The organism is Halorubrum trapanicum, assembly GCF_017873555.1.
Lineage (GTDB): Archaea > Halobacteriota > Halobacteria > Halobacteriales > Haloferacaceae > Halorubrum > Halorubrum trapanicum.
Window position 1 is genome coordinate 1 of the sequence record NZ_JAGGKE010000010.1, and the last position, 109,552, is coordinate 109,552.

Sequence of the window (109,552 nt, forward strand, 5' to 3'; positions counted from 1 at the left end):
CGTCGGCGCCGCCGTAATTTAAAAAGCGCGCCTGCTGCGGTGGCGCGTGCCTCCGAGCGCCCACCGGGCGCGAGGAGCACGCGCGAGGGAGTCGCGGGCGCCCGCGGCGCCAGCGACGAGGCTGGGGAGGCGTGAGGCGCGGTTGCTGTGCGGTGCGGGGTGGGACTCAAAGGGGCAGTCGCGAGGGCGAAGGCGCGCGACGGAAGTAGCGTGGCGCTACGCGCCACGGAAAGCCGGCGGCGAAGCCGCCGGCGACACCGCAGTGAGTGAGCGAAGCGAACGAACGAGGAGCGTGGTTCGAGACGCCGGAGGCGTCTCGTCATCACGAAAGGCGCGTAGCGCCTTTCGAACGACAGCGAGCGCACCGAGCCCTCGCGACTGGGGCTTTGGCGGTGTTCTCCGTCGATCCGGATTCGACTATTTATAAGTAAGCGACTGGGGCTTTGGCGGTGTTCGTCGCAGCGTCGTCGTTCGTTTATAAATAGCCGCCAGCGTTGTCACTCGGTCGATCCGATTCACCTGCGTCAACGACCGACTGTTTTTATCCTGCTCGCGTGACGTATCGCCGCGCATGGCCCTCCCTTCCACCTTCCTGTCCGTCGTCCCGGCCGCCCTGCTCCTCCTGCTCGCGTGGGCGATCCGCGTCCGCGGGAAGGTCGGCCTGATCGCCGGCTACGACGGTGGTCTCCCGTCCGAGCGCGAGGCCGAACTCGCCCGCGACGCGGCCCGGGTCCTCGTCGTCGCGGCGGCCGCGACCGGACTGCTCGTCGTCGACGCGTGGACCGGTGCGGTCCCGCGGCCCGACGTGTTGGTGACGCTCGCGATCGTCGCCGCCGTCGCGTGGTTCCTCTGGAAGTGGAACGTCAGCGAGCCGGACCACGACTGAGTCGAGCGCGCCGAAACCGTGCGATTGACGCCCACCCGCCCGCTACGGCGCCCATGGACGTGACCGTCGAGGTCGTCGGCGAGGGGACCGAGGAGTACAGCCTCGCCGCCGACGCGACGTACGACGACGTGATCCGCGCCGCGGGCTACCACCCGCAGGAGGCGTCGGCGCTGGTCGACGGCTCGCCGGTCCCGGGCGACCGCGTCGTCGACGCCGAGCGGGTCCGGGTCCTCCGACTGATAAAGGGCGGCGCGACGGACGGCGACGCGTGACCGAAGAACACGACCGCCCGGTCCCGCCCGAGGACGTGACCGTCGAGCAGGCTCTCCCCGACGACCGCCTCGATATCTTGCGAATCCTCGACGCCGCGATGCTGGAGACGGACGCGGCGACCGTCGACGACCGGATGGCCGCCGGCGACGCGCTCGTCGCGCGCTCGACCCGGACCGGCGGGGTCGTCGGCGCGCTCGTCGCCGTGCGGCCTGACTCCGGGCGGCTCCACGTCGACGCCGTCGCGGTCCGGCGCGCGCGACGCGGTCGGGGGATCGGCTCCGCGCTCGTCGCGGCCGCGGTTGACCGGGCCGAGTCGGACCCCGCGGTCGGGGTCGTTTCCGCGGCGTTCGACGCCGACCTGATCGGATTCTACGCGGCGCTGGGGTTCGCGCTCGACGCCGCGAGCGCGGGCGAGGCGCGACGCGTCGGCCGCCGTCCGGCGTAATTCAGTCTCCCAGTTCCCCGAGCTTACGCTGTACCTGCGCGTAGACTTTCGGATGGAGATTCATCCCCTCGTCCACGAGGTCGTACAGGAGGTCGGTCGCCTCGTCCGCGGTCAGATCGCCTTCCTTCGCACACCTGAGCAGCAGCGTGGTCACCCACCAGCACTCGACGCCGTGAGTTCGGGCGACCTCGATCAGTCCCTTATCGTTGGCGAGAAGGATCTCTTCGTCGTCCGCCGCCAGCAGAATAACCGACGCGTCGGCCGCCGCTATCCCCTCCATCGACGCCACGTCGTCGGCCGCCGCCGGGGGTTCGTGAACGGCGACGCTCCCGAGGAACTCGTCGAGCGCCGCGGTGCCCCGCTTCCCCTCGGCGAGCACTTCTCCCCGGACCAGTTCCGTCGTTCGAACCTCGTCGAAGGCGGTCGATACGAGGTCGAGTCGGCCGACCCACGCGAGCGGAATCAGGGCCGAGGAGTCGACGACGACCATCAGATACGGTCGAGGTCGCGTTCGAGGTCCTCGGTCGTGTACCCCGCGTCGATCCCCTCCTCCGACGCCAGCGTCAGCATCTCCACGTACGAGACGTCCGCGAGCTCCGCCGCCTTCCGGAGCGTGATTTTGTGCTCGCGGAGCCGGTCGAGCGCCCGCTCTTTCCGCCAGTCGCCGAGCCCCTGTCGAATGAGGCGACGCAGCACCTCCGACCGGTCTGCGCTCAGCTCCGCTTCGAGCTCTGCGAGCACCTCCTCGTCGTCTTCGGGGATGCGCGTGGTGACCGTCTTCATCGTTACGACGACGTACGTTACGATACGTTGTGAATGTAACGCCAGAGTTCTCTCGGGAAGCGGAAGAAACGGGCTTCCGAATCGGGCTTCACGCTCATCCGATGTCCCTTTCCGCTTCGGCGGCGTCTCTCCGGGTATGAACGCAGATTCGCCCGCAATCCCCACGCGGAATATCTCAACGCATCCGGTGAGGTAGTCATGTCGGGAAAAGACGACTACTACAACCGGTCCAAACAGCAGGGGTACCGCGCTCGGTCCGCCTACAAGCTGAAACAGCTCGACGAGGAGACCGACCTCCTCGACCCCGGCGACACCGTGGTCGACCTCGGCGCCGCGCCCGGCGGGTGGCTTCAGGTCGCCGCCGAGGCGGTCGGCGAGGGCGGCACCGTCGTCGGCGTCGACCTCCAGCGCATCGAGGAGTTCGGCGACCACGATATCGAGACGCTCCGCGGCGACATGACCGAGGAGCGCACCCGCCACTACCTTCGGGAGGCGGTCGGCGAGGGCGGCGCGGACGTCGTCGCGAGCGACATGGCGCCGAACATGACCGGCGAGTACAACCTCGATCACGCCCGGTCGGTCCACCTCGCGCGGCAGGCGTTCGACACCGCCGAGGAGCTGCTCGCGTCCGGCGGCGACTTCGTCGTGAAGGTGTTCCAGGGCGAGGACCTCGATCCCTTCCGCGACGACGTGGCGGCGTCGTTCCAGTACGTCCGGACCGTCTCGCCGCCCGCCTCGCGCGACGCCTCCTCGGAGGTGTACCTCGTCGCGAAGGGGTACACCGAGTCGCCGGTCGCCGAGGGCGACCGCGTCGAGGTGACGATCGAAGAGGAGGGCGACGAGGGCGACGGCATCGCCTACGTCGACGGCTACACCCTCTTCGTCGACGGCGACGTGGGCGAGACGCTCACCGTCGAAGTCACCGACGTCAAGCCGCGGTTCGGCTTCGCGGAGCGGGTCGACGGCGGTGGGTCGGATTCGCCGGCCTGAGTCGGGCGTCCGATCGATCCCTCTCTCCGTCCGTTCCTCGGCCGCATCCGAACGCCTTCGCGGCCGCTATCAGCCGGGATAATTCGACTCTGGATCTTATGTACCCCCGTGGGTGAGTTGCGACAAATGGACGGCGATGATGCGAGCAACCGGTCCGATCGGGATCCCGTCGACGGGGACCGTTCGGCGGCATCGACCGACGCGGATGCGACCACCGACGGGGACGCGACCACCGACGGCGGCGTCGCGTCCGACGAGACGACGGCGGCCTCCCGCGCCAGCGCGGGCGACGACGTTCCCGTCTCGGCGTTCCGCGAGGTCGCGGAACGGCTGGCCGACGGCGACCTCGGGGCGCGGTTCCCGGCCGAGGAGACCGACGGCGAGGCGGCGGCGCTCGCGGCGACGCTCAACGAGTTCGTCGACGGGGTCGCGGAGACGGTGTCCGCGGTCGACGGCTTCGGCGACGAGGTCGCGGGCGCGACCGAACACGTCCGGTCGAACGTCGACCGCGCGAAGGCGCAGAGCGACGAGGTGTACGCCGCGGTCGACGACATCGAGGCGGCCGCGACCCGCCAGCGCGACGACATCGCGGCCGCGACGAGCGAGCTTCAGACCGTCTCGGCGGCCACCGAGGAGGTCGCCGCCTCCGCGGATCAGGTGGCCGATACCGCGGCCGGCGTCGCCGAGCGGACCGACGAGGGGACCGACGCCGCGACGGCCGCTATCGAAGAGCTCCGCATCGTCGACGAGCGGACGGCGGAGGCGCTCGACCGCGTCGAGGCGCTCGAATCGGAGGTCGCGGCGATCGAGGACGTCACCGACCTGATCCAGGACATCGCCGACGAGACGAACATCCTCGCGCTCAACGCCTCGATCGAGGCTGCCCGCGCGGGCGAGGCCGGCGCCGGCTTCGAGGTGGTCGCCGAGGAGGTCAAGAGCCTCGCGGAGGAGGCCCGGGACGCGACCAGCGAGATCGAGTCGTCGATCCGGTCGGTCCGCGCGGAGACGGACGCGACCGTCGACGAGATGGCCGAGATGCGCGAGCGCGCCGACGAGGGGATAACCACCGCCGAGGAGGCGCTGGAGGCGTTCACCGACCTCGCCGCCGACGTCGAGGAGACGACCAGCGGCGTCGCGGAGATCCGCGACGCCACCGACGACCAGGCGACCTCGATCGAGGCGGTGGTCGACGCGGTCGAGTCGATCGGCGACCTCGCCGAGGAGACGGCCGCGGACGCGGGCGACGCCACCGCGGTCGCGCACGCGCAGAAGACGTCGCTGACCGAGGTGGCCGCCGGCGCGTCGACGCTCGCCGACCGGACCGGGACCCTCGACGACGCGCTCGACGCGTACGACGCCGACGGCACCGACGACGACGACGCCGTCGTCCTCGACTTCTGGCACGCGCTCGGCGGGCGCAAGGCGCGGCTCCTCGACGAGTTCGCGGCCGAGTTCGCCGCCGAGACGGACGGGATCGCCGTCCGCCCCGCGTCGAAGGGGAGCTACCGCGGCGTGTTCGAGGCGACGCTCGCGGCGGCGGACCGGGGCGACCCGCCGGCGATCTCCCACCTCTACGAGATCGGGACCCAGCGCGCGCTCGACAGCGGGGCGTTCACGCCCGTCGAGCGCCTCCTCGACGCGGACGCGGGCGGCGTCGCCGACACCGTCGCCGCGAGCGGCCCGGGTTCGGACTTCTCCCCGGACGACCTGCTCGCGCCCGTCGCCAACTACTACCGGACCGACGGGGTCCTCCACTCGATGCCGTTCAACGCGTCGACCCCCGTGCTGTACTACGACCGCGCGGCGTTCGAGCGCGCCGGGCTGGACCCCGACGACCCGCCCGAGACGTTCGACGAGGTCCGTCGGTGCGCCGAGCGGCTCGTCGAGAGCGGCGCGACCGAGACCGGGATCACGTTCGCGACGTACTCGTGGTTCGTCGAGCAGTGGTTCGCCGAGGCCGGCGAGCCGCTCGTCGACGCCGACAACGGGCGGGGCGGCACCCCGACCGAGAGCCGGTTCGACGGGCCGGTCGGCGAGCGGGTCTACCGCTGGATCGCCGACATGGCGGCCGACGACCTCTACCACGACCCCGGGATCGAGGCCCGCGGGCAGGCCCGCGAGGCGTTCCACGAGGGCCGCGCCGGGATGCTCATCGGCTCTACCTCCGCGATGGTCGACGTCCGGGAGGGCGCCTCGTTCCCGGTCGGGGTCGGCTACTTCCCGGTCGCCGACGAGCGGCACGGCGTCGTCGTCGGCGGCGGGTCGCTGTGGGTCGCGGACGGGGCGTCGACCGCCGAGCAGCGCGCCGCCGCGGCGTTCCTCGGTTGGCTCGCGGCGCCGGAGCAGCAGGCGCGCTGGCACCGCGAGACCGGCTACTTCCCGGTCCACGAGGGCGCGGTCGACCGCCTCGACCGGAACGGCTGGTTCGACGAGAACCCCGGCTACCGCACCGCCGTGAACCAGCTGCTCGACGCCGAGGACACCGTCGCCACGACCGGCGCCCGGATCGGCCCGTTCGACACGGTCCGGACGCTCGTCGCCGAGGCGTCCGTCGACGCCCGCGAACACGGGGTCGACGCCGCGGTCGAACGGCTCGCCGACAGCACCGCCCTCCAGCTCGAACGGTACGCGGAAGAGCGCGCCGACCACTCGTAGGCGTCGCCTCCGATACCAGCGTCGGCCGGGACTCCGGGCGTCGCAGCGAAATTCCGGCGATTCAGCGCTCCCGACGGACCCACTCGCGCAGCGTGAACCGGTCGTACTCCGTCTCCGCCGCGATCTCCCACTCGCTTTCGTCCCACTCGGGGTAGCGCGTGTCGCCCTCGTAGGCGCCGTCGACGTGGCTGAGGACCATCCCGTCGAGGTGCGGCTGGAACAGCTCGTAGATCCCGCCGCCGCCGAGGACGTAGACCGTGTCGACGCCGACCTCGTCGGCGGTCTCGCGGGCCAGTTCGATCGCTTCCTCGTCGCCGTTCGCGACCGTCGCGGTCGGCACGTCGACGCCGTCGACGCTCCGGCTCACGACGATCTGGCGGCTCCCCGGGAGCTCGTCGCGCATCGAGTCGAACGTGCGGCGGCCCAAGATTACCGGCGACCCCGCGACGCGCTCCCGGTACTGCCTGACGTCCGCCTCGATGTGCGGCCACGGCACCGCTCCGTCTCTCCCGATCACCCGATCTTCCGCCACGGCGGCGACGCTGACGAGTTTCACGGTCGGAGTAGGGCGGCGCCGGTGAAAAGTCCGCGCGTCGGGCGCCGAACGGAGTCGTCGAGACCGAGCAGACTCGGCGCCCGGCGTCAGCCGTCCAGCCCGAGCAGGTCGAACGGGTAGCCGTTGTCAAGTTCGTCGGCGCGCTCGTAGACGACCCGCGCGGCCGCCACGTCCTGGATCGCGAGGCCGGTCGAGTCGAAGACGCTGACGCCGCTCACGCCGTCGGCGTCGGCCGGGGTCCCGGGGGTTCCGGGACGGCCCGCGCGGCGGCCGACGACGATCTCGCCGATCTCGCCGTAGATGTCGTCGTCGGTGAGCGTCCCCGCGGCGTAGGGGACGTTGATCTCGCCGGAGTGGGTGCACTGCTCGCGGTCGTCGATCACGACCGTGGCGTCGAGCAGGAGGTCGTCCGCCAGCTCGTGTTTGCCCGCCGCGTCCGCGCCCATCGCGTTAATATGGGTGCGCTCGCCCACGTCGTCGGGACCGACGATCGGGGTCTCGACGGGGGTCACCGTCGAGAGCACGTCGCAGTGGCCGGCCTCCGAAATCGAGCCGGCGCGCACGTCGAACCGGTCCCCGAAGGCGTCGACGAAGTCGGCGACGCGCTCCTCGTCGAGGTCGCTCACGACGACCTCCTCGATGTCGCGCACCGCGGCGATCGCCTCCAGCTGCGTGTACGACTGGACGCCCGCGCCGACGATCCCGAGCGAACTCGCGTCGGGGACCGCGAGGTGGTCGGTCGCGACCGCGGCGGCGGCGCCCGTTCGCTTCATCGTCAGCGTCGTCCCGTCGAGGACCGCCAGCGGGAACGCCGTCTCCGGGTCCGAGTAGATCATCGTCCCCATCACGGTCGGCAGGTCGTGGTCGTCGGGGTTGTCGGTGTGGACGTTCACCCACTTGATCCCGGCGGCGTCCCACCCCTCGCCGGTCGCGGTCTCCTCGGCGACGTCCTCCTCGCGCACGTCGAGGTAGGCGGGCATCGACCGGAAGTCGCCGTTGTACTCGGGGAGGTCGATGTACGACTTCGCCGGCATCTTCGCGTCGCCGCGCTCGTAGGCCGTGAACGCGCCGCGGACCGCGTCGATCACGCGGTCCATCTCGGCGTTCTCGTCGACGTCGTCCGCGTTGAGGAGCAGCGTCTGCATGTCGCAAAATTCGCCGGCCGTCACTTAGTCCCTTCCGAACGCGCGTCGCGCTCGGCGATCAACCACCGCCGAAGGTCGAACCACCGCGCCCGGCGATCGACCACCGCCGAAGGTCGCCGAGCGTCACCCCGCCGGGAGGAGGTCCATCGGATCGGCCTGCGTCCCGACGCCTCACGACCGGCCGTCGCGGCCGCCTCAGAGGATGTAGCCGGCGGTCGAGAGCACGTAGTAAGCCGCGAGCAGCGCCGCGATGAGGTACTGGCCGAGCGCGACCTCGTCGCCCTCGCCGACCGCGAGCTTGATGATCGGGTACGCGACGATGCCGGCCGCCAGCCCGTCCGCGATGGAGTAGGCGAACGGCATCAGCGTGACGGTAAGCCCGGCCGAGACGGCCCACGCGGGGTCCTGCCAGTCGACCTCGACGAGCCCCTGAAGCATCATCACGCCGACGACGATCAGCGCGATGAAGGAGGCGTACTCGGGGATCGCGGCGACGACCGGGATCAGGACGAGCGACGCGAGGAAGAGGGCGGCGACGACGAAGGCCGTGAGTCCGGTTCGGCCGCCCTCCTCGACGCCCGCGGACGACTCGATGAACGTCGTCACCGTGGAGGTTCCGACGACGGCGCCGAAGGTGGTGCCGACCGCGTCGGCCATCAGCGGCCTGTCCATGTCGGGGAGGTCGCCGTCCTCGTCGAGGAAGTCGCCGAACTGCGAGACGCCGATGAGCGTCCCGGCGGTGTCGAAGAAGTCGACGAAGAAGAACGTGAACACGACCAAGACGAACGTGACCGGGTCGATCCCGGAGAGCCCGTCGACGAACGCCCCTGCCAGCGGCGTGATGTCGTACTGCGCCGAGGGGAGCGACTCGGGCGTCACCGTGCCGCGGGCGAACACGCCGGCGAAGGTGAGCGCCCACCCCGCGACCGCGGTGGTGAGGACGCCGAGGATGATCGCGCCCGTCACGTTCCGCGCCCACAGGACGAACGTCAACACGAGTCCGAGGACGCCGAGGATCGCCCAGGGGTTACCGAAGACGCTCCCGAGCGTGACGAGCGTCGTCTCGTCGTTGGCGACGATCTGGAGCTCCTGGAGGCCGATGAAAAGCAGGAACAGCCCGATCCCGGCCCCAACCGACCGCTTGACCGGCTCGGGGAACAGCCGGATGACGTACTCGCGCGCGCCGACCGCGGTGAGCAGGATGAACAGCACGCCCTCGACGAAGACGGCGGCCAGCGCCGTCTGCCACGGCACGCCCAGCCCCAGCACGACCGTGAACGCGAAGAAGGCGTTGAGTCCGAGCCCGGGGGCCAGCCCGAACGGCCGGTTGGCGTAGAAGGCCATCACGAACGTCGCGACCGCCGAGGAGAGCACCGTGGCGATGGCGATCATCTGGATCACCTCGCCCTGACTGTACCCCTCTATCTGGATCGCGTTCGAGAGGATCGTGGGGTTGACCACGATGATGTACGACATCGCCAGAAACGTCGTGAGTCCGGCGATCGCCTCGGTCCGGACGTCCGACCCGTGCGACTCCACGTCGAACCGCGCCGCCAACGCGTCTGTGAGGCCCATGAACGGGTGATCGTTCCCCGGGATCACGTGATAAGCCTTGCTGAAGCGAGCGACGGACGATCCGCGTTTGTGGATCGAAACGTCGGCTGAAACGATTCGATCCGGCAGAATATGCGCGAACGTGGCTACTCGAACGTCGTCAGCGCGCCGACCGGCGCGTCGGTGATCGCTCGCGCGCGGTCCATCCCCTCGTCGCCGATCGCGATGAGCGTGAACACGCCGGTGACGTCGGCGTCGCCCTGGAGGGCGATGTCTAAGAGTAGCTCCTGCGTCTCGCCCGAGCGGATCAGGTCGTCGACGACGAGGACGGTGTCGCCGGCGTCGATCGCGCTCGCGGGGAGGTAGTAGGTGAGTTCGATGCCGGAGGCGAGCCGCTGACGCGACTCGATGAACTCCTCGACGGCGGTCTCCTTCGACTTCTTGGCGTACGCGAGCCGCGCGTCGAAGAAGGAGGCCATCGCCGCCCCGAGCGTGATCCCGTCGGTCGCGGCCGTCAGCACCACGTCCGGCGACTCGAACTCGAACGTCTCCGCCGCGACCGGCGCCACCAGGTCGAGGAACGACTGGTCGAAGACGACGCCGGAGTTGTCGACGTACCCCTCGTCGTCGAACTCGACGCGCGCGACCAGTTCGTCGGCGAGCGCCTCGCGCCCGACCGACTCGACGACCTCGCTCGCGCGGTCGGTGCCGGGCAGCACGTGGCCGTTCACGTATCGGTTCAGGTCGCCCGCGGGCAGTCCGGTCACCTCCGACAGCTCCTCGTACGTTCGCGTCTCCTTCAGCATCCGCAACACGGCGACCGCCTGTAGCTGGAGGGCCGCCTTCTCTGCGCGATTCATATAGATGATCGCGATCGCACAACTATGAATACGTCGAAGTCACGCGCCGGCAGAAGAACCCACGTGTATGCGTCTCACTCCTCCGGCGCGTCGAAGAACACCGCGGGGTCGTCGATCGCGATCTCGACGCTGTCGCGGTCGTCGAGAGGGCGCAGCCGAACGGTGAGCGACCCCGCCGCCTCGGCGGCCGCGCGCAGCGCGGCGAGGTCGTCGCGCTCGAGGTACGTCGGCACGCAGATCGCCACCTGCGCCGCCTCGTCGGTCGCGACCACCAGCCGGTACGCGACTCCGCCCGCGGCGCCCGCGTACACGTCGACGCCGTCGATCGCGGCCTCGTCGACCGCCGAAAGCGCCGCGTCGAACTCCGACTCCGGCAGCAACACGTCGATCCGGGCGGCGTCCGCGACGGGGTTCACCTGCCCGGGGTGCCCCGCGATAGCGGTCCAGCCGCGCTCTCGGTACGCCGCCGCCGTCGACTCCGCGTCCTCCTCGACCGCTCCCCACCGCGGTCCGGGATCGGGTCCGTTCATGTCGCCCGGCTATCGTCCACGCGCCCGTACATAGGCGTCGGTTTCCGCTCGCGTCGAGTTCTCGTGTCTCACTGTCGCATACCGAGGATTCAGCGGATTCTCCTGTCAACGGATCGCCAGCAGGCGGTAGCGACAGACGCTGTGACCGCCGGTAGGTTCATAACGCTCTGTCGTATGGTAACGGCTATGCCTACTGACAACGACGATCACGTCGACAGGCGGACGGTGCTCAAGTACGCCGGAACGGCCGGTGCGGTCGGTCTCGCCGGTTGTTCCGGAAACGGCTCCGACGGCGGGGACGGCGGGAACGGCTCCGACGGCGGCGACGGGTCGGACGGTTCCGACGGCGGCGACGGCGAGGACGGCTCCGACGGGGGCGACGACACCTTCGAACTCGGCGTCACCATGGGCCAGATGGACTCGGGACTCGACCCGCAGGACCACGCCGAGACGAACACGGAGATCATCGTCGGCCAGCTGTACGAGGGCCTGCTCGACCGCGACAAGGAGGGCGGCATCATCGCCGGTCTCGCGAACGAGTGGGAGCGCACCGACGACGGCAGCGTCCGCTTCCTGCTGCGCGACGGTCTCACCTTCCACAACGGCGACGAGGTCACGCCGGAGGACGTCCGGTACAGCATCCGCCGGATCGTCTTCGAGGACGTCGGCATCGCCAGCCCGCAGACGAACGACCTCGGCTCCGTCTCGGAGGTCACGACCGGCGACGGGCAGGTGACGGTCTCCTTCGAGGGGTACAACCCGATCGCCTTCCAGCTGTTCGCGACGAACGGTCCCGTCATGCAGCAGTCGTGGGTCGAGGAGAACGGCAGCGACTACATCAACCGCAACGCCAACGGCACGGGACCGTTCCGCCTCAGCGAGTACGACTCGGGCAACGAAGTCGTCTACGAGCCGAACGAGGACTACTGGGACGGCGCCCCCGAGGTCGACGAGCTCACGATGAGCGCCTCCAGCGAGTCGAGCACGCGGGTCAACCAGCTGCTCGCGGAGGAGACCGACATCGTGACGAACGTCCCGCCGAACGAGGTCTCTCGGGTGAACGGCTCCGATGTCGCGACGATCAACTCCGTGGCGAGCGCGCGGATCATCTTCCTCCAGATGCGCTACGACGTGGAGCCGTTCTCCAGCCAGCAGTTCCGGCAGGCCCTGAACCACGCGGTCGACGTCGAGAGCATCATCGAGAACGTGCTCAACGGCTTCGGAAACATCACCGGGCAGCCGACGCTCGAAGGCCACGTCGGCTACAACCCCGACATCGACCCGTACCCGTACGATCCCGACGAGGCCGAGCGACTCGTCGAGGAGTCCGGCCACGCCGGCGTCGAGATCACGCTCGAGACTCCGATCGGACGGTACCTCCGCGACGTCGACATCGCGCAGGCGGCGGCCAGCCAGATCGACTCGCTGTCGAACGTCTCCTGTGAGGTCGAACAGCGCGAGTTCTCCTCGCTCGTTCAGGAGGTCACCGCGCCGAACCTCGAGGACCGCCCGCACTTCAACCTCCTCGGCTGGGGGAACGCGGAGTTCGACGGCAGCCAGACCCTGACGCCGCTGCTCTCCTCCGAGGGCGCGCTCACGGTCTTAGAGAACGACGAGCTGGACGGACTCCTCGAAGACGCCGAGGCGACCGAGGACTCCGACGAGCGCGTCGACATCCTTCAGGAGGCGAACCAGCTCGCCCACGACCTCGCGCCGTGGGTGTTCATGCACCAGCAGTTCAGCGTCTACGGCGTCTCGAGCGACATCTCCTGGGAGCCGCGGGCCGACGAGTTCATCGACCCTGACACGGCCACCCAGCAGTAACGCGACCGCCATCTCCCCACACCGTTATTAATGTCATTCGGAAGATTCGCACTCAAAAGAAGCCTCCAAGGAATCGGCGTCGTCTGGGGCGTCGTCACCGTCGTGTTCGCGCTCCGGTTCGTCACGCCCGGCAGCGCGATCAACGCGGTCGCGCCGCTCGACGCGTCACAGGAGACGCGGCAGGCGATCGCCGCCGAGCTGGGACTCGATCAGCCGCTGTACGTCCAGTACGGGCAGTACATCTTCGACCTGCTGCGGGGCGACATGGGTCAGTCGTACATCAAGGGACAGGAGGTCACGGCGCTCGTGTTCAGCCGCCTGCCCGCAACGGTCGAACTGGCCGTCGCCGCCAGCGTCGTCGCGATCGTCCTCGCGATCCCGCTCGGCGTGATCAGCGCGACCCGCCGCAACGAGCCGGTCGACTACGGCGCGACGCTTTTGTCGCTCGGCGGCATCTCGACGCCGAACTTCTGGCTCGGGATCATGCTCATCCTGATCTTCGCCGTGGAGTTCAACATCTTCAACACCAGCGGCCGCGGGGTCGACGTCGGCGACGTCGCGCTGTCGGTCGTCAACGCCGAGCCGTTCGTCGGGACGCTGTTGACGTGGCTCGCGTACATCACGCTGCCGGCGATCGCCCTCGGTACGTACTTCATGGCGCTTATCACCCGGCTGACGCGGTCGGGAATGCTGGACGAACTCAGCAAAGGCTACGTTCAGGCCGCGCGGGCCAAGGGGCTTCCCCGGACCCTGATCCGGTACAAACACGCGCTCCGGAACACGCTCATCCCCGTGATCACCGTCCTCGGTCTCCAGCTCGGGACGCTGATCGGCGGCGCCGTCATCACCGAGGCGGTGTTCTCGTGGCCCGGACTCGGCACGCTGGTCATCGAGAGCATCAACCAGCGCGACTGGCCGGCGCTTCAGGGGAGCCTCATCGTCATCGGGACGAGCTTCGTGCTCGTCAACATCCTCGTCGACGTGGTGTACGCCTACCTCGACCCGGAGGTGGTGAACGACTAACATGGTTTCTTCACGTGTCATACGCAATCTCAAAAAGGAGTTCAGAGGGAGCGGGCTCGCGAAGCTCGGGCTGGCGCTGGTGGTCCTCATCACCTTGACCGCCGTGTTCGCCCCCTTCATCGCGCCCCACAATCCGACCGACCAACAGCTCGATCAGAGCGAGCTGCCGCCGATCGGCTTCTCGGAGACGACGGAGCGGACCACCTCGCAGATGGTCGACGGCGAGATCCAGACGGTCACCGAGGAGGTCGAGATCACGGCGGACCCCGACCACGTCTTCGGCACCGACGGACTCGGCCGCGACATGTTCTCGCGGGTGGTGTACGGCGCTCGAACGTCGCTGGTCGTCGGGGTGCTCGGCACCGTCTTGGCGGCGTCGATCGGCGTGCCGGTCGGCCTGCTCGCCGGCTACCACCGCGGGCGCGTCGACGACGCCCTGATGCGGATCGCGGACGTCAGCCTCGCGTTCCCCTCGCTCGTGTTGGCGGTCGCGCTGATCGGGCTGTGGGGTCGCGCGGCGGTCGACGTCCCCGACCCATTCGTCGTCGCCGGGCTGGCGCCGGAGATGCCGGAGAGCTTCGTGTTGCCGATAACGGTGGTGATCGTCGTCGGTCTCGTCAACTGGGTGTGGTTCGCTCGCGTCGCCCGCGGGGAGGCGCTCTCGTTGCGCGGGCAGGAGTACGTGAAGGCGTCGCGCGCGCTCGGCGCCGACGACAACACGATCATCCTCCGGCATATCCTCCCGAACGCGATCACGCCGATCATCGTCCTCGGGACGGTGCAGGTGGCGGCGATCATCCTCCTCGAGAGCTCGCTGTCGTTCCTCGGCTTCTCGGGGACGACGCTGTCGTGGGGCTTCGACATCGCGCAGGGGCGCGACTACGTCTCCTCCGGCCAGTGGTGGATCGCCTCGATCCCCGGGCTCGCGATCATGCTGTCGGTGATCGGGATCAACCTGCTCGGCGACTGGCTGCGCGACGCCTTGGACCCCGGCATCGAAGGTGAAGGGGGTGCCGCATGAGCGACGCCGAGCGGACGGGCGGCGCTCCGACCGGGAGCGACGCGAGCGAGTCCGCCGCGGCGACCGACGGCGGCGCGAGCGACGCCGCCGCGACCGATACCCGCGCGGCCGGCGACGCGGCCCCGAGCGGGACGCCCGCGGTCGACGACGTGCTGTCGGTCCGCGACCTCTCGACGCGGTTCTTCACCGAGGAGGGGCAGATCAACGCGGTGGAGTCGGTGTCGTTCGACCTCCGGGAAGACGAGATCCTCGGCGTCGTCGGCGAGTCCGGCTCCGGCAAGTCGGTGACCGCGCTGTCGCTCGTCGACCTCGTCGAGACGCCCGGCCGGATCACCGCCGGCGAGGTGTGGTACCGCGACGCCGACCTCGCCGACGAGTTCCGCGACACGGACGCGGTGCGGGTCGACGGCGACCACGTCGACCTCCGGACCGTGCCGCCGAGCGTCCGCCGGTCGCTGCGCGGTCCCTCGTTCAGCGTCATCTTCCAGGACCCGATGAGCAGCTTCAACCCCTCGATCACGGTCGGCGAGCAGATCGCCGAGGCGGTCGAGGTGCAGCGCCGGGCGCGGGCGAACCCCCGTTCGACGCGCTCGCGGACGCAGGGGTACGGGCTGGGGCAGTACCTGCTCGACGGGATCGTCCCCGGCCGCGACTACACGAGCGAGGAGAGCATGGACCGGGCGGTCGAACTGCTCGGGCAGGTCGGGATCCCCGACCCCGAGGAGCGCGTCGACGAGTACCCCGGTCAGTTCTCCGGCGGGATGCTCCAGCGCGCGATGATCGCGCAGGCGCTCGCCGGCGAACCCGACGTGTTGATCGCCGACGAGCCGACGACCGCGCTCGACGTGACGATCCAGGCGCAGATCCTGAACCTGCTGAAGGAGATCCAGGCCGAGCGCGGGATGAGTATCGTGCTCATCACCCACGACCTCGGCGTGATCGCGGAGATGTGCGACCGCGTCTGCGTGATGTACGCCGGCGAAATCGTCGAGCGCGGCACGCTCGAATCGGTGTTCGAGGACACCGTCCACCCGTACACGCGGGGGTTACTCGGCTCGATACCCGACGTGGACGACCCGCGGGCGCGGCTCGAACCGATCGCGGGCAACGTCCCGAGCCTGATCGACGCCGAGATGGACGACCGGTGTTACTTCGCGGACCGGTGTCCGAAGGCGATGGAGGCGTGTCTCGACAGGCCCCCGGAAGTGACGGTCGACGCCGCCGCCGACCACGGCGCCAAGTGCGTCCTCGCGGACCGCGAGTACGACCCGGCCCGTGCGCTTCCGGACGACCACTTCGGCGAGACCGGCGACGCCGCCGACCCCGACGACGCGGCCGCGACCGACGGGGGTGACGGCGAGTGAGCGACCCGCTGCTCTCCGTCGACGGGCTGAAGAAGTACTACGCGGACGACCAGTCACTCGTCGACCGCCTGCTCGGGCAGGAGTCGGAGAGCGTGAAGGCGGTCGACGGCGTCTCCTTCGAGGTGCGTGAGGGCGAGACGCTGGGGCTCGTCGGCGAGTCCGGCTGCGGGAAGTCGACGACCGGCGAGACGGTGCTGCGGCTCCGCGAGCCCACCGCGGGCGAGATCACCTTCGACGGGACCGACGTCCGCGGGATGACCGACCGCGATCTGACCCAGTTCCGGAAGCGCGCCCAGATCGTGTTCCAGGACCCGTTCTCCAGCCTCGACCCGCGGATGACCACCGGCGACATCGTCACCGAGGGGCTTCGGATCCACGACGTCGCCGACCGGGAGCAGCGCCGCGAGACGGCCCGCGACCTGCTCGAACGCGTCGGGCTTTCGGCCGATCAGGTCGACCGGTACCCGCACGAGTTCTCCGGCGGGCAGCGCCAGCGGATCGGGATCGCCCGCGCGCTCGCCCTCGACCCCGACTTCGTCGTCCTCGACGAGCCGGTGTCGGCGCTCGACGTGAGCGTTCAGGCGCAGATACTGAACCTGCTCGAAGACCTTCAAGAGGAGTTCGGACTCACGTTCCTCTTCATCGCGCACAACCTCGGCGTGGTCCGGCACGTCTGCGACCGCGTCGCGGTGATGTACCTCGGCGAGATCGTCGAGATCGGACCGGTCGAGGAGATCTTCGACGACCCCGCGCACCCGTACACGAAGGCGCTGCTGTCGAGCGTCCCGCGGGCGACCACGGAGGCGCGCGAGGAGGAGTTCGAGACGCTCCGCGGCGACGTGCCCTCGCCGCGGAACCCGCCCGCGGGCTGCCGGTTCCACACTCGCTGTCCGGAGGCGCGCGCGGCCTGCCGGGAGTCGCCGCCGCCGGCGTACGACGTCGGCGACGGTCGGACGGCGACCTGTTTCCGGTCGGACGCCGACCACGCGTACTGGGACAGCGAGCCGATCGGCGAGAACGCGGCCGCCGAGGAGGCGGCCGCCGAGGAAGCGGCCGACGCCGGCGAACCGGCGGACGACTGAGCGCATCCGCCGACGATCCCGCGGACGGTCGCCGAGACCGTCTCCGCGACCGCTGTGTCTTTTATATATCACGCGCCGAACTGGTTCGTCAGTCGTGTCTTCAACCGAGAAGCCGCGCCCCGGTTATTCCTCCCCGTCTCCTCGCTTGAGACATGACGCACGGTGACTCCGGTTCCGACGGCGGGTTCGCGCGACGATCGATCCTTCAGGCCGCGGGCCTCTCTGGCGTCGCCGGGCTGGCTGGCTGTCTGAGCGAGGCGGCCACCACCGCGACGACCGGCGACGGCGCGGACTCGCCGCAGACCGACGACGAGCCGTCCCTTCCCGAGACGGGGTCGCCGGAGGTCGTCGACCTCGACGAGCGCGGCCGCGAGGTGACGCTGCGGTCGGTCCACGCACGGCACGCGGCCCACCCCGAGAGCTCGCTGGGCGGGCCGGTCGAGATGCCGGTGACGTGGGCGTTTCAGGCGGACGACGGGATGCCGAGCGTGCCCGGGCCGGTCCTCCGGGCGACCGAGGGCGACGACCTGTCGATCACCCTCGACAACACCGACGGGGAGATGCCCCACACGCTCCACTTCCACGGCGTCTCGAAGTCGTGGAAGGACGACGGCGTCCCGTCGACGACGGGGATCACCGTGATGCCCGGCGAGACGCACACCTACGAGATCGGCGCGGACGTGCCCGGCACCCACCTCTACCACTGCCACTTCAACACCCCGATGCACATGGACATGGGGATGTACGGGATCCTCCGTATCGACCCCGAGGGGTACGAGGAGGCCGACGTCGAGCAGTTCATGACGCTGAAGGACTGGGACACGCGGCTCTCCCGGTCGTACGGCGGCGAGGACGCGACCTACGACGTTCAGAACCGCCGCCCGGACGCGTTCACTATCAACGGGCGGGTCGCGCCGTACACGTTCAACCCGGACCACGGCTCGCCGATCGTCGTCAGTCAGGGCGACACGGTGCGGCTCCACCTGGTCAACGCCGGGTTCATGTCGCACCCGATGCACACGCACAACCACCGGTTCCGCACGGTCGAGAAGGACGGCGCCGAGTACCCCGAGGTGATGCAGCTGCCGGAGGACGTGGTGAACGTCGCGCCCGCGGAGCGGTACACCGTGGAGTTCGAGGCGGACGCCGACCCCGGCATCTACCCGCTACACTGCCACAAAGTCGACCACGTCCAGAACGGCGGCGTCTACCCCGGCGGGATGCTCACCGCCATCGTCTACGAGGGGGCGATGGGGACCGACATCTTCGCGGACCTCATGGAGAAGGCCGGATACGAGCTCTGAGGCCCGAATAAAACGGACCGCGGAACTTCTTCTCTCCCCTTACCGCTCGCGGACGACGACGAACTCCGCGAGGTCGCGGAGGTACTCGATCGCCTCGGTCTCCGGGGGGTCGGCGTCGTCGAGGGCGGCCAGCGCGCGCTCCGACTCCGCCCGGGCGCGCTCGTTGATCTCCTCGGGCGACAGCGACGTGACCTGGAGGACGCTCGGCCGGTCCATTTCCGCGTCCTGCCCGGTCGGCTTGCCGAGGTCGTCGGCGTCGGCGGTGGCGTCCAGCACGTCGTCGCGCATCTGGAAGGCGACGCCGACGCGCTCGGCGTACTCCCCGAACGAGTCGATCGCGTGCGGCTCCGCCCCGCCCGCGACCGCGCCCAGCTCGGCGGCGGCGCGGAACAGCGCGCCCGTCTTCCGGCGCGCCAGCTCCATGTACTCCGCCTCGTTCGTCGGCCGCGCCGCGAGCTCCGTCGCCTCGCCCTCGCCGAGCTCGACCATCGCCTCGGCGACGGTGCGCATCGCCCGGGGGTCCGTCGAGAACAGCGCGAACGCCTCGCCGAGCAGGCCGTCGCTGGCGATGATAGCCGGGCCGTAGCCGAACTCCGCCCAGGCGGCGGCGGTGCCGCGGCGGACCTCGGAGCGGTCGATGATGTCGTCGATCACGAGCGAGGCGTTGTGGACGAACTCGATGCCGGCCGCGAAGTCGACCGCCGCCTCGGGGTCGCCGTCGAACGCCTCGCAGGCGAGGACGGTCACCGCGGGGCGGACGCGCTTGCCGCCCGCGAGGACGACGTGACCGACCTCGTCGGACAGCTCGTCGGGCTCGACGTCGTCGATGACCGACTCGATGCGGTCTTCGACCAGCCCGACCCGACGCTGCAAGTACTCCATCTACCGCACGGAGGGACCCGGCGCGCAAAGGCCTAACGGAACGCCTTGCGACCGCCGGATTCGAACGACGGCGACGACACCACTCCGACCTCAAACTGCGGTGGCGCGTGCCTGCGAGCGGTCGCCCCCGGCGACCGCGAGTCGCGAGGGACCGAAGGTCCCTCTGGCAGCCGGCGCGAAGCGCCGGCGACAGCACGCGCGAGGGAGTCGGCCGGTCGGAGCGAAGCGGAGACCGGCCGACGAGGTTGGGGAGGCGTGAGGCTGCGGTTGCGGTGCTGTGGGTGGGACTCAAAGGGGCAGCCGCGAGGAGGCCGTAGGCGACGCCAAGCACCGCAGCGAAGGAACATCGTGACTGAGAGAGGAGCGCAGCGAGCGTACGGCCTCCTCGCGGCTGGGGCTTTGGCGGTAGTCGCCGTCGATCCGATAGCATCTATTTATAAACAGTACTCGACGACCGCACACCCGTCTTTCTACTGGAAGCGCACGCCGAGGTCGTGGAGGCCGTCGTTGTTCGAGGCGACGTTGATGAGAAGCGGCGTCAACCCCTCGATTTCGGGTGCGTTGGCGATCCCGCCGGCGTCGAGCGCGCGCAGCCCCTCGATCCCCTCGGCGACGTCCGCCACCGTCCCCTTGGCGTCCGCGTCGTCGCCGATGACGAGCGTGTCGACCCCGAGGTCGGCGTCGAGGTTCGCCAGCCGCGCGGCCGCGAGGTTGTGGAACGCGCCGACGACGGCGACGCCCTCCGGCGCCGCGTCGGCGACGATCTTCGTCACCGATCCGGCCCCCGGCTTGTGGTAGTGGAACCCCTCGTCGTCGCGTTTCATCCCGGTGGCGGGCGAGACCAGCACGTCGCCGTCGTCGAGCGCCCCCGCCACCGCCTCGACGGTGTCCCCGACGTGGTACGGCGGGACCGCGAGGACGACGATCCGGGCGTCGGCGGCGACAGCGGCGTTCTCGCCGCCGGTCACCGCGGCGTCGAGGCCGCGGCTCTCCAGTTCGGTCGTGTACTCTGCGGCCTTGTTCTCGGCCTTCTCGGCCTCCCGCGAGCCGACCGCGACCCGGTGGGGCGTGTCCGCCGCGAGCCGGAGCGCGAGCCCCTCGCCGATGTCGCCGGTGCCGCCCAAGATGGCGATTCTCATACGATCCGTGCGGTCGCTCTCGTCTTAGGGGTTGCGCGACCGGCCGTCCTCGCCACGGTCGAAGCCGACGGTCTCGCCACGGTCGAAGTTGACGCCTTCGTCGCGGTCGAAGTCGACGGTCTCGCCGCGGTCGAAGCCGGGAGTTTCTTGGCCGAACGCGCGGAGCGACCCCCATGGACGAGCAGGACCGCGTCGCCGCGTTCGTCGACGAGTACGGACTGGAGACCGACCTCGCGTACCACGCTCTCGACTTAGAGAGCGAGGTCGGCGAGATCGCGAAGGAGGTAACGACCTCGACCGACTACGGGCGCAACCCGGACGCCGCCGCGATCGCGACCGACGAGATCGGGGACGCGCTGTTCGCGCTGCTCGCGCTCGCCGAGTCGGCCGACATCGACGCCGACGCGGCGCTCGACGAGGCGCTGGCGAAGTACGAGGCGCGGATCGAGTCGTCCGGGGACCCCGGTTCCGGGGAATAGCGACCCGGCCGGCGACCCCGGTTCCGGGGAATAGCGGCTCCGAGACCGGACCGGAGGCGATCTGGACCGATCGGTCGGGAACGCTTCCGAATTCCCGCGCGCTGAGACCGAGGAACGGCCCTTTTGCCGTCCCGTTCGACCTTTCAAACGATGCCCGACGGAATTCGCGTCGGACTCGCGGTCCACGGCGCCGCGGGGTGTCCGGTGGCCGCGCTCTCGGCGCGCCGGGACGAACCCGTCACCGACGTGGCGTGGACGCGCAGCGACGGCTCGATCACCGAGGAGTTCCGGGTGCGCGACCCCGAAAGCGTCGAAGGGACGGAGCTCCTCCCCGACGCCGCGTCGGTCGTCGACCTCGGCGACGAGCGCGTCTACCGGTACCGGACCGGGGGCGGCACGGCGGAGGCGGGCTGCGCCTGCGCGGCCATCGAGTCGCTCGGCGTGCCCGTCGCCGGCGCGCGCGCCGAGGACGGCGCGCTGCTGCTCACGCTCCACCTCCCCGACCTCGACCGACTGCGCGACGCGGTCGCGGCGCTCGACGACGTCGCCGACCGCGTCGCCGTGCGGTACCTGATCGAGGGCACCGCCGACGAGGCGACGACGGACCGGACCGTGGTCGACCGCGGCCGGCTCACGACCCGCCAGCGCGAGGTGCTCGCGACCGCTCACCGGATGGGGTACTTCGAGCGGCCGCGCGGGGCCAACGCCGAGGCGGTCGCGGCCGAACTCGACATCGCGCCGGCGACGTTCGCCGAACACCTCGCGACCGCCCAGCGGAAGCTGCTCGACGAGGCGCTACCGGAGGGGTGAGTCGGTCCCGCGGCCGCCCGCGGATCGCGTTTTTACGTCCCGTACTCGTCGAGACCGACCGCGGCCAGATCCACGTGGTCCGCGACGAGGTCGGCCGCGCGCTCGTACGGGGACCGGTCGCCGATCGCCGCGTCCGGGCGCGTCCGACCCGCGCTCGCGAACGCCGTCTCGACGAACGCGTCGCGCACGGTCTCCGTCTCGAAGAGCCCGTGGAGGTAGGTTCCGAGGACGCGCTCGGTGGCGACGCTCGCCGCGCCGAGCGGCTCGGTCGCGAGCGACGCCGTCTCCCCCGTCTCCTCGTCGAGAAGCCGCGTCCGGCCGGCGTGGATCTCGTAGCCGGTCGCCCGGCCCCCGGCGCCCGCGATCGGGCCGACGCCGTCGACGGCGCAGGTGACGCGCTCGACGCGCTTCTCCGCCGAGAACTCGGTTTCGATGGGAAGGAGTCCGACCCCGGAGACCGTCTCGCGGTCGCCGACGCCCTCGACGCTCGCGTCGACGAGGCGCTCGCCGAGGATCTGGTAGCCGCCGCAGACGCCGATTACCGGGCCGTCGAACGCCCGCAGCTTCTCGTCGAACCCCGCCTCGCGGAGCGCGAGCAGGTCGTCGACGGTGTTCTTCGACCCCGGAAGGACCACCGCGTCGACCTCGTCGAGCGCGGCGTCGAGCGGCAGGTAGACGACCCGGATCCCCGGCTCGCGCGCCAGCGGCTCTAAGTCGGTGAAGTTCGAGATGCGCGGGAGCTGCGGGACGCCGATCCGGACGGTCTCCTCGTCGGGGACGCCGTCGTCGGCGCCGAGGACCCCCTCGTCGCCCCCGCCGCCGTCGCTCCGTCTCCCGCCTCCCGTCGCCGCCGCGTCCGGCAGCGAGAGGCTGTCCTCCGCCGGAAGCCCCGGATCGTCGTGCGGGACGACGCCGACGACAGGGACCCCGGTCCGCTCCTCGATCTCGGCGATCCCGGGTTCGAGGATCTCCGGGTCGCCGCGGAACTTCGTAATGACTGCGCCGGCGACGCGCTCGCGGAGGTCGTCGGGGAGCAGTTCGAGGGTTCCGTAGAGGCTCGCGAACGCCCCGCCGCGCTCGATGTCGACCGCGATCAGGATCCGCGCGTCCGCGAACCGGGCGCACTCGACGTTCGCGAGGTCGCGGTCGCGGAAGTTGATCTCGGCGATGCTCCCCGCGCCCTCGGCGACGATCACGTCGTGGTCCGCCGCCAGTCGCTCGTGGGCCGCGACGGCGGCGGCACGGGCGTCGTCCCAGTACTCGTCGTAGTACGCCGACGCGGGCGCGTTCGCGACCGCCTCCCCGTCGAGGATCACCTGGCTCTCGCCGCCGCCGCGGGGCTTGAGCAGGACGGGGTTCGCGTCGGTCGTCGGCACCGTCCCCGCCGCCCGCGCCTGGACGTGCTGGGAGACGCCGATTTCGCCCCACTCGCCGTCCGGGGCGAGCGCGACGCGGGCGTTGTTGCTCATGTTCTGGGCCTTGTACGGCGCGACCGAGACGCCCCGCCGGGCGAGCAGCCGACAGAGTCCGGCCGCCAGCGTGCTCTTGCCGACGTGGCTCGCGGTACCCGCGATAAGGACGGTGTCGGCGTCGGTCATGTGTCCGCCGTCTCGCTCACGGTCTCAGTACTCCGTCCCCCGGCGGGCGCGCTGCCCGTCTTCGAACGGGTGCGCGACCTTCCGGACGTTCGAGATTAGATCCGCGACGCCGTCGAGGTAGTCTGGTTCCGCGTGGCTCCCGGTGAGGACGAGTTCGAGGCCGTCCGGCTTCGATTCCGCCAACTCGACGACGTCGTTGGGGTCGACCAGGCCGCGGTCGACCGCGTACAGCAGCTCGTCGAAGATCAGCATGTGGACGCCGGCCTCCGGGTCGCCGTCGAGCGGGAGCGACTCGGTCAGGTCGGCGTCGGCCGCGCCCGCGACGAGCGCCTCCGCGCGCTCGAAGGCGGCCGTCGCCTTCGCCTCGTGCTCGTCGTCGGCCGAGCCGTCGAGCAGGCCGTGCCAGCCGTAGTGGCCGGCGTTCTCGTAGGAGAACCCCGGCACGGCCGAAATCGCGTTGTACTCGCCTCTCACGCCCTCGACGCTGTCCGCGCCCCCCTTCATGAACTGGAGCATGTGGACGCGATAGCCGTGGCCCGCGGCCCGGAACCCCATCCCCATCGCCGCGGTGGTCTTCCCCTTGCCGCCGCCCCAGAACGCCTGAACAAGCCCGAACTCCTCGGGCGCGGCCGGCTTGATCGGCTCCGGCTCGGGGGCCGCGCCGCCGCCCGGCGTGCGGGCGGCGCGGTCGTCGCTGGTCGGGGTCTCGTCACCGGCCGGTGGCTCGTCGTCGGTCGGCGTTCCGTCGTCGCCGTCGGTCGATGCCTCCGCTCCTTCCGCGTTCGTGTCGTCGTGGTTCGTTGTCATGGATCGAAAACCTCCGCCCGCTCGTCGGTGACGACGCCGTGTTCGGCGTCGCCCGCCGACGCGGGCACGTCGCCGTCCGGGTACCGCGACCGCAGGCTCGCGCGGACCGCGTCCCGGACGCAGGCGCGGGCCGCCGCGCCGACCGCCGTGGCGCTCCCGGAGAACTCGGTCGGCTCGCCGTCCGGGTCGTCGGCGACGACGACCGCGTCGCTCGTCGTCCCCGGGACGCCCGCCGTCGCGAGCAGCGTCGCCGCCTTCGCCTCGGCCGCGACCGCGACGAGGTTCGCCGCGGCGCCGGGCGCGAGCCGCCGCGTCGTCCCGACGATCAGGTTTACCGTTCCGGGCCGGGGCGGGCCGTCGTCGGTCGCTTCCGCCGAACCGCGGGGGTTGACCGTGCCCTCTGCCCCCATCGGGAGCATCGCCGGATTCGACAGCCCGACCGTCGCGTACGCGACGACGGGACCGAGCCGCGCGCCTCGGGCGTGAGTCATCGAGACGCCCGTGAACAGCGTCGGCGGGGCGTCGCGGTCGACTGCCGCCGTCTCGGCCGGGCGGCTGCTTCCGGCCTCCGCGTCGCCGTTCGCGGCGAACCCCGCCCGCGCCAGCCGCTCGTCGCGGTAGGCCGCGAGGTCGGTCCGGTCGAACCCCTCCGGGACGGTGACGTTGTACGCGGCCGGCGCCCGCGACCGCCCGCCGTCCCAGCCGGTCGAGAGCCAGCGCGTTCCCGGCCGCCGCAGCCGCAGGACGCCGTCGCTGACGGTCGCCTCAAACATCGGCGTCCTCACCTCGGTTCCCGCTCTCGTTCTCGTCGTCGCCGTCGCCCACGCCCAGCGCCGCGAGGAGCCGGTCGTTCTCCGCCGGGCGGCGGACGGCGACCCGCACGTGCGAGTCGAGTCCGCGGAAGGACCGCGCGTCTCGGACCGCGACGCCCCGGTCGCGGGCGCGCTCGACGACGCGGTCGACGTCGCGGTCGCCGACGTCGACGAGGAGGAACGGCGCCTCCGAGGGCGACACCTCGTAGCGCTCGGCGAGGGCGGCCCGCATCCGTTCTCGCTCCCGCCGGACGCGCTCGCGGGTCTCCCGGACGAACTCGTCCCGCCGGAGGCAGTACTCGCCTGTCGCGAGCGCCGGGGCGCTCACGTTCCACGTCCGGCGGGCGCCCCGCAGTGCCGCGCCGAGGTCGCCCGTCGCGACCGCGAAGCCGGCCCGGATCCCGGGCAGCCCGAACAGCTTGGTGAGCGCGCGGGCGACGACGACGCCGTCCGTCCCCGCGAGCGACGCGCGCTCGGTGAACCCGAGGAACGCCTCGTCGACGAGCAGGACGGTCCCCGCCGCCCGGCAGCGCTCCGCGAACCCGAGCAGGGCTTCCCGGTCGTAGCCGGTCCCGGTGGGGTTGTTCGGCGTACAGACGACCGCGAGCGCGTGCCCGCTCGGGTCGGCGTCGAGGACCCGCTCGGCGTCGACGAACGCCGGATCGCCCCCCTGAAGCCGGACCTCGCGGGCGTACTCGCCGAAGCTCGGCGCCGGGAGCAGGGCGGTGTCGCCCGGGTCGACCGCGAGCGCGACCGCGGCCCGGATCGCCGCCAGCCCGCCCGGCGTCGGCACGACCTGCTCCGGGTCGCAGTCGACGCAGTCGGCGGCGGCCGCCCGGAACGCGGCCGGCGGCTCCGGCGGGTACGTCCGCGCCGTCTCGAACGCAGCCCGGTACACGCGCTCGACCCCGTCGGGGACCTCGGGGTTCGCGTTCGCGCTGAAATCCAGCAGGTCGGGGTCGTCGCTGCTCCCGTGCGGCTCCCGTCCGAGCGCCGCCGCCCGCTCCCGGTTCACGGCGACGCACCCCCTTCGGAGGCGGCGTCTTCGTCGCTCACGTCGAGCCAGTCGATCCCGCCGACCGGGAGGTCCGGCGCGTCCCCGTCGCCGACGAGGATCCGCTCGGCGAGCCGGCGGTCCTCGGGGCGGTTGACGTTGACGGCGAGGCGCGCGTCGCGCGTCGCGCGGACGACCTCGTCGCCCGCGCCGTCGAGCGCGCCGACGACGTTGATCCCGGCGGGGACGCGGTCAGCGCCCGAATCGTCGCCGTCCACCTCGTCGCGGTACCGGGTCGCGGCGTCGGCGCTCGCGCCCAGTTCCCGCTTTCGCGCCGCGGGGACCCGGACCGACAGCGCGTCGGCGTCGGCCGCGGCGTGAGCGTCGAGGACCGCGTCGACGGCCGCCCCGTCGAGCAGCGGGAGGTCGGCCGCGAGGGTGAGCGTCGGCGCCGCCGGTCCCGCGGCCAGCGCCGCCCGGAGGTCCGCGACGTACCCCTCGCCCGGCGTGTCGACGACGACGAGTTCGAGCGACTCCTCCGCCGGCCCGTCCCCGCCGTCGCCGTCCCGCCGCGCGATCAGTCGCTTGCGCGTCCGCGGTGTGTGTGGTGAGACCGCCGCGTACGCGCTCTCGACCTGGCTCGCGGCGAGGGTGTCGAGCGCGCGGTCGACCATCGACCGCCCGGCGACCGGCGCGAGCGGCTTCTCGCGGTCGCCGCCCAGCCGCGTGCCGCGGCCGCCGCACATCACGAGAGCGTCCACGCGATCACCCCCGCGTGGAGCGCGGCCACCCGCGCGATCTCGGTCGTCGCGCCGAGCACGTCGCCGCTCACCCCGCCGAGTCGCGCGCGCGCCCACCGCCGGACCGCGACGCCGACCGCCGCGGCCGCCAGCAGGGCGACCGCGCCGGGGAGGAGCCGGGGCCACGCTCCGAGCGCGGCCGGCGCGGCGAGCGCGACGACCGGGAGCAGCGCCGACGGACCGACTCGCCCGGTCAGCGAGGAGCCGAGCCCCTCGTGGGCGGCGTCGCCGACGCAGACGAGCGCGGCGGTCGCCGCCCGGGCGCCCACCTCCGCGGCGACGACGAGCCCGACCGCCGCTCGGACCCCGCCGGTCGGAGCGACGCCGGCCGCTCCGCCGGTCGGACTGAGGCCGCCCGTTCCGCCGGAACCACCCGCCGAAACGACGGCGAGCGCGCCGGTCGCGAGTCCGAGGATGACGAGGGCGAGCGCGGCCGTCCCGCCGACGCCGAGCGCCGAGTCCCGGAGGACCGCGCGCCGGTCGTCGGGACCGCCGTGGACGACCGCCGCGTCGCCGAGGTCGGCGACGCCGTCGAGGTGGGTGATCCCGGTCGCGCCGTAGACGACGCAGACGGTCGCGAACGCCGCCGTCGGCGCAGGGATCGTCCCGTTCGCCCCGGCCGCGACCGGGAGAGAGACGACCCCGCCGACGAGGTAGCCGACGACCGGGAACGTCCAGGGGGCGCCCGCGAACGCCTCGAACGCGTCCTCGTCGCGGCCGACCGGGAGCCGCGTGAGGAATCCCAGCGCGCCCCGCAGCGCGGCGACGGTCACGGTACCACCCCGAGCGCGGCGGTCGCGCTCCCGGCGTTCCCGACGGCCGCGGCGAGCGCGAGCAGCCAGCCGGCACCGACCGCGGCCGCGACCCCGCCGGCGGCCCGGACGAGTCGAACCCCGGCGCGGGCGGTCGCGGGCGTCGGCGGCTCCGGCCCGCCGTCGAGGACGTACGCGCCCGGCTTCTCCAGGCGGACGCCGAGCGCGACCGCCGCGGTCGCCATCGGCCAGCCGGAGTTCGGCGACGACGGCTCGCGGGCCAGCGGTCGCGCGCGGCGAAGGATCCGGGGCGACCGCGCCGCGACCGCGAGACAGACGGCGCTGGCGCGCGCAGGCAGGTACATGACCGCGTCGTCGAGGCGGGCGCTCGCGCGGCCCGCGGGCTTCGAGCGGTAGCCGAGCATCGAGTCGAGCGTGTTCACGGCCTTCGACCACCCCGCTGCGGCGACGCCGAGCGACAGCGCGAACGCGGTCCCCGCGGCCGAATCCCCGACGCCGCCGGCGCTCCCGACCGCGAGCGCGTCGCCCCCTGCTCTCCACAGCTCGGGTCGCGCGACGAGCGCGACGCCGACCGTCGCGCCCGCGACGAACCAGCACAGCGGGGCGACCACGCCGTCCGCGAGGTTCTCGGCGGCGCTCTCGACCGCGGCGCTCCGGATCTCGGCCGGCGACAGGGAGTCGGTGTCGCGGCCGACGAGCGCGACGGCGGTCTCGCGGGCGGCCTCGGGATCGGTCTCGGTGAGTTCGACGGTCTCCCCGGCGACCTCGGCGAGCATTCGGGGGCTGACCGTCAGCGACAGCGCCGCGCCGGCGACGAGAGTGGTCGCGGCCGTCGCGGCGGCGGGACCGAGTCCGACCGCGGCCGCGACGACCCCTCCGAGCGCGACGACTCCGCCGAGCGCGCCCGCCGCCGCGAGCGGAAGGAGGGCGGCGATCGCGACGCCGGCCACGTCCGGGCGGTTCCAGTCGCGGTCGAGCGGGGCGACCGCCGCCCCGAACAGCGCGACGGGGTGGACCCGGCGCGGCGGCTCGCCGACGGCCAGATCGAGGGCGAGGGCGACGACGAGCGCGGCCGCCGCGGCGAGGGCCGCGACGGCCGGAGGGACCGGGGCGGCGGCCGCGGTCGGTGCGGCGGCGAGAACCGACGCGATCACGGCCGGATCCCGTCGAGGAACGCGTCGAACGCCCCGCTCTCGGCGTGGACGTGACAGTACGTTCCGAGGGTGCGGTGTTCGGTCAGTCCCTCTCGGTCGCCGTCGATCCCGGTCCCGCGCTCCACGTCGAAGGCGAACCGGGCGTCTGACGCCGCGTCGGCCGCGGAGTAGTGGAACTCGTGGCCGCGGAGCCGCTCGCCGGTCCCCGCCGTGAGCGCGTCCCGTCGCGCCCGGAGTTCGACGTGGTCGAGCGCCTGATACCGGTCGCGGCGCTCGACGCTCGCGGGGAGGACGCCCGCCATCTCGTAGGCGTCGCCGTCGGCGGTCGTCAGCGTCTCCGCGAGCGCCATCAGGCCGCCGCACTCGCCGAGGACCGGGGTGCCCTCGGCCGCGGCGGCCGCGATCGATCCGAGCGCCGGTCCGTCCTCCAGCGCCTCCGCGTGGAGCTCCGGGTAGCCGCCGGGGAGGTAGACGCCGTCGCAGGGCGGGAGGTCGTCGCCGGCCGCGGGCGCGAAGGGGACCACGGTCGCGCGCTCGCGGAGGCGCTCGCGGGTCGCCGGGTAGACGAACCGGAACGCCTCGTCGTCGGCGACGGCGATCCGCGGCCGGTCGTCGTGGTCGTCGCGAGCCTCACGTCCCCCGGTCTCTGCGGACGACTCCGTCGCTCCCGCGGTCGGCTCGCGCGCGATATCGAGCAGCCGGTCGGTCCGGAGCGTCTCGGCGGCGTCGCCGAGCGTCGCCTCGTCGAGCGGGGCCTCCTCGCCCATCTGGAGTCCGAGGTGTCGGTCGGGAATCTCCAGCCCCTCGCGGGGCGGGATCCGCCCGCAGTAGTCGAGCGAGTCGGGGAGCGCCTCGCGGATCCCCGACTCGTGGCGACCGCCGTGCGCCCGCTGGGCGATCACGCCCGCCACGTCGAGTTCGTGGGGGGTCCGACCGGCGTAGGTCGCGAACCCGAGCGCGGTCGCCGCGACGCTCTCCATCCCGGCGCTCGCGTCGACGACGAGGACGACGGGCAGGTCGAGCGCGGCGGCGACCCCCGCCGTGCTGGCGGCGCTGCCGTCGTACAACCCCATCATCCCCTCGACCACGCAGACGTCGCCGTCGCCCCGAGCGTAGTTGCGCCGGAGGCCGTCCTCCCCCTGAAGCCACGGGTCGAGCGTCCGCGACGGGCGACCGGTGACCCGGGCGTGGTGGCTCGGGTCGATGAAGTCCGGTCCCGCCTTCGCCGGCTGAACGGTCCGCCCCGCGGTCTCGAACGCGCGCAGCGTCGCGAGCGCCGCGACCGTCTTGCCGACGCCGGAGGCCGTCCCGGCGAGGACGACGCCCCTCACCGCGCGTCGCCTCCGTTGTGCGGCGCCGAACCGCCCGCGTTCCCCTCGCCTTCCGGACGCTCGGCGAGCAGGCGGTCGGTCACGGCGGCGATCCGCTCGCGGACGGCGGCGTCGGCGACGCCCGCCCGCTCCGCGAGCGCGAGCGCCCCGCCCATCCCGACCCCTTCCTTCGCCTCGCCGCGGGCGTACGCCGCCATCGCCGGGTGGTCGCTCTCGGTGAACCCCGGGTCGGCCGCCGCCAGCCGCAGGTCGAGGTCGGCGGCGAGCGCGGGGAGGTCGGCGGTCGGGTCGTCGGCGACCAGCGACGTGGTCGCGAGCGGGAGCGGGCGGTCGACGCCGGCGTGTCGGGCGAGCGCCGCCGCGGCCGCGAGCTGGGTGCCGCCCGCGAGCGTGACGTCGATGTCGGCGTCCGCGCAGCCGACGATCAGGCCGGCGACCGCGGCGAGGACGGGGTCGCCGGCCAGCCGGACCGCCTCGATCGGGTCGCCGGCCGCGTCGCCCGGTTCGAGGCCGCTCGCGTCCAGCGCCTCGGTGACGACGCGGCGCTTGCGCTCGATCGGGTTCGCCGGCAGCGACGAGGAGACCGCGGCGCGCTCGCCGAGCGCGGTCAACACGCCGAGCGCGGTCGTCGTCCCGCCGGGGATCGTCTCGGCGACGAGCAGCTCGGCGTCGCCTCCCGCTTCACGCTCGCCGTCGCCGTCGGGACCGCTGTCGCCGTCGACCGCGGCGAGTTCGGGCGCCAGCGCGCGGGCGCGCTCGAAGACGGTCGCCGCCCCCGGCACCGGTTCCGGGTCTCGGAGGTCGCCGCCCGGAGCCGCACCGACGCCGCGGACGGCGGCCGCCGTCGGCGCTCCGAGTCCGGCGTCGAGGAACTCGACCGGAAGCGACTCGGGACCGAGTAGCTCGCGGACCGCGCGAGTGACGACCGCGGGCGTCGGGCAGCCGGTCGGACTCACCGGCACGGGCGAGTCCGGCGCGGGGCGCCCCGCCTCGACGATTTCGAGGTCGGCGCTCGGCGTGTGGGTTCTGAGCTCCGGATCGGCGCCCGCGGCGCTGATCCCGTCGATCGCGGCCGTCGCGGTCGTCCCCGCGACGACGACCAGCCTCACGTCTCCCACCGGGCACCCCCTCCGTTGAGTCCGCGTCCGCCCGGCGCGGCGTCGGTGTGTACCACTGGCGGCTCAAAGATACAAATGAACTTTAATCGATCGACGCGCGCCGGCGAGGGCGGCACCCGCGTAGTCCCCCCGCGCCGGCTCGTGGCACGCACCCGCACGCGACCCGCGGAGCGAAGCGGTTAAGGGCGAACCGCGGGTACTCCCGACAACTCGCTGGTGCGGACACAGCGGGCACTCGCCGCCGGGACCGCGGTCGGACCGACCGCCGCGCGCCCCGGGACGAGACGACATGTGGCCCTCGCGGCTGAATCGCAACCGTCCGCGGACACACAATGGCACGAAGCTTCTACTCGCACATCAAGGAGGCGTGGCGGTCCCCCAAGGAGGGGAAACTGGCAGAGCTACAGTGGCAGCGCAAACAGGAGTGGCGCGACGAGGGCGCCATCGAGCGCATCGAGCGCCCCACCCGGCTGGACAAGGCCCGCGAACTGGGCTACAAGGCCAAGCAGGGCGTCATCGTCGCCCGCGTGAGCGTCCGGAAGGGCGGCTCGCGCAAGCAGCGCTTCAAGGCGGGCCGCCGCTCGAAGCGGCAGGGCGTCAACCGCGTCTCGCGGCGCAAGTCGATCCAGCGCATCGCCGAGGAGCGCGCCTCGCGGAAGTACCGCAACCTCCGCGTGCTCAACTCCTACTGGGTCGGTGAGGACGGCTCCCAGAAGTGGCACGAGGTCATCCTCGTGGACCCCGCCCACCCCGCGATCGAGAACGACGACGATCTAAACTGGATCTGCTCGGACGACCACAAGGGCCGCGCGTACCGCGGCCTCACCTCCGCCGGCACCAAGGGCCGCGGCCAGCGCAAGCGCGGCAAGGGCACCGAGAAGACGCGCCCGAGCGTCACCTCGAACGACCGACAGGGCAAGTAGCGCGTTCCGTCTCGCGGTCGACGACGCCCGATTTTTCCCGACCCGCTTCCCTCGCCGAGCCGCGGCGCCGGCGCCGCTCGACGCAAGAGCAAAGAGACCGCGTCACATACTCTCAGTACTCAGTGGCGATTCACCGGTGACCGCGAGCAACCCCATTCCGCCCGACGCGTTCGCAGCCGCGGTCGAGTCGCTCGACGGGGAGGCGTTCGCGACGCTCGTCGGCGAGGCGTACGCGACGACCGCCGACGCCGTCGACGTCGATCCGCCGCGCGTCACGGTGTCGGCGGGCGGTCGCCGGACCGAGATCCTCGCCGTCTCGGCCGCGGACGAGACCGTGCGGGACGAGTCGGTCGACGCCGTCGCGGTCGCGAGCGACTCGCCGCTCGACCGCGGGACCCCCACGAGCGACGTCGAGGTCGTTTCCCCGGCCGACCTGCGAGAACGGCTCCTGTACGCCGTGGCGCCCGCGGAGGCGAACGCGATCGCCGAGCGAATCCTCGGCGTTCCGGTTCGCTCCGCCGCGTACGACGAGGTGGGGGGCGATAGTGCGAGGGATGACGGTGCGACGGAGAGCGAAGCGAACGACGACGCGAGGGACAGCGAGGCGAGCGACGACGCGAGGGATGCCGATGCGACGGACGGCGAATCCGCCGTCGCCACCCCTCGCCCGGACAGAGGCTCGCCGGAGCGGCCACGGCCAGCCGAGTCTCGGTCGACCGAAGCGTCGAACGACCGAACGTACCCGCGGACCCTTCTCGCGGCGGTCGCCGTCGTCGCGCTCCTCGGTGCGGGGGTTAGTGGCGCTCTCGTCGCCGACACCGTCGGAATCGACGGCCCGGACGGCGCCGCGGGCGTCGAGGGCGACGGGGCGACCGACTCGCAACCGACCGAACCGGACCCGGCCGGGTCGGCGGACGCGATCGACGGCGAACAGACTGCCGGGCCGACCGACGAGGCCGCGAGGAACACGGCGCTTTCCCCCACCTGCGAGCGGTCCGCGCTTCAGGTCGTTCAGATACAGATGAACGCGCTCCGCTACAACGACGACGCGACGAACGACGGTATCAGGACCCTGCGCGCGTTCGCGTCGCCGGAGAACAGAGAGGTCGTCGGCTCCATCGGGCAGTACGTCGCGCTGTTCGAGACGCCGCGGTACGCGCCGATGCTCACGTACGACACCGCGGAGTACTCGGTGCCGGAGATAGCGGACGGCACCGCCGAGATCGGGGTCGTCACCCGAGAGAACGGGAGCGTGACCGGCCGGTACGAGTTCCGGCTGGAACTGATAGCCGGCGGGAGTCAGGGGACGAACGACGCGCTCGGCGACGTCGACGGCTGCTGGATGACCGACGCGGTGGGGGCGTCGACGGAGTGAGTCGCCCGCGACGCTGCCGCTCCGGGAACACGATTATATCCGCGCCGGCACAGGTATCGGTATGAGTCTCTCCCTCGACGCGACCCAACTCGACCGCTACTCCAGACACGTCATCCTGGACGACGTCGGTCCCGAGGGGCAGAAGCGACTGCTCGACGGCCGCGTCCTCGTCGTGGGCGCGGGCGGACTCGGGTCGCCCGCGATCCAGTACCTCGCGGCCGCGGGCGTCGGGGCGATCGGGATCGTCGACGACGACGCCGTCGAGCGCTCGAACCTCCAGCGACAGGTGATCCACGGTGACGACGACGTGGGGCGCAAGAAGGTCGACTCGGCCGCGGAGTTCGTCGCCGAACTCAACCCCGACGTCGACGTCGAGCGACACGAGGTCCGGCTCGACGCGGGCAACGCCCGCGAGCTGATCGCCGACTACGACGTGGTCGTCGACTGCTCGGACAACTTCGCCACCCGGTACGTGGTGAACGACGCGGCTCGAATCGAGGCGGTTCCCGTCTCGCACGGCGCCATCTACAAGTTCGAGGGACAGGTGACGACGCTCTCGCCCGACGGTCCCTGCTACCGCTGTCTGTTCCCGGAGCCGCCGGAGCCGGGAACGGTCCCGGACTGCGCCAGCACGGGCGTCCTCGGCGTCCTGCCGGGGACGGTCGGCTGCCTCCAGGCGACGGAGGCGGTGAAGCTGCTCATCGACGCCGGCGAACCGCTGGTCGGTCGCATGCTGTTTTACGACGCGATGGACCTCTCCTTCGAGACGGTGCCGTACGCGCGCAACCCGGACTGTCCGGTGTGCGGCGACGACGGTATCGACACCATCGACGGGATCGACTACGCTGCCGGCTGTCAGATCGACGCGGCCTGAGTTTCTCCGTCCGCGGCCTCGTCTCTCCGCCGCGAACGCTCACAGCGACCGGTCGGCCATCGCGGTGCCCGCGGTGACCCCGGCGTCCTCGTCGACGAACCCCGACCGCACGCACCACCGGCAGTACTGGTAGCCCGCCCGGTTCTCGGCGCCGCAGTGTCGGCAGACGACGGTCTCACCGTCGGCGTCGAGCGGCGGCGGATCGGGCCGGTCGCCGGTCTCGCCCACCGGATCCGCGTCCGCGTCGCGGTCGAACGGGACCGTCGACCCGGCACCGGTCGCCTCCCCGTCGCGGTCCGCGTCCGACGACCGGGTCGCGACCGAGCCGAACAGCTCCGCGGGGTCGCGGCGCTGTCGGACGAGCAGCCACACCACCGCGAGGTTGATCGCCGCCACGCCGACGAAGATCGCCGCGAGCGGTACGAGCTGATCTCCCGTCATACGTGTCATGTTACCATTCCAAAGTCTTGTGTCTAACGGTGGTTCCGCTCCGTTCGCTCCGGCGGGACCGATTCGGCACGCTCGCTCCAGAGTACTCTTGAGGCCGCCGGGCGAAGGCGCATCCGCATGAAAGAGACCATCCACACGGACGACGCCCCGGCGGCGGTGGGCGCGTACAGCCAGGCGACGACCGACGGCGACCTCGTGTTCACGGCCGGGCAGATCCCGCTGACCCGCGACGGCGACCTGCTTGACGACGCGCCGATCGCGGTCCAGACCGAGCAGGCGCTCGACAACCTCCTCGCGGTGTTGGAGGAGGGGGGCGCGTCGGCCGAGGACGTGCTCAAGACGACGGTGTTCATGGCCGACATCGACGACTTCGACGAGATGAACGAGACGTACGCCGACTACTTCGACGAGTCGCCGCCGGCCCGCTCCGCGGTCGAGGCGGGCGCGCTCCCGAAGGGCGCCGGCGTCGAGATCGAGGCGGTCGCCGTCGTCGAGTAGATGGCGGACGGCGGGGCGGACTCGGCGGAGGCGCCCGGTGCCCCGGCTACCCCCCGCGCCAGAGCGCGGTCCGCGGCGCTGTGGGGGATCGTCGGCGGGTTCGCCTTCCTCGCGCTCGCGCAGGGGTACCGGCTCCTCGGTCCCGGATCGCTCCCGGTCGGTCTCGGGGGAGTGGCGCTCGTCGCGCTCGCGGTGGCGGCCGCGTCGGCCGGTATCACCTACCTCGCCGAGGCGCGACTCCGGGCGAAAAGAAGGACTTAACAGTCGCACCGGATTATCTCCGCGTGAGCCAGGATGGCCGAGTGGTAAGGCGCACGCCTGGAAAGCGTGTTCCCATCCGGGATCGGGGGTTCAAATCCCTCTCCTGGCGCTTCGCTGTCGCAAAACGAGCGAGGAGCGACAGCGACGAGCGAGTCCGGCGTCGACGAACCGAGACTGAGGGATTTGAACCAGGGAGTGGAGCGAGCGAGGCGAGCGGAACGACTGAGGTTCAAATCCCTCTCCTGGCGCTTCGCTGTCGCAAAACGAGCGAGGAGCGACAGCGACGAGCGAGTACCGCGACAGCGAAGCGCGGACGGATTTGAACCCTATCAGTCGCGCGCAGCGAGCGAAGCGAGCGAGCACGTCTGATTTCGGTTCAAATCCCTCTCCTGGCGTTTTCGACGAACAACACGGCGAGCGGAACCACTGTAATTCAAATCTCTTTGTCGGCACTTGCGGATTGACGGCGAACACCTCCAAAGCCCCAGCCGCGAGGCGGCCGCACGTTCGCTGCGGTCCTCGGTCGCTCGCTGCGCTCGCTTCCTGCGGTCCTTGCGTCACCTGCGGCCGCCTCGCGGCTGCCCCTTTGAGTCCCGCCCACCGCAACCGCCCAGCACCTCACGCCTCCCCACCCTCGTCGGTCGCCGTCGCTTCGCTCGGCGACCGACTCCAGCGAGGGACCGAAGGTCCCTCTGGCAGCCGGCGCTACGCGCCGGCGACCTCGCGCGTGCCGCTCGGCCGCAGAGCGGCCGAGCAGGCACGCGCCACCTCGTTAAGTCCTGACGACGCGTCCCCACACCGACACAAGATTCATATGTGTGGGTATTGTTGACACGGATGACGATGCCAGACACGAAATCGGGCCGCGAGCGGAAAGGGAGGAACAAGCGCCGCCAACTCGAGAACCACCTCGCACGGCGCGAACTCGATGCGGACGACGAACCGCCGGAACCGTACCGCGAGGCCACAGACGCGGAGTTCCTCGCCGAGTCCGACGACGCGGCCCGGTGACCGGTCGCGCTCGGAGCGCCCCTTTTCGGTACCCGTTCGACCCGTCGCCTGCCGGTAATCTCGCGTCGCGAAAGCTTTAGACCCGGGAGCGGCGTATCTCGGCGCAATGAGTCGGGGTCCCGAGCTGATCATCACGGAGAAGGACAACGCGGCGCGGCGCATCGCCGACATCCTGAGCGGCGAGTCCGCGACCGCGGAGCGGATGAACGACGTCAACGTCTACGAGTGGGGCGGCAAGCGGTGTATCGGCCTCTCCGGCCACGTCGTCGGCGTCGACTTCCCCGCCGAGTACAACGACTGGCGCGACGTCGAGCCGGTCGAGCTGATCGACGCGCCCGTCACCAAGACGCCGACGCAGGAAGGGATCGTCGCCGCGCTCCGGCGGCTCGCCCGCAACGCGTCCCGCGTCGTCATCGCGACCGACTACGACCGCGAGGGCGAACTGATCGGGAAGGAGGCGTACGAGCTGGTGCGCGAGGTCAACGAGGACGTCCCCGTCGACCGCGTGCGCTTCTCCTCGATCACCGAAAACGAGGTGCAGGAGGCGTTCGCGAACCCCGACGACCTCGACTTCGAGCTGGCGGCCGCGGGGGAAGCGCGCCAGACTATCGACCTCACGTGGGGCGCGGCGCTCACGCGGTTCCTCTCCTTATCCGCGCGCCAGCTCGGCGACGACTTCATCTCCGTCGGCCGGGTCCAGGGCCCGACGCTCAAGCTCATCGTCGACCGCGAGCGCGAGATCCAGGCGTTCGACCCCGAGTCCTACTGGGAGCTAACCGGCGAGCTGGCGAAGTCCGGCGGCGACCCCTTCGAGGCGCGCTACTTCTACCTGAACGACGAGGGCAACGAGCGCGAGCGCGTCTGGGACGAGGCGGTCGCGGAGACGCTCACCGAGGCGCTCGACGCGGCCGAGGGGGCCACCGTCGACGACGTGACGCGACGGACCCAGACCGACGACCCGCCGACGCCGTTCAACACCACCGCGTTCATCCGCGCGGCGGGGTCGCTCGGCCACTCCGCGCAGCGCGCCATGTCGCTCGCGGAGGACCTGTACACCGCCGGCTACGTCACCTACCCGCGGACCGACAACACGGTGTACCCGGACGACTTGGAGCCGGAGGAGCTGATCGCCGACCTCGCCGAGTCGCCGACGTTCGGCGAGGACGCCGCGAGCCTGCTCGACGAGGACCGCGAGGTCGAGCCGACCGAGGGCGACGAGGAGACGACGGACCACCCGCCGATCCACCCGACCGGCGAGCTCCCCGCCGGCGACGACCTCTCCGACGACGAGTGGAAGGTGTACGAGCTTATCGTCCGCCGCTTCCTCGCCACCTGCGCCGACCCGGCCACCTGGGAGCGCCTGCGCGTGGTCGCGCTCGCGAACGGCGACGCGACGCCGATCGCCGCGGGCGCCGACGGACTCGCCGCCCTCCGGAATCCGGACGACGCGGCGAAGCCCGCCGACCTCGTCGCGGACGGCGGCCTGCGGCTGAAGGCCAACGGCAAGCGGCTGCTGGAGGCCGGCTACCACGAGGTGTACCCGTACCGCTCCAGCGACGAGCGGATCGTCCCCGACGTCGAGGTCGGCGAGACGCTGTCGCTGTCGGACCGCGCCACCGAGGCCAAGGAGACCCAGCCCCCCCGCCGCTACGGCCAGTCGCGGCTCATCGAGGAGATGGAGAAGCGCCAGCTGGGGACGAAGGCGACCCGCCACCGCACGATCGAGAAGCTGTACGACCGCAACTACGTCGAGAGCGACCCGCCGCGACCGACGCGGCTCGCGGAGGCGGTCGTCGAGGCCGCCGAGGAGTTCGCCGACCGGATCGTGAGCGAGGAGATGACCGCGCAGCTCGAACAGGACATGGCGGCCATCGCGGCCGGCGAGAAGGAGTACGAGGACGTGACCGAGGCCTCCCGCGAACTGCTCTCGCGCGTGTTCGACGACCTCACGGAGTCGCGCGAGGCGGTCGGCGACCACCTCCAGAACTCGCTGAAGGCGGACAAGACGCTCGGTCCGTGCCCGGAGTGCGGCTCGGACCTCCTCGTCCGGAAGTCGCGACAGGGGTCGTACTTCGTCGGCTGCGACGGGTATCCCGACTGCGAGTACACCCTGCCGCTCCCCTCGACCGGGAAGCCGCTCATCCTCGACGAGACCTGCGAGGACCACGGGCTCCGCCACGTGAAGATGCTCGCCGGCCGGAAGACGTTCGTCCACGGCTGCCCGCAGTGTAAGGCGGACGAGGCCGACGAGCAGGAGGACGAGGTGATCGGCGTCTGTCCGGAATGCGGAGAGGGCGCGGCTTCGCCGCGCGACGGAAGCGGTGAAACCGCCGACCACGGCGGGGAGCTGGCGATCAAGCGGCTCCGCTCCGGCTCCCGGCTCGTCGGCTGTACGCGCTACCCCGACTGCGACTACTCGCTGCCGCTCCCCCGCCGCGGCGAGATCGAGATCACCGACGAGACCTGCGAGGAACACGACCTCCCGCACCTCCGGGTCCACTCCGGCGACGACCCGTGGGAGCTGGGCTGTCCGATCTGTAACTACCGCGAGTTCACGGCCCGGCAGGAGGGGTCTGAGCTTCAGGCGGTCGAGGGGATCGGCGAGAAGACCGCCGCGAAGCTGAAGGACGCGGGCGTCGACGGCGTCGACGAGCTCAAGTCGGCCGACCCGGACGACCTCGCCGCCGACGTCGACGGCGTCGGCGCCGACACGGTCCGCGACTGGCAGGCGAAGGCGGACTGACGGCCCCCGGTCGTCTCCTCCCGCGGTCGGTGCGACCCATAAAACCATAAACACATATGGACGGAGTGTCTCGATTGCCGACAGATGGGGGACCGCGACGCGGATCCGCCGACCGACGATCGGCCGTCGTCGAGCGGCACCGCCGACGCGACCGGGATCCTTCGCGCGTTCGTCGAGGCGGTGCCGACCGCGGCGCTCGTCTGTGACCCCGACACGCTGGCGATCCGCGCCGCGAACGATCCCGCCGCCGACCTCCTCGGCTACGACCGCGGCACGCTGACGCTGATGGGTCTCCCGAACGTCGGCGAGACCGACGTCACGGTCGACGGCGAGCCGATCGCCGACGTCGCCGCCGCCGCGGCGCCGGCCACCGATCCCACCGTTTCCGACGGCTCCGCCTCTCGGACCGCGCGGTTCGAGTGGGAGGTCCGGCTCGGCGACCCGGGACTGCGAGTGGACGCCGCACTCCACGCGGCGACGATCGCCGGTGACGAGTGGCTCGTCGCCGGGTTCTCGGACGCCACCGCGCGCGTCGCGGCCGAGACCGAGCGCGACGCTGAGCGCCGGCTCGTCGACGCGCTCGCCGAGACCGTCCCGCTCGCGCTGTTCCGCTGTACCGAGGAGGGGACGCTCTCCCGGTGGAACGACCGGTTGGCGGCCGACTCCGGCTACGAGTCCGAAGCGCTGTCTGGGACGGCGTTCACATCGCTGTTCGACGACGCCGCCGGCAGCGCCGTCGGCGAGGCGCTCTCCCGGGTGTACCGCGACGGCGAGGCCGTTACCTGCGAGACGCGCCTGCTCACGCGCTCCGGCGAGCGCGTCCCGTACCGGCTCTCGATGGGTCCGATACTCGACGCCGACCGCGTCGTGGGGGCGGTCGGCGTCGGCGAGGATCTCACCGAGGCGTCGCTCAGGGAGGAGCGGCTCGCGGTGTTGACGCGCGTGTTGCGTCACAACTTCCGGAACGACCTCAACGTGGTCACGGGGTTCACGGGTCGGGCCATCGAAGCGATCGACGACCCGGACCTGACCGCGGAGCTCGAACGGGTCGTCGACACCGCCGAGCGGCTGTTGCGCCTCGGCGAGACCTCGCGGAAGGTGGAACGCCTGCTCTCCCAGCGCCCGTCGCCGCGGCCGGTGGCGCTCGCGCCCGCGGTCGACGCGGCGCTCGAATCGCTCGACCCGGCGGTCCGCGCCCGGGGAGCGATCGGGGTCGACGTCCCCGAGGGGCTCGTCGTCTCCGCGGTCGCGTTCCTCCCCGAGGCGATCACGGAACTCGTCGACAACGCGGTCCGACACAACGACGCCGACGATCCGCAGGTCCGGATCTCGGCCGCGGAGCTACCCAGCGAGTCGTGGGTCTCGCTCGTCGTCGCCGACGACGGCCCCGGAATTCCCCCGGCCGAGCGCGCCGTCCTCACCGGCGAGGAGACGCCCCTCGAACACGCCAGCGGGCTCGGTCTCTGGTACGTGAACTGGATCGTCACCGCCGGCGGCGGGAGCCTCGACATCGCCGAGAGCAAGGCCGGCGGCAGCCGGATCGAACTGTCGCTGCGCGCCGCGGAGGGACAGCCGCCCGACGACGCGGAGCTTTTCACCCCGGACGACGTCGAGGACGCGACGTAAGTCGGCCGCGGCGCCTCCGATCACTCCACGAGCCGCAGTTCGTCGCCGACAGCGACCGACTCGGCCGCGCCCGCCGGGAGTTCGACGACTGTGTCGGCGCGGCCGCGACCCAGTCCGACGAACGCCGAAAGCCGCTTTTTCGCCGCCACCTCGCCGTCGACGAGCCACACCGCGTCGATCGCGAACGGTACGAAAAGCATGTGGAGCCACTGCGTGTCGGGCTCGTCGAACGGGAACACGAGCGCGTAGTCGTCCGGGATCGACCGCCGGAACATCAGCCCGCGCGCCTGTTCGAGCGTCGAGCGCGCGACGTCGACGTCGCTCGCGAGGACGGTTTCGGACCCGGAATCGGGACGGTGAACGAGTCGCACGCCCGCCACGTCGCCGCCGCCGAATAAATACTCTCTCGTTCGCTCGGCGTCGCCTCCCGCGGCCGCGCTTCCCGCAGCCGCGCCTCCCGCGGTCGCGGCGTCCGGGACCGCCGCCTTAGCTCGCGTTCCCGTACGTCTCTTCGAGGTACTCGACGATGTCGTCGCTCTCGGGCATCCCCTCGATCCCGTGTTCCTCGTCGACGAGGACGGGGACGCCGGTCTGTCCGGAGACCTCCTCGACCTCCGTGCGCTCGCCGTGCGAGCGCGGCACCATCACCGAGTCGTACTCCAGCTCGAGGTCCGCGAGCTTCGTCTTCACCTTCGCGCAGTACGGACAGCCTTCGAGTTCGTAGAGAGTCAGGTTTGCCATCACCGGCCCGTACGGTCCGGATCGGTAAAGAGGTGCGGCCGCGGATGCGTCCGCCGCGCACGGACGGCGAGCGCGGTCGAGCCGTGCCGCTCCGACCTGGTGGACGCTCGTCGACCGTCGCGCAAAAACGGGGAAAACGGAGCGTGTGAACGCGGGAATCGTCCGGAAATCGTCGCTACGGCGGTCTACGGAAATCTGTCTCCGACAAATTTCCGGCTCGCGGGTCGCTCTCGCTCACGGGACGTCTCGTCCCGTTCGCTTTGGGGTCTTCCGCCGGTCGACCCCATTCACCCCGCTCGCCGTTCGAGGTTCCTTCGGAACCTCGCTTACATCGACTTCGTCAGGCGGAGCCTGACGCTCTATGGAAATCTGTCTCCGACAGATTTCACATAGCGCCGCCCATGCCGCCCATCCCGCCCATACCGCCGGCGGGGGCGCCGCCCTCGTCGTCGCCGCCCGCGGTCGAGAGGTCGCCCGCGGAGATGATGTCGTCGATTTTCAGGACGAGGTTCGCCGCCTCGGCCGCGGAGGCGATCGCCTGCTCTTTCGCGTGGGCCGTCTCGACGACGCCGGCGTCGGCCGTGTCGACGACCTCGCCGGCGAACACGTCGAGCCCGGCGTTCTGGTCGCCGGACTCGTGGGCCGCGCGCAGGTCGACCAGCAGGTCGATGGCGTCGAGACCCGCGTTCTCGGCGAGCACGCGGGGGATCAGTTCGAGGGAGTCCGCGAACGCCTCGACCGCGAGCTGCTCGCGCCCCTCGACGGAGTCGGCGTAGTCGCGCAGTCGGCGCGCCAGCTCGACCTCGACGGCGCCGCCGCCAGGCAGGGTCCGCCCGTCGGAGACGGTCGTCGAGACCACGTCGATCGCGTCCTGAATGCCGCGTTCCAGCTCGTCGACGACGTGCTCGGTCGTGCCGTACAGGAGGAGCGTGACGCCGTGGGAGTCCTCGCCCTCGACGTAGAACAGCTCCTCGTCGTCGTCGCGCTCGACCGAGCCGACCGCGAGGTCGTCGGCGGTCAGCGAGTCCAGATCCGTGACGATCGGCGCGCCGAGGACGTTCTTCAGGAAGGTCAGGTCGGACTTCTTCGTGCGGCGGACCGCCAGAATGCCCTCCTTCGCGAGGTAGTGCTGCGCGAGGTCGTCGATGCCCTTCTGACAGAAGACCACGTCGGCGCCCGACTCGACGATCCGGTCGACCTTCTCGCGGAGCTGCTCTTCCTCCTGATCGAGGAACTTCTGGAGCTGGTCCGGCGAGTCGACGTTGACGGAGGTGTCGACGTCGGCCTCCTCGACCTCGATCGGGTCGTTGAGGAGGAGCACGTTCGCCGACTCGAAGTCGGTCGGCATGTCCTCGTGGACGGGGTCCTTGTCGATCGCCGCGCCGGTGAGCAGGCGGGACGCGCCCGCCGCGCGACCGGTGCGCGTCTCGATGTTGAGGTTCGCCAGGTCGACCACGTGGGAGCCGTCGTCGGCCGCGATCGTGACGCCCTGTACCGCGCGGACGACGAGGTCGGCGAGCGTGTCCTTGTCCAGCTCCGCGCCCTTCCCGGTCATCGACGTCTCGGCGACGTTACGCAGCGTCTCGGTGTCGTCGGGGTCGACGGCCGTCGCGACCTCGTCGACCTGCTCGCGGGCGTACTCGCTCGCGAGATTGAACCCCTTGATCACCGCGGTCGGGTGGATGTCCTGTTCGAGGAGGTCCTCGGCGTTCTTGAGGAGTTCGCCCGCGATGGCGACCGCGCTGGTCGTCCCGTCGCCGGCCTCGTCCTCCTGGGTCTCGGCGACCTCGACGACCATCTCGGCGGTCGGGTTGTCGATGTCCATCGTCTGGAGGATGGTGACGCCGTCGTTGGTGATGGTGACGTCGCCCATCGAGTCGACGAGCATCTTGTCCATCCCCTTCGGTCCGAGCGTCGAGCGGACGGATTCGGCGACGCCGCGCGCCGCGGAGATGTTGTACTCCTGTGCGTCCTTGTCCTGGACGCGCTGGGCGTCCTCGCCCATAATGATCATCGGCTGGCCCTGCTGCATTCGCTGACTCATACAGCGTTTGATTGATTGTGATTCTATATAAACTTCTCGGTGAGGGGCGGCCGCACGCGAACGAGCGCCGGTGGTCGCCTTCGACCGAAACCGCACGACTTCGACGCGTTCGTCTCTAATTCATGCGGAGAGTTAGCATTGATCTATATCGCTCCGAGGAAGCCAATTTTGTTCCGTTTATATATGTGTCACCCGGCGTCTCGTCACGCCGGTATCCCGCCGGCCAGAAGCGCGGCGTCGACGAGCAGCAGGACCGCGAGTCCGGCGCTCGCAAGCAGATAGGGGCGGGCGACGGCCGCCAATCGGGCGGACCCGGGCGCAGCCCCGATCCCGTCGAGCGCTTCGACCGGGAATCCCTCGGCCATGTACTCTCCCCACCCGACATCGGGGTCGACCTCGCGGCGCATCCGGAGGACGCCCAGTTCGACGAGTCCGTTCATGACGCCCCACAGCGACAGCATCGCGAGGACGGCCCAGCCCCGCGACGTGCCGGTCAGAAGCTCCAGCGGACGGTAGAGAAGCCAGACGAGGTACGCGCCGGTGACCGGGAGGGCGACGCCCGTCCAGCGCGTGATCATGAGCAGGCGGTGCGCGGCGTCGACGAACCCCGCACGCGACATGGTTCCGTCGGTCGCTCGCGGGAGCACCGCGTAGGCGACGAACAGCGCGGCGCCGGTCCAGACGGCGCCGGACAGGACGTGCGCGACGAAGGCGACGGTGCGCAACACGCGATCGACTGCGGCCGTGGAGCGCTTAAAACCCGTCCCGAACTCGCCGTCCCGCGCCGCGCTCCGCTCCCGCGGCGGCGTCCCGCCCTATCGCTCCGGCACCGCGCCCAGCGCCGCCTCGACGACCCGCACCGCGGTCGCGCCGTCGCGCCGGGAGACGACGCAGACGAGCGCCTCGCCGGCGGTCCCCGCGGCCGCGACGTCCACGTCCGCGGCGGCGAGCCGACCGAGCGCGGCCGCCAACGCCGCGGCGTCGACGCCGCCGGTCGCGAGGATCGCCGTGCGGTCGCCGCCGTCGACGACCGCCGCCTCGCCGACTCGAAGGAGGACCTCTTCCTCACCGCCGTCGTCCGCGTCGTCGATCAGTCCAACTCCGCTCCGCATCGACACGCTCGCGGTCCGGGGTTCCGTCTCGTACGCCGGCAACTCCTCGCGAAACCGCCGGAGCGCGGCCGCGATCGCGTCCGGGTCGCCGTCGAGGTCGGCCCGCTCGGCGAGCCAGGTCGCGGCGGCGCTGTGGTTCACCAGTCCGGCGCGGAGCGCGTCCCGGACGAACGGGCGCGCTCGGACCGCCTCCCGCGTCTCGGCTGCCAGCGACATACGCGGGGCTGCGCGTCGGGCGGGCAAGATCGTTTCGGTCGGCCCGAACTTTCGGTCGGCCCGAACCCGGCGTCGACGGGTCGGCGGTTCCCGTCCTCTCGCAGCCTCCGAAGTCCCTAAGAGCGGCGCGACCCCAGAACGGGTATGCAATCGCTCGTCATCGTCGCGCACGGCTCGCACCTCAACCCCGGGTCGAGCGCGCCGACGTACGACCACGCCGACACGATCCGCGCGACCGGCGCGTTCGACGAGGTCCGAACCGGCTTCTGGAAGGAGGAACCGCACTTCCGGGAGGTGCTCCGCACCGTCGAGGGGTCGGAGATCTACGTCGTCCCGCTGTTCGTCTCGGAGGGGTACTTCACCGAGCAGGTGATCCCCCGCGAGCTTCGACTGGAGGGGTGGGACGTCTCCGAGTGGGACTCCGACGGACTCTCCGCGGACCAGGCGACCCTCGTCGCCGAGGACATCGACCGCGAGGTCCACTACTGCGGCCCGGTGGGGACCCACCGCGCGATGACCGACGTGATCGTCCGGCGCGCGGAGTCGGTCACCGACGACCCCGACGTGGGCGACGACTTCGGTCTCGCCGTCGTCGGTCACGGCACCGAGCGCAACGAGAACTCGGCGAAGGCGATCGAGTACCACGCCGACCGGATCGCCGAGCGCGACCGCTTCGACGAGGTGAAGGCGCTGTACATGGACGAGGAGCCGGAGGTCGACGACCTCCCCGAGCACTTCGAGAGCGACGACGTGGTCTTGGTCCCGCTGTTCATCGCCGACGGCTACCACACGCAGGAGGACATCCCGGAGGACGTGGGCCTCTGTGAGGACCACACCGAGGGGTACGACGTGCCCGAGACGGTCGACGGCACCCGGATCTGGTACGCCGGCGCGGTGGGGACGGAGCCGCTCATGGCCGACGTGGTCTTGGAGCGCGCCGCCGACGCCGGCGCCGACCTCGGGACCGCGCTCGACGACGTGCGCGAGACGACCCGCGTCGCCACGGGGGACTGAGCGTGGCCGACCCCACCACTGCGACCGACGGCGAGGCGGCCGACAGCGAGGCGAGCGACGACGCGCCCGAAGTCCCCGAGATCGACCTCCCGGGCGACGCGTTCGACGCGGTCCTCGACGCGATCGACGACCGCGATCCGGGCGACCCCCTCCGGTTCGAGGGGTTCACCGCGTCCCGCGCCAGCGGGGGCGACGGCGACGCGGCGGGCGAGTACCGCCTCGACCCGGCCGACGGCGACCGCCGGACCGGGCTGTCGGAGCGCGAACTCCACGAGGCGCTCGCCGAGCGCGCGCCGGCGGTGACGGACTGGTACGCCTTCGAGCGGGTCGTCGGCGAGTTCGGGCCGCGCCGCGCCTTCGTCCGGTGGATCGAGGACGCCGACGGCGAAACGGTGGCGACCCGGTACGCGGCGCTCGCGGAGGGGATCGAGCGCGCGTGGGGCGAACTGCGGATTACGGCCACGATCACCGACCGCGGAGAGCGCCGCTACGACGTGCGCCACGCCGACGACGCCGGCGTCTCGGTCGGCGAGCTGGAGACGCACGAGGATCCCCTCGACGCGCGCGAGCTGGTCACCTTCGACGAGAAGGGGCGGTACCGCCCCCTCAAGACGGCGCCGTCGCTCGCGGGCGGCTGGGTCTTCCCCGAGCTGAGTCCACGGGACCTCTACGAGACGGTGGAGACGGTATACCCCGCGACGGTCGCCAACTGGCACCGCGAGCGCGAGGGCGAGCTGGACGTGAGCCACTGGCGCGAGACGATGGAGCGCCAGTCGGGCATCTACGGCGTCGTGGAGACGTGGGACCGCGGCGAGGGCCACGAGCACGTCGACTGGGTCGCGGAGGCGTGCTGTGCCGACTCGCAGTGTCTCAAGCGCCGCGAGTGGGAGTACGACGAGGACACCGACCTCGACGTCGACGGCGGCGACGGGGTCTTCCCCTGCCGCGAGCCCTGCTCCGTGGTGGTGTCGGCCGCGCGGAAGTGGACGCGGCTGGAGAGCGAGCGGGAGCGCACCTACGAGTTCGAGTTGACCCCGAGCGAGAAGGAGCAGGTCGAGGAGATCATCGAGGCGGTCGCGGACGGCCGGACCGACGAGATCCGTGAGGCGGACACGAAGGAGGGCGCGAACCGCTACCGCGCGCGCTTCCTGCGGGCGAAGCGGTTCGACGACGAGGGGAACTTCGGCGGCGTCCCCACCGACCCGGACGAGGAGTGAGGGCGGACGACGGGGAGGGTTCCGCGACGAACCGCCGATCCGCCCGCCCCGGAAACATCGCCGCGCCCCGCAGGCTTTTCTCACCTCCCCCGGTACGGTGGCGTAATGAACGCCGTCACGCTGGGTCCCGCCGGCACGTACTCGCACCGCGCCGCGCGCGCCGTCGCCGCCGAGGTGTCGTTCCGGGAGTCGGTCACCGCCATCGTCGACGCCGTCGCCGACGGCGAGTTCGAGCGCGGGGTCGTCCCCATCGAGAACAGCATCGAGGGCTCGGTCACGGAGAGCCTCGACGCGCTCGCCGACTACGACGTGTCGGTCACCCGCGAGGTCGTCACGCCGATCCGGCACGCCCTCCTCGCGCAGGACGACGCGTTCGAGGTCGTCGCGAGCCACTCGCAGGCGCTCGCGCAGTGCCGCAACTGGCTGGAGGCGAACTACCCCGACGCCGGTCTCGAAGCGGTCGCCTCCACCGCCCGCGGGGTCGAGCGCGCCCGCGAGGACGCCCGCGTCGCCGGGATCGGCCACCCCGACAACGCCGGCGACGACCTCTCTATCCTCGCGGCGGACATCCAGGACCGCACCTCGAACGCGACCCGCTTCCTCGTCGTCGCGCCCGAGTCGGCGCGCTCCGACGCCGGCGGGAAGACCACGCTGATCGTCTACCCGAACGCGAACTACCCGGGCCTCCTGCTCGAACTGTTGGAGGCGTTCGCCGACCGCAACCTCAACCTCTCGCGGATCGAGTCGCGCCCGAGCGGCGAGCGCCTCGGCGACTACCTGTTCCACTTCGACGTGGACGCCGGCCTCTACGAGGACCACATGGCGAAGGCCGTCGAGGATATCGAGGCCATCGCGGACAAGGGGTGGGTCAAGGTGCTCGGCTCGTACGATACCGAGCACGTGTTAGAGTAGGGATCGAAACCTCACATCGGGCGGAGACCGATCTCCGGCTTCCGGATGCGATCCCTGCCTTCACTTCCTCTCGTGGACCGTCACGGTGACATCGTCGTCTGCGACCTCGGCGGTCATCATCGTTGCCCGTCCCTCAGCCGGGCCGACACCTGTCGCACTACCCGGATTCAACACCCGTACATTCTCGTGTACCCCGTCTTCGACCTCGTGGCTGTGGCCGCCGATCCCAACGACCAGTTCGGCGTCATCGCCCATCGTCTCGGTCCGCGCCAGCGCCGTGTCTGCGACGGCGTCCAGCCAGTCGTCACGGTCGAAGACGACGCCCTCGGAACTCGACACGGCCCGCTCAACGAAATTCACCATACCGTGTGATACGACGAGAGTTACTCCGTCAACCGCGAGCGCCGCGACCGGTGGCAGGTCCACGTCGGCCGGATCGGCGTTCCCGTAAACCGCAGTCAGGTCGTCCGCGAGGGCTCGTACGTCTGATAGCGCCGCTTTCGAGCCGAAATCGCCGGCGTGGACGACGTGGTCGGCGTCGGCGACGCGGTCGAGGAACTGGTCGGGGACTCCGTCGGCCTGCGCGGGAACGTGCGTGTCGGAGAGGATCGCGATCTCCATGACACGGGGTCGAGCTGAGCCGGTAAATACGTTGGCCGGAACGGGAGGTGACTGGTCACTCGAACCGGTACGTCGCGCCGTCCGGACCGTCCTCGATCTCGACGCCGACCTCGCGGAGCGCGTCCCGGAGCTCGTCGGCGCGCTTGTAGTTGCCGGCCTCGCGCTCGGTCTCGCGCACGTCGAGGACGAGTTCGACCAGTTCGCCGGCGAGGTCCACGTCGCCGTCGCTCGGCGACTCGAACTGGAGGCCGAGCACGGCGCCGCCGAGGTCGTCGAACGCCTCGACGGCCTCGCGGAGGCCGCGGTAGTCGTAGGCGGCGTCGGCGTCGTTCGCGTCGACCCCGTCGACGTGGCGGTTCACCGCGTCGGTGAGGTCCAACAGCGCCGCGGTCGCCTCCCGGAGGTTGAGGTCGTCGTTCATCGCGGCCGCGAAGTCGTCGCGCGCGGTCGCGACCGCCTCGCGGAGGTCGTCGTCCGCGGCCTTCGCGCGGGACTCGGTCGAGTCGAGCGCCTCGACCGCGCGGTCGTAGGTGCGCGAGAGGCGCTCCCAGCGCTCCTCGGCCTCCGCGATCGTCTCCTCGGTGAGCGCCTGCTCGGAGCGGTAGGCGGCCCCGGCGTAGAACGTGCGGACGACGTTGACGCCGAGTTCGTCGAGGGCGTCCGGCACGGTCCAGAAGTTGCCGATCGAGGAGGACATCTTCTCGCCGTCCATCTCCAGCAGGCCGACGTGGAGCCAGTGGCGCGCGAACGCCTCGCCGGTGGCCGCCTCCGACTGCGCGATCTCGTTTTCGTGGTGCGGGAAGACGAGGTCGCGCCCGCCCATGTGAATGTCGAGCGTGTCGCCGAGATGCGTCGTCGACATCGCCGAGCACTCGACGTGCCAGCCCGGCCGCCCCTCGCTCCACGGCGCGTCCCACGTCTCGCCGTCGGGCGTCTCGGCGCCGTGGTCGTGTTTCGCGTGCTCGCGCGCGGCGGTCTCACTCACGCCGTTGGCCTTCCACAGCGCGAAGTCGGCGGGGTTGCGCTTCTCCGAGCGCTCGTCCGGTTCGCCCTGCGCTTCGAGCGCGTCAAGCTCCTGATTCGAGAGCTTCCCGTACTCGTCGAAGGCGGTCACGTCGAAGTAGACGGAGCCGTTCGACTCGTAGGCGTACCCCTTCTCGATCAGGGTCTCCACGAGGTCGGTTATCTCCGGGACGTGCTCGGTGACGCGGGGGTACACCTCGGCGCGTTTCAGGTTCAGCCCGCGCATCGCGTCGAAGACGCTCGCGGTGAACGTCTCGGCCACGTCGCGCTCCGCGGTCCACTCGTCGCGCTCGCCGACGCGGGCGGTGATCTTCTCGTTGACGTCGGTGACGTTCTCGACGTGGCGCACGTCGTAGCCGACGTGTTCGAGCCACCGGTGGAGCACGTCGGCGTGGAACCACAGGCGGGCGTGCCCGAGGTGGGGGTCGTCCGACACCGTCAGGCCGCAGACGTACAGCGTGACGTCGCCGTCGGCCGTGAACTCGACGCGCTCGTCTTCCAGGGTGTCGGTAACGACGAGACTCATTACGAGACGGTTGCCGAGGTGAGCGTTTCAAATCGTCGGATCGGGCGAGATCACTATCACGGGCGCAGACGCGTACTCGGTGCTGTCGGTGGATCGGTTGTGGACGACCTTTGTGGGCGGGCGACAGACACTTCCAAAGCCCCAACTGCGAGGACGCCGGACGCTCGTTGCGCTCCTCACTCGGTCGCTTCGCTCCCTCGTTTCGGTGCTTACGTCGCCTCCGCCGTCCTCGCAGTTGCCCCTTTGAGTCCCGCCCCGCCCCACCCCGCACGGCACCTCACGCCTCCCCAGCCTCGTCGGTGGTCCTCCGCTTCGCTCCGGACCACCGACTCCCTCGCGCGTGCGGTTCGCGCACCTATCGGGCGCTCACCGGCACGCGCCACCGCAGTTCTATTTATGACGGACCGATTCCGCTTCTCACTCCTCCTGCGTCGTCCACTCGACCTCGTAGCCCGCCTCGCGCACCGCACTCAGGACGCGGTCGACGTGGGCCGGGCCGTTCGTCTCCACCTCGAACACGAGGTCGGCGTCGCCCACCGGCAGATCCGGGCGGCTGCGCTCGTGGCGCACCGTCCGGATGTTCGCGCGCTCGCCGCCGATCAGGGTGGCGATTTCGCCCATCGTCCCGGGCGTGTCGTCGATCCGGACGGACAGCTCGATCAGTTGGTCGCGCTCCACGAGGGCGTGGGTCACCACCTCCTTCAGCGTCGTCACGTCGATGTTGCCGCCACAGAGGAGGGGGACGACGGTCTCGCCGGCCAGGTCGAGTTCGTCGAGCGCGTCGTCGTTCAACAGGGCGGCCGCCGCGGTCGCGCCCGCGCCCTCCACCATCTGCTTCGCGCGCTCTAAGAGCAGCAGGATCGCGTTCGCCACGTCGTCGTCGCTCACGACGACGACCCCGTCGAGGTGCTCTTTCAGGAGACCGAAGGTGAGGTCGCTCAGCCCGCCGGTCGCGATGCCGTCCGCGATCGTGTCGGGTTCGTCGCGAGTCACGAGCTCGCCGGCCGCGAGGCTCTCCGAGAGCGTGGAGGAGCCCTCCGTCTGGACCCCAACGACTCGCGTCTCCGGCGAGCGCGCCTTGACCGCGGTCGCGACCCCGCCCGCGAGTCCGCCGCCGCCCACCGGCACGAGGACGGTGTCGGCGTCCGGCACCTGGTCGATCACCTCCAATCCGAGCGTCCCCTGTCCGGCGACCACGTCCGGGTCGTCGAACGCGTGGACGAACCGCGTCCCGGGATCGTCGGTCAGCGTCCGCGCGTGCGCCATCGCTTCGGGGAAGGCGCTCCCGCGGAGGACGACCTCGGCGCCGTACGCGCGGGTCGCCTCGATCTTCGCGGCCGGGGCCGCCTCCGGCATCACGATCGTCGCGTCGATCCCGGCGTCCGCCGCCGCCAGCGCGACCCCCTGCGCGTGGTTGCCCGCGCTCGCGGCCACGACGCGCTCGATCGCGGGTTCGTCTCTCTCCGCTCCAGACCCGTCGATCGCCAAGGAAATCGCGTTATACGCGCCGCGCGTCTTGAACGAGCCGGTGCGCTGGAGGTGTTCCATCTTCAGGCGCACGTCGGCGCCGCACCGCTCGCTCAGCGACCGGCTCCGCTCGACGGGTGTGCGCTGGACGATGTCGGTGCCGGCGAGCCGCTCGGCGGCGGCCTCGACGTCGTCGATCGTGACGGGAGACATGGCGGAGTCGTTCTCGGGAACCCCGGAAAAGGACTCGGGTACGGAACGGAGTCTCGTCGCGCGCGGCGGGCCCTCTCCTCACCGCTTGCCGAGCGCCTCCTCGAACACGCGCTGCGCGCGCTCGTACCCCTCGTTCCGGTCGACGATCGGATGCGGGTAGTCGGGCGCCAGCCCTTCGCGCTCCGCCCGCGAGAGGGTCGGCCAGTCGACGACCTTCTCCGCGGGAACGTCCGCCAGACCGGCGTTGTCCCGCGTGCGGGCGTCCCCGCGGTGCCAGAACAGCTCCATGCGATCTCCAGGGACGCCAGCGGATAGTGTCTGTCGCCCGCCGTTTCGGGTCGCCGCCGAGTCCCTCGCGACCGAGATCCGCCAGTACGTTCAAGACGCTCCGTCTCGAATCCTGTCCTGTATGACCCGACGCGATCCCTTCGACGAGATCGAGGAACTGCTCGAACGGATGGGCCGCGAGTTCGAGGAGCTCGGCGGAACGCTGGACGGAACCGCTCCCGAGGTCCCGCGGCTCCCCGGCGCCCGCGACGTCGATGTCGACGTGATCGAAGACGACGAGTCGATCACCGTCGTCGCCGACCTCCCCGGGTTCGACGCCGACGACGTCGACGTCGAACTCCGCGACGACGCGCTCGTGATCGCCGGTTCCCGCGAGGAGTCGACCGACTTCGCCCTCGCCGGCGAGGGCGACGCGGAACGCGAGGACGCCGAAGGCGCCGACGCGAACGACGGCGACAGCGAGACCGACGACGACGTCCGCTATCACCGCCGCGAGCGACGCCTTCGCTCCGTCTCTCGGCGGGTCCCGATCCCGCAGCGGGTCGAGGCCGACGCGGCGACGGCCTCCTTCGACGCCGGCGTGCTCACCGTCACGCTCCCCAAGCGCTCGCCCGACGACGACCGCGGGCACACGATCGACGTCAGCTGAGTCCCGGCCGCGCCCTCGGACTCGATTTCGCTCCCCGCCGCGGCCGCGAGATAGCACGCGTCAGTCGCTCTTTAATATCTCACGGCGCCTTTCCGTTGGTATGAACACGACCAATCCCTTCGACGAGATCGAGCAGTTCCTCGGCCGCTCCCCCTTCTCGGGCGAGCGAACGTGGGGCCGCGACCTCCGCACCGCCGACATCGACGTCGCCGAGTACGACGACGAGTTCGTCGTGGTGGCCGACCTCCCGGGCTTCGACCGCGACGGGATCGACGTTCGCACCGACGACGGCCGGCTCACCATCGCCGCCGAGCGCGACGCGGAACGAGAGGACGCGGACCGACGGTACCTCCGCCGCGAGCGGCGCCACGAGTCGGTCACCCGCACCGTGGAACTCCCCGCGACCGTCCGTCCCGAGGACGCGACCGCGACCTACCGTCACGGCGTCCTCACCGTGGCGATCCCCCTCGACGCCCTCGATACGGACGAGGGACACCGGATCGACGTGAACTGACAAAATTGCCCGCCGATTGACCGACCTCGTTTCGCCCTTCGGCCGATGCTTTCTCCACGCTCCCAGTGCTAACTACCCGCATGAACGACGCCGACCACGCGGCCGCCAGACGCGAGCTGGTGAACGCGCTCGGCCGACGCCTCGACGTGAGCGAGCGGACGCTGTCGGCGATCGGCGCCGTCCCGCGCCACGAGTTCGTCCCGGAGCCGCACAGCGCCTCGGCGTACGACGACCGTCCGCTCCCGATCGGTCACGATCAGACGGTCAGCGCGCCGCACATGGTCGCACTGATGTCCGACCTCCTCGACGTCGAGCGCGGCGACCGCGTCTTCGAGGTGGGGACCGGCTGCGGCTACCACGCCGCGGTCGTCGCCGAGGTCGTCGGTCCCGGGAACGTCTTCTCGGCCGAGCGCGTCCCGGAACTGGCCGCGGACGCCCGCGAGCGACTCGACCGCCTCGGCTACGACGTGACGGTCGCGGCCGGCGACGGGCGCGAGGCGTTCAGCGACGAGGCCCCGTTCGACGCCGCCTACCTCACCTGCGCGGCGCCCGACTCGGTCCCGGACGCGATCGTCGACCGCGTCCGGCCGGGCGGTCGCGTCGTCGCTCCCGTCCGCGAGGGGAGCGGCCAGCGGCTCGTCCGACTCACGGTCCGCGAGGACGGCGTCGACCGCGAGGACCACGGGGGCGTGCGGTTCGTGCCGATGCGGTAGCCGGCGCCCGTCGAGGTGGCCGTCACCGGAGCGCGGCAGCGGCCCGACGAACGCACGCTTTTAGAGGACCGAGTCCCGAGTCCGGTCATGGACGAAGCGTCGCTCAGGGCGGACATGATCGAGGGGCTCGAACACCAGATCGGCGAGCCGATCGAGCCGCCCGTGTTGACCGCGCTTCAGCGCGTTCCCCGCGACCCCTTCGTCGACGACTCCCCCCGCGGCGGCGCCGTCGACGGCGAGGACCCCCACTCGCTTTCGATCGAGACGGTGGTCCGACTCGTCACCGCCCTCGACGCTGCCGACGGCGACACCGTCCTCGTCGTCGGCGCCGGAATCGGCTACTCCGTCGCGATGCTCGCGGAAATCGTCGGCGCGCGTCACGTTCACGCGGTCGACATCGACCGCTCCGCCGTCGTCGCCGCGCGGTCGAACCTCGACGCGGCGGGCTACGGGGCGGTCCTCGTCGACCGTGCGGACGGCGCGGACGGACTCCCGGCGTACGCGCCGTACGACCGGATCCTCCTCGAAGCCGCCGTCGTCGAACCGCCGCGCGCCCTCCGCGAGCAGCTGGCGCCGGACGGCCGGATCGTCTACCCGCGCGGCGCGGGCGTTCAGACGGTCGCGGCGATCGAGCCGTCGCCCGCCGCGAACGCGGACGCGGACGACGCGTCCGAAGCGGACGACGACCCCGCGCCGGCCGGGTTCGAGACGGTCGAGACGCACGGACCGGCGCGGCTCCAGCCGATGCTCGTCGAGGGTGAACAGCCCGGAACCGAACGGAATCGGACCCGCCGGGAGGACGCCGAACACGCCGAGCGGGGCCGTCGCCGCCGACACGGCTGGGAACAGGACTGGATCGACTGGGACGACCGCATCTGACGGGACCACACGCCCTTCGAGCGTCTCATTCGTCGACGACGAGCACCTCGGTGTTCCCCCGCTCGTCGACGTAGTCGCCCTCCGCCGGCGGCTTGATGTCGATCGTAAGGGTCCCGTCCGCCTGATTCGGACCGAGCTCCGGGGCGACGTCCACGCTCGCGACTCCCTCACCGTTCGTCCGCGCGGTGGCGACCCCGTCGATCTGCGCGGAGCCGCCCCGAACGATGACCGTCGCGTCCGCGACGCGAGAGCCGTCGGGGTCGACGACGGCGACGTCGAGCGACTGGTCGCCGGGCGTGGTCACCTCCGGCTGCGGCTGCGCGTCGAGTTCGGTCGCCGCCAGCCCGTCGATGTCGCCGATCATCCCCATCATCACGCTGAGGCTGGCGACCCCGACGACGAGCGCGATGACGAGGCGGACCGGAAGCCCCTCGATCGCGCGGGTGTCGGTGCTGAACGTCCGTCGGTTCGCGGTGCGCGAGTCGTGTGTTCGATCGGACATACGCCTCGCTGGCCGCGGTATCCGTTATAAAGGATCGGACCTCGAAACGCGCTCCGCTTCGGCGACCCGACCGCTTTTACCGGATACCGAGACCACCCGGTCGCGTGTACGTACTCGGCCGCGACGAGACGGAGTTCGATCGCGAGGACGCGACCGACCGCGACGCCGGAACCAGCTCCGATGACGCGACCGACCGCGACGGCGACTGTCCGCCCCACACCGCCCGGATCGGGTCCTTCCTCGCCCGCGACGGGAGCGTCGGCGCGGCGGTCGGCGTCGACCTCGACGGCCCGCACGCGGGAGTCGTCTTCGGGAAGCGCGGAACCGGGAAGTCGTACACGCTGGGGGTCCTCGCCGAGGAACTCGCCGAGGCGGACGGCGTCGCGCCGGTCGTCGTCGACCCGATGGGCGTCTTCGGCGGTCTCGAAGCGGCCGGCGGCCGCGTCGTCGACCCCGCGGTCCGGCCCGCCTCGATACCCCCGTCGACGTGGCCGGACCTGCTCGGTCTCGACTCGGCGAGCGGACCCGGGAGCCTCGTCTGGCGCGTCGTCGCGGACGCGGTCGACGACGGCGACCGGGAGGCGGTTGGTGCCGGCGACTCCGCGTCGACGGCGGCCGACGAGCCCTCGTCACCGTCGCTCGCGACGCTCCGGGAGGCGGTCGCCGCGGCTGACGCGCCGGCGGAGACCCGACGCGCCGCCGCGAACCACCTCCGACTGGCGGCCTCGTGGGGCGTCTTCGACGCCGACGCGCCGTCGGTCGCGTCCCTCATAGCCGACGGCGACCCCGTGGTACTCGACCTCGCAGGCGTCCCCGACGCGGCCGCGGCCGCCGTCGTCCGCGCGGTCGCCCGCGGACTCTACGACGCGCGGATCGACGGTGGCCTCCCGCGGCTCCCGTGGCTGCTCGTCGACGAGGCGCACGCCTTCTTCGACGGCGTCGCGGAGCCGGCGCTCCGAACGCTTCTGACCCGCGGCCGCGCCCCCGGCGTCTCGCTCGTCTGTGCGACGCAGCGGCCGGCCGCGCTGCCGAGCGTCGCCGTCTCGCAGTCGGACCTCCTCGTCTCCCACCGTCTCACGGCCGCGCGCGACGTCGACCGACTGGCGGAGGCGGAGGCGACGTACCTCGCGGGCGACCTCGCCGCGCGGCTCCCCGAGGGCGTCGGCGAGGCGCTCGTCGTCGACGACGCCACCGAAACGGCCCACACGGTCGCGATCCGAGAGCGCAGAACGCCCCACGAGGGGGAGAGTCCGGGAGCGAGCCGGCTGTCGCAGTCGGAACCGCGCTGACGCGCTTCAGAACGCACAAGCCGCTCCGGCGACACTCTCGCGCATGGAACGGACGCCGTACGGATTCCTGCTCGTCTCGCTCGGGGGATTCCTCGGCGCGGTCGCCAGACACGCGGTCGACGTCGGGGTCGGCGGTGTCCTCGCCGCGGTCTGGTCCGGAGGCGGTCCGACCGTCCTCGGCGGCACCGCGACCGGAGCGGGGACGCTGGTCGCGAACGTCGCCGGGTCGTTCGCGCTCGGACTCCTGTTGACCCGCGCGTCCGGCGACCGCACCCGCCTGTTCGTCGGGACCGGCGCGCTCTCCTCGTTCACGACGTACAGCACGTTCGTCTCGGACGCGGTCGCGCTCGGAACGCCCGCCGGTGCGTGGTACGTCGCCGTCAGCTACGCGACCGGATTCGCCGCGGCCGCGCTCGGACTCGCCGTCGGAGGGCGGGACCGGTGATGACCGTCTCGCCGCTCGTCGCGACCGCGCTTGTCGGCGTCGGCGGCGCCCTCGGCGCAGCCTCTCGGCACTGGGTCGGACTCCGGACCGAAGGCCGCCGGTCGATCCTCCTCGTCAACGCGCTGGGGAGCCTCGCGCTCGGCGCCGTCTCCGCAGCACCGATCGGATCGACGGCGGCGCTGGGCCTCGGCGTCGGGTTCTGCGGCGCGTTTACGACGTTCTCGTCGTTCGCGGTCGAAACCGTTCGGGCGGCGAGCGAGACCGGAAACCGCGCCGCAGCGGTCGTCGCGGCGTCGAATATCGCGGTCGCGCTGGTCGCGTTCCTCCTCGGATCCCTCCTCGTCACCGGCGTTTTCGGCTAACCGATGACTCTTGGTTCTGACCGCTACCGACTCGGCAAGCGATAGGTACAGAATCCCTCGGTCCCTACGCGACCCCGTGACCGACACCGACCGTTCCGTCGACGACGAGTCGACCGATCCGGGCGACTCGGGTTCCCGCTACGACGACGTCGACCCCGAGGACGTCCCCGAGTTCGGGGACCTCTCGATCCTCCAGCGCGCGTTCGTCGCCGCCGCGCAGAACCCCTCGCGCGGACTGCTGGTCGTCGGCCTGTTCGCGTTCGCGCTCGCCTTCTACGCCGCGTTCTGGCTGTCGTTCCCCCGCGTCGCCGGTCTCCTCTCCGCTGTCGCGGTGATCGTCGTCGCCGTCGCAGCCCTCGTTTACTGGATTCTCGATCGCGTCTCCCGCTGACGCCCGGTCGCTCGTCGGCGTTCCGGCTCGGCTCCGCGGGGCGCCGTTTCGGGGCGGCGCCCTCACGGCCGCGGCTCGTAGAACTCCCGGAGCGGTCGACCGAACGCGGGCGCCAGCGTCGCGACCGCGTCGCCGACCAGCACGTCGCGGTCGCCGAACGCCGGCTCCACCTGCGCCCCGAGCGCCACGTCGCTCGCGGCGTCGCTCTCCAGGTACTCCCGAACGGTGGCGAACTCCCGCTCGCGCTCGACCACGTACCGATCTCCGTCGATGAACGGCCCGTAGGTGTCCGGGTCGACGTCGTCGACGTACGACTCGTAGAAGCTCGCGGCGTGTTTCCTGACCGCGACCGGCGGCCCGTCGTGGCGCTGGACGGCGGGCCGCTCGGTCACCTCCAGCTCCGCGTACAGCGCGGCCCGCGTCGGCTCGTCGGTAGCGTCGCGCTCGGCCGCTCCCTCGGTGTCGCGGGTCTCCGCCGAATCACCCGCCGAATCACCCGCCGCTCCCGCCGCGTCCGTCATGGCGCGTGCCCGGAGCACGTCGAAGCCGCGATCGTTGAGGCCGCCGACGATCCCGTCTAGCGAGCGCCGGAGCTGCGGCCACAGCTGGTCGTCGACCACGTCGGGGGCGTCGAAAACGACCGCGACCGGCGTCGTCCCCCGCCGGTCGAGGTGCGCGCGCACCTCCTTGGGGTCGAGCGGCTCCGGCTCCTCCGGGTCGAAGAACGCCTCGCTCGGGGCCGCGAGCAGCTCCCGCGCGTAGTGCTGGAACCGCGCGAGGTTCGTCGCCGACAGCACCGCGGCGACGTTCCGCGTCGGGTCCGTGGGGTCGACGACGACGAGCGGGTCCTCGAACGTGCGCTCCGCGTGTCCCTCCGGGTCGAACTCCACGGGCGGGTGCCAGCTCCGCGCCGACTCGACGAGGGGGACGAACCCGCCGAGTTCCAACACGAGCAGCTCCGTCAGGTACCCCGAAAACCCCTCGGTGCGGAGGTCGCTCCCGTACGCCCCGATCCCCTTCAGGAACGCCTTCGCCAGCACCACGTCCGCCGCGAGGTCGTCGTCGAGCCGCGCGGAGAGGTACGCGTCGTGGAACGGGGTACGGTCGACCGCGGAGACCAGCTCGGCCGCCCGCTCCACGTCGTGACAGGGGACCAGGTCGACGTCGAACCCCTCGTGGCTCCCCTTCACGTACGGGTGTTCGGCGTACTCCTCGTGGCCGTCGGGGAGGACCGCGTGCCCGACCGCGAGACCGTACTCCTCCAGCTCGGCGCGGTCGAGGTCCGCGTCGAACCGGACGAAGAGGTCGATGTCGCGGTCGCCCGCGACCCACGTACCCCGCGCGGTCGACCCGACCTGGACCACGTCGGCCTCGACGGGGAGATCAGCGATGGCCCCGCGGGTCCGCTCGGTCAGCGTCGCGGCCGTCTCGCGCAGCCGCTCGCGCTCCGCCGCCTCCGGGAGGACGCGCTCGCGGACCCGCGACAGCACCGCCTCCAACTCGTCCATACCGAACGGTCTCGCGGTCCGGCCGAAAACGTGTCGGTCGGATCGGCGGCGCGAGCCGCGGGCGTCGCGGTTGCGTTTCGCACCGCTCGCATCGTCCGGATCCCGCCCCGTCGGGCGGAAACGAAAGCCCTATCAAAACGACGCGAGTACCCGAAAGTGAGCCGAAGTAGCTCAGTTGGTAGAGCGCCTCGCTGTTAACGAGGCGGTCCCAGGTTCGAGTCCTGGCTTCGGCGCCTTCTGCTTTCACTGCTTCGTCGCGAGTCGGTACGCTAAAAAGCGTCTCGGGCGTACCGACGAGTACGGGCCCTTAGCTTAGTCCGGTTAAAGCGACTCGCTCATAACGAGTTGATCGCCGGTTCGAATCCGGCAGGGCCCATTTTCGACGCAAATCGCTCTGCGAGCCACGGATGCGATCCGGCGCCGGCTACTCCAACAACGCCACCAGTTCGTTCACGTCGTCGATCACCGCGTCGGCGCCGCTTTCGGCGAACTTCTCGCGACCCGCCTCGCCCGTTAACCCGCCCGTGAGAACGCCGATTCCGTAGTAGACGCGCGTCTCGTCGGTCTCGTCGGCGTTGCGCGCGGTCCGCACGTCGTCGAGGGTGTCGCCCGCGAACGCGACGCGCTCGGCGTCGAACCGCTCGGCGAGCTCGACGAGCGCCCGCGGGTGCGGCTTCCCCTCCTCCCAGTCGTCCATCGTGAACCGGCGGTCGTCGGGCACGTCGAGACCGACGCGCTCCAAGGCGATGTCGGCCTCCGCGGCCGGTCGGCCGGTGAGGACGCCCACGTCGAACCGCGCGGTGAGGTCGGCTATCGTCTCGGGGTCGACGAGCGTCGGCTCGTCGTGGATGTACCCGTCCGCCTCGACCGGCGGCTCGCCGCCCTCCAGCTCGCGGTACAGCTCTGAGCCGAGATACAGCGCCTGAAACGTCTCGCGGAGCGCGTCCCGGTCCCACTGGTCGCGGACGCGGGCCTGCGCGACCCGCGGGAGATCGCCGACGATCTCCTTGGCGGCGTCGAGACCGCCGCCGAGTTCGTGAACGCGGTCGGTGAACTCGTCGACGTCCATCCGGAGGCCCTCGCGGCGGGCCAACACGAACAGCGCGGCCGCGTCCGTCAGCTCCCAGTCGTTGTTGAACCCGCCGGCGTCCTTGAACGCCTGGACCGCGTCCCGGTCGATCGGCTTGCCGCACACCCGGTCGACCGATTCGAGGATCGCCCGGCGGTAGGAGTCCGCCACGTCGACCAACACCCCGTCGATGTCGAGGACCGCTGCGTCGACCTGCATACCGCTACCCCGGCTGGCGACGGAATGAACGTTCGGGTTCGCGGTCGGCGTCGCCGGTTCGAGAGGCGACCGTACGCCCGTCGGTTCGGCCCCTCGCCGCGCGCTACGCCGCGGTCACCGCGCGACGTACACGACGGGTCCCGATTCGGTCGCTCGCCGCCGGACGTCGACGACCGGTTCCTCGAACCCGAGCGTGGTGAACAGGCAGGCGGCGTCGAACCGGTCTGCGAGCGCGACGGCCGGCCGCTGGAGTTCGGCCGGGAGGTTCCGCGCGTACACAGCGTCGAAACCGTCCTGCTCCGCGTCGAGACCGAGCGCGTTCAGGACGGCTCGGTCGTCGGCCGTCGCCAGCGCAGTCACGTCCGCGGTGACGACGCGAAGCGATCCCCCGTCGGTCGCTCGCGTCTCGGCCGCCGCGTCCCGCGCCGTCTCGCTCACGTCGACGTCGACCGCGACGACCTCGTGACCCCGCTCGGCGAGCGCGAGAGCGACGTTCGGACGCCGGCCGACGCCGACCTCGATCAGCCGCGCGTACGGGTCGAGCGCGGCGACGAGCGCGCGCTTCGACGGCGGTGGTTGTGCCACGGCGCGGCCTTTATGATTGCGGCGGTCAAAAGCGGTTCCATGCTCGTGGACATCGTCCCGGTCGGAGAGGTTACCCCCCGAGTGAAACGGGAGGCCTCCGGCGCGCTGCGTTCCGTGTACGACTGCGACGTGACGGTCCACGACGATCAGGCGATCCCCGACTCCGCGTTCGACGCCGACCGCGGCCAGTACCGCGCCGAGGATCTCATCGAGACGGTCACCCGCGTCGGCGGCGGCGAGAAGAACATCGGAATTACGCCCGAGGACCTCTACTACCGCCGCCGGAACTACGTGTTCGGTCTCGCGTATCTCAACGGGAGCGGCTCCGTCATCTCCACGCACCGCCTCCGCACCTCCTCCGACGGCGGCGTCTCCACCAAGCCCGCGGCCGACGTCTTCGGCGACCGGGTCCGCAAGGAGATCGTCCACGAGATCGGGCACACGCTCGGATTGGAACACTGCGACAACAGCAAGTGCGTGATGTCGTTTTCCCCCACCGTCCGCGAGGTCGACGTGAAAGAGGAGAATCTCTGTGGCACCTGTTCTCGCCTCGTTCGCTGACGCTCCGTGCTCTCGGGTTAAGTTCTCTCCTCCCGCCGGTAGACGTAAAGTCCGTCCCGCACAAGGGACCGGTATGGCCGCAAAGCCGGAATACCGCGACCGGCCGGACGTCGAGGTCGCGCTGCTCGACGCGCTCGTCGACCGCGGCGACGAGGGGATGACCGTCCTCGAACTTCGCGCGGCCGTCGACGCCGACATCGACGCCGTCGAGGAGGCGCTCTCGGCGCTGAAAGAGGACTCGCTTATCATCGTGGAGTCGGAGGAACGCGTTCGAGTGTACGCCCACGAGCGGGTCGTCCCCGACCCCGACGAACCGACCGACGACCCGTCGGAGAGCCTCGTCGACGCCATCCGCGACCGGATCGGACTGTAGCCGGCCGAGACGGCGGCCTTTTGGCCCTCGATCGCGTCTCTGCGATCATGACGCTCGTCTCCGGTACCCACGACGCGCACGGCGCGGCGTACCGCGACCGCGGCGGCCGCGAGGTGGTCGACCACTACGGGAAGCCCGTTCGCGTCGGCAAGGCGGTTCGAAAGGTCGCCGGCGTGATCGAGATGGGGTACGGCGTCCTCGCCGTCAGGGGAGCCGACCGCGTCGAGTTCGTCGACAACGCCGTCTCGAACCGCGTCCCGACCGCGGACGGGGAGGGGACGTACGCGCTCCTGCTCGACCCGCAGGGCGGGATAGAGACGGACATGTACGTGTACAACGCCGACGAGCGGCTGCTCGTGTTCCTCCCGCCGGAGCGGACCGAGGCGGTCGCCGCCGACTGGGCGGAGAACGTGTTCATCCAGGACGTCGAGATCGACGACGTCTCCGACGAGTTCGGCGTGTTCGGCGTTCACGGTCCGAAGTCGACGGAGAAGGTTGCGTCCGTCCTCGGCGGTCCCGGCGCGCCCGAGGAACCGCTCTCGTTCGTCCGCGGGTCGATGGTCGACGCCGGCGTCACCGTGATCGCCACGGACGGTCCGCTTGGCGAGGAGGGGTACGAGATCGTCTGTGCCGCCGCCGACGCGGGCGACGTGTTCGACACCCTGATCAACCGCGGACTCAACGCCACGCCCTTCGGCTACCGGACGTGGGACGCGCTCGCGACGGAGGCCGGCACCCCCCTCTTCGAGTACGAGCTGGCGGGGACGGTCCCGAACGTCCTCGGTCTCCGGAACGCGCTCGACTTCGACAAGGGGTGTTACGTCGGCCAGGAGGTCGTCTCGCGCGTGGAGAATCAGGGGCGACCGAGCCGCCGCCTCGTCGGTCTCGAACTCGACGGTCTCGCCGAGGCGGTCGCCGACGTCGACGCGGACGCGAACCCGAAGGGGATCGACGACGCGCTCCCCGCGTCCGGCGCGGCCGTCTTCGACGGCGACGAGGCGGTCGGCGAGGTCACGCGCGCCGCGGTCGGTCCCGCGACGGACGTCCCGATCGGGCTGGCGCTCGTCGCGTTCGACGCCGACCTCGGTTCGGTCACCGTCCGCGTCGACGGCGACGAGGTCCCGGCTGCCGCCGTCGATCTCCCCTTCGTCGACGGCAGCGCGCGGTCCGCGCGGCTGCCGACGTATCCGGGGCTGCGCGCCTGAGTGCCCCGCGGCGGCGACCGACGGGGCCGCTTCACACCACGAGGTCGACGAGCGAGTAGACGCCGAACCCGAGCGCGAACGCGCCGACGAGAGACCCGACCCACGCGAGCACGGTGTAGCCCATCTTCTTGCGGCTCACGCCCGCGTCGCCCGCGGCGTAGCCCGCGCCGACGATCGCGGAGACGATGATCTCGTTGAACGAGACGGGGATCCCGAACGCGACCGCGATCTGCGCGATCGCGAACGACGGGATGAGCGCCGCGATCGACCGCCGCGGTCCCATCGACGCGTAGTCCTGCGAGATCGCCTTGATCATCCGCGGCGCGCCGGTCCACGACCCGACCAGCAGTCCGACCCCGCCGCCGACGAGCAGCGCCCACACCGGGACGCCGACCTCGGTGAAGATCGGGACGAGGGGACCGATCGCGAGTCCGACCTGCGACCCGCCCGCCGAGAACGCGACGAGGCCGCCCATCGCGAGCAGGAACCGCCGCTGGGCGCCCTCGCGGTCGCGGCCGAGGTCGGCGTACACCGCGACCGCGACGAGCGCGGCGATCGCGAGGCTCACCGCGGCGGAGCCTGCGCCCCCGATCCCGAGCCCCGAGCCGAGGACGGTCGCGACCGAGGCCTGTTCGCCGGCGGGACCGAGCAGCGCGAACCCGACGTTCGCGAGGATCGCCCCGACGAGTCCGGCGAGGACGGCCGTGAGCGGGCGCTCCGGCAGCGACTCGCCGATGAGCATCCGCGCGACCCCGTAGGCGACGCCACCGCCGACGAACGGCGTGAGCACCCACAGCGTCATGATCTCGCCGTACTTCGGCCACGCCGGGTCGCCGCCCAGCGCGAGACCGACGCCGACGACCGCCCCAGTGACGGTGAACGCCGTCGCGATCGGGTAGCCGGCGAAGACGCCGATTGCGACCAGCGCGGCGGCGGTGACGAGCGCGACGATGGCCGCCGCCGCCGTGAGCGTCACGCCGCCGATCAGCTCGGTGCCCACCGCCTCCGTCACGTTCGCGCCCTGGAGTATCGCGCCGAGCAGCCCGAGGACACCGACGACGAGTCCGGCCCGCATCACGGAGATGGCGTTCGCGCCGACCGCGGGCGCGAACGGGGTCGAACCCGAAGACCCCGCGCCGATCGACCACGCCATGAAGAGGCTGGCGGCGGCGGCGACGAGCAGCGTCGCGGCGGTGACGACGACCATCAGTTCCGCCCGTCGTTGTACCCCTCGTTCAGTCCCGTCACCGTGCGACGGACGAGGAGGAACCCGAAGAAGAACAGCCCGAGAAGACCCACCAACAGCAGGACGAACAGCGGTTGGACCGGGAGCATACGCTCGAATCCGTCGGGACGCGGTTATAAGTTTCGAGCCGCACGGTCGCGTGACGCCTCGAACTCCCGCGGCGCGCGGACGACCGCTCGATGACTAAAACGCTCGTTTGTCTCTCAGCCACGTATATGTTGTCAGCCGCGTTAGGTACAGGTGCGACCCCCCGCTTCGGCCCTCACACGCCTGAAATCGCCGGTCGACACGTCGGCCAGTCGGCTCCGCACTCGCTCTCTCCCCTGCCCGGTGCCCCTCCCCGGCCGACCAGTGCGACCGACCGCCGGCGCCCGCGCCCGCTGCGATCCGGGTCCTCCCCGTGCACACGACCGTCGGCCGGCCCGGCCGTCCGCGGGGTGTCGCGTTCGGTCCCCGCGGTCCGCGACGGCGACTCCCCCGCTACGCTTCTCACGCCCCTCTCGTTCTCACTCAGTACTTCCGCCCTCGATCCGGAACGTCTCGAAGGTCTCGCCGTCCGGCGTCACCAGCTTTCCCTCCAGTCCCCCCTCGTCTTCGGTCGGGTCGTCATCGGACGGGGTCAGCTCCGCGTGCGCCGGGCGATTGCCGCGCGGCTGCGCGTGGCTCCCCGGGTTCAGTATCGGCAGGCCGCCGGCGTCGTCGAAGCGGGGTCGGTGGCTGTGGCCGCAGATCACGGCGTCCGCGTCGCGGCCGCGCCCGAGCATGACGAGGCCCGTGTCGCCGCTGCGGTGGCGGTGCGTGACCGCGAACCGGACCCCGGCGTACTCGACGGTCCGCGCCTCTGGAATCCGGTCGCGGATCGCGGCGTCGTCGTTGTTGCCGTAGACGGCTCGGAGGCCGGCGGCGGCCGACTGAAAGGCGTCCAACACCGGCTCGCGGTAGAAGTCGCCCGCGTGGACCACCAGCTCCGCCTCGCGGACCGCCTCCGCGGTCCGTCCCTGGAGCTTCGACTCCTCGCGTGCGTGCGTGTCGGAGACGACGACGAGCATACCGACCGTCGGCGCCGCCGTAATTTAAAAAGCGCGCCTGCTGCGGTGGCGCGTGCCTCCGAGCGCCCACCGGGCGCGAGGAGCACGCGCGAGGGAGTCGCTGGCGCCGGCGGCGCCAGCGACGAGGCTGGGGAGGCGTGAGGCTGCGGTGCTGGGCGGTCCCGCGAGCGAAGCGAGCGGGAGCACGGAAGTCGCAGGCCGCGCAGCGAAGCGAGCAGGAACGTCTTCCGGAGTGGCGGGACTCAAAGAGGCAGTCGCGAGGCGGGCGCAGGCGTTCACGAGAACGAAGCTCTCGTGGGCCAATCAGAACGCTCCGCGTTCTGATGACGACGCAAGTAGCGTGGCGCTACGCGCCACGGAAAGCCGGCGGCGATTTAGAAACATCGCTCCGGTCTCCGAAAACCGTCTCCGACCGCGTCTTATTCTGTGTCGTTCTGGGCGGGTTCGCCGTCGCCGTCCGCCTCCACCGTCCCGTCGCCCTCGGTCGAGTCGGTCGTCTCCACCGGCGTGCTTGAGTCCTCTGCCGCGGCCGCGGCGCCATTGAGGACGGTGACGCGCGCGGACATGATTCGGGTGTTGTCGACGCGCTCGATCCGGATCCGGATCTGGTCGAACTCGATCTCCTCGCCCTCCTCGACGAGGCGGCCGGCGCGGTTGAAGACGAAGCCGGCGAGCGTCTCGAACTCCTCGCCCTCGGGGAGATCGATCCCGAGGATCTCGTTGACCTCGTCGATGTTCACCTCGCCTTGGACGACCGCGACGTTGTCGTCGACGAACTCCACCGGCGCCTCCTCGTCGCCCTCCAGGATCTCGCCGACGATCTCCTCGACCATGTCCTCCAAGGTGATGATCCCCTCGGTGGTGCCGAACTCGTCGATGACGGTGACCATCTGGAGGCGGTTGTCCTGCATCTCCGCGAGCAGCTCGTCGGCGTTCTTCGACTCGGGGACGTGGAGCGTGGGCTTGACCACCCGCTCTAAGGAGGGCTGTCCCTCGGAGTAGCGCAGCTCGCGGACCAGGTCGCGCACCGTGACCACGCCGATGATGTTGTCGAGGTTCCCCTCGTAGACGGGGACGCGCTCGTGGTCGGCCTGGATACACGTCTCGATCGCCTCCTCGACGGAGTCCTCCTTCGCGACCGCGGTGACGTCGAGCCGCGGCGTCATCACCTCCTTGGCGATGGTGTTATTAAAGCGGAAGATGCGGTCGAGCATCTCGCGTTCCTCCTCCTCGATGACGCCCTCGCGCTCGCCCGTCTCGATGATATCTTGAATCTCGTCGCGGGTGACGTACGTCGACTCGATGGCCGCCGAGCCGCCGATGACGGCGTTGACGCCCTTGACGATGTAGTCGAAGAGGACGACGAGCGGGTACAGCGCGTACTCGGAGAGCTTCAGCGGGCGGGCGATCCGGAGCGCCCACGACTCGGTGTTCTCGACCGCGTACGACTTCGGCGCGCTCTCGCCGAAGATCAGCACGAGCGTCGTGATTCCGAACGTCGTCGCCAGCACCGACTGGCCCCGCGAGAGGTAGATCCCGAACAGCGCGGTGGCGATGGAGGTCATCGCCACGTTGACGATGTTGTTGCCGACGAGGATCGTCACCAGCAGCCGGTGGGGGTTCTGTTTCATGTCCGCGATCGTCTTCGCGCCCGTCACCCCCTCGTCGACGAGGCTGTCGATGCGGTGTTGCGGCAGCGAGAACATCGCGATCTCGGACGAGGAGAAGAACGCCGAGAGCGCGACCAAAAAGAGGATCGCGGCGACGCCGAGAGCGGTCACGACGCTATCGCCCGGCATCGGTACCTGAAGGACGTCGACCAGCGGCGCGATAGACGACAAGCCCATATCCGTTTGTCATCCGTCGCCCCGCGATTAAAGCGTTCCCTTCGGCTCCCCTCGAGGCGGCCCGACCGACCGCGAGGTGCGCGTCTCGACGGTCGCGCAAACTCGCCGCGGCCGAGGGGTGCCGCTGCCGACACGATTACCCGTCTCGCGGGCGAATCACGCGGTATGAGCGAGCCACAGATCACCCTGTACCGGCTCCAGGCGTGTCCGTTCTGCGAGCGCGTGGTCCGGACGCTGAACGAGCTGGACCTGGAGTACCGGTCCCGATACGTCGAGCCGATGCACTCCGAGCGCAACGTCGTCAAGCGCGTCTCCGGCGCCCGGAGCGTCCCGGCGATCGTCGACCGCGAGACCGGCGTCACCATGTCCGAGAGCGCGAACATCGTCGAGTACCTCAAGGGGACCTACGGCGACGCGGCGACCGATGGTGGCCGCGCAGCCGACGCCGAGGGAGGTGCCTGAGATGCCCGACTTCGACGTCGTCTCCCTGCCCGAGACCGACCACGTCGCCGAGGGCGAGGTCGCGCCCGACTTCACCCGCCCGCTCGCGAACGACGAGTACTGGGAGGACCGCGCGCTCGACGACGTCGTCGACGGCCCGACGCTCCTGCTGTTCCACCCGATGGACGGCGCCTTCCAGGGGACGTACCTCTACAACACCGTCGACGACCACGGCTGGACCGACGACGTCGACGTGCTCGGTCTCTCCATCTCGACGCCGTACGCCCACAAGCGCCTGCTCGCCGACCGCGGCGACGGCGTCCGGATCTTCTCCGACCCCGGCGCGGACGTCATCGAGGAGTACGGTCTCGCCCACGACATCGACGGGATGACCGGGATCACCGAGAGCCGCCCGGCCGTCTTCCTCCTCGATTCCGACCGCACCGTCGAGTACGCGTGGGTGGCGAGCGAACACCCGGAGTTCCCCGACGCCGAGGCGATCGGCGACGCGGTCGCGGACCTCGTCGACTGACGCGACGGCGGCGAACCAACTGACGCGAACGTCGCGCATACACTCGTCACCCTTTTTCAACTCGGCGCCGAACGGTCGCGCGTGACCGCCGACACGAGCGCCGACCGACCGGACCGATCCGACGAGCTGCGCGCGGCGGCCGCCGCCGTCGACCGGGGGGACCTCGTCGTCTACCCGACGGAGACGGTGTACGGGTTGGGCGCCGACGCGCTCGACCCCGACGCCGTCGAGCGCGTCTTCGACCTGAAGGGCCGGGACCGGTCGAACCCGCTCTCGCTCGGCGTCGCGAGCGTCGACGACGCGCTCCGCTACACCCGCCCGACGGAGCTTGCCGTCGCCTTCGCGCGGGCGTTCCTCCCGGGACCGGTGACCGTCGTCGTCGAGCGCGGCGACCGGGTGCCCGACGCGCTCACCGCCGGGCGCGACCGGGTCGGGATCCGCGTGCCGGACCACGACCTCGCGCGGGCGCTGCTGGCCGAGACCGGTCCGCTCACGGCGACGAGCGCCAACGTTTCGGGAACCGGCAGCGTCACGCACCCGAACGACCTCGACGACCGGATCCGCGAGGGGGTCGCCGCCGTGATCGACGACGGAGAGGCGCCCGGCACTGAGAGCACGGTCGTCGACCCCGAGGCGGGGACGATCCACCGCCGCGGCGCGATGGCCGGCGCGATCGAGGCGTGGCTGGCGGACCCGCCGGTAGAGGAGTGAGGTGTGCCGGCGAAAAGCGGTCGTTCGCGCGGGTTAGACCGACAGCTCGCCTTTCGCCTTGACCACGTCGAGGTCCTCTGCGTCGACCGTCTCGACGTCGAGCCAGTGGGGGACGTACTCGCGTTTGTCGTACGCCTCGCGCTCCTCTTCGGTGCCGACGGTACACCAGAGCTGCGGCTCGTCCGGGCCGTGCCAGCCGCCCTGAACGTTGATTCCGAAACAGACCAGCTCCTCGCCGTCGTGCTCGATCACCGCGTCCCGCCGAATGTCGGGGTCGCCGCGGATGATGAGGTGGTACATGTGCCGGCGTTCGCGTGTTCCGGGCTTAATCGCTTCGATACCGCGGATCGGATCGCGGCGCCCCCGCGCCCGCTCACCGGCGGTAGCGCGGGCGGGCGCTCGGAGCCCCGTCCGCTCACCACCCTCGATCGAGGTCCTCGACGAGCGCGCCGAGGATCTCCCGGGTCGTCGCGGCGACGATCGGTTCGAGCGCGTCCGGGTCGCTGTTCGTCGGGTCGCCCAGCCCGCCCAACTCGGTCACCTCGTCGAAGTACTCGTAGCTCCGCGTTCGGGGCATCTCCTCCGCCTCCTGCGGTTCCTTCTTCTCGGTCCGGACGAGGTCCGGGCGGTACAGCTCGACGAAGCTCGTCTCGTGGTCGCCGGCGTGGCCCCACCCCTCGCCGAACGCCGCCTCCAACTCCTCGCGCGCGAAGTCCGTCCAGTGGACGAAGTGGACCGTGAGGTCGGTGTCGCGGCCGAGCCGGTCGGCGGCGACCGACAGCGGCTCGCGGTTCCCGCCGTGGCAGTTCACGACCAGCAGGCGGTCGACGCCGTGTTCGGCCACCGATTCGCCGATCTCGCGGACCACGTCGACGTACGTCTCCGTCGAGAGGGTGACGGTCCCCGGGAAGCGCATGTGGTGCTCCGACTGGCCGTACGGCAGCGTCGGGAGCCGCAGCAGGTCGAGGTCGACCTCGTCGGCGGCGTCGACGAGTTCGGCGGTGAGGTGGTCCGCGCGGAGCGTGTCGGTCGCGAGCGGGAGATGCGGACCGTGCTGCTCGATGCTCCCGGTCGGGAGGACCGCGAAGTCGGCCTCGTCGACCGCGCTTTCGGCGTCCTCCCACGTTATGCCGAACAGGTCGGCGTCGGTCTCGGGCATGGCAGTGGGTCCGCAGTCGGGCGAGGAAAAGTTCGGGGTAGCGGCGAAGGGAGACGGCGGGAGGCGGGGTGGCGGCGCGGGCGAACGAGTCGTCGACGCGTCGGCCTCAGCCCGAGTAGTAGTACTCGCCGTCGCGCTTCTGCTGGCTGTCGAGCTGCGACCCCGGCTTGTTGATTCGGGGGCGCCCCGTGCGCTCGTCGCGGCGGAAGGTGATCTCGAGGTCGGCGAGGAACTCGTTCATGCCGTCGCGCATGTCCTGGGGCGGCGCGGCGCGGCCGCGCTCGGCCGGCTCGCCGTCGAACACCATCAGGCGGTCGGCGAGCAGGTCGATCATGTAGATGTCGTGGTCGATCACCATCACCGTCGCGTCGTGGTTCTCGGCGTACCGCCGGATCGCGGTCGTCGCCCGCACGCGCTGTTCCACGTCGAGGTGGGCCGACGGCTCGTCGAGCAGGTAGAGGTCGGCGTCGTCGGAGAGGCACGCCGCGATGGCGACGCGCTGGCGCTCCCCGCCCGAGAGGTCCGAGAGGTTCTGCTCCATCACGCGCTCTAACTGGAGCGGCTGGGCGATCTCGGTGTTCCAGTACGAGGAGCCGAACTCGTCGGTGATCGAGGCGAGGAACGCGTCGACCCGCATGTGCTGGTCGATGTCGATGTACTGCGGCTTGTAGGAGATGTCGAGCGCGAAGTCCAGCTCGCCCTCGTCGGGCGTCAGGTCGCCAGTGAACAGCTGCGCGAGCGTGGACTTCCCGATCCCGTTCGGACCGACGACGCCGAGCACCTCGGAGCGGTTGATCTCGCCGCCCTCGACGTGAAGTTCGAACTCGCCGTCGCCGTACGACTTCGTCATGTCGGGGTACTCGATCAGCGTCTCGCTCCGAGAGGCGACCCGCGGCGCGTGCTCCTCGAAGGTGATCGCCGACGGGCGGATCCGCATGTTCTCGTTGTCGAGGTACCCCTTCAGGTACTCGTTGATCCCGTTTCGGACCGACTTGGGGTCGGTGATGACCCCGTACGCGCCCGGCTCCCCGTACGCGACGTGGAGGGTGTCAGCGAGCAGATCGAGGATGGCGAGGTCGTGTTCGACGACGAGCATCGACCGGTCCGCGGCGTCGTCGTCCGCCAGCTCGCGGATGAGCCGGGCGACGATCATCCGCTGGCCGATGTCGAGGTACGGCGTGATCTCGTCGAGGAAGTAGAAGTCGGCGTCGCGCGCGAGACACGCCGCGATGGCGACGCGCTGGAGCTCGCCGCCGGAGATGGAGTCGATGTCCTGGTCCATCACCGGTCGGATGTTGAGCCGGTCGACGAGGTCGTCGAGCGCGCCGCGCTCGTCGGTGCGCTCCAGCAGTTCGCGGGTGTTGCCGTCGAACTGGTTCGGAATCTGGTCGACGTACTGCGGCTTGCGCGCGACCGTCACGTCGCCCGCCTTCAGCGATTCGAGGTAGTTCTGGAGACCGGTGCCGCGGAAGCGGTCGAGCACGCGCTCCCAGTCGCCGTCGGCCGCGTGGTCCCCGAGGTTCGGGACCATCTCGCCGGCGAGCGCGTGGACCGCGGTCGACTTCCCGATCCCGTTCGGCCCGAGGATGCCGGTGACGCTGCCCGGCTCCGGCGTCGGGAGGCCGTACAGTGAGAAGGCGTTGTCGCCGTAGCGGTGGACCGGGTCGTCGTCGAGCTCGGAGGGGAGGTTGATGATCTCGATCGCGTCGAACGGACAGGAGTTGACGCAGATGCCGCAGCTCTCGCCCAGACAGATCTCCTCGGAGATGTGGATCTGGTCGGGGTCGCCCTCCTCCGCGTCCTCGCCCCGCTTCGTGATACACTCCTTGCCCGTCCGGTTGGGCGGGCAGTCCTTCATACACTCGTAGTTGCAGCGGTCGGGCTGACACCGATCGAGGTCCACGACCGCGATACTGTCGTCGGCCATCTCAGATCCCCAGGTCGACGGCGGACGTCAGCAGCACGGTGTAGCTGATGAACCAGAGGGTGAACGTGAGAAACGCCACGTAGAGGTTGTCTTTGATCCCGAGGTCGCCGACGCCGACCGCCTTGAACACCGGGTACTGGACGATGACGAACGCCCCCAACACGAAGACCGCGGTGGTGCTCGCCGCGGCGGCGGGGTCGGTCCCGACGTAGACGGCCGAGACGAGGCCGGCGGCGATGCCGGCGAGACAGCAGATGGTCGTGACGACCACGCCGCGGGCGTGGTCGGACAGGCCCGAATCGTCGCTCATGCCTTCGGATCCGCGAGCGCCCGTGAAAAACCGTTCGTTCCGGCCGTCGCCCACGGTCGCGACGCGCCAGCCGCGGAGCGGCGCCGCCCGTCCGTCGGCGCGCGCCGCCGCGGCCGAAGCGCGCGCGAACCGAATCGCTGACTGACTGGTCAGTCCAGCGGGTGGAAACCAGGTAATGTTGCTGGTTTCGGGCGCAAAATGCGGCGTATATCTCCGGTAAACGGCGGTTTGGCGGGGATGCTCCATCAACATTTATGAGCGTGTACGGTTTCGAATCGTAACGATGGAAGGAACCCAAACGGAGGGTCTCGACGACCTCCCGCCGAGCGCCAAGCTCGTCTTCAAGGTGCTCGAGTACAACGGACCGCTGACCCAGAAGGGGATCGTCCAAGAGTCGATGCTTTCGGCCCGCACCGTCCGATACGCGCTCGAACGGCTGGAGGGTATCGACGTCGTCGACGAGGACGTCTACTTCGCTGACGCCAGGCAGAACCTCTACAAGCTCACGGAGCCGGCACAGGAGTTCACCGCCGACGAGAGCGAGACCTCCTGTACCGCCGACTGACTCGTCGCCCTCGATCCCCGTCCGGTTTCGGTCTCTTAGTCCCCCGTGGCGCCGATCCCGAGCGACGCGTCTCGGCCGCTCCGGACGACACGTCTCGGCCGCTCCGGACGACACGTCTCGGCCGCTCCGGACGACACGTCTCGGCCGCTCCGGACACCGCAGTATCGGTTACTCCGGCGACGCGGCTACTCCGGACGGTCCAGTCCGTCTTCGCGCGCGCCGCGGACCGCCGTCGCGATCGTGAGGACGACGGCGACGAACAGCGCCGACGTCGCCGCCAACACGAACGCCAGCAGGAGGAACCAGGCGTCCGGCCCGAACAGCGGGTAGTCCCGCGCGTCGATCACCGGTCCGAGCAGTTCCAAGGTTCTGACGAGGTACAGCAGGACCGCGAACAGTGCACCGACCGCCGCCCCGATCCGAACGTTGCGGTAGAAGGACAGCGACTCCAGCAGGACCAGCATCGGCGGTTTCGAACGCTCGTCGCTCACGACGGATCGTCGGGGCGGCGGCCGCAAAGAGCCATCGGAACGCGACGCGCGGACGCCGATCCCTCACGATCGAAACGGACGTACGAAGGCCTGACAGCGTTAGTGACAGCCGTCAAGTGGATCGGGGGAGAAGCCCGGCGTATGCCCAAAGTTGTGCTGTCGGCGTTCCCGATGATAGACCCGGAGACGTACCGCGATGTCCTCGGCGGCGCCGTCGACGAACCGGTCGACGTCGAGGTCGCGGAGTTGGGGTCGACCGAGCGGCTGATCGAGGCGGCGGCCGGCGCCGACGCAGTCGTCACCGACATCAACACGCCCGTCACCGAGGCGGCGCTCGACGCCCTGGACCTCCGAGTCGTCGTTCGCTCGGCCGTCGGCGTGGACAACGTCGACGTCGCGGCGGCGGCGGAGCGCGGCGTGGTCGTCACCCGCGTTCCCGACTACTGTACCGACGAGGTGGCGGCCCACTCCGTCTCGCTGCTTTTCGCCTGTCTGCGCTCGCTGAAGGCGTACGACGACGCGGTCGCGGCCGGCGGGTGGAGCTGGGAGACCGGCGTCCCGATCCGGCGCGTGAGCGCGTCGACGATCGGGCTGCTCTCGTTCGGGCCGATCGCTCGGCGGGCGGCCGAGCAGCTCTCCGGGTTCGGCGCTGACCTCGTCGCGTACGACCCGTTCGTCGACGCCGACGAGATGGCCGAGCACGGCGTCGAGAAGGTCGAGTTGAAGGGACTGTTCGACCGCGCCGACCACGTCGGCGTCTACGCGCCCCTGACGGACGCGACGCGGGGGATCGTCGACGCGGACGCGCTGGCGCGGCTGAGCGAGGACTCGGTCGTCGTCAACGTGAGCCGCGGCCCGGTCGTCGACGGCGACGCCCTGCTCGACGCGCTGGACGCCGGGGAGATCAAGGCCGCCGGACTCGACGTGCTCGCCGAGGAACCGCCCGAGGACGACCCGCTCGTCGGTCGCGACGACACGGTCGTCACGCCGCACGCGGCGTGGTACAGCGAGGAGGCCAGAGACGACTTGAATCGGAGCGGCGCGGCCGACGTGGCGGCCGTCCTCAACGGCGAGACGCCCGAGGGCCGCGTCGATCCCGACGCCGACTGGCTGTAACGCGGCGGTGGTCGCGAGAGTGGAGAAAGCGCCTACAGGCGGTCGAGTGCGTCGAAGTCGTCCCCGCCGTCGAGGTCGTCGTCGGGACCGTCCGAGCCGTCCGAGCCGTCCGAACCGTCCGAGCCGGCGGGAACGGCGGGGTCCCTGCCGTCTCCGCCGCCGGGGTAGCTCGCGTCGAGTCCGGCGGCGAGACCCGGACCGAGGTCGTAGGTGTCCCGGACGGTCTGCGCGAGCACGCCGTCGCGGTCGAAGACGACGTAGACGGCGACGAACTCGTGTGCCGCGGGGCGTAACACGAACACCTCCCGCGGGTCGTCGTCGTCCCGCGAGTCGTTCACGCGCGCGACGAGCGGCTCGATCGGGAGCCGGCCCGTACGCACCTCCTCGAAGGCGTCGCTGCCGGGACCGTCCGCGAAGAGGTACAGCGCGCCGTTGGGGTCGCCGTCGTTCGACCGGGTCGTGATCGAGCCGACCGGCTCGCCCTCGGCGCGGATCTGCTTCCAGGTCTCGACGGCCGCCTCGAACATCCCCTCGACCTCGTCCGCGAAGCGGAACCGCGTCTCGCGGACGACCTCGACCTCGCGGAAGCGAGCGGAGCCGTCGGTCCACGCCAGCGTCGCGTCGACGACGAAACCGGGCCGGAGCGCGTCGACGGCGTCCGCGAGGTCGCCCTCGTACCCGTCCGCGGTCGCGTAGAGCGGGTCGTACCGGTCGGCGACGTCGGGGTCGGTCGGATCGACCGGCTCGTCCGCGATCTCGACGAGGACGAACTCCTCGGCGTCGACGGAGTCGGTAGCCGCGGCGGCGTCGGCGACCGCGCCCGCGCCGTCGTCGATGTCCGGCCGCTGGCGGCGGTCGTGGACGCGGAACCGGCCGCTCGTCGTCGGGTCCATACCCGACGGTGGGGCGGAGCGCGGAAAAGGCGGTCGGAAGCGAGGCGCCGAAGGGGACGCTCGTCGCCCGCGGATCCGTGTCGTTATGGGGCGGGCGGCCCAACGAACCGGTAAATGGGGATCCTCGAGGACAAGTCGAACGCCCGGCTCTTCTACAAGTACCTCTCGAAGGTGTACGACCGGGTCAACCGCTTCAACTGGAGCGAGGAGATGCGCGCTGAGGCGCTCTCGTGGCTGGAGTTCGGCGCCGACCCGACGGTGCTCGACGTGGGGTGTGGCACCGGGTTCGGCACCGAGGGACTGCTCGAACACGCCGACGACGTCCACGGTCTCGACCAGAGCGTCCACCAGATGGAGAAGGCGTTCGAGAAGTTCGGGAAACGCGACCGCGTGAACTTCTACCGCGGCGACGCCGAGCGGCTCCCGTTCCGCGACGACACGTTCGACGTGGTCTGGTCGTCCGGCTCCATCGAGTACTGGCCTAACCCCGTCGAGGGGCTCCGGGAACTCCACCGCGTCGCGAAGCCCGGGGGACAGGTGCTCGTCGTCGGTCCCGACTACCCGCACAACCCGATCCTCCAGCGGGTGGCCGACGCGATCATGCTGTTCTACGACGCCGACGAGGCGGACCGGATGTTCGAGGCGGCCGGCTACGAGGAGTTCGAACACCACATCCAGCGGGCCACGCCCCAGAGCCCGCGAGCGATCACGACCGTCGCCCGGGTCCCGGGCGGCGACGGGTCGGACGCGGCCGGCTCCGACGCGGACCCGGCGGCGCCCGACGCGGAATAACCCGCCGTCCCCGGCGCATTCTCACCCCGCTTCGACGACTGTCTCCAGCGACGCGATCGGCTGTCCGTCGGCCGTGATCTCGACCGCGACCGTCCGCCCCGGTTCGAGCGTCGGGTCGTTGGTCCCGGCGACGCGGAACGTCGCCGTGTCGCCGACGCGCCACGCGTCGTCGCTGGCGGCGTTGAACGGACCGGTCGGGCCGGGGCGGAAGCCGGCCGCCGAGAAGAACGGGACCGGCGGCTGCTCGTCGAGCGGTTCGCCGTCGACGCGGACGCGGACCGTCACGTCCGCGACGTCGATCGGGTCGCCGCCGCGATGGTCGATCGCGATCCGGTCGTCGGTCGCCGACAGCGACAACACCGCCGACGGCGGCACCGTCGCGCTCGGGCCGTCGAGCGCGGCGGTCGCGACGCCTCCGGCCAGCACGACCGTGATCGCGATCAGCAACACGCCCGCGACGGGCGCCATTCCGCGACCGGCGTGACGAACGACTGATGACACGGCGGCGTTGGAGCGGGTTCGTATAAAAGGAGTCGCTCACCGAGCGGCGGTCGGCCCGCGGAGCGACGGAGCGGACCGAGACGAGGGGATCGAAACCGGGCGTGGGTGGCCCGGGAAGAGACGCTCACTCGTCGCCGATCGGTCTCGGCGTCGGGAGCGGTTCGATGTCGCCGCCGACGACGACGCGAGGCTCGTCGACGACCGTGATGCGGTACGTCTCGGCCGGCGAGAGCGTCCGGACGACGCCGGCCGCGTCGGTCGTTCCGATGGCTTGGCTGTCGCCGTCGCCGACCGATTTGGTGACGGTGACGTTGGGGACGGGGTCGCCCGTTTCGTCGTCGAGGACGGTGACGGTCACCGGTCCCCCGGGGTAGGTCCGCTCGACGGTGACGTTGAACCCGTCACCGCTCTCCGAGACCGGTTCGCTGTCGGGGAACGCGGCGAGATCGATCCGCTGGTGTTCGACGAACACCTGTTCGGTACCGCCGCTGACGAAGGTTCGGAGGGTGCCGAACTCGTGCGGGATCGTGATCCGCTGGACGGCGCCCGCGCCGAACGCGTCCGGCTCGCGGAGCGACGCCGTCTCGGGGTACGCCGCCTCGGTCACTTCGATCGCCAGGTCGTTCGAGATGGGACCGCCGCCGCGGTCCCAGCGGTCGGTCCGGAACACCTCGCGGACGTACTCGCCGTCGGTGACGGTCGCGAGCACGACCGCGCCTTGGCTCGACGCGACGTACATGTCGGTCGGCGGGGACTGTCCCCTGGCGGTCGCGAGCGCGGTGTCGCGGACCGGACCCTCGTACACCTGTAACGCCACCTGAAGCTCGTCGAGCCGACCGGGCGAGCTGAAGCCGTCGGTCGCCTCGGCGAGCGCGTCCAGCTCGTCGAGGCGCTCGTCGTACTCGCGGGCGGTCGCGGACACGCGGACGAGTTCGTCGACCAGTTCGCGGTCGGACAGCTCCCCGGCTGCGTGCGCGGTGAAGGCGTTCGCCTGTTGGCTGTTGAGCGCCACCTCCGCGCGCTCGACGCGGTTGATCTCCGCGAGGATCTGCTGTTGGCGTTCGACGGTCGACTCGGCGCGTTCGATCCGACGGACGACGGCGGCGGTCTCGACGGCGGCGTCGGCGTCCGCGGTGGCGAAGCCGAGCGAGGAGCCCAGGTCGGGACCGCGGGTGTACGTGCTGACGCGCGTCTCCGCACCCGACGGCGTCGACAGCGTCCGGAGCGTGAGATTCGCTCGGTCTATCTGGGGTGTCGACGTTTGTCCGGCGACCGGCGACGCCGAACCGGCCGAGGGTGTCGAACCGGTGGACGACGCCGAACCGGTGGACGACGCCGAACCGGCGGAGAGGGTCGAATCGGTGGACGACACCGACTCGGCGGGCGGCGAGGCGGCGCCCGGTGCGGCGACGGAAGCGACCGGCGCCACGAGCAGCAGGACCGCGACGACGGCGATCGGGAGGGCTCTCATCGTCTGCCGGTTCGCCCCGCGATACAAAAAATCCACCTACTGCGAGCGGACGTCGGGAGCGCCCGCGAGGGCGGGCAGAATCGACGCGGCGACGGAATCGGTCGCGTCCGCAAATGTGACGGGGAGATTCGGTGGAGCGTCCTGTCAAAAAATAGCGTATGGAAAGCGTTTTGCCCGGCGCGCGAGTGACCCGAGACGTATGCGGAACCCCGCCCTTCGCGCGCTTCTGGTCGTGCTCGTCGCGCTCGCGTTGATCGCGAGCGCAGGCGGCGCGGTCGGCGGCGCGGTCACGGCTCCCTCCACCCTCGACGCGGACGACGCTCCGCCCGACGCCTCCGTCGACGGCGACGCGCCGCGTCCTGCCGAGTCGCTCGAGCGCCGATCGGAGGCGCTTCGACAGCAGACCGCCGACGCCATCACGTCGCCCTCGGCGACGCAGATCCGGCTCGAACTGAACCCCGACCGCAGCGCCGACTGGACCGTGGCCGTGCGGTACTCGCTGGCGGACGAAAACGAGACGGAGACGTTCGAGACCGCGGGCGAGCGGTTCCGTACCGGCGAGGTCGGCCCGGACGCCGAGCTGTTCGAGGGACTCCGCCGCGAGGCGAACCGAAACGTCGACCGGTCGATGGAGATCAACGATGTCGACCGCGAGGTCGTCGTCCACGAGAACCCGGACGAGTTCGACGTCGCCACGGAGGATGCGGTCGCAGTCGGCGAACTTCGGTTGACGTTCACCTGGACGGCGTTCCTCGATCAGGACGGCGAGAGCCTCGTCCTCGGCGACGCGTTGACGACGCCGGGCAACGAGACCTGGCTGCGCAGCCTCGAATCGGCCCAGACCCTGGAGGTGGCGACCCCGGAGGGGTACACCGTCACCGGAACGCCGAGCACGGCCGTGACGCGGCTCTCGGACGGCGACGTGATCATCGAAGGTCCCCAGACGTTCGACGGGGGCGAACCCGTGGTGATCGTCTACGGTCCCGCGGGCACGCCGCCGTGGGGGATGGTGATGGCCGCGGTCCTGCTCGCGGCGACCCTCGTCGCCGGGAGCGTCGTCGGGTACCGCCGGGTCAGCGCCGAGGACGACGATGCCGACGAGCCGGCGGCGACCGGCGACAGCGAAGCGACGAGCGGAGGCGGTCGCACCCCCGTCGCCGACCCGAACACGGCTGGAGCGCCCGAAACCGACGCCGAAGAGGCGACCGACGGGGACACCGAGGAGCCGGACCTCTCGCTGCTCTCGGACGAGGAGCGCGTCGAGCGGCTCCTCGACGAGAACGGCGGCCGGATGCGGCAGGCCGACATCGTCGCCGAGACCGGGTGGTCGGACGCGAAGGTGTCGCAGTTGCTCTCGGCGATGGCCGACGAGAGGCGCGTCGAGAAGCTCCGGCTCGGGCGCGAGAACCTCATCTCGCTGCCCGACGACGAGGAAGGCGAGCGCGGTGGTGGGGACGGCGAAAGCGGTGACGGAGACCGCGTCGGCGACTGAGATCCCCGAACCCGGGCCTGAAGCTCCGCCGGAGGTCCCGGAAACCGTTGTTCCGCGGTCGACCGTTCCGAAAATCATTACAGGGCGAACGACCGAGTATCGATCATGAAAGTTCTGGTAACCGTCAAGGAGGTCGCGGAGGCGGACGACGACTTCGCGATCGAGGGGACCGACATCGCCGAGTCCGACCTCGAGTACGACCTCAACGAGTGGGACGACTACGCCGTCGAGGCCGCCGTCCAACTGGCCGAGGCGGGGGTCGCGGACGAGGTCGTGACCGTCACTATCGGTCCCGAGCGCGCCGAGGAGACGATCCGGATGGCGCTCGCAAAGGGCGCGGACCGCGCGGTCCGCGTCTGGGACGACTCGCTGGAGGGGTCGTTCCCGGACGTCGCCTCGAAGGTCGACCTGTTCGAGGCGGTCGTCGCGGAAGAGGAGCCGGACCTGGTCCTCGGCGGGGTTCAGGCGGCGGACACCGGGTTCGGCGCGACCGGCGTCGCGCTGGCGGAGCGGATCGGTTTCGAACACGCCGCGGTCGTCAACCACCTGGACGTCGACGCGGACGCGGGCGTCGCGCACGTCCACCGCGAGCTGGAGGGCGGCGTCGAGGAGCTGACCGACGTGGACCTCCCCGCGGTGTTGACGGTCCAGACCGGTCTCAACGAGCCGCGGTACGCGAGCCTCCGCGGGATCCGACAGGCGCAGCGCAAGGAGATCGCCGCGACGGACCTGGCCGACCTCGGCGTGACCGCCGCGGACGTGGAGAGCGCGCTGACGATCACCGAGATGTACGAGCCGGAGAGCGAGTCCGACGCGGAGATCATCGAGGGCGACGCCGGGGAGTCCGCGGGTCGCCTTGCGGAGGTCCTCCGCGAGAAGGGGGTGGGCGCGTGATGAGCGTGCTCGTCGTCGCCGAACACCGCCGCGGAGACCTCCGAGACGTCTCGTACGAGGCGATCACGGCCGGCCGAGAGCTCGCCGACGCTCGCGGCGGCGACCTCCACGTGGCCGTGATCGGCGGCGACGTCGACGGGTTCGCGGAGGACCTGAACCGCGAGGGCGTCGACGGGATCCACGCCGTCGCCGACGGCGAGGAGTTCGACCACAACGCCTACCAGGCGGCGGTCTCGACGCTGGCGGAGCGGCTCGACGCCGGCTCGGTGGTGGTGCCGAACTCCGTCAACGGACTCGACTACGCGCCCGCGCTCGCGGAGGCCCTCGGCGTCCCGATCGTGACCGACGCGGTCGGAATCGAGTACGACGACGGGCTCACCGTCACCCGCGAGATGTACGGCTCGAAGGTCGAGACGACCGTCGACGTCGCCGGCGACCGGTTCGTCCTCACGGTCCGCGGCGGCGAGTGGCCGCCCGCGGAGGGCGTCGGCGACGCGACCGTCGAGTCGGTCGAGGTCGACATCCCCGAGTCGGGCGCCCGCGTCACGGGCTTCGAGGAGGTCGGCGGCGGCGACGTCGACATCGCGGACGCCGACGTGCTCGTCTCGGTCGGGCGCGGCATCGAGGAGGAGGAGAACCTCGAACTGGTCGAGGGCCTCGCGGACGCGCTCGGCGCGACGCTGTCGGCCTCGCGGCCGATCGTCGACAACGGCTGGCTCCCGAAGAACCGGCAGGTCGGCCAGTCGGGGAAGGTCGTCACGCCGGACGTGTACATCGCGATCGGCATCTCCGGCGCGGTCCAGCACGTCGCCGGGATGAAGGGGTCGGACACGATAATCGCGATCAACACCGACCCGAACGCCCCCATCTTCGACATCGCGGACTACGGGATCGTCGGCGACCTCTTCGACGTGGTGCCCGAACTCATCGACGAGTTCGCCTGAGCCGATCGACGAGTTCGCCTGAGCCGACGCCCGCGATACGTTCTGCCGCCCGTCCGCTCCGGCGGCGATCCGTTCCGCCGCCCGTCCGTTCTCGGTTCGTTTATCACCCCGCCGACCCTCGGATCGGGCAATGAGCGAGGCCGACGAGCAGGCGGCTGCGACCGCGACCGGGCGGGAGATCTGGATCGAGAAGTACCGGCCCCAGACCCTCGACGACATCCACGGCCAGGAGGAGGCCGTCGAGCGGCTTCAGAGCTACATCGATCAGGACGACGTTCCCCACCTGCTCTTTTCAGGACCTGCGGGCGTGGGAAAAACCACCGCGGCGACCGCCATCGCCAGACAGGTGTACGGCGAGGAGAACTGGCGCGGCAACTTCCTCGAACTCAACGCCTCAGACCAGCGCGGGATCGACGTGGTGCGCGACCGGATCAAGGGGTTCGCGCGCTCCTCGTTCGGCGGCGACTTCAGGATCGTGTTTCTTGATGAGGCCGACAGCCTCACGGATGATGCACAGGCAGCGCTCCGCCGGACGATGGAGCAGTTCTCCGACAACACCCGATTCATCCTCTCGTGTAACTACTCGTCGAAGATCATCGACCCGATCCAGTCGCGCTGCGCCGTCTTCCGGTTCTCGCCGCTCTCGGACGAGGCGGTCGGCGGGATGATCCGCGAGATCGCGGCCGCCGAGGAGATCGAGGTGACCGACGAGGGAATCGACGCGCTCGTGTACGCGGCCGACGGCGACATGCGTCGCGCGATCAACTCGCTTCAGGCCGCGGCGACGACCGGCGACGTGGTCGACGAGGAGGCGGTGTACGCGATCACGGCGACGGCCCGACCCGAGGAGATCGAGTCGATGGTGACCGACGCGTTGAACGGCGACTTCGCGCGGGCGCGCTCGACGCTCGACACGCTCCTCACGGAGACCGGGATGGCCGGCGGCGACGTGATCGACCAGCTCCACCGCTCCGTCTGGGAGTTCGAGCTGAGCGAGCGCGAGGCGGTGCGGCTCATGGAGCGCATCGGCGAGGCCGACTACCGGATCGCCGAGGGCGCCAACGAGCAGGTCCAGCTTGAGTCGCTGCTCGCGGCGCTTTCACTGGACGAATAGCGAGAGACGGATCTCGGATTCTCGGTCGGTCACTCGCAAGCGGCTGCCGGAGACTCGGCGGTGAACGCCTCCAAAGCCCCAGCCGCAAGGGCTTGATGCGCTGGCTGCGCGCTTCAGTCGCTCGCGTTGCTCGCTCCCTCCAGTGCTTACGTCGCGCGTTTTCGTCCTCGCGACTGCCCCTTTGAGTCCCGCCCCTCCGGAAGACGTTCCTGCTCGCTTCGCTGCGCGGGAACGCCCAGCACAGCAACCGCGCCTTACGCCTCCCCAGCCTCGTCGGTGGCGCTAGGCGCCAGCGACTCCCTCGCGCGTGCTCTCGCCGGCGGCGAAGCCGCCGGCTGTCAGAGAGACCGAAGGTCTCTCACTACTCGCAGCCGCCTTCGGCGGCCACTCGGCGGCACGCGCCACCGCAATTCAGTTTATAACAATCGCGGTGGTCGGCCTCGCCTCAAAAAGGCGTAGCCCGCAATTCGGCCGTCCGTGTGCCGCGTTCCGTTTTTAAACGGCGTAGGCGCGGGCGGCCGCGACGAGCGCCTTCCGATAGTCGCTCTCGGAGGGGTCGTGGCCGAGGTCGAGGAATCTGTTTTTGAACGCGTCGACGTCGACGGCGTCGGTGTCGCTGCCGGCCGCGCGCGCGAGATCGTAGATCCGGTGATCGGGTCCGGCGATGTCGTGTCGCTCGACGAGGGCGAGCGCGAACGCGGCGTTGACGGCCGTGATCTCGGGGTCGGCGCCGGCCGTCACCGGCGGCGAGCCGGTGCGCGACACGTCGGGGCGGTCCGCCACCGCGGCCGCCAGCGTCGACTCGAGGAAGCCGAGGAGCTTGTCCGCGGGCGCCACCGAGAGCGTGATGTCGTCGGCGTAGATGTCCTTCATGTGGTTCGCGATCTGGTAGCAGTGCGCGAGCTTGCGGCGCTCGACCTCCTCGCCGGAGAGCCCGAGGTACAGCGCCTCCTCGGTCGACTGGAGGTGCGATGGGTGGCCCTCCTCGTAGCGCGCCATGTGCGCGAGCTCGTGGATCGCCAGCTCGCGCGCCATCGCGCTCGTGGCGGCCCGCCGCGAGACGTTCAGGACGTGGTGGTCGTCGTAGTGGCCGGCCCAGGTCCGCTCGTCGGGGTCCTCGCGGACCACGACGCGGACCGGCGACTCGACGGAGCGCTCGGTCTCGAAGAGGTCCGCGGCGCCGAGAAACGGGTCGGGGGGAACGTCCCCTTGGACGCGAAGATCCATGTGTACAGTTCGCACGGGAGCGGGCGGTAAGTCTCTTGCGCTCGTGGAACCCCGGGTCGCGGCGTCACGGCGTCGCCGCGCCGACAACTCGGATTTCCCGGAGCCCGGCGTACGCTTTTGAGCCTCCCGGCCGAACTCCGACCCATGCGCGTCTACGCGGCCTACGACGACGGGCTCCGGATCGTCGACCCCGAGACGGGCGCGGTCGAGACGCGCCTGTCCGGCCAGCGCGTCGAGTGCCTCTCCGTCGCGACCCCCGATACGACCGACGAGGCGGGAGAAACTGCGGACCGCGCGCCGCGCGTCCTCGCGGGGACGTTCGACGCCGGGTTGTTCCGCTCCGTCGACGGCGGGGAGCGGTTTTGCCGGGCGGCCGCCCCGACGCTGGGTCCCGAGGGGTCCGGCCCGGACGGGGTGACCGCGGTCGCGACCAGCCCGCACGACCCCGCGGTCGTCTGGATCGGCACGGAGCCGTCGCGGGCGTACCGCTCCGCGGACGGCGGCGAGACGGCTCAGCGCGTCGGCGGGCTGACCGATCTCCCCTCCGCCGACGAGTGGTCGTTCCCGCCCCGTCCCGACACGCACCACGTGCGGTGGATCGAACCCTGCCCGGCGGACCCGGAGCGGTGGCTGCTCGGCATCGAGGCGGGCGCGCTCGTCGTGACGCCCGACGGCGGCGAGACGTGGACCGACCGCCCGCCGGGGTCCCGCCGCGACACGCACGCGATGGCGACGCACCCGGACGCGCCCGACCGCGTCTACGCCGCCGCCGGCGACGGCTTCGCCGAGAGCGACGACCGCGGCGACTCGTGGCGCGTCCGCGACGCCGGTCTCGATCGCGGCTACGTCTGGGGGCTCGCGGTCGACCCCGGCGACCCGGACACGGCGCTCGTCAGCGCGGCGGAGAGCGCGACGGCCGCCCACCGCCGCGGCGAGGCGCACCTGTACCGCTACCGCCGCAACGAGGGATTCGATCGGCTCGACGACCGCGGGTTTCCGACCGGAGAGGGCACCTATCGGGCCGTGTTGGCGTCCGGTCGCGCCGCCGGAGCGATCTGGGCGCTCTCGAACCGCGGCCTCTTCGTCACCCGCGACGCGGGCGACTCCGTCGAGCAGGTGCCTGCCGACCTCCCCGACCGTCCGGCGCGGGCGCTGGCGGTCGCTTGAGCCGAGGGAAACGGAGCGAACGAGGACCGAGCGCGGCCGCTCTGGATCAGTCCCGGACCGCGCCGACGATCAGGTAAACGACCGGCGTGTCGAGGACGGCGATGGCGAGTTTGAGGAGGTACTGGCCGAGTCCGAGCGCGAGCAGCGCCGGCGGGTCGAACACCGGCCCGACGCCGAGCAGCAGCGGCGCGGCGTAGAAGGCGACCCCGACGAAGATGACGGTGTCGATGGCCTGGCTCGTCGCCGTCGACGCGAGGTTACGGAGCCACAGCATGCGCTCCCCGGTGCGGTCGCGGATCGCGTGGAAGATGAACACGTCCCAGTTCTGGCTGACGACGTACGCCAGCAGGCTGCCGACGACGATGTTCGCCGCCGGCCCGAGCGCGGTCTGGAAGGCGGCCGACACCTCGGGGTCGACCCCGGGCGCCGCGAGCGTCGACCACACCAGCGCTAACACGAGGAAGTTCGCGAGGAACGCGACGTTGACGACGACCTGCGTCGCCCGCCGGCCGTACAGCTCCGCGTAGCAGTCCGACGCGAGGAACGTAAGCGCGTACGCGAGCGCCGCGCCCGGCAGGGTGATCTCCGGGCCGACGACCGGCAGCGCGAACGGGAGCGGGAGCGCGAGCACCTTCGCGGCGGTGAGCTGCGAGGTCGCGAGCGCGACCGTGAACAGCGTGATGAGCGCCACCGCCGCGACCGCCGGCCGGTCCAGCGGATCGGGTCGGAAGGGACCGCCCTCGCCGCTCGCGGTTCGGCTACTCATCGGTCTCCTCCGCCGACCCTCTCGTCCCCGAATCGCCGACCGTCGCCTCGGTCGCCGACCCGGCCGCGGTCGACGGCGCGTCTTCGTCGAGCCGGTCGTGGCGGGCGTCGATCTCGTCGAGCAGGTCGAGGTTCTTACGGATCGAGGCGCGCACCGCGTCGCTGCGGTTCACGAACTTCCCGTCGTCGCCGACGTGATCGTCGAGGTCGGCGAGCAGCTCCGCCGGAATCTCGACGCTTATCTTGGGCATACTCGCGTCGTGGACGCCGGGCGGGCATGAACGTTATTATCTGAGGATTATCGGGAGAGTCTACGGGTGCTCGGAACGGCTGTGTGTCGCTTCACCCTCGCCCGCTCCGGACTCGTAAACCGCTACGTTGAAGTGAGTTTACGAGTCCGTTCAGCCATGGCTACGAACACGGAGTCCGTCGACCTCGTCGGCGACGAGGCGGCGACGAACCTCGCTCGCGCCGCGCTGTTCGCGGCGATCGTCGGGGCGTTCGCGTACGTGACGTTCCAGAATCCGGTCTCGCCGGTGGACGTGACCCTTCAGGTGCTCGGCGTCTTCCTCGCGGGGATCTTCCTCGGTCCGGTGTGGGGCGGCGCGTCGCTGGTCCTCTACCTCGCGGCCGGGGCGCTCGGGGCGCCCGTCTTCGAGGGCGGGTCGGCCGGCGTCGGCCAGCTCGTCGGGCAGTCGGCCGGCTACCTCTGGTCGTACCCGATCGCCGCGGCGGTCGTCGGCGCGGTCGTCCACCGCGGCGCGACGCTCCGCGACCTCGACTCCGTCGGTCTCCCCGTTCTCGTCGGCGCCATGGTCCTCGGGACCGTCGTCATCTACGGGTTCGGCGTCGCCGGTCTCATGCTGGTGTTGTCGCTCGGCCCGGTCGAGGCGATCGCCGCCGGCGCCGCCGCGTTCCTCCCGGCCGAGGCCCTGAAGATCGCCGCCGCGGTCGGCGTCGTCAGGTCCGACGCGATCGCCGCGGCGTGAGGCGCTCGTGAGTACACGCGAGGTGCGACCGTGATCGAACTCGACGGTGTCACGTGTCGGTACGGCCGCGGCGCGGGCGAGGGAGGAGACGACGGTGACGCCGATTCCGATGGCGACGCCGACGACGGCGCTACCGGCACCGTCGCGGTCGACGACGCCTCCCTCTCGGTCCCCGACGGCGAGTTCCTCGTCGTCGCGGGCGCGAACGGCTCGGGCAAGACCACCCTCGTCAGGACGTTCAACGGCCTCGTCGATCCGGACGCCGGGACGGTCTCGGTGAACGGGACTCCCGTCGACGGGGACCTCGTCGCCGCGCGCTCGGCGGTCGGGATGGTGTTTCAGGATCCCCGCGACCAGCTGGTCGCCGCGACCGTCGGGGCCGACGTCGCGTTCGGTCCGGAGAACCTCGGCCTCTCCCACGACGAGATCGACCGGCGGGTCGACGAGGCGCTCGCGGCCGTGAACATGTCGGGTCGGGAGCGCGAGCGGATCGACTCCCTCTCCGGGGGCGAGCGCGAGCGCGTCGCGATCGCTGGCGCGCTCGCGATGGAGCCGGACCACCTCGTGTTGGACGAGCCGTTCACCGGTCTCGACGAGCCGGCCCGGCGGTCGGTCGTGGATCGACTCCGAGCGCTTCACGCCGAGGGGACGAGCGTCGTCGTCGTCACGCACGACCTCCGCGACGTGGCCGCGCTCGCCGACCGGATCGTCGGGCTGGCAGACGGGCGGATCGCGGTCGACGCGCCGCCGCGGGAGGCGGTCTCGGCGCTGCCCGGGCTGGACGTACGGGTGCCAGAGGGCGGCGAATTCGGAAAGCCGACCGGATGACGCTATCCTTCGTCCCCGGCGACTCGCTCGCCCACCGGCTCGACCCGCGGTCGAAGCTGCTCGTCCAGGTCGCGTTCGCGGCCGTCGCGTACGCGTACACGACGCCCCGGGGACTGGCCCTTCTCACCCTCGTCGCCGTCGGCTGCCTGCTCGCCGCCGACGGGGGCATCCGGGATCTGTGGAGCTATCGGGTCGCGCTCCCGGTCCTCCTCTTCGCCCCCGTCGTCGCTGGCGCGACGCTCGGCGCGCCGTGGTTTCGGGTCGAGCGCGCCGCCGTGACGGGACTCGCGAGCTACCGCGTCTTCCTGCTGCTCGTCGTCGCGGCCGCGTACGTGCGATCGACCCCCGTCCGGGAGTCGCGCGCGGCGGTCCAGCGGACGATCCCCGGGCGTCCGGGCGTGTTCCTCGGGGTCGGCGTCGCGCTCGTCTTCCGGTTTCTCCCCCTGCTGAAACGCGACCTCGCGGCCTCGCGCGCGGCGGTCCGAGCGCGGCTCGGCGCGGAGCGCTCCCGCCGCGAGCGGATGCGACTGGTCGCGGTCGGCGGACTTTCGCGGGCGTTCTCTCGGGCCGACCGCCTTGGGACCGCACTCGTCGCCCGGTGTTTCGCGTGGAACCCGACGCTCCCGCGCTTAGCGTTCCGGCGCGTCGACGCCCCGGCGCTGGCGCTCGCCGCGTCGATGTTCGCTGCCGCGGTGTTGCGAGTCGTCTGACGCCGCGCGCGAGGCGCGCCCGGTCGGCGACTACGGTGGGGCGCCGGGATCCGAAACCGCGTGAACGGCGAGCGACGACCTCCGCGTTGTGGCAAGTTTTAACCCGACCGTATCCGGGTGATCGATCATGACTCCCCTACAGGCGGCCACCCGGGAAACCTTCTGGACCATCGGTCCGGTGGGGAAGGCGGCGTTCTACTGGCTCGCCGCCCTCGCGATCGGCGTGTTCCTGTACGGCGTCTACGCGCGGTTCGCGGCGTACGCGCGCGGGAGCGCGGACCCGCGAGACAGACTGTCGAACCTCCCCGGTCGGGTCGTCGCGGCGACGAAGACGGTCCTCTCGAACGAGAACCAGTTCGACGGGGACCTGTACGCGGGCGTGATGCACACGTTCGTGCTGTGGGGGTTCCTCGTCCTCCTCGTCGCGACGACGATCCTCGGGATCGACATGGACCTCTACCGCCCGCTGACGGGCGAGTCGTTCTGGGTCGGCGAGTTCTACCTCGCCTACCAGTTCGCCGTCGACGCGTTCGGCCTGCTGTTCGTCGTCGGCGTCGGCATGGCCGGGTTCCGCCGCTACCGGTCCCGCGACGGGCGGCTGTGGGGGAAACACACCTCGCTGGAGGACGACGCGTTCGTCTGGACCCTCTTCCTGCTCGGGGTCGGCGGCTTCCTCGTCGAGGGCGTGAGCATGGTCGGACAGCCCCAGCGGGCGACCGAGACGGTGAGCTTCGTCGGCATGGCGCTCGCGACCGGACTGGAGACGGCCGGACTCACGACCGCGGGCGCCGAGACCGTCTACGGCGTCCTCTGGTGGAGCCACTCGCTTCTGGCGTTCGCGTTCGTCGCGTGGATCCCGTACGCGAAGCCGTTCCACATGATCTCCTCGTTCGCGAACGTCGTCGCCCGCGACGAGCGGGCGGGCGCGCGGCTCCCGAACGTCCCCGCGGACCTCGATCACACCAACGCCGAGTCGCTCGACGACTTCACCTGGAAGGAGCTGCTCGACGGCGACGCCTGCACGAAGTGCGGGCGGTGTACGGACGCCTGTCCCGCCGACACGGTCGGCCGGAACCTCGACCCGCGGGACGTCATCCTCGACCTGAAGTCGTACCGCGAGTCGGTGAGCGACGACCCGGTGGCGGGGAGCGGCGGAAGCGGGACGATGGCGACCGACGGCGGCGTCGCGAGCGCGGACGGCGGCGTGGCCGACTCCGCCGCCGCCTCCGACGGAGGAACCGTCCCCATCGTCGCCGACGAGGGCGGCGTGATCGACGCCGAGTCGATGGAGTCGTGTCTGTCCTGTATGGCCTGCATGGACGCCTGCCCGGTCGACATCGAGCACCTCACCTCGTTCACGAAAATGAACCGCCAGCTCGTCGACGAGGGGGCGGTCGACTCGAACCTCCAGGACGTGTTCCAGGACGTGATGCAGCGAGGGAACACCTTCGGCGAGTCCCAGGCGAACCGCGGCGACTGGGCCGACGCCCTCGACGACGTCGAGGTCCCGGACGCCCGCGAAAACGAGGTCGAGTACCTCTGGTACGTCGGCGACTACCCGAGCTTCGACGACCGGAACAAGAAGGTCGCCCGCGCGCTCGCTCGCCTCTTCGACGAGGCCGACGTGTCGTTCGGCATCTTATTCGACGACGAGAAGACCGACGGCAACGACATCCGCCGGATCGGCGAGGAGTTCCTCTACCTCGAACTAGCGGGTCACCACGTCGAGACGTTCGCGGACTGCGAGTTCGAGAACGTCGTCTGTACGGACCCGCACTCCTACAACACCATCAAAAACGAGTACCCCGAGGTCGACTTCGCGGAGTTCGCCGACGACCCGATGATGCCGTTCGAGCGCGAGGAGCCGTGGAACTCGGAGGGGGAAATCGGCGTGTTCCACTGGACGCAGGTGGTCGAGGAGCTGGTCGAGGCGGGGCGGCTCGACCTCGCCGGCGACGAGCTGGACTACACCGTCACCTACCACGACCCCTGTCACCTCGGCCGGTACAACGACGAGTACGAGGCGCCCCGCGAGCTGATCTCAGCGACCGGCGCCGACCTGTACGAGATGCCGCGCTCGCGCGACGACTCGTTCTGCTGTGGCGGGGGCGGCGGCGGTCTCTGGACCGAACACGACGAGGCGGTCAAGCCGAGCGAGGAGCGCCTCCGCGAGGCGGTCGAGGACACCGACGCGGGCGCCGATATCGAGAAGTTCGTCGTCGCCTGCCCGATGTGTACGACGATGTTCGAGGACGGGCGGAAGACGGGGAACTTCGAGGAGGACGTGGAGGTCGTCGACGTCGCGGAACTCCTGATCGAGGCGGTGGAGACCGGGTCGTAGCGGTCGGGGACCGTTTTTCGTCCGCCCGCCGAATCTACGCGCGCCCCGACAGCGCGTCCGCCGCGTCGTCGGTGCGACGCAGCAGCGCCCGCCCGGGGGCGCGGTCGCGGACCGGCGCGTCGCCGAGGTAATCGACGAGCGCGTCGCGAAGCAGGGCGACCCCCTCGTCGTCGAGCGCCGTCCCTCGCTCTATCGATTCGATCGGCCGGTGGTACGGGGCGTCGTCGTCGGTCGCGCTCTGCGCGGCGTCGAGCAGCGCGGCGTGAGCCACCCACGCCTCCTCCCGGGAGGTCGTCGGCGCCGGCGGCCCGTCGGTCGTGGGAGGCGTCATTCGTCCGGCTTCTCCCGGTACGGGGACTTAAAACCACGTCACGGTTCGCGGGCGGACTCGACGCCGAGAAGCGCTCCCCCGTCGTCGCTCTCGACCCGTCGGCCGCGACCGCATCGTCTATATACGGATATATATTCTATATGTCGGAGCATAGCCGTACCGGGCGGTACGGCTCGCCCTGTACTCCTCATAGCATACTACTTAACCGGAACTCGTCCACCATCTGGTGATGGCTTCCAGCCACGACGCGGACACAGCGGGGATCACACGGCGGAAATCACTCGCGGCGCTCGCCGGCGCGGGGGCGCTCGGCCTCGCGGGCTGTACGCAGAGCACGGACGGCGGGGACGGCGGGGACGGCTCCGACGGTGGCGACGGTTCCGACGGGGGGGACGGCTCCGACGGCGATAGCTCCCTGTCGGGTCCGATAAACATCGCGGGCTCGAGCACGGTGTTCCCGCTGATGAGCGCGGTCATGGAGGACTTCGCCGAGATGCATCCGGACGTCGACCCCGACATCAGTTCGACCGGCTCCGGCGGCGGGTTCTCGAACTTCTTCTGTACGGGCGACACCGACTTCAACAACGCGAGCCGCCCGATCCAGCCGGAAGAGGAGGCGCTGTGCGAGGAGAACGGCGTCGAGTACGTGGAGCTGATCGCGGCGACCGATGCGCTCACCGTCGTCGTCAACCCCGACGCGGACTGGATCGACTCGCTCACGACCGAGGAGCTCGCGCAGATCTGGCGCTCCGACGCCGCCGAGACATGGGACGAGATCCGCGACGAGTTCCCGAACGAGGAGATCGAGCGGTTCGGCGCCGCCGACACCTCGGGCACGTACGACTACTTCATCGAGGCGATCCTCGGCGAGGACGGCCACACCGGCGACTACCAGGCGACCGAGCAGGACAACACGATCGCGCAGGGGGTCGCCGGCAGCGAGTACGCGATCGGCTACTTCGGGTTCGCGTACTACTTCCAGAACCCCGACCAGCTCAAGGCGCTCGGGATCGACGACGGCGACGGGCCGGTCGAGCCGAGCCTCGAAACGGCCTCTTCGGGCGAGTACACCCCGCTGTCTCGGCCCCTGTTCACCTACCCGTCGATCGAGTCGCTGGGCGAGGAACACATCGCGGAGTTCGCCCGGTACTTCGTCGAGCAGACGACCAACGAGGACCTCGTCGCCGGCGACGTCGGCTACGTGCCCGCCACCGAGGAGACGCAGGAGGAGCAGATGAGCATCCTCGAAGACGCCATCGAGCAGGCGCAGGGCTGAGTCGGCGCGATGAACCGGTGTATTGATTTACGGCTGCGTTCGATACCCCACCGTTCGTGACTGACAGCACAGAGAGTCCCGACCTGACCCGGCGGGGCGGACTCACACGACTGAAGGAGGGAACCTACGGCGGCCTGTTCGCGGCGTGTGCGGCGATCACTCTGCTCACGACGGCCGCGATCTTCGTTACCCTCCTGTCGGACGCCGTGGTGTTTTTCCGGTCGATATCGATAGTCGAGTTCCTCACCGGCACCAACTGGAGCCCGAACCCGGCCGGCGGCGGGCAGGCGTTCGGTATCATCCCGCTGTTGATCGGCACGCTCACCGTGACGTTCACGGCGGCGCTCATCTCGATCCCGATCGGGACGCTCACCGCCATCTACCTCAGCGAGTACGCGACCCCGAACGCCCGGTCGATCCTGAAACCCCTCTTGGAGATCCTCGCGGGGATCCCGACGGTCGTATACGGGTACTTCGCGCTGGTGTACATCACGCCGGCGCTGAAGGCGACGCTGTTCCCGGAGATGAGTACCTTCAACGCGCTGGCGGCGTCGATCATGGTCGGAATCATGACGATCCCGATGGTGTCGTCGATCTCCGAGGACGCCATGAGCGCGGTGCCCGACGAGCTCCGGCAGGCCGGCTACGGGCTCGGTGCGACCAAGTTCGAGGTGTCGACCGGGATCGTCGTCCCGGCGTCCATCTCCGGGATCGCCTCCTCGTACATCCTCGCCGTCTCCCGCGCCATCGGCGAGACGATGATCGTCGTCGTCGCGATGGGCGCACAGGCGCGGATGCCCGAGATTCAGGAGGCGGCCTTCGGGATTCCGTTCATCAACCCCGCCGATGTCCTCTTGGAGTCCGGGATGACCATCACGGTCGCGATGGTCCAGATCACCGGCGGCGACCTCACCGGCGGCACGCTCCCGTACAACTCCATGTTCGCGCTCGGTCTCGCGCTGTTCGCGGTAACGCTCGTTATGAACGTGATCAGTGATATCATCGCGCAACGCTACCGGGAGGAGTACTGATGGCGACCGACAACCCGAACGCGGACGGATTCGGCGAGGTCAGTCGAGTGCGGGGGATCGCCTTCGAGTACCTCTCGTTCGGCGCGAGCGTGTTCGGTCTCGTCGCGCTCGGCGTGTTGCTCGTGTACGTCGCGATCGACGCCTTCGACCTGGCGAACGCCAGCCCCGAGTGGCTGTTGACCTACTTCCTCACCCTCGTCGGTCCCTTCCTCGCGTTCTGCCTGTACAGCGCGAACGACCCGGAAGTCACTCGACGCGCGCTCGGGGCGCTCGGCGGCGGGCTCGTCGTCGTCGCCGCGCTGTTTTCCGCGATCGAGGCGTTCGTCGCGCCGATCCCGCGGCTCAACTGGCAGCTGGCGTACCTCTTCGTCGTCGCCGCTCCCACCACGGCGTACCTCGCGTACGTCGGGAGCCGCGGTCGGCTCGGCGCGGTCGGCTTCGGACTCCTCGGGCGGCTCGTCGGCGGGGTCGCAATCGGTCTCGCGGTCGGCACGCTGTTCTTGGTGTTCGACGCGCTGCTGTGGTTCCTCGCGTACACGCTCGGCGTCCTTCCGGCCGTCGGGCTGTACGCGTTCGGCCGGGTCCGGTCGGCGCCGCGAGCGCGAACCGCGGCCGCACCGGTTGGTCTCGTCGGGCTGACCGCCGCGGTGTTCCTCCGCGACGTGGTCGCGACGTACCCGTCGGACCTCATCATCTACCTCTGGACGATCGCGGTCCCGGTCGCGGCCGCCGGGGCGCTTCTCGTCGCCGACCGCAGCGGGCGAACTGCCGGAGTCCTCGTCGGGGGACTTCCGCTCGCCGTCGCGACCGCGGGGGGGTTCCTCGCCGCGGGTGCCGGACTGCCGGCTCCCACCGTCCTCCTCGTGCTCGTTTTGACCGGCGTACCGACCGCGGCGTACGTCTCCCGCGTGGTCGACGTCGGCGAGGGCGTCGTCGGACTCGCGCTCCCGTTCCTCCTCGCCGCGGGCGTGATAGTCGGTGCGCTGATCGTCGAGGCGCTGGGCGTCCCGGCGCCCGACCCGTGGCTCGACGCGTCGTACCTCACCGAGGCTCCCTCTCGAACCCCGTCGGAGGCTGGTCTTTACCCGGCCATCGTCGGCTCCGTCATCATCATCGCGATGGTCGCGGTGCTGTCGTTCGCGCTCGGCGTCGGCACGTCGGTCTTCTTGGAGGAGTACACGCCGGAGAGCGGCCCGCTCGGCACGCTGACGCGGATACTCCAGGTCAACGTCGCGAACCTCGCGGCGGTCCCGTCGGTCGTCTACGGTCTCCTCGGCTTGGGGCTGTTCGCGAACCTCCTCGGACTCGGGATCGGGACGGCGGTGACCGCGGCGCTGACGCTGTCGCTTCTCATCCTCCCGATCACGATCATCTCCGCGCAGGAGGCGATCCGGTCGGTGCCGGACGACCTCCGGCGCGGCTCGGACGCGATGGGCGCGACGCGCTGGCAGACGACGAAGAACGTGGTCCTGCCCGAGGCAATGCCGGGGATCCTCACCGGGACGATCCTCGCGCTCGGCCGAGCGATCGGCGAGACCGCGCCGCTCATCATGATCGGCGCGGCGACGACGGTGTTCAGGGCACCGGACAGCCTGTTCAGCCGGTTCAGCGCGATGCCGATGCAGATCTACACGTGGGCCGGCTTCCCGCAGGCCGACTTCCGGTACGGCGTCGTCGCCGCAGGGGTTATCACGCTGCTTATCATCCTCGTCGGCATGAACGGGTCGGCAATTCTACTGCGGAACCGCGCGGAACGGGGGAGCTAACATGAGTAACACGACAACAGACGACTCACTGATCACGACGGAGGTACAGGCGGACTCGAACGACGACCGCGCGGCGCCCGCCGCCGGAACCGCGGTGGCGGCGCGGGACCTGAACGTCTTCTACGGCGACGAGCAGGCTATCGACGACGTGACGATGGAGATCCCCGAGAAGCGCGTGACGGCGCTGATCGGTCCCTCCGGCTGCGGCAAGTCGACGTTCCTCCGGTGTATCAACCGGATGAACGACATGATCGAGATCTGCCGCGTCGAGGGCGACGTGGAGTTCGGCGGGAAGAACGTGTACGGTCCCAACGTGGACCCGGTCGCCCTGCGCCGGAAGATCGGGATGGTGTTCCAGAAGCCGAACCCGTTCCCGAAGTCGATCCGCGACAACGTCGCGTACGGCCTGAAGATCCAGGGGTACGACGGCGACGTCGACGCGCGCGTCGAGGAGTCGCTGAAGGGGGCCGCGCTGTGGGACGAGGTGAAAGACCAGCTCGACTCCTCTGGACTCGAACTGTCCGGCGGCCAGCAACAGCGGCTCTGTATCGCCCGGGCCATCGCGCCCGACCCGGAGGTCATCCTGATGGACGAGCCGACCTCGGCGCTCGACCCCGTCGCGGCCTCGAAGATCGAGGACCTGATCGACGACCTCGCGGAGGAGTACACCGTCATCATCGTCACGCACAACATGCAGCAGGCGGCCCGGATCTCGGACCGGACCGCCGTGTTCCTCACGGGCGGCGAGCTGGTCGAGTACGACGACACCGCGAAGATCTTCGAGGACCCCGAGGAACAGCGCGTCGAGGACTACATCACGGGGAAGTTCGGATAGATGCCCCGAGAGAACTACCAGGAGCGGCTCGATCAGCTCCGCGAGGACGTGGTCGCGATGGGCGAGACCGTCTGCGACCGGCTCGACGACGCGATCGAGGCCGCGGTCTCCGGCGACGACGACCTCGCGCAGTCGGTGATCGAAAGCGACCACGAGGTCAACGAGACGTACCTCGCCCTGGAGGACGAGTGTACCGAACTGCTGGCGCTCCAGCAGCCGGTGGCCGGCGACCTCCGGCTCGTCGCCGCCTCGTTCAAGATCATCACCGACCTCGAACGCGTCGCCGACCTCGCGACGAACGTCGCGGCGTACGGCGGTCCGGAGGGCGGCGTCCACACCGCGGTCGACGTGCGCGACCTCGGGGACGGCGCCCGCGAGATGGTCGCGGACGCGGTCGCCGCCTACGCGGCGCGCGACCCGGACGCCTGCCGCGAGATCGCCGCCCGCGACGACGCGTTCGACGAGCGCTGTCGGGAGGCGAGCGAGGCGGTCGTCCGCGAGCTGCTGGAGGCCGACCGCGCCCGCAACGCGGCCCGAGACGGGCCGGCTCCGACGGACGGCGAGGCGCTCGAAGCCTCGCTCGACGAGGTGTCGCAGGCGCTGCTCGCGGTGCGCGACCTCGAACGGGTCGCGGACCACGCGGTCAACGTCGCGGCGCGGACGCTGTACATGATCGAGAACGACGACGAGCTGATCTACTGAGCGGGCCGACCCGCCGAGCGCCGTTCGCACCGCGGCGGGCGGTTCGCGGCCGACGAGCGCCGTTCGCACCGCGGCGGGCGGTTCGCGACCGACGAGCGCCGTTCGCACCGCGGCGGGCGGTTCGCGACCGACGAACGACACACTCCCCACGATGACGAATCCCACCGACACCACCGACGGCGGACCGACCGACGAGACGACCGACGCGGAGACCGTCCTCACCTTCATGTGCGTCCGCAACGCCGGGCGCAGCCAGATGGCGACCGCGTTCGCGGAGCGCGAGCGCGACCGGCGCGGGCTCGGCGACCGCGTCGAGATCCGGACCGGCGGCACCGCCCCCGCGGACGCCGTTCACGACGTCGTCATCGAGGCGCTCTCGGAGGTCGGTCTCGACGCGAACGGCCGGACGCCGAGAGAGATCTCCGACGAGTCGCTCGCCGAGTCGGACTTCGTCGCCACGATGGGGTGTTCGACGCTCGAACTGGAGACCGTCGACACCGACGACTGGGACCTCGACGACCCGGGCGAGCGGCCGATCGAGGCGGTCCGCGAGATCCGCGACGAGATCGAGCGCCGCGTGATCGCCGTCTTCGACGAGCGGTTCGGCGAGTTCGACGGCGAGCGGTAGGCGACGCGAGCCGAGCCGACGGGTTTCGGGACCGAGCGGACCGCGCCCTTCCGGAACCACTAATCGGCTCCGAGCGGATCTATCGCACGGTGACGCTACTCTATGAGCTTATCGGCGACCAGCCGCTCGCCGTCTGGATCGCGCTCGGCGTGGTCGGGTTCCTGCTGACGTGGAAGGGCGCGAACATCGTCGAGTCGACGACCTCGAAGATCAGCGACCACTTCGGCGTCTCGCAGGCGATCCAGGGGGGACTCATCGTCGCGGCCGCGACGTCGTTCCCCGAGCTCGCGATCATCATTATCTCGGTGCTCGTCCTCGGCGACTTCGGCGTCGGCGCCGGGGCGCTCATCGGGACGGCGGTGTTCAACATCCTGGTCATCCCGGCCGCCGTCTCCATCACGAGCGGCGACACGACGACGACACAGGGGATCGTCTACCGCGACGCCATCTTCTACATGGTCGCCGTCCTCTCCCTCTTCGGCGTGATCGCCTTGGGCGTCCTCGGGACCGACGGGCGGGAGCTCGCGCGGATCACCCCGCAGATGGGCGTCGGTCTGCTGGTGTTGTACGGCGTGTACGTCATCCTCCTCGCCGGCGGCAAGAGCGGCGCGTCGGACCTGGAGCGGACCGAGTCGACGAACGTCCCGAAGCAGGTCGGACTGTTCGCGGCCGGACTGGTCGTCGTGCTCGTCGGCGTCGAGTCGATGGTGGGTATGACGGTGCAGATATCGGACGCGCTCGACGCGCCGTCGTTCCTCATCTCCGTGACGTTGCTGTCGGCGATGAGCTCGTTCCCCGACCTGCTCGTCGGCGTGAAGATGGGCAAGGCCGGCGACAAGCGGGCGGCGATCGCGAACGTCTTCGGGACGAACACGTTCAACCTCGTCGCGGCGCTGCCGATCGGCGTCATCCTCGCCGGCGGCGTCTCGATCGGCTTCCTCACCTCCGTGCCGCTCCTGCTGTTCCTGTTTTACACCACCCTCGTCGTGGTGGTGATGGCCGCGACGGACTTCGAGATCACCACCGAGGAGGGGTACGTCTTCCTCGCGATGTACCTCGTCTTCCTCGCGTGGATGACGACCGAGGCGCTCGGGATCACCACGTTCCTGACCGAGTCGACGCTCCGGACGATCGTCGGGTGACGACTAACACAGCGGTCGATCGGTTCGGGACATCCGACAGCGCTCAAGTACGCACTTATAAATGGTTGAATCTGGGGCAACAGCCGCTACCTCCGAACTCTCGGGTTCTCAGTTATAAGTGATTGACCGCGGATCGACCGTGGAGACTTCCAAAGCCCCAGCCGTATACTTATAAATCGACACTGGCAGATCGACGACGAACACCGCCAAAGCCCCAGCCGCGAGGACTCGCGCGGCTTGCTGCGCGCCTCGCTCAGTCGCTCGCGTTGCTCGCTCCTTCGCTGCGGTGCTTGCTACGCCGTGCTTCGCCCTCGCGGCTGCCCCTTTGAGTCCCGCCCCGCACAGCACCGCACCTCACACCTCCCCAGCCTCGTCGGCCTCCCTCCGGTCGGCCGACTCCCTCGCGCGTGCGACTTCGCGCCCGTCGGGCGCTCGCCGGCACGCGCCACCGCATTAATTTATAAAGGCTGAGTTTCCGCTGCCCGAATGCGGACCTCGGTGCCGTCGGCGTCGGTGACGGAGAGCCCGCCCTCGCGCTCGTCGACGGCGAACTCGACTCCCCCCTCGCCCGCGACCGCGTCGAGCCGGGTCCGTACCGCGTCCAGCGCGCCCTCGTCGGGAACCACGACCTCGAACCACGCGATCCCGCGCCCTCCGGCTGGGGTCGTCCGCCCCCGCCACGTGTTCGCGCCGAGGTGGTGGTGGTAGCCGCCGGCCGCGACGAACCGCACGTCCGGGCCGCTCGTCCCGACCTCGAAGCCGAGACCGTCGACGTACACCGCCTCGAACGCCGACAGCGAGGTCACTTCGAGGTGAACGTGACCCACGTCGGTCCCGGCAGGAGTGCGGTCGACGAGAGGGACCGAACCCGCTCGCTCCTCGCTCGCCGCCGCCGCGGCGACCCCCTCGACGTCGAGCGGGTCGGTCGCCATCCGAACCGTCCCGTCCTCGTCTGTCGGCCACTCCTCGCGGGGGCGGTCGCGGTAGATCTCAACGCCGTTCCCCTCGGGGTCGTCGAGGTACAGCGCCTCGCTGACGAGGTGGTCGGCGGCGCCGTCGAGCCGCCAGCGCTCCCGCACCCGCGCCAGCGCTTCGCCGAGCGCGGCCCGCGAAGGGACCCGGAACGCGGTGTGGAAGAGTCCGGCGTCGATCCGGCTCCGCGCCGGGCGGTCGGCGTCGCGTTCCAAGATCAGGAGCGGGGTCTCCCCGACGCCGAGGGTCGCTCGCTCGTCGTCGCGGTCGAGGACCGCGAGACCGACCACGTCGCGGTAGAACGCGGTCGTCTCGTCGAGGTCGGCGACCCGGAGCGCGGCGCGGCCAATCCGCGTCTCGGGTGGGAGCCGGTCGTCACCGTTGCCCGCGGAAGCGTTGGGAGCGCCCGCGGCGTCGTCGCTGTCCCCGTCGGTCTCGTCGGTCATTGAGCCGTTTACGGTCGCCCGCGCGTTCAACGCGTCGGTCGCGGATCCCGCGGCGCCGATCGGTCCTGCCCGCTCGCCTAAACCTCCCCATCTTCCGTTAGAATCAAACCAGCACGCGACCCAGAGTGGGGCATGAGCGCCGAACAGCAGGAACGGGCCGTCCGGTGTCTGGTCGCGAAGGTCGGACTCGACGGCCACGACCGGGGCGCACACGTGATCGCACGGGCGTTCCGCGACGCCGGCTTCGAGGTCGTCTACTCCGGACTCCACCGCGCGCCGGAGGACATCGTCCAGGCGGCGGTCCAGGAGGACGTCGACGTGCTCGGCATCTCGATCCTCTCGGGCGCGCACAACACGCTCGTCCCGAAGGTGATCGAGGGGCTGAAGGAGTACGACGCGTTCGACGACACCCTCGTCCTCGTCGGCGGGATCATCCCAGACGAGGACGAGGACGACCTGAAGGAGCTGGGCGTCGCCGAGGTGTTCGGGCCGGGGACGCCGATGGAGGAAACGATCGAGTTCATCCGGAACAACGTCCCGGAGCGCGCGTAGATGGCCGGGCCGGACGCACCCGCGTTCGCAGACGCGCCGTCGCTCTCCGACGCGGACGCCGCGCTCGTCGAGGACCTCCTCTCGGGGAGTCACCGCGCGCTCGCCCGCGTGATCACCAAGATCGAGAGCCGGACGCCGGGGTACCGGGCGATCGTCTCCGCGCTCCACGAGCACACCGGGGGCGCGGACGTGATCGGGGTCACCGGGTCGCCGGGCGCCGGGAAGTCGACGCTGGTCGACAAGCTCGCTGCCGCCTACCGCGAGCGCGGCGACACGGTCGGCGTGATCGCGGTCGACCCCTCCTCGCCGTACACCGGCGGGGCCGTCCTCGGCGACCGGATCCGGATGGGGTCGAACGTCGGCGACATGGACGTGTTCTTCCGGTCGATGAGCGCGCGCGGCCAGCTCGGCGGCCTCTCGACCGCGACCGCGGACGCCGTGAAGGCGCTCGACGCCTTCGGGAAGGACGTCGTCGTCTTGGAGACCGTCGGCGCCGGCCAGAACGAGGTCGACGTGGTCCGCACCGCCGACACGGTGGCGGTGCTGGTCCAGCCCGGCTCCGGCGACGACGTCCAGACGCTGAAGGCCGGTATCCTCGAGATCGGCGACGTGTTCGTCGTCAACAAGGCGGACATGGACGGCGCACAGCGGACCGTCGCCGAGCTGGAGGAGATGGTCCACCGCCGCGAGGGCGGGACGACCGGCCGCGGCGCCGGCCACCACGGCGCGGCCTCGATGGCCTCGACCGAGGGAGGCGGATCCGCCGGGAGCCACCACGACGCCGGCCACTCGGCGGACTCCGAGTCCGGTGAGTCCGACGCTCGCGACGCGGACGCTGACGACTCGTGGACGCCGGAGGTGTTAGAGACCGTCGCGAACACCGGCGAGGGCGTCGAGGGGCTGATCGAGACGTTCGACGCGCACGCGGCGTACCTGCGGGAGTCCGGCGAGATCGAGACGACCGAACGGCGCCGGTACGCCGAAGAGATCCGCACGCTCGTTCGGGCGGACGTGGGGGCGCTCGCGACCGCCGAGATCGAGCGCCGCGGGGGGATCGACCGCCTCGCAGAGCGCGTCCGCGACCGGGAGACGGACCCGTACGCGGTCGCCGAGGCGATCGTGGGACCGATCGCCGACTGCGTGGAGGAGGCCGCGGACGGCGACCGCGACGACTGAGACCCGGACTCGCTCGGGAGTCCTCGCGGTCGCTCCGCGCCCCCGCCGCGTCCCACGGGTATAAGTCGCCAGCGAACCAACAGGTTTCCATGAAGCTCAGGAACCTCCTCGGCGGCGCCGTCCTCGGCGTCGGCGCGCTCGCAGCGCTCAACACCGGTCTCCGGTACGAGGGCGAACTGGAGTCCCCGCTCGACGGCGACGACGGCACCTTCCGCTGGCGCGGGATGGACGTCGCGTACACCGAGGCGGGCGACCCGGACGACCCCGATCTGGTGTTGCTCCACGGGATCAACGCCGCCGGCTCCGCCGGCGAGTGGCGCGCGGTGTTCGACGAGCTGGCCGCCGACTACCACGTCGTCGCGCCCGACTTCCCGGGGTACGGCCGCTCGGACCGGCCGCCGCTCCGGTACTCGGCGGCGCTGTACGAGGACTTCGTCCACGACTTCCTCGGGGAGCTCGACGAGCCGGCGGTCGTCGCCTCCTCGCTGTCGGCGGCGTACGCGGCCGCGGCGGTCGACGGCGGCGACGCGGACGGCGGCGTCGACCTGCGCGGGTTCGTCGCCGTCTGTCCGACCGCGACCGCGGGACCGAGTCCGGCGAAGGGGTGGCTCCGCGAACTGCTCCGCGCGCCGCTCGTCGGGCAGGCGCTGTTCAACGTCGTCGCCTCGAAGCCGTCGATCCGGTACTTCAACGCGGATCACGGCTACGACGACCCCGCGAACCCGAGCGCCGAGTGGACCGACTACGAGTGGCGCACGACCCACGTCGAGAACGCGCGGTTCGCGCCCGCCTCGTTCATTTCGGGGAGCCTGAACAGCGATATCGACCTCGCGGCCGCGCTCGCGGAGCTGGACGTGCCCCCCACGATCGTCTGGGGGCGGGAGGCGACCGTGAGTCCCCTCACCGAGGGGCGCGAGCTGGCCGACGCCGCCGACGCGCGGCTCGTCGTCTTCGACCGCGCGCGGCTGCTCCCGCACGTCGAACACCCCGAGCGGTTCGTCGAGACGGTTGAGGAGGCGCTCGTCACGGGCGCGACGGCGTAACGCGCTCGAAAACTGGTTCTCAGCCCTGAACATCGGGCGAATACGAATAAGTACGCCCGCCGGCGACGACGCGTATGACGAGCGAGACGCTCCGCGTGCTGTGCGTCGACGACGAGCCGGGACTCGCGCGGCTCGTCGCGACCCACCTCGAACGCGACGACGAACTCGACTGCGAGACCGCGGTCGAGACCCGTCCAGACGACGCGCTCCGGCGCATCGAGCGCGAGCCGTTCGACTGCGTCGTCAGCGACTACGACATGCCCCGCCTGACCGGCGTCGAACTGCTCTCGGCCGCCCGCGAACTCGATCCGGACCTCCCGTTCCTCCTCTTTTCCGCGACCGGGCCGGCCGACATCGCGGCCGAGATGGTCCGCGCCGGCGTCAGCGACTACGTCTCGAAGCGGGGCGGCGCAGACGGCTACACGGCGCTGCTGCGGCGCGTCAGGCTGGCCGCCGCCGGCGAGAGCGGGCGCTTCGGGACCGAGGGCGCCGGCGGCCCGGCCGCGGGCGGCGTCACCCTCGACGGGATCTGTACCGTGGCGCCGGACGGGACCTTCGAGTTCGTGGGCGAGGAGTACGGCTCGCTGTACGGGTACGACCCCGGGGAGCTGGAGGGGGAGCCGTGGCAGCGGCTCCACCCCGAGCCGGCGGTCGAACACATCGAGCGGAACGTCATCCCGGCCGTGACCGGCGGCGAGCGGTGGACCGGGACGAGCACGGGGCTCCGGGCGGACGGCAGTCGCTTCGCCGAGTCGAAGATGGTGAGCGCGACGGCCGACGACCGGCTGATAATCTCCGTGTCGCCGCTCGACTCGGTCCGGCGGCCCGCCGACGACTGACCGAGGTGGGGCCGGCGACCGCCGCCAGCCTCACTCGTCGCGGCGCACGTACAGCGTCTTCTCGCAGGCCGCGTGGACCTCCCCCTCGTCGTCGACGAGCGAGACGAGGTACTCGCGGTCGGTCGACTCGCCCGGATCGAGCGCGTCGCGGATCGCCTGCGTCTCCGCGGTCGGCAGGTCGAACTCTGCGTACAGCGCCTCCCGGCCGGGTTCGATGAACTCCAGCGCGGCCGACTTGTCCCACACCGTGAACCCGTCGCCCAGCGTCCGCCGGAGCATCGTCATGTACACCGGGTCGATCGCGCCGTAGATGCTGCCGCCGAATATCGTCCCAACCGCGTTCCGGGTGCGCCAGTTGAACGGGACGCGGATCCGGACGTAGCGCCAGTCGGCCGCGATGTGGTCGACGCGCGCGCCCGTGCCCCGGTACGCGGGAAGGAGGTTGAACCCGACCCGCCAGAGCCGGGTCCGACGGCTCTCCGCCGGCGGATCCTCGCGCAGGGATCGCGGGTCGGGGTCGCGGTCGACCCCGGTCGGGGAATCGCTCACGCCGATTCGCGGCGCGCCGGCGACAAACCGGTGTCGGAACCGGCGACAACCGGCCGAGGGTTGTCGATGTCAGACGTTCGTTTACACCCACCTCGCGGCGCGTGCCTCCGAGCGCCCATCGGGCGCGAGGAGCACGCGCGAGGGAGTCGGGCGCGACGAGGGCGACCGAAGGGAGCCCGAGACACGCGCCCGACGAGGTTGGGGAGGCGTGAGGTGCGGTGCTGTGCGGGGCGGGGTGGGGCTCAAAGGGGCAGTCGCGAGGGCGAAGCACGGCGCAGCAAGTACCGCAGCGAGGGAGCGACAGCGACCGAGCGAGGAACGTGGTTCGAGACGCCTACGGCGTCTCGTCATCGCCAGAAATCTCCGATTTCTGGCTAGCAGTCAGAACGCGAAGCGTTCTGACGACATCACGAAAGGCGCGAAGCGCCTTTCGAACGACAGCAAGCCGCGCGAGCCGTCGCGGCTGGGGCTTTGGAGGTGTTCCGTGTGGATCTATGGCCCGTCGCGTACTACCGAGCGGCCGAGAATTTAGCGGTAGTTCCGACGGGATCGCCAATCACGTATGCGGCCCGAAACGGGTATCCCCGCGCGACCGCAACCCGACACCGATGGAGTGCGACAAGTGCGGGAGCGACGCGATCCACCACGCCGCCTACTCCGGGGCGCACCTCTGTGGCCACCACCTCCGGGAGTCGGTCGAGAAGCGCGTGAAGCGTCGGGTCCGCGAGGACGGGCTCCTCGACCCGGACGCCACCCCCGACGACCCAGACCGCTGGGTGATCGGTCTCTCCGGCGGGAAAGACAGCGTCGCCCTGACGCAGATCCTCGACGACGTGTTCGGGAAGGACCCCCGCGTCGAGATGCTCGCCTTGACGATCCACGAGGGGATCGAGGGATACCGCGACGAGAGCATCGACGCCACGATCGAGCTGGCCGACGACCTCTCCTTGCGCCACGAGCTGGTCTCCTACGAGGAGGAGTTCGACGTGCGGATGGACGACGTGGTCGAGGACGACCCCGAGGACATGGCCGCCTGCGCGTACTGCGGCGTGTTCCGCCGCGACCTGCTGGAGAACTACGCCGCCGAGTTCGACGCCGACAAGCTGCTCACCGGCCACAACCTCGACGACGAGGCGCAGACCGCGATGATGAACTTCCTGGAGGGCGACGTGCGACAGGTGGCGAAACACTTCGACGCCTCGCTCGGTCCCTTCGACGAGCGCGCCGAGACCGACGCGTTTGTCCCGCGCGCCAAGCCCCTCCGCGACGTACCCGAAAAGGAGATCGCCCTGTACTGCCACGTCCGCGACCTGCCGACCCACATGGCCGAGTGTCCCCACGCTGAGGAGGCGTACCGCGGCGAGATCCAGTCGACGATCCACGCCTTAGAGGAGAACCACCCCGGCGCGCGCCACTCGATCATGGCCGGCTACGAGGAGCTGTCCGCGCTCGCGGCCGACGCCTACCGCGGGGACGGTAAGGGAGCCGGCGACGACGAAGCCGGTGAGACGGGCGACGACGCCGACGCTTCGACCCTCGGCGAGTGCGAGCGCTGCGGCTCGCAGACGAGTCGGGACGTCTGTCGGAAATGCCGGCTGCTGGAATCGATCGAGGCGGTCTGAAACGGTCCGCAAAAACGTCGAAAAGGCGATCGGCCGTCTCTGCTCCGGGAAAACGGAGACGACTCAGCGGATGACGTCGAGCCCGTTGTTCTTCTCGATCGGGTCGCTGCCGCCGTCGGACTCCCACGCGCTGCGCTCGGTGCCGCCGGAGACCGCCGGCTCGCCCCTGTCGCCGTGGCCGCCCGCGGTCTCGTTCGCCTCGGCCGCCCGCGAGCGCGAGTCGCCGATTTCGTCGCCGTTGACCGCGGCGCGGGACTTGTCCGCCTGCTTCTGGGTCGAGGGACCGAGCACCTGCGCGCTCTGGACGCCCGTCATGATCGCCATAACGCGCACCTTCCCCTTGTACTCCTCCTGGATGCGGGCGCCCCAGATCACGTTGGCGCTCGCCTCCAGCCGCTCGGTGATGTTGTTCGCGATCCCCTCGGCCTCCTTCAGCGTGAGGTCGGGACCGCCCGTGATGTGGACGAGTCCGCCCGAGGCGCCGCGGTAGTCCACGTCGAGCAGCGGGTGGTTCATCGCGTCGTTGACCACCTCTTGGGTCTTGTTCTTGTCTTGGGTCTCGCCGACGAGCATGACCGCGACGCCGCCCTGGTCCATGATCGTCGACATGTCGGCGTAGTCGAGGTTGATGAGGCTCGGCTGGGTGATCGTCTCGGAGATCCCCTTCACCGTCTCCGCGATGATCTGGTCCATCACGGAGAACGCCTTCCCGATCGGCAGGTTCGGGACGTAATCGAGGAGCCGGTTGTTGTCGAGGACGATGATCGAGTCGGCCTCGTTGCGGAGGGTCTCCAGACCCTCCTCGGCTTTCACCGTGCGGGCGCGCTCGACGTTGAACGGCGTCGAGACCATCCCGACGACGATGGCGCCCTGCTCTTTGGCGATCTTCGAGACGACCGGCGCGGCGCCGGTGCCGGTGCCGCCGCCCATCCCGGCGGTGACGAAGACGAGGTCGGCGTCGCCGAGCACCTCCTTGATCGTCCCCTGAGCCATCTCGGTGGCGCGCTCGCCCATCTTGGGGTCGCCGCCGGCACCGAGCCCCTGCGTGAGCGACTTGCCCACGAGGATCTTGGTGTCGGCCTCGATCATCTTGAGGTGCTGTTTGTCCGTGTTGATGGCGACGGTGTCGGCGCCGTCGACGCCGATGTTGTACAGCCGGTTGACCGTGTTGTTCCCGGCGCCGCCGGCGCCGACGATGACTATTCGGGGGTCCCCGAACTCGTCGTCGTCCATGTCGACGGAGTCCATGTCGCGCTTCTCCGCTTCCGCGTTGTCGAGGGCGTCCTGAACGAGATCTTGCATCAGTTTACACCTTCGCCCAGTTGCGGTTGCGGCCGCGCTCGTCGCGCTCGCCGTCCTGTTCGTTCAACATGTCGCGGACGGCCGACCGGATCGCCTCGCTCCGGTTCGGGAACTCGCCCGTCTCCACCATCTGTTCGACCTCGTCAATCTGCTGTTTCGGGATTCGTAGTGTCACACGCTCCATTGGTATTCCCCCGGTAAGACGGCGAACACGCGACGCGTGTGTCTTACAGCTCGGACCGCCCGACTACGGGGCAGCACCCCGAATCGGACGCCCTCTGTAAGACGACCGTCTTACGCAACTGGACTCACCGAGCCTACCAATATAAAACTACCGGTGGTTGTAAGACAAAATGTTAAACTACTGATTATGCGCGCATATGGGCGTCTACCTCCTGTTATCGTCTTTCAGAACGTCTGCTGCCGGGGTCCTCCGCCCGCATCCCGGGCAGAACGCCCAGTCGGTCCGGAGCTCGTCGCCGCACTCGCAGAAGGCTCTGTGAGATTGCTTTTCGCCACAGTTCGGGCAGTACACGTGGTCTGATGGCACTATCTCGCCGCACCCGCCACAGGCGCTTTCGCGCGTTTGCGCGCTCGGGTCCGCATCCGTCTTACGCGCGCCCGGATCCCCGTCGGTCGCCGTCTCACGCGTCACACGGACGTCGCCTTCGGACTCGTCGGATTGGGCGTTCGGCGCGTCGAGCGTGACGTTTACGTTGATATCTCTCGAGCTTCCGGCCGTATACGCCGGCGTCGCGGCGCCGGCCGTCGGACCGAGCCGCTCGTCGAGTGCGGCGTCGAGCCGCTCCGCGATCAGCTCGTCGACGCGGTCCGCGAGGGCGTCGTCGACGCTCCCCGTCGCCGCGTCGGACTCGTCCGACGCGGCCTCGTCGCCCCCGTCGAGGTGTGTCCGGAGCGCCTCCCGCATCACCTCGCTTTTGGAGGCGTCACACGCTTCCAGCCGGTCGACGAGGTCGTCGTCCGCCCGGAAGGTGATCTTGCTCATACCGAAGGGGTATTGCCGGTCGGTACAAGTATCTTCCCCTGTTGTCTGACACGTTTCACGACTCCGAAACGTTCGGGAAACGCCGTCAAACCGTGCGAATTGGTCACACGTGTGTCTGACGCAGATTTATACGCGTCGCGCGAGCACACGTGTGTATAATGAGCAACCGCGTCGAGGACCTCGAACGGCAGGTCGCGGAGCTACAGGCGGCGGTCAACGGACTCACCGAAGAGCTCGTCGAGATGAAAGAGCGCGTTCGACAGCTGGAAGACGAGCGCTCGGTCGCGGTCGAGGCGGACGCGACCGGTGCGGAAACCGGTTCCGAGGACGACACGGCGGCGTCTGTCGGCGACGAGTCCGCCGCAGCCGGTAGCGAAGCCGAACGGGTGTCCGGCGGCGAGCGGACGACTCACTCCGACGACCACGTCGACGTCTTCGAGTCCGTCGAGGACTCTTCCGACGGTGCGTCCGAGGGCGACGCGACGGCCGCGGCCGACGCGGGCGACGGTGAGGACGTCATCGTGCCAGAACAGTCTGCGACGACGCCCGACGCCGACGCGACCGACGAAACCGACGACGACGGCGAGTCGAGCGAGGGCGACGACATCATCGTCGCGTAAGCGGTCGTCCCGCCTCCATGCACATCACTGAAGTCGTTCTGGACGGGTTCAAGAGCTTCGGGCGGACGACGAGGATCCCCTTCTACGAGGATTTCACGGTCGTCACCGGCCCGAACGGCTCCGGGAAGTCGAACATCATCGACGGCGTGCTGTTCGCGCTCGGGCTGGCGCGCACCCGCGGGATCCGCGCGAAGAAGCTCACCGACCTCATCTACAATCCCGGCCACGACGACGGCGAGGCCGCGGACGGACCGAACGAGGCCTCGGTGACGGTCGTGCTCTCGAACGAGGACGGCACCCTCGACCGATCGCAGGTCGTCTCCGCGGCCGGCACGGAGAACGTCGGCGACGTCTCCGAGATCACGATCAAGCGCCGGGTGAAGGAGACCGAGGACAACTACTACTCGTACTACTACCTCAACGGGCGCTCCGTGAACCTCTCGGACGTCCAGGACCTGCTCGCGGCGGCGGGCGTCACGCCGGAGGGGTACAACGTGGTGATGCAGGGCGACGTCACCGAGATCATCAACATGACCCCCTACCAGCGGCGGGGGATCATCGACGAGATCGCGGGCGTCGCCGAGTTCGACGAGAAGAAGGAGGCCGCCTACGAGGAGCTGGACACCGTCGAAGACCGGATCGGCGAGGCCGACCTCCGGATCGGCGAGAAGGAGGACCGGCTCGATCAGCTCGCCGACGAGCGCGAGACCGCGCTCCAGTACCAGGACCTCCGCGACGAGCTCGAGGAGTACCGCGGGTTCAGGAAGGCCTCGGAGCTGGA

Annotated in this window: 116 protein-coding genes, 3 tRNA genes and 1 pseudogene (1 of these 120 cut by a window edge); 67 read left to right on the forward strand and 53 right to left on the reverse strand. The window is 70.7% G+C overall.

Annotated elements, in window-relative coordinates; all coding sequences use genetic code 11:
• The first annotated feature begins 571 nt into the window (after nt 1-571).
• The 3 genes from J2744_RS11195 to J2744_RS11205 are packed head-to-tail and all read left to right on the forward strand — an operon-like array spanning nt 572 to nt 1,604.
• Entirely contained in the window at nt 572-886 is a 315-nt protein-coding gene (locus J2744_RS11195; RefSeq protein ID WP_210113444.1) for a hypothetical protein, read from the forward strand.
• Between the two features lie 53 nt (nt 887-939).
• Nucleotides 940-1,158, forward strand: coding sequence for a ubiquitin-like small modifier protein SAMP2 (samp2, locus tag J2744_RS11200; RefSeq protein WP_210113445.1), 219 nt, complete (start codon nt 940-942; stop codon nt 1,156-1,158).
• Nucleotides 1,155-1,604, forward strand: a complete 450-nt coding sequence (locus J2744_RS11205; protein WP_210113446.1) for a GNAT family N-acetyltransferase — start codon at nt 1,155-1,157, stop codon at nt 1,602-1,604. The genes samp2 and J2744_RS11205 overlap by 4 nt, the downstream gene beginning before the upstream one ends.
• A 1-nt stretch (nt 1,605) precedes the next feature.
• Here J2744_RS11205 and J2744_RS11210 read toward each other — a convergent pair whose 3' ends face one another.
• Together J2744_RS11210 and J2744_RS11215 are read right to left on the reverse strand one after the other, a co-directional pair.
• Nucleotides 1,606-2,094, reverse strand: coding sequence for a hypothetical protein (locus J2744_RS11210; RefSeq protein ID WP_210113447.1), 489 nt, complete (start codon nt 2,092-2,094; stop codon nt 1,606-1,608).
• Nucleotides 2,094-2,387 carry a UPF0175 family protein gene (locus tag J2744_RS11215; protein ID WP_210113448.1) on the reverse strand — a complete coding sequence of 98 codons (294 nt, stop codon included), beginning with the start codon at nt 2,385-2,387 and terminating at the stop codon, nt 2,094-2,096. Before J2744_RS11215 ends, J2744_RS11210 begins: the two co-directional genes overlap by 1 nt.
• A gap of 198 nt (nt 2,388-2,585) precedes the next feature.
• Between J2744_RS11215 and J2744_RS11220 the strand changes: the two genes are divergently transcribed.
• Together J2744_RS11220 and J2744_RS11225 are read left to right on the forward strand one after the other, a co-directional pair.
• Nucleotides 2,586-3,377: a 23S rRNA (uridine(2552)-2'-O)-methyltransferase gene (locus J2744_RS11220; RefSeq protein ID WP_210113449.1), complete on the forward strand. Its 792-nt coding sequence runs from the start codon at nt 2,586-2,588 to the stop codon at nt 3,375-3,377.
• A 126-nt stretch (nt 3,378-3,503) separates the two neighbouring features.
• Nucleotides 3,504-6,032 (forward strand): extracellular solute-binding protein, encoded by a 2,529-nt coding sequence (locus J2744_RS11225; protein ID WP_210113450.1) that lies wholly within the window; start codon nt 3,504-3,506, stop codon nt 6,030-6,032.
• A 61-nt stretch (nt 6,033-6,093) separates the two neighbouring features.
• Here the strand turns inward: J2744_RS11225 and J2744_RS11230 are convergent, their stop codons facing one another.
• From J2744_RS11230 to J2744_RS11250, 5 genes are all read right to left on the reverse strand, one after another.
• Nucleotides 6,094-6,588: a dihydrofolate reductase gene (locus J2744_RS11230; protein ID WP_210113451.1), complete on the reverse strand. Its 495-nt coding sequence runs from the start codon at nt 6,586-6,588 to the stop codon at nt 6,094-6,096.
• A gap of 86 nt (nt 6,589-6,674) precedes the next feature.
• A complete protein-coding gene (locus J2744_RS11235; RefSeq protein ID WP_210113452.1) occupies nt 6,675-7,733 on the reverse strand; it encodes an ornithine cyclodeaminase family protein in 1,059 nt (352 codons plus the stop codon).
• Between the two features lie 195 nt (nt 7,734-7,928).
• A complete protein-coding gene (locus J2744_RS11240) occupies nt 7,929-9,308 on the reverse strand; it encodes an NCS2 family permease (protein WP_210113453.1) in 1,380 nt (459 codons plus the stop codon).
• A 125-nt stretch (nt 9,309-9,433) separates the two neighbouring features.
• Nucleotides 9,434-10,147 (reverse strand): phosphoribosyltransferase family protein, encoded by a 714-nt coding sequence (locus tag J2744_RS11245; protein WP_210113454.1) that lies wholly within the window; start codon nt 10,145-10,147, stop codon nt 9,434-9,436.
• Between the two features lie 74 nt (nt 10,148-10,221).
• Complete coding sequence (locus J2744_RS11250; protein ID WP_210113455.1) at nt 10,222-10,677, reverse strand: DUF7529 family protein; 456 nt, start codon at nt 10,675-10,677, stop codon at nt 10,222-10,224.
• Nucleotides 10,678-10,863: 186 nt separating this feature from the next.
• Here J2744_RS11250 and J2744_RS11255 point away from each other — a divergent pair, with 186 nt between their 5' ends.
• The 6 genes from J2744_RS11255 (at nt 10,864) to J2744_RS11280 (ending at nt 18,295) form a co-directional block, all read left to right on the forward strand.
• Nucleotides 10,864-12,501 carry an ABC transporter substrate-binding protein gene (locus J2744_RS11255; protein WP_210113456.1) on the forward strand — a complete coding sequence of 546 codons (1,638 nt, stop codon included), beginning with the start codon at nt 10,864-10,866 and terminating at the stop codon, nt 12,499-12,501.
• 30 nt (nt 12,502-12,531) lie between these two features.
• Nucleotides 12,532-13,524, forward strand: a complete 993-nt coding sequence (locus J2744_RS11260) for an ABC transporter permease (protein ID WP_210113457.1) — start codon at nt 12,532-12,534, stop codon at nt 13,522-13,524.
• 1 nt (nt 13,525) lies between these two features.
• Nucleotides 13,526-14,545, forward strand: a complete 1,020-nt coding sequence (locus J2744_RS11265; protein WP_210113458.1) for an ABC transporter permease — start codon at nt 13,526-13,528, stop codon at nt 14,543-14,545.
• Nucleotides 14,542-15,909 (forward strand): ABC transporter ATP-binding protein, encoded by a 1,368-nt coding sequence (locus J2744_RS11270; RefSeq protein WP_245203327.1) that lies wholly within the window; start codon nt 14,542-14,544, stop codon nt 15,907-15,909. Before J2744_RS11265 ends, J2744_RS11270 begins: the two co-directional genes overlap by 4 nt.
• Nucleotides 15,906-16,991 carry an ABC transporter ATP-binding protein gene (locus J2744_RS11275; protein WP_210113459.1) on the forward strand — a complete coding sequence of 362 codons (1,086 nt, stop codon included), beginning with the start codon at nt 15,906-15,908 and terminating at the stop codon, nt 16,989-16,991. The genes J2744_RS11270 and J2744_RS11275 overlap by 4 nt, the downstream gene beginning before the upstream one ends.
• Nucleotides 16,992-17,143: 152 nt before the next feature.
• A complete protein-coding gene (locus J2744_RS11280; RefSeq protein ID WP_210113460.1) occupies nt 17,144-18,295 on the forward strand; it encodes a multicopper oxidase domain-containing protein in 1,152 nt (383 codons plus the stop codon).
• A gap of 39 nt (nt 18,296-18,334) precedes the next feature.
• Here the strand turns inward: J2744_RS11280 and J2744_RS11285 are convergent, their stop codons facing one another.
• Together J2744_RS11285 and npdG are read right to left on the reverse strand one after the other, a co-directional pair.
• Nucleotides 18,335-19,177 carry a polyprenyl synthetase family protein gene (locus J2744_RS11285; protein WP_210113461.1) on the reverse strand — a complete coding sequence of 281 codons (843 nt, stop codon included), beginning with the start codon at nt 19,175-19,177 and terminating at the stop codon, nt 18,335-18,337.
• Nucleotides 19,178-19,647: 470 nt separating this feature from the next.
• On the reverse strand, nt 19,648-20,316 hold the full coding sequence (gene npdG, locus J2744_RS11290) for an NADPH-dependent F420 reductase (RefSeq protein WP_210113462.1): 669 nt from the start codon (nt 20,314-20,316) through the stop codon (nt 19,648-19,650).
• Between the two features lie 173 nt (nt 20,317-20,489).
• Between npdG and J2744_RS11295 the strand changes: the two genes are divergently transcribed.
• Entirely contained in the window at nt 20,490-20,795 is a 306-nt protein-coding gene (locus J2744_RS11295; RefSeq protein WP_210113463.1) for a MazG nucleotide pyrophosphohydrolase domain-containing protein, read from the forward strand.
• Between the two features lie 150 nt (nt 20,796-20,945).
• The gene (locus J2744_RS11300; RefSeq protein WP_210113464.1) at nt 20,946-21,605 is read left to right on the forward strand and encodes a helix-turn-helix domain-containing protein; all 660 of its coding nucleotides are present in this window, start codon (nt 20,946-20,948) and stop codon (nt 21,603-21,605) included.
• Nucleotides 21,606-21,637: 32 nt separating this feature from the next.
• Here the strand turns inward: J2744_RS11300 and J2744_RS11305 are convergent, their stop codons facing one another.
• From J2744_RS11305 to J2744_RS11345, 9 genes are read right to left on the reverse strand one after another with little or no spacing between them, the layout of a single operon-like run.
• Complete coding sequence (locus J2744_RS11305) at nt 21,638-23,203, reverse strand: cobyric acid synthase (protein ID WP_210113465.1); 1,566 nt, start codon at nt 23,201-23,203, stop codon at nt 21,638-21,640.
• Between the two features lie 24 nt (nt 23,204-23,227).
• On the reverse strand, nt 23,228-24,010 hold the full coding sequence (locus tag J2744_RS11310; protein ID WP_210113466.1) for a cob(I)yrinic acid a,c-diamide adenosyltransferase: 783 nt from the start codon (nt 24,008-24,010) through the stop codon (nt 23,228-23,230).
• A complete protein-coding gene (locus J2744_RS11315; RefSeq protein WP_210113467.1) occupies nt 24,007-24,783 on the reverse strand; it encodes an adenosylcobinamide amidohydrolase in 777 nt (258 codons plus the stop codon). The genes J2744_RS11310 and J2744_RS11315 overlap by 4 nt, the downstream gene beginning before the upstream one ends.
• A complete protein-coding gene (locus tag J2744_RS11320) occupies nt 24,776-25,837 on the reverse strand; it encodes an aminotransferase class I/II-fold pyridoxal phosphate-dependent enzyme (protein WP_210113468.1) in 1,062 nt (353 codons plus the stop codon). The genes J2744_RS11315 and J2744_RS11320 overlap by 8 nt, the downstream gene beginning before the upstream one ends.
• A complete protein-coding gene (locus tag J2744_RS11325) occupies nt 25,834-26,562 on the reverse strand; it encodes an NTP transferase domain-containing protein (protein WP_210113565.1) in 729 nt (242 codons plus the stop codon). Before J2744_RS11325 ends, J2744_RS11320 begins: the two co-directional genes overlap by 4 nt.
• Nucleotides 26,562-27,389, reverse strand: coding sequence for an adenosylcobinamide-GDP ribazoletransferase (locus J2744_RS11330; RefSeq protein ID WP_210113469.1), 828 nt, complete (start codon nt 27,387-27,389; stop codon nt 26,562-26,564). Before J2744_RS11330 ends, J2744_RS11325 begins: the two co-directional genes overlap by 1 nt.
• Nucleotides 27,386-28,543 carry a CobD/CbiB family cobalamin biosynthesis protein gene (locus J2744_RS11335; protein WP_394357719.1) on the reverse strand — a complete coding sequence of 386 codons (1,158 nt, stop codon included), beginning with the start codon at nt 28,541-28,543 and terminating at the stop codon, nt 27,386-27,388. The genes J2744_RS11330 and J2744_RS11335 overlap by 4 nt, the downstream gene beginning before the upstream one ends.
• Nucleotides 28,540-29,874 carry a cobyrinic acid a,c-diamide synthase gene (locus J2744_RS11340; RefSeq protein WP_210113470.1) on the reverse strand — a complete coding sequence of 445 codons (1,335 nt, stop codon included), beginning with the start codon at nt 29,872-29,874 and terminating at the stop codon, nt 28,540-28,542. Before J2744_RS11340 ends, J2744_RS11335 begins: the two co-directional genes overlap by 4 nt.
• Complete coding sequence (locus J2744_RS11345) at nt 29,871-30,992, reverse strand: nicotinate-nucleotide--dimethylbenzimidazole phosphoribosyltransferase (protein WP_210113471.1); 1,122 nt, start codon at nt 30,990-30,992, stop codon at nt 29,871-29,873. Before J2744_RS11345 ends, J2744_RS11340 begins: the two co-directional genes overlap by 4 nt.
• A gap of 332 nt (nt 30,993-31,324) precedes the next feature.
• Here J2744_RS11345 and J2744_RS11350 point away from each other — a divergent pair, with 332 nt between their 5' ends.
• From J2744_RS11350 to ubaA, 3 genes are all read left to right on the forward strand, one after another.
• Entirely contained in the window at nt 31,325-31,915 is a 591-nt protein-coding gene (locus J2744_RS11350) for a 50S ribosomal protein L15e (RefSeq protein ID WP_006111832.1), read from the forward strand.
• Between the two features lie 136 nt (nt 31,916-32,051).
• On the forward strand, nt 32,052-33,290 hold the full coding sequence (locus J2744_RS11355; protein ID WP_210113472.1) for a hypothetical protein: 1,239 nt from the start codon (nt 32,052-32,054) through the stop codon (nt 33,288-33,290).
• Nucleotides 33,291-33,351: 61 nt separating this feature from the next.
• Nucleotides 33,352-34,164, forward strand: coding sequence for an SAMP-activating enzyme E1 (ubaA, locus tag J2744_RS11360; RefSeq protein WP_210113473.1), 813 nt, complete (start codon nt 33,352-33,354; stop codon nt 34,162-34,164).
• Nucleotides 34,165-34,203: 39 nt separating this feature from the next.
• Here ubaA and J2744_RS11365 read toward each other — a convergent pair whose 3' ends face one another.
• The gene (locus J2744_RS11365; protein WP_210113474.1) at nt 34,204-34,605 is read right to left on the reverse strand and encodes a zinc ribbon domain-containing protein; all 402 of its coding nucleotides are present in this window, start codon (nt 34,603-34,605) and stop codon (nt 34,204-34,206) included.
• A 126-nt stretch (nt 34,606-34,731) separates the two neighbouring features.
• Here J2744_RS11365 and J2744_RS11370 point away from each other — a divergent pair, with 126 nt between their 5' ends.
• From J2744_RS11370 to J2744_RS11395, 6 genes are all read left to right on the forward strand, one after another.
• Nucleotides 34,732-35,112: a Rid family detoxifying hydrolase gene (locus J2744_RS11370; protein WP_210113475.1), complete on the forward strand. Its 381-nt coding sequence runs from the start codon at nt 34,732-34,734 to the stop codon at nt 35,110-35,112.
• Nucleotides 35,113-35,373 carry a hypothetical protein gene (locus J2744_RS11375; protein ID WP_210113476.1) on the forward strand — a complete coding sequence of 87 codons (261 nt, stop codon included), beginning with the start codon at nt 35,113-35,115 and terminating at the stop codon, nt 35,371-35,373.
• 27 nt (nt 35,374-35,400) lie between these two features.
• A tRNA-Ser gene (locus J2744_RS11380) sits at nt 35,401-35,482 on the forward strand.
• Between the two features lie 734 nt (nt 35,483-36,216).
• Nucleotides 36,217-36,384 (forward strand): hypothetical protein, encoded by a 168-nt coding sequence (locus J2744_RS11385; RefSeq protein WP_006111840.1) that lies wholly within the window; start codon nt 36,217-36,219, stop codon nt 36,382-36,384.
• A 106-nt stretch (nt 36,385-36,490) separates the two neighbouring features.
• The gene (locus J2744_RS11390) at nt 36,491-39,127 is read left to right on the forward strand and encodes a DNA topoisomerase I (protein ID WP_210113477.1); all 2,637 of its coding nucleotides are present in this window, start codon (nt 36,491-36,493) and stop codon (nt 39,125-39,127) included.
• A gap of 84 nt (nt 39,128-39,211) precedes the next feature.
• Nucleotides 39,212-40,753, forward strand: a complete 1,542-nt coding sequence (locus J2744_RS11395) for a PAS domain-containing sensor histidine kinase (RefSeq protein WP_210113478.1) — start codon at nt 39,212-39,214, stop codon at nt 40,751-40,753.
• Between the two features lie 20 nt (nt 40,754-40,773).
• Here the strand turns inward: J2744_RS11395 and J2744_RS11400 are convergent, their stop codons facing one another.
• The 5 genes from J2744_RS11400 to J2744_RS11420 all read right to left on the reverse strand — a co-directional run bounded on the left by J2744_RS11400 (nt 40,774) and on the right by J2744_RS11420 (nt 44,866).
• Nucleotides 40,774-41,133 (reverse strand): DUF192 domain-containing protein, encoded by a 360-nt coding sequence (locus J2744_RS11400; protein WP_210113479.1) that lies wholly within the window; start codon nt 41,131-41,133, stop codon nt 40,774-40,776.
• 106 nt (nt 41,134-41,239) lie between these two features.
• Complete coding sequence (locus tag J2744_RS11405) at nt 41,240-41,494, reverse strand: glutathione S-transferase N-terminal domain-containing protein (RefSeq protein ID WP_210113480.1); 255 nt, start codon at nt 41,492-41,494, stop codon at nt 41,240-41,242.
• Nucleotides 41,495-41,879: 385 nt separating this feature from the next.
• Nucleotides 41,880-43,526: a thermosome subunit beta gene (gene thsB / locus J2744_RS11410; RefSeq protein WP_210113567.1), complete on the reverse strand. Its 1,647-nt coding sequence runs from the start codon at nt 43,524-43,526 to the stop codon at nt 41,880-41,882.
• A gap of 215 nt (nt 43,527-43,741) precedes the next feature.
• Nucleotides 43,742-44,266 (reverse strand): copper resistance protein CopD, encoded by a 525-nt coding sequence (locus J2744_RS11415; protein ID WP_210113481.1) that lies wholly within the window; start codon nt 44,264-44,266, stop codon nt 43,742-43,744.
• An 87-nt stretch (nt 44,267-44,353) separates the two neighbouring features.
• Nucleotides 44,354-44,866: a DUF7523 family protein gene (locus J2744_RS11420; protein ID WP_210113482.1), complete on the reverse strand. Its 513-nt coding sequence runs from the start codon at nt 44,864-44,866 to the stop codon at nt 44,354-44,356.
• Nucleotides 44,867-45,010: 144 nt separating this feature from the next.
• On the opposite strand from J2744_RS11420, the gene J2744_RS11425 reads away from it, so the two are divergent.
• From J2744_RS11425 to pheA, 3 genes are all read left to right on the forward strand, one after another.
• Nucleotides 45,011-45,880, forward strand: a complete 870-nt coding sequence (locus J2744_RS11425) for a CbiX/SirB N-terminal domain-containing protein (RefSeq protein WP_210113483.1) — start codon at nt 45,011-45,013, stop codon at nt 45,878-45,880.
• Between the two features lie 2 nt (nt 45,881-45,882).
• Nucleotides 45,883-47,097: a DR2241 family protein gene (locus J2744_RS11430; protein ID WP_210113484.1), complete on the forward strand. Its 1,215-nt coding sequence runs from the start codon at nt 45,883-45,885 to the stop codon at nt 47,095-47,097.
• A 105-nt stretch (nt 47,098-47,202) separates the two neighbouring features.
• Nucleotides 47,203-48,009: a prephenate dehydratase gene (pheA, locus tag J2744_RS11435; protein ID WP_210113485.1), complete on the forward strand. Its 807-nt coding sequence runs from the start codon at nt 47,203-47,205 to the stop codon at nt 48,007-48,009.
• A 60-nt stretch (nt 48,010-48,069) separates the two neighbouring features.
• Here the strand turns inward: pheA and J2744_RS11440 are convergent, their stop codons facing one another.
• The 4 genes and pseudogenes from J2744_RS11440 to J2744_RS11455 all read right to left on the reverse strand — a co-directional run.
• Complete coding sequence (locus J2744_RS11440; protein ID WP_210113486.1) at nt 48,070-48,630, reverse strand: metallophosphoesterase family protein; 561 nt, start codon at nt 48,628-48,630, stop codon at nt 48,070-48,072.
• 55 nt (nt 48,631-48,685) lie between these two features.
• On the reverse strand, nt 48,686-50,179 hold the full coding sequence (gene cysS / locus J2744_RS11445; RefSeq protein WP_210113487.1) for a cysteine--tRNA ligase: 1,494 nt from the start codon (nt 50,177-50,179) through the stop codon (nt 48,686-48,688).
• Nucleotides 50,180-50,596: 417 nt separating this feature from the next.
• Nucleotides 50,597-51,859: a threonine ammonia-lyase gene (gene ilvA, locus J2744_RS11450; protein WP_210113488.1), complete on the reverse strand. Its 1,263-nt coding sequence runs from the start codon at nt 51,857-51,859 to the stop codon at nt 50,597-50,599.
• A gap of 78 nt (nt 51,860-51,937) precedes the next feature.
• A pseudogene (locus J2744_RS11455) lies at nt 51,938-52,096 on the reverse strand (cryptochrome/photolyase family protein); the annotation flags it as partial.
• Nucleotides 52,097-52,268: 172 nt separating this feature from the next.
• Between J2744_RS11455 and J2744_RS11460 the strand changes: the two are divergent.
• From J2744_RS11460 to J2744_RS11475, 4 genes are all read left to right on the forward strand, one after another.
• Nucleotides 52,269-52,796: an Hsp20/alpha crystallin family protein gene (locus J2744_RS11460; protein ID WP_210113489.1), complete on the forward strand. Its 528-nt coding sequence runs from the start codon at nt 52,269-52,271 to the stop codon at nt 52,794-52,796.
• 100 nt (nt 52,797-52,896) lie between these two features.
• A complete protein-coding gene (hsp14, locus tag J2744_RS11465; protein ID WP_210113490.1) occupies nt 52,897-53,310 on the forward strand; it encodes an archaeal heat shock protein Hsp14 in 414 nt (137 codons plus the stop codon).
• Nucleotides 53,311-53,390: 80 nt separating this feature from the next.
• On the forward strand, nt 53,391-54,023 hold the full coding sequence (locus tag J2744_RS11470; RefSeq protein ID WP_210113491.1) for a protein-L-isoaspartate(D-aspartate) O-methyltransferase: 633 nt from the start codon (nt 53,391-53,393) through the stop codon (nt 54,021-54,023).
• An 87-nt stretch (nt 54,024-54,110) separates the two neighbouring features.
• Nucleotides 54,111-54,902: a protein-L-isoaspartate O-methyltransferase family protein gene (locus tag J2744_RS11475; protein WP_210113492.1), complete on the forward strand. Its 792-nt coding sequence runs from the start codon at nt 54,111-54,113 to the stop codon at nt 54,900-54,902.
• Between the two features lie 25 nt (nt 54,903-54,927).
• On the opposite strand, the gene J2744_RS11480 is transcribed toward J2744_RS11475, so the two are convergent.
• Nucleotides 54,928-55,404, reverse strand: coding sequence for a DUF7382 domain-containing protein (locus tag J2744_RS11480; RefSeq protein WP_210113493.1), 477 nt, complete (start codon nt 55,402-55,404; stop codon nt 54,928-54,930).
• Nucleotides 55,405-55,487: 83 nt separating this feature from the next.
• Here J2744_RS11480 and J2744_RS11485 point away from each other — a divergent pair, with 83 nt between their 5' ends.
• The 4 genes from J2744_RS11485 to J2744_RS11500 all read left to right on the forward strand — a co-directional run bounded on the left by J2744_RS11485 (nt 55,488) and on the right by J2744_RS11500 (nt 57,891).
• Complete coding sequence (locus J2744_RS11485) at nt 55,488-56,693, forward strand: ATP-binding protein (RefSeq protein ID WP_210113568.1); 1,206 nt, start codon at nt 55,488-55,490, stop codon at nt 56,691-56,693.
• Nucleotides 56,694-56,736: 43 nt separating this feature from the next.
• A complete protein-coding gene (locus tag J2744_RS11490; RefSeq protein ID WP_210113494.1) occupies nt 56,737-57,138 on the forward strand; it encodes a fluoride efflux transporter FluC in 402 nt (133 codons plus the stop codon).
• The gene (locus J2744_RS11495) at nt 57,138-57,500 is read left to right on the forward strand and encodes a fluoride efflux transporter FluC (RefSeq protein WP_210113495.1); all 363 of its coding nucleotides are present in this window, start codon (nt 57,138-57,140) and stop codon (nt 57,498-57,500) included. Before J2744_RS11490 ends, J2744_RS11495 begins: the two co-directional genes overlap by 1 nt.
• Before the next feature lie 76 nt (nt 57,501-57,576).
• A complete protein-coding gene (locus J2744_RS11500) occupies nt 57,577-57,891 on the forward strand; it encodes a hypothetical protein (protein ID WP_210113496.1) in 315 nt (104 codons plus the stop codon).
• A gap of 62 nt (nt 57,892-57,953) precedes the next feature.
• On the opposite strand, the gene cca is transcribed toward J2744_RS11500, so the two are convergent.
• A complete protein-coding gene (gene cca, locus J2744_RS11505) occupies nt 57,954-59,399 on the reverse strand; it encodes a CCA tRNA nucleotidyltransferase (protein WP_210113497.1) in 1,446 nt (481 codons plus the stop codon).
• A 160-nt stretch (nt 59,400-59,559) separates the two neighbouring features.
• Between cca and J2744_RS11510 the strand changes: the two genes are divergently transcribed.
• Nucleotides 59,560-59,632, forward strand: a tRNA-Asn gene (locus J2744_RS11510).
• A 68-nt stretch (nt 59,633-59,700) separates the two neighbouring features.
• A tRNA-Ile gene (locus tag J2744_RS11515) sits at nt 59,701-59,775 on the forward strand.
• Between the two features lie 48 nt (nt 59,776-59,823).
• On the opposite strand, the gene J2744_RS11520 is transcribed toward J2744_RS11515, so the two are convergent.
• Nucleotides 59,824-60,687: a TIGR01548 family HAD-type hydrolase gene (locus J2744_RS11520; protein WP_210113498.1), complete on the reverse strand. Its 864-nt coding sequence runs from the start codon at nt 60,685-60,687 to the stop codon at nt 59,824-59,826.
• A gap of 114 nt (nt 60,688-60,801) precedes the next feature.
• Complete coding sequence (locus J2744_RS11525) at nt 60,802-61,272, reverse strand: UPF0146 family protein (protein WP_210113499.1); 471 nt, start codon at nt 61,270-61,272, stop codon at nt 60,802-60,804.
• A gap of 39 nt (nt 61,273-61,311) precedes the next feature.
• On the opposite strand from J2744_RS11525, the gene J2744_RS11530 reads away from it, so the two are divergent.
• From J2744_RS11530 to ygfZ, 3 genes are all read left to right on the forward strand, one after another.
• A complete protein-coding gene (locus J2744_RS11530; RefSeq protein WP_210113500.1) occupies nt 61,312-61,833 on the forward strand; it encodes an archaemetzincin family Zn-dependent metalloprotease in 522 nt (173 codons plus the stop codon).
• A 73-nt stretch (nt 61,834-61,906) separates the two neighbouring features.
• Nucleotides 61,907-62,206 (forward strand): DUF6432 family protein, encoded by a 300-nt coding sequence (locus tag J2744_RS11535; RefSeq protein WP_210113501.1) that lies wholly within the window; start codon nt 61,907-61,909, stop codon nt 62,204-62,206.
• Between the two features lie 47 nt (nt 62,207-62,253).
• The gene (gene ygfZ / locus J2744_RS11540) at nt 62,254-63,411 is read left to right on the forward strand and encodes a CAF17-like 4Fe-4S cluster assembly/insertion protein YgfZ (RefSeq protein ID WP_210113502.1); all 1,158 of its coding nucleotides are present in this window, start codon (nt 62,254-62,256) and stop codon (nt 63,409-63,411) included.
• 31 nt (nt 63,412-63,442) lie between these two features.
• On the opposite strand, the gene J2744_RS11545 is transcribed toward ygfZ, so the two are convergent.
• From J2744_RS11545 to J2744_RS11555, 4 genes are all read right to left on the reverse strand, one after another.
• On the reverse strand, nt 63,443-64,618 hold the full coding sequence (locus tag J2744_RS11545; protein ID WP_210113503.1) for an inorganic phosphate transporter: 1,176 nt from the start codon (nt 64,616-64,618) through the stop codon (nt 63,443-63,445).
• Complete coding sequence (locus J2744_RS15435; RefSeq protein WP_255331289.1) at nt 64,618-64,746, reverse strand: DUF7859 family protein; 129 nt, start codon at nt 64,744-64,746, stop codon at nt 64,618-64,620. The genes J2744_RS11545 and J2744_RS15435 overlap by 1 nt, the downstream gene beginning before the upstream one ends.
• Nucleotides 64,747-65,163: 417 nt before the next feature.
• Nucleotides 65,164-65,706 carry a metallophosphoesterase gene (locus J2744_RS11550; RefSeq protein ID WP_210113504.1) on the reverse strand — a complete coding sequence of 181 codons (543 nt, stop codon included), beginning with the start codon at nt 65,704-65,706 and terminating at the stop codon, nt 65,164-65,166.
• A 419-nt stretch (nt 65,707-66,125) separates the two neighbouring features.
• Nucleotides 66,126-67,553, reverse strand: a complete 1,428-nt coding sequence (locus J2744_RS11555; RefSeq protein ID WP_210113505.1) for a hemolysin family protein — start codon at nt 67,551-67,553, stop codon at nt 66,126-66,128.
• A gap of 165 nt (nt 67,554-67,718) precedes the next feature.
• On the opposite strand from J2744_RS11555, the gene J2744_RS11560 reads away from it, so the two are divergent.
• The 3 genes from J2744_RS11560 (at nt 67,719) to J2744_RS11570 (ending at nt 69,237) form a co-directional block, all read left to right on the forward strand.
• Nucleotides 67,719-68,015, forward strand: a complete 297-nt coding sequence (locus J2744_RS11560; RefSeq protein WP_210113506.1) for a glutathione S-transferase N-terminal domain-containing protein — start codon at nt 67,719-67,721, stop codon at nt 68,013-68,015.
• Between the two features lies 1 nt (nt 68,016).
• Entirely contained in the window at nt 68,017-68,526 is a 510-nt protein-coding gene (locus J2744_RS11565; protein ID WP_210113507.1) for a redoxin domain-containing protein, read from the forward strand.
• An 81-nt stretch (nt 68,527-68,607) separates the two neighbouring features.
• Nucleotides 68,608-69,237 carry an L-threonylcarbamoyladenylate synthase gene (locus tag J2744_RS11570; RefSeq protein ID WP_210113508.1) on the forward strand — a complete coding sequence of 210 codons (630 nt, stop codon included), beginning with the start codon at nt 68,608-68,610 and terminating at the stop codon, nt 69,235-69,237.
• 33 nt (nt 69,238-69,270) lie between these two features.
• On the opposite strand, the gene J2744_RS11575 is transcribed toward J2744_RS11570, so the two are convergent.
• The 4 genes from J2744_RS11575 to J2744_RS11590 form a co-directional block, all read right to left on the reverse strand.
• On the reverse strand, nt 69,271-69,537 hold the full coding sequence (locus J2744_RS11575) for an HAH_0734 family protein (RefSeq protein WP_210113509.1): 267 nt from the start codon (nt 69,535-69,537) through the stop codon (nt 69,271-69,273).
• 115 nt (nt 69,538-69,652) lie between these two features.
• Nucleotides 69,653-70,396 carry a creatininase family protein gene (locus J2744_RS11580; protein ID WP_210113510.1) on the reverse strand — a complete coding sequence of 248 codons (744 nt, stop codon included), beginning with the start codon at nt 70,394-70,396 and terminating at the stop codon, nt 69,653-69,655.
• A gap of 106 nt (nt 70,397-70,502) precedes the next feature.
• On the reverse strand, nt 70,503-72,323 hold the full coding sequence (locus J2744_RS11585) for a ribosome biogenesis/translation initiation ATPase RLI (RefSeq protein WP_210113511.1): 1,821 nt from the start codon (nt 72,321-72,323) through the stop codon (nt 70,503-70,505).
• 1 nt (nt 72,324) lies between these two features.
• Nucleotides 72,325-72,633: an EMC6-like membrane protein gene (locus J2744_RS11590; protein WP_210113512.1), complete on the reverse strand. Its 309-nt coding sequence runs from the start codon at nt 72,631-72,633 to the stop codon at nt 72,325-72,327.
• Between the two features lie 283 nt (nt 72,634-72,916).
• On the opposite strand from J2744_RS11590, the gene J2744_RS11595 reads away from it, so the two are divergent.
• Nucleotides 72,917-73,198, forward strand: a complete 282-nt coding sequence (locus tag J2744_RS11595) for a MarR family transcriptional regulator (RefSeq protein WP_210113513.1) — start codon at nt 72,917-72,919, stop codon at nt 73,196-73,198.
• Between the two features lie 185 nt (nt 73,199-73,383).
• Here J2744_RS11595 and J2744_RS11600 read toward each other — a convergent pair whose 3' ends face one another.
• Nucleotides 73,384-73,689 carry a DUF7536 family protein gene (locus J2744_RS11600; RefSeq protein ID WP_425544855.1) on the reverse strand — a complete coding sequence of 102 codons (306 nt, stop codon included), beginning with the start codon at nt 73,687-73,689 and terminating at the stop codon, nt 73,384-73,386.
• Nucleotides 73,690-73,830: 141 nt separating this feature from the next.
• Between J2744_RS11600 and J2744_RS11605 the strand changes: the two genes are divergently transcribed.
• Nucleotides 73,831-74,805 (forward strand): C-terminal binding protein, encoded by a 975-nt coding sequence (locus J2744_RS11605; protein WP_210113514.1) that lies wholly within the window; start codon nt 73,831-73,833, stop codon nt 74,803-74,805.
• A 32-nt stretch (nt 74,806-74,837) separates the two neighbouring features.
• Here the strand turns inward: J2744_RS11605 and J2744_RS11610 are convergent, their stop codons facing one another.
• A complete protein-coding gene (locus J2744_RS11610; protein WP_210113515.1) occupies nt 74,838-75,698 on the reverse strand; it encodes a DUF6663 family protein in 861 nt (286 codons plus the stop codon).
• A gap of 114 nt (nt 75,699-75,812) precedes the next feature.
• Between J2744_RS11610 and J2744_RS11615 the strand changes: the two genes are divergently transcribed.
• Nucleotides 75,813-76,490 (forward strand): methyltransferase domain-containing protein, encoded by a 678-nt coding sequence (locus J2744_RS11615; RefSeq protein WP_210113516.1) that lies wholly within the window; start codon nt 75,813-75,815, stop codon nt 76,488-76,490.
• Nucleotides 76,491-76,511: 21 nt separating this feature from the next.
• On the opposite strand, the gene J2744_RS11620 is transcribed toward J2744_RS11615, so the two are convergent.
• Both J2744_RS11620 and J2744_RS11625 read right to left on the reverse strand, forming a co-directional pair.
• Complete coding sequence (locus J2744_RS11620) at nt 76,512-76,958, reverse strand: type IV pilin (RefSeq protein WP_210113570.1); 447 nt, start codon at nt 76,956-76,958, stop codon at nt 76,512-76,514.
• A 157-nt stretch (nt 76,959-77,115) separates the two neighbouring features.
• Complete coding sequence (locus J2744_RS11625; RefSeq protein ID WP_210113517.1) at nt 77,116-78,462, reverse strand: DUF7094 domain-containing protein; 1,347 nt, start codon at nt 78,460-78,462, stop codon at nt 77,116-77,118.
• 199 nt (nt 78,463-78,661) lie between these two features.
• On the opposite strand from J2744_RS11625, the gene J2744_RS11630 reads away from it, so the two are divergent.
• The 4 genes from J2744_RS11630 (at nt 78,662) to J2744_RS11645 (ending at nt 82,906) form a co-directional block, all read left to right on the forward strand.
• Nucleotides 78,662-79,954 carry a helix-turn-helix transcriptional regulator gene (locus tag J2744_RS11630; protein ID WP_210113518.1) on the forward strand — a complete coding sequence of 431 codons (1,293 nt, stop codon included), beginning with the start codon at nt 78,662-78,664 and terminating at the stop codon, nt 79,952-79,954.
• 105 nt (nt 79,955-80,059) lie between these two features.
• A complete protein-coding gene (locus J2744_RS11635) occupies nt 80,060-80,848 on the forward strand; it encodes an electron transfer flavoprotein subunit beta/FixA family protein (RefSeq protein ID WP_210113519.1) in 789 nt (262 codons plus the stop codon).
• Complete coding sequence (locus J2744_RS11640) at nt 80,845-81,792, forward strand: electron transfer flavoprotein subunit alpha/FixB family protein (protein ID WP_210113520.1); 948 nt, start codon at nt 80,845-80,847, stop codon at nt 81,790-81,792. Before J2744_RS11635 ends, J2744_RS11640 begins: the two co-directional genes overlap by 4 nt.
• A gap of 130 nt (nt 81,793-81,922) precedes the next feature.
• Nucleotides 81,923-82,906 carry a replication factor C small subunit gene (locus tag J2744_RS11645; RefSeq protein WP_210113521.1) on the forward strand — a complete coding sequence of 328 codons (984 nt, stop codon included), beginning with the start codon at nt 81,923-81,925 and terminating at the stop codon, nt 82,904-82,906.
• 495 nt (nt 82,907-83,401) lie between these two features.
• On the opposite strand, the gene J2744_RS11650 is transcribed toward J2744_RS11645, so the two are convergent.
• The gene (locus J2744_RS11650) at nt 83,402-84,133 is read right to left on the reverse strand and encodes a DUF5781 family protein (protein ID WP_210113522.1); all 732 of its coding nucleotides are present in this window, start codon (nt 84,131-84,133) and stop codon (nt 83,402-83,404) included.
• 144 nt (nt 84,134-84,277) lie between these two features.
• Here J2744_RS11650 and J2744_RS11655 point away from each other — a divergent pair, with 144 nt between their 5' ends.
• Complete coding sequence (locus J2744_RS11655) at nt 84,278-85,300, forward strand: WD40/YVTN/BNR-like repeat-containing protein (protein WP_210113523.1); 1,023 nt, start codon at nt 84,278-84,280, stop codon at nt 85,298-85,300.
• Nucleotides 85,301-85,346: 46 nt separating this feature from the next.
• Here J2744_RS11655 and J2744_RS11660 read toward each other — a convergent pair whose 3' ends face one another.
• Together J2744_RS11660 and J2744_RS11665 are read right to left on the reverse strand one after the other, a co-directional pair.
• Nucleotides 85,347-86,066 carry a queuosine precursor transporter gene (locus J2744_RS11660; protein ID WP_210113524.1) on the reverse strand — a complete coding sequence of 240 codons (720 nt, stop codon included), beginning with the start codon at nt 86,064-86,066 and terminating at the stop codon, nt 85,347-85,349.
• Entirely contained in the window at nt 86,059-86,316 is a 258-nt protein-coding gene (locus J2744_RS11665; RefSeq protein WP_210113525.1) for a ribbon-helix-helix domain-containing protein, read from the reverse strand. Before J2744_RS11665 ends, J2744_RS11660 begins: the two co-directional genes overlap by 8 nt.
• 156 nt (nt 86,317-86,472) lie before the next feature.
• On the opposite strand from J2744_RS11665, the gene J2744_RS11670 reads away from it, so the two are divergent.
• The 4 genes from J2744_RS11670 (at nt 86,473) to J2744_RS11685 (ending at nt 90,933) form a co-directional block, all read left to right on the forward strand.
• Complete coding sequence (locus J2744_RS11670) at nt 86,473-87,054, forward strand: biotin transporter BioY (protein WP_210113526.1); 582 nt, start codon at nt 86,473-86,475, stop codon at nt 87,052-87,054.
• 30 nt (nt 87,055-87,084) lie between these two features.
• Nucleotides 87,085-87,882 (forward strand): energy-coupling factor ABC transporter ATP-binding protein, encoded by a 798-nt coding sequence (locus tag J2744_RS11675; protein WP_210113527.1) that lies wholly within the window; start codon nt 87,085-87,087, stop codon nt 87,880-87,882.
• Nucleotides 87,879-88,592, forward strand: coding sequence for an energy-coupling factor transporter transmembrane component T family protein (locus J2744_RS11680; protein WP_210113528.1), 714 nt, complete (start codon nt 87,879-87,881; stop codon nt 88,590-88,592). The genes J2744_RS11675 and J2744_RS11680 overlap by 4 nt, the downstream gene beginning before the upstream one ends.
• Before the next feature lie 127 nt (nt 88,593-88,719).
• Nucleotides 88,720-90,933 carry a (Fe-S)-binding protein gene (locus tag J2744_RS11685; RefSeq protein ID WP_210113529.1) on the forward strand — a complete coding sequence of 738 codons (2,214 nt, stop codon included), beginning with the start codon at nt 88,720-88,722 and terminating at the stop codon, nt 90,931-90,933.
• 34 nt (nt 90,934-90,967) lie between these two features.
• On the opposite strand, the gene J2744_RS11690 is transcribed toward J2744_RS11685, so the two are convergent.
• Entirely contained in the window at nt 90,968-91,264 is a 297-nt protein-coding gene (locus J2744_RS11690; protein WP_210113530.1) for a DUF7853 family protein, read from the reverse strand.
• A gap of 229 nt (nt 91,265-91,493) precedes the next feature.
• Between J2744_RS11690 and J2744_RS11695 the strand changes: the two genes are divergently transcribed.
• The 7 genes from J2744_RS11695 (at nt 91,494) to J2744_RS15505 (ending at nt 98,644) form a co-directional block, all read left to right on the forward strand.
• A complete protein-coding gene (locus J2744_RS11695; protein ID WP_210113531.1) occupies nt 91,494-92,540 on the forward strand; it encodes a PstS family phosphate ABC transporter substrate-binding protein in 1,047 nt (348 codons plus the stop codon).
• Nucleotides 92,541-92,596: 56 nt separating this feature from the next.
• Nucleotides 92,597-93,571: a phosphate ABC transporter permease subunit PstC gene (gene pstC / locus J2744_RS11700; protein WP_210113532.1), complete on the forward strand. Its 975-nt coding sequence runs from the start codon at nt 92,597-92,599 to the stop codon at nt 93,569-93,571.
• Nucleotides 93,571-95,337, forward strand: a complete 1,767-nt coding sequence (gene pstA, locus J2744_RS11705) for a phosphate ABC transporter permease PstA (RefSeq protein WP_210113533.1) — start codon at nt 93,571-93,573, stop codon at nt 95,335-95,337. The genes pstC and pstA overlap by 1 nt, the downstream gene beginning before the upstream one ends.
• A 1-nt stretch (nt 95,338) precedes the next feature.
• Nucleotides 95,339-96,172, forward strand: coding sequence for a phosphate ABC transporter ATP-binding protein PstB (gene pstB / locus J2744_RS11710; RefSeq protein ID WP_210113534.1), 834 nt, complete (start codon nt 95,339-95,341; stop codon nt 96,170-96,172).
• Nucleotides 96,173-96,874, forward strand: a complete 702-nt coding sequence (gene phoU / locus J2744_RS11715) for a phosphate signaling complex protein PhoU (protein ID WP_210113535.1) — start codon at nt 96,173-96,175, stop codon at nt 96,872-96,874.
• 151 nt (nt 96,875-97,025) lie between these two features.
• Complete coding sequence (locus J2744_RS11720; protein ID WP_210113536.1) at nt 97,026-97,502, forward strand: arsenate-mycothiol transferase ArsC; 477 nt, start codon at nt 97,026-97,028, stop codon at nt 97,500-97,502.
• Between the two features lie 89 nt (nt 97,503-97,591).
• Complete coding sequence (locus J2744_RS15505; protein WP_210113537.1) at nt 97,592-98,644, forward strand: sodium:calcium antiporter; 1,053 nt, start codon at nt 97,592-97,594, stop codon at nt 98,642-98,644.
• A 458-nt stretch (nt 98,645-99,102) separates the two neighbouring features.
• Here J2744_RS15505 and J2744_RS11730 read toward each other — a convergent pair whose 3' ends face one another.
• Nucleotides 99,103-100,062, reverse strand: coding sequence for a VOC family protein (locus J2744_RS11730; RefSeq protein ID WP_210113538.1), 960 nt, complete (start codon nt 100,060-100,062; stop codon nt 99,103-99,105).
• 132 nt (nt 100,063-100,194) lie between these two features.
• On the opposite strand from J2744_RS11730, the gene J2744_RS11735 reads away from it, so the two are divergent.
• The 4 genes from J2744_RS11735 to J2744_RS11750 all read left to right on the forward strand — a co-directional run bounded on the left by J2744_RS11735 (nt 100,195) and on the right by J2744_RS11750 (nt 103,672).
• On the forward strand, nt 100,195-100,614 hold the full coding sequence (locus J2744_RS11735) for a cobalamin B12-binding domain-containing protein (protein WP_121562430.1): 420 nt from the start codon (nt 100,195-100,197) through the stop codon (nt 100,612-100,614).
• A complete protein-coding gene (gene meaB / locus J2744_RS11740) occupies nt 100,615-101,790 on the forward strand; it encodes a methylmalonyl Co-A mutase-associated GTPase MeaB (RefSeq protein ID WP_210113539.1) in 1,176 nt (391 codons plus the stop codon).
• A gap of 89 nt (nt 101,791-101,879) precedes the next feature.
• On the forward strand, nt 101,880-102,833 hold the full coding sequence (locus J2744_RS11745) for an alpha/beta fold hydrolase (RefSeq protein WP_210113540.1): 954 nt from the start codon (nt 101,880-101,882) through the stop codon (nt 102,831-102,833).
• A gap of 74 nt (nt 102,834-102,907) precedes the next feature.
• A complete protein-coding gene (locus J2744_RS11750; protein ID WP_210113541.1) occupies nt 102,908-103,672 on the forward strand; it encodes a response regulator in 765 nt (254 codons plus the stop codon).
• A gap of 30 nt (nt 103,673-103,702) precedes the next feature.
• On the opposite strand, the gene J2744_RS11755 is transcribed toward J2744_RS11750, so the two are convergent.
• Nucleotides 103,703-104,221, reverse strand: a complete 519-nt coding sequence (locus tag J2744_RS11755; protein ID WP_210113542.1) for a DUF4442 domain-containing protein — start codon at nt 104,219-104,221, stop codon at nt 103,703-103,705.
• Between the two features lie 608 nt (nt 104,222-104,829).
• Here J2744_RS11755 and ncsA point away from each other — a divergent pair.
• Nucleotides 104,830-105,843 (forward strand): tRNA 2-thiolation protein NcsA, encoded by a 1,014-nt coding sequence (gene ncsA / locus J2744_RS11760; protein ID WP_210113543.1) that lies wholly within the window; start codon nt 104,830-104,832, stop codon nt 105,841-105,843.
• 63 nt (nt 105,844-105,906) lie between these two features.
• On the opposite strand, the gene ftsZ is transcribed toward ncsA, so the two are convergent.
• The 3 genes from ftsZ to J2744_RS11775 form a co-directional block, all read right to left on the reverse strand.
• Entirely contained in the window at nt 105,907-107,145 is a 1,239-nt protein-coding gene (gene ftsZ, locus J2744_RS11765; RefSeq protein WP_210113544.1) for a cell division protein FtsZ, read from the reverse strand.
• Between the two features lie 4 nt (nt 107,146-107,149).
• Nucleotides 107,150-107,329 carry a ribbon-helix-helix domain-containing protein gene (locus J2744_RS11770; RefSeq protein ID WP_004595187.1) on the reverse strand — a complete coding sequence of 60 codons (180 nt, stop codon included), beginning with the start codon at nt 107,327-107,329 and terminating at the stop codon, nt 107,150-107,152.
• A gap of 204 nt (nt 107,330-107,533) precedes the next feature.
• Nucleotides 107,534-108,151 carry a double zinc ribbon domain-containing protein gene (locus tag J2744_RS11775; protein WP_210113545.1) on the reverse strand — a complete coding sequence of 206 codons (618 nt, stop codon included), beginning with the start codon at nt 108,149-108,151 and terminating at the stop codon, nt 107,534-107,536.
• Between the two features lie 158 nt (nt 108,152-108,309).
• Between J2744_RS11775 and J2744_RS11780 the strand changes: the two genes are divergently transcribed.
• Nucleotides 108,310-108,771, forward strand: a complete 462-nt coding sequence (locus J2744_RS11780; protein ID WP_210113546.1) for a DUF7518 family protein — start codon at nt 108,310-108,312, stop codon at nt 108,769-108,771.
• 17 nt (nt 108,772-108,788) lie between these two features.
• Nucleotides 108,789-109,552: the beginning of a chromosome segregation protein SMC gene (smc, locus tag J2744_RS11785; protein ID WP_210113547.1), read on the forward strand. The gene runs 2,818 nt beyond the window's last position; the window shows 764 of its 3,582 coding nt (coding positions 1-764); its start codon is at nt 108,789-108,791; its stop codon lies beyond the right edge, outside the window.

What these genes read in the sequence shown, in the direction of transcription:
- J2744_RS11310 (WP_210113466.1), bottom strand. Translation starts at nt 24,010, where the DNA reads ATGACAACGAACCACGACGACACGAACGCGGAAGGAGCGGAGGCATCG.
- J2744_RS11660 (WP_210113524.1), bottom strand. Translation starts at nt 86,066, where the DNA reads ATGAGTAGCCGAACCGCGAGCGGCGAGGGCGGTCCCTTCCGACCCGAT.
- J2744_RS11315 (WP_210113467.1), bottom strand. Translation starts at nt 24,783, where the DNA reads ATGTTTGAGGCGACCGTCAGCGACGGCGTCCTGCGGCTGCGGCGGCCG.
- J2744_RS11555 (WP_210113505.1), bottom strand. Translation starts at nt 67,553, where the DNA reads ATGGGCTTGTCGTCTATCGCGCCGCTGGTCGACGTCCTTCAGGTACCG.
- cysS (WP_210113487.1), bottom strand. Translation starts at nt 50,179, where the DNA reads ATGAGTCTCGTCGTTACCGACACCCTGGAAGACGAGCGCGTCGAGTTC.
- J2744_RS15435 (WP_255331289.1), bottom strand. Translation starts at nt 64,746, where the DNA reads ATGCTCCCGGTCCAACCGCTGTTCGTCCTGCTGTTGGTGGGTCTTCTC.
- ftsZ (WP_210113544.1), bottom strand. Translation starts at nt 107,145, where the DNA reads ATGCAAGATCTCGTTCAGGACGCCCTCGACAACGCGGAAGCGGAGAAG.
- J2744_RS11615 (WP_210113516.1), top strand. Translation starts at nt 75,813, where the DNA reads ATGGGGATCCTCGAGGACAAGTCGAACGCCCGGCTCTTCTACAAGTAC.
- J2744_RS11470 (WP_210113491.1), top strand. Translation starts at nt 53,391, where the DNA reads ATGAACGACGCCGACCACGCGGCCGCCAGACGCGAGCTGGTGAACGCG.
- cca (WP_210113497.1), bottom strand. Translation starts at nt 59,399, where the DNA reads ATGGACGAGTTGGAGGCGGTGCTGTCGCGGGTCCGCGAGCGCGTCCTC.
- J2744_RS11580 (WP_210113510.1), bottom strand. Translation starts at nt 70,396, where the DNA reads ATGCCCGAGACCGACGCCGACCTGTTCGGCATAACGTGGGAGGACGCC.
- ilvA (WP_210113488.1), bottom strand. Translation starts at nt 51,859, where the DNA reads ATGTCTCCCGTCACGATCGACGACGTCGAGGCCGCCGCCGAGCGGCTC.
- meaB (WP_210113539.1), top strand. Translation starts at nt 100,615, where the DNA reads ATGGCCGGGCCGGACGCACCCGCGTTCGCAGACGCGCCGTCGCTCTCC.
- J2744_RS11225 (WP_210113450.1), top strand. Translation starts at nt 3,504, where the DNA reads ATGGACGGCGATGATGCGAGCAACCGGTCCGATCGGGATCCCGTCGAC.
- J2744_RS11665 (WP_210113525.1), bottom strand. Translation starts at nt 86,316, where the DNA reads ATGCCCAAGATAAGCGTCGAGATTCCGGCGGAGCTGCTCGCCGACCTC.
- J2744_RS11260 (WP_210113457.1), top strand. Translation starts at nt 12,532, where the DNA reads ATGTCATTCGGAAGATTCGCACTCAAAAGAAGCCTCCAAGGAATCGGC.
- J2744_RS11775 (WP_210113545.1), bottom strand. Translation starts at nt 108,151, where the DNA reads ATGAGCAAGATCACCTTCCGGGCGGACGACGACCTCGTCGACCGGCTG.
- J2744_RS11730 (WP_210113538.1), bottom strand. Translation starts at nt 100,062, where the DNA reads ATGACCGACGAGACCGACGGGGACAGCGACGACGCCGCGGGCGCTCCC.
- J2744_RS11695 (WP_210113531.1), top strand. Translation starts at nt 91,494, where the DNA reads ATGGCTTCCAGCCACGACGCGGACACAGCGGGGATCACACGGCGGAAA.
- J2744_RS11385 (WP_006111840.1), top strand. Translation starts at nt 36,217, where the DNA reads ATGCCAGACACGAAATCGGGCCGCGAGCGGAAAGGGAGGAACAAGCGC.
- J2744_RS11255 (WP_210113456.1), top strand. Translation starts at nt 10,864, where the DNA reads ATGCCTACTGACAACGACGATCACGTCGACAGGCGGACGGTGCTCAAG.
- J2744_RS11655 (WP_210113523.1), top strand. Translation starts at nt 84,278, where the DNA reads ATGCGCGTCTACGCGGCCTACGACGACGGGCTCCGGATCGTCGACCCC.
- J2744_RS11235 (WP_210113452.1), bottom strand. Translation starts at nt 7,733, where the DNA reads ATGCAGACGCTGCTCCTCAACGCGGACGACGTCGACGAGAACGCCGAG.
- J2744_RS11575 (WP_210113509.1), bottom strand. Translation starts at nt 69,537, where the DNA reads ATGTACCACCTCATCATCCGCGGCGACCCCGACATTCGGCGGGACGCG.
- J2744_RS11550 (WP_210113504.1), bottom strand. Translation starts at nt 65,706, where the DNA reads ATGCTCGTCGTCGTCTCCGACACGCACGCACGCGAGGAGTCGAAGCTC.
- J2744_RS11480 (WP_210113493.1), bottom strand. Translation starts at nt 55,404, where the DNA reads ATGTCCGATCGAACACACGACTCGCGCACCGCGAACCGACGGACGTTC.
- J2744_RS11745 (WP_210113540.1), top strand. Translation starts at nt 101,880, where the DNA reads ATGAAGCTCAGGAACCTCCTCGGCGGCGCCGTCCTCGGCGTCGGCGCG.
- J2744_RS11270 (WP_245203327.1), top strand. Translation starts at nt 14,542, where the DNA reads ATGAGCGACGCCGAGCGGACGGGCGGCGCTCCGACCGGGAGCGACGCG.
- J2744_RS11280 (WP_210113460.1), top strand. Translation starts at nt 17,144, where the DNA reads ATGACGCACGGTGACTCCGGTTCCGACGGCGGGTTCGCGCGACGATCG.
- pheA (WP_210113485.1), top strand. Translation starts at nt 47,203, where the DNA reads ATGAACGCCGTCACGCTGGGTCCCGCCGGCACGTACTCGCACCGCGCC.
- J2744_RS11425 (WP_210113483.1), top strand. Translation starts at nt 45,011, where the DNA reads ATGCAATCGCTCGTCATCGTCGCGCACGGCTCGCACCTCAACCCCGGG.
- J2744_RS11650 (WP_210113522.1), bottom strand. Translation starts at nt 84,133, where the DNA reads ATGGATCTTCGCGTCCAAGGGGACGTTCCCCCCGACCCGTTTCTCGGC.
- J2744_RS11460 (WP_210113489.1), top strand. Translation starts at nt 52,269, where the DNA reads ATGACCCGACGCGATCCCTTCGACGAGATCGAGGAACTGCTCGAACGG.
- J2744_RS11670 (WP_210113526.1), top strand. Translation starts at nt 86,473, where the DNA reads ATGGCTACGAACACGGAGTCCGTCGACCTCGTCGGCGACGAGGCGGCG.
- J2744_RS11300 (WP_210113464.1), top strand. Translation starts at nt 20,946, where the DNA reads ATGCCCGACGGAATTCGCGTCGGACTCGCGGTCCACGGCGCCGCGGGG.
- phoU (WP_210113535.1), top strand. Translation starts at nt 96,173, where the DNA reads ATGCCCCGAGAGAACTACCAGGAGCGGCTCGATCAGCTCCGCGAGGAC.
- J2744_RS11375 (WP_210113476.1), top strand. Translation starts at nt 35,113, where the DNA reads ATGGCGGACGGCGGGGCGGACTCGGCGGAGGCGCCCGGTGCCCCGGCT.
- J2744_RS11530 (WP_210113500.1), top strand. Translation starts at nt 61,312, where the DNA reads ATGCTCGTGGACATCGTCCCGGTCGGAGAGGTTACCCCCCGAGTGAAA.
- pstA (WP_210113533.1), top strand. Translation starts at nt 93,571, where the DNA reads ATGGCGACCGACAACCCGAACGCGGACGGATTCGGCGAGGTCAGTCGA.
- J2744_RS11285 (WP_210113461.1), bottom strand. Translation starts at nt 19,177, where the DNA reads ATGGAGTACTTGCAGCGTCGGGTCGGGCTGGTCGAAGACCGCATCGAG.
- J2744_RS11475 (WP_210113492.1), top strand. Translation starts at nt 54,111, where the DNA reads ATGGACGAAGCGTCGCTCAGGGCGGACATGATCGAGGGGCTCGAACAC.
- J2744_RS11265 (WP_210113458.1), top strand. Translation starts at nt 13,526, where the DNA reads ATGGTTTCTTCACGTGTCATACGCAATCTCAAAAAGGAGTTCAGAGGG.
- J2744_RS11240 (WP_210113453.1), bottom strand. Translation starts at nt 9,308, where the DNA reads ATGGGCCTCACAGACGCGTTGGCGGCGCGGTTCGACGTGGAGTCGCAC.
- J2744_RS11295 (WP_210113463.1), top strand. Translation starts at nt 20,490, where the DNA reads ATGGACGAGCAGGACCGCGTCGCCGCGTTCGTCGACGAGTACGGACTG.
- J2744_RS11195 (WP_210113444.1), top strand. Translation starts at nt 572, where the DNA reads ATGGCCCTCCCTTCCACCTTCCTGTCCGTCGTCCCGGCCGCCCTGCTC.
- J2744_RS11595 (WP_210113513.1), top strand. Translation starts at nt 72,917, where the DNA reads ATGGAAGGAACCCAAACGGAGGGTCTCGACGACCTCCCGCCGAGCGCC.
- J2744_RS11440 (WP_210113486.1), bottom strand. Translation starts at nt 48,630, where the DNA reads ATGGAGATCGCGATCCTCTCCGACACGCACGTTCCCGCGCAGGCCGAC.
- J2744_RS11605 (WP_210113514.1), top strand. Translation starts at nt 73,831, where the DNA reads ATGCCCAAAGTTGTGCTGTCGGCGTTCCCGATGATAGACCCGGAGACG.
- J2744_RS11590 (WP_210113512.1), bottom strand. Translation starts at nt 72,633, where the DNA reads ATGAGCGACGATTCGGGCCTGTCCGACCACGCCCGCGGCGTGGTCGTC.
- J2744_RS11630 (WP_210113518.1), top strand. Translation starts at nt 78,662, where the DNA reads ATGCGGAACCCCGCCCTTCGCGCGCTTCTGGTCGTGCTCGTCGCGCTC.
- J2744_RS11495 (WP_210113495.1), top strand. Translation starts at nt 57,138, where the DNA reads ATGACCGTCTCGCCGCTCGTCGCGACCGCGCTTGTCGGCGTCGGCGGC.
- J2744_RS11680 (WP_210113528.1), top strand. Translation starts at nt 87,879, where the DNA reads ATGACGCTATCCTTCGTCCCCGGCGACTCGCTCGCCCACCGGCTCGAC.
- J2744_RS11585 (WP_210113511.1), bottom strand. Translation starts at nt 72,323, where the DNA reads ATGGCCGACGACAGTATCGCGGTCGTGGACCTCGATCGGTGTCAGCCC.
- J2744_RS11735 (WP_121562430.1), top strand. Translation starts at nt 100,195, where the DNA reads ATGAGCGCCGAACAGCAGGAACGGGCCGTCCGGTGTCTGGTCGCGAAG.
- npdG (WP_210113462.1), bottom strand. Translation starts at nt 20,316, where the DNA reads ATGAGAATCGCCATCTTGGGCGGCACCGGCGACATCGGCGAGGGGCTC.
- J2744_RS11780 (WP_210113546.1), top strand. Translation starts at nt 108,310, where the DNA reads ATGAGCAACCGCGTCGAGGACCTCGAACGGCAGGTCGCGGAGCTACAG.
- J2744_RS11405 (WP_210113480.1), bottom strand. Translation starts at nt 41,494, where the DNA reads ATGGCAAACCTGACTCTCTACGAACTCGAAGGCTGTCCGTACTGCGCG.
- J2744_RS11750 (WP_210113541.1), top strand. Translation starts at nt 102,908, where the DNA reads ATGACGAGCGAGACGCTCCGCGTGCTGTGCGTCGACGACGAGCCGGGA.
- J2744_RS11545 (WP_210113503.1), bottom strand. Translation starts at nt 64,618, where the DNA reads ATGGTCGTCGTCACCGCCGCGACGCTGCTCGTCGCCGCCGCCGCCAGC.
- J2744_RS11245 (WP_210113454.1), bottom strand. Translation starts at nt 10,147, where the DNA reads ATGAATCGCGCAGAGAAGGCGGCCCTCCAGCTACAGGCGGTCGCCGTG.
- J2744_RS11620 (WP_210113570.1), bottom strand. Translation starts at nt 76,958, where the DNA reads ATGGCGCCCGTCGCGGGCGTGTTGCTGATCGCGATCACGGTCGTGCTG.
- J2744_RS11625 (WP_210113517.1), bottom strand. Translation starts at nt 78,462, where the DNA reads ATGAGAGCCCTCCCGATCGCCGTCGTCGCGGTCCTGCTGCTCGTGGCG.
- hsp14 (WP_210113490.1), top strand. Translation starts at nt 52,897, where the DNA reads ATGAACACGACCAATCCCTTCGACGAGATCGAGCAGTTCCTCGGCCGC.
- J2744_RS11325 (WP_210113565.1), bottom strand. Translation starts at nt 26,562, where the DNA reads ATGTGCGGCGGCCGCGGCACGCGGCTGGGCGGCGACCGCGAGAAGCCG.
- J2744_RS11215 (WP_210113448.1), bottom strand. Translation starts at nt 2,387, where the DNA reads ATGAAGACGGTCACCACGCGCATCCCCGAAGACGACGAGGAGGTGCTC.
- J2744_RS11490 (WP_210113494.1), top strand. Translation starts at nt 56,737, where the DNA reads ATGGAACGGACGCCGTACGGATTCCTGCTCGTCTCGCTCGGGGGATTC.
- J2744_RS11645 (WP_210113521.1), top strand. Translation starts at nt 81,923, where the DNA reads ATGAGCGAGGCCGACGAGCAGGCGGCTGCGACCGCGACCGGGCGGGAG.
- J2744_RS11250 (WP_210113455.1), bottom strand. Translation starts at nt 10,677, where the DNA reads ATGAACGGACCCGATCCCGGACCGCGGTGGGGAGCGGTCGAGGAGGAC.
- J2744_RS11685 (WP_210113529.1), top strand. Translation starts at nt 88,720, where the DNA reads ATGACTCCCCTACAGGCGGCCACCCGGGAAACCTTCTGGACCATCGGT.
- J2744_RS11720 (WP_210113536.1), top strand. Translation starts at nt 97,026, where the DNA reads ATGACGAATCCCACCGACACCACCGACGGCGGACCGACCGACGAGACG.
- thsB (WP_210113567.1), bottom strand. Translation starts at nt 43,526, where the DNA reads ATGCAGCAGGGCCAGCCGATGATCATTATGGGCGAGGACGCCCAGCGC.
- J2744_RS11635 (WP_210113519.1), top strand. Translation starts at nt 80,060, where the DNA reads ATGAAAGTTCTGGTAACCGTCAAGGAGGTCGCGGAGGCGGACGACGAC.
- samp2 (WP_210113445.1), top strand. Translation starts at nt 940, where the DNA reads ATGGACGTGACCGTCGAGGTCGTCGGCGAGGGGACCGAGGAGTACAGC.
- J2744_RS11565 (WP_210113507.1), top strand. Translation starts at nt 68,017, where the DNA reads ATGCCCGACTTCGACGTCGTCTCCCTGCCCGAGACCGACCACGTCGCC.
- ygfZ (WP_210113502.1), top strand. Translation starts at nt 62,254, where the DNA reads ATGACGCTCGTCTCCGGTACCCACGACGCGCACGGCGCGGCGTACCGC.
- J2744_RS11350 (WP_006111832.1), top strand. Translation starts at nt 31,325, where the DNA reads ATGGCACGAAGCTTCTACTCGCACATCAAGGAGGCGTGGCGGTCCCCC.
- J2744_RS11690 (WP_210113530.1), bottom strand. Translation starts at nt 91,264, where the DNA reads ATGACGCCTCCCACGACCGACGGGCCGCCGGCGCCGACGACCTCCCGG.
- J2744_RS11365 (WP_210113474.1), bottom strand. Translation starts at nt 34,605, where the DNA reads ATGACGGGAGATCAGCTCGTACCGCTCGCGGCGATCTTCGTCGGCGTG.
- J2744_RS11370 (WP_210113475.1), top strand. Translation starts at nt 34,732, where the DNA reads ATGAAAGAGACCATCCACACGGACGACGCCCCGGCGGCGGTGGGCGCG.
- J2744_RS11390 (WP_210113477.1), top strand. Translation starts at nt 36,491, where the DNA reads ATGAGTCGGGGTCCCGAGCTGATCATCACGGAGAAGGACAACGCGGCG.
- J2744_RS11305 (WP_210113465.1), bottom strand. Translation starts at nt 23,203, where the DNA reads ATGACCGACGCCGACACCGTCCTTATCGCGGGTACCGCGAGCCACGTC.
- J2744_RS11560 (WP_210113506.1), top strand. Translation starts at nt 67,719, where the DNA reads ATGAGCGAGCCACAGATCACCCTGTACCGGCTCCAGGCGTGTCCGTTC.
- J2744_RS11220 (WP_210113449.1), top strand. Translation starts at nt 2,586, where the DNA reads ATGTCGGGAAAAGACGACTACTACAACCGGTCCAAACAGCAGGGGTAC.
- ncsA (WP_210113543.1), top strand. Translation starts at nt 104,830, where the DNA reads ATGGAGTGCGACAAGTGCGGGAGCGACGCGATCCACCACGCCGCCTAC.
- J2744_RS11520 (WP_210113498.1), bottom strand. Translation starts at nt 60,687, where the DNA reads ATGCAGGTCGACGCAGCGGTCCTCGACATCGACGGGGTGTTGGTCGAC.
- J2744_RS11610 (WP_210113515.1), bottom strand. Translation starts at nt 75,698, where the DNA reads ATGGACCCGACGACGAGCGGCCGGTTCCGCGTCCACGACCGCCGCCAG.
- J2744_RS11535 (WP_210113501.1), top strand. Translation starts at nt 61,907, where the DNA reads ATGGCCGCAAAGCCGGAATACCGCGACCGGCCGGACGTCGAGGTCGCG.
- J2744_RS11420 (WP_210113482.1), bottom strand. Translation starts at nt 44,866, where the DNA reads ATGTCGCTGGCAGCCGAGACGCGGGAGGCGGTCCGAGCGCGCCCGTTC.
- J2744_RS11770 (WP_004595187.1), bottom strand. Translation starts at nt 107,329, where the DNA reads ATGGAGCGTGTGACACTACGAATCCCGAAACAGCAGATTGACGAGGTC.
- ubaA (WP_210113473.1), top strand. Translation starts at nt 33,352, where the DNA reads ATGAGTCTCTCCCTCGACGCGACCCAACTCGACCGCTACTCCAGACAC.
- pstB (WP_210113534.1), top strand. Translation starts at nt 95,339, where the DNA reads ATGAGTAACACGACAACAGACGACTCACTGATCACGACGGAGGTACAG.
- J2744_RS11395 (WP_210113478.1), top strand. Translation starts at nt 39,212, where the DNA reads ATGGGGGACCGCGACGCGGATCCGCCGACCGACGATCGGCCGTCGTCG.
- J2744_RS11210 (WP_210113447.1), bottom strand. Translation starts at nt 2,094, where the DNA reads ATGGTCGTCGTCGACTCCTCGGCCCTGATTCCGCTCGCGTGGGTCGGC.